Raw genomic sequence first — 115,343 nt, 5'->3', positions numbered from 1 at the left:
TGATGTAGCCCTTCATTATAAATTGCACGAAGCCTCCAAAAGCGGGCGCGATTTTGATCTCACGACGATTTTTGACGATACCCTTGTTCAAACACATCCCCTCCACGCGGTAACATTCGTTGACAACCATGATTCACAGCCTCATGAATCACTCGAATCATGGGTGGAAGATGGGTTCAAACAAAGCGCTTATGCCCTCATTTTACTGCGAAAAGACGGGTATCCATGTGTATTTTACGGAGACTACATCGGCATTGGAGGTAAAGAACCTATCAAAGGAAAAAAGGAAATGCTCGACTCTCTTCTTTATGCCCGTTGTCATAAATCGTATGGAGAACAAGAAGACTATTTTGACCATCCGAACACCATTGGCTGGGTCCGTTACGGTGTACAAGAAATAGAATATTCAGGCTGTGCGGTTGTCATTTCCAATGGAGATGAAGGAGAAAAAAGAATGTTTGTAGGGAAAGAACGCGCCGGAGAAAGCTGGGTTGACTTAACGAATAATAGAAGCGATCTCATTTCAGTTGAAGAAGACGGGTTTGCAACATTTCCTGTGAATGCAGGCAGTGTATCTGTATGGGCATTGCCTTCAAATCAGGAATAAAGCAGATATTGTAATGCAATTCGCTTCTTTACGCGAAGATTTCCTGGGTAAGCGCAAAAAGCGACATGATATCTGTCATTCCGCGAAATCCGATTCCAGGAAAATAGAAAAAAGACACTCAAGCTAAGAGTGTCTTTTCCAATTCATCAAATGGCTGAATATACCCCTTATGCACAAGATGGCCCGTTTCACAGTCTGAATCTGGACAAACTGCCTCGTCTTGAATACATCGTCTGCAATACATTTTTCGGCAGCTATTACAACGATAGACTTCCACTGTAAACTTATTACACCCACAATTCATACAAATCCCATAAGCTGTTTTGAGCATCTCTCTTCCTCCCTTTATTAAAATATATCAAAAAGTCTGAAAATTTAATATGTCCAAATAATGGAATTAAAAGTGAGCGGTCCGCTATTTATATTTCTTTAAATTAGTTAAATAAAACGACAAAAAAGATGTTTGTCCATTGGAGGCAAACATCTTTTTCTTCTATTATATATACTAAAATATTTTAAACATCACTCTAGCTCGTCTTTTGTAAATACAAACTACGGCATTGATCCACTTTGCATTTCACATACGTTTGAGTTGTATCAAACATTTCAGCTACAAACAATGTTGCACCGTAGAATGTTTTCTTTTTTGTCATTTCCTGACTGACTATGTAATCATACACAACAGCTTCTATATCATTAATCAATGGCAATAGGTGACGATTTCTAACAAAAAGTTGATAAAGTTCGGCAATAAATGATTCGCTTTTGTCAAACTTCTCCTGCATTTGCTCTGTTGCATATTCATTAAGCGGCAATCTGTTTTCAACCATATATTTTAAATCCTCTAAAAACAATTTATTAGTATTCATCTGTCATCACTCCCCTTTGATGTTTATATTTTAACATCAAAGAACTTATTTTGAAAGCGTTTTCAATTTGTTTTTTAGAAAAATTTCCATTTTAGAAATTGTGTAGATTCAGTGAGATTCATGGCTGATAGAAACGCTTCCAATAAACAGGTTCCTTTTGTTTCCCCAACTTCCCTCCCAGCTGTTTTTCTCATAGACCCGTTTTTTGCTCTCACTTGTAAAATCGTATTGCTTCATATAAAATTCCTCTCTTTTCTTCATCGGCATTTTAACATATTAATAAGAGGAAACACACAGGATTAGCTTGCCCCTATATAGGGATACCAAAGAAAATATATTGAATAATGAGCTACTAATGTAAGTATTTAGTCGTTTCATATGATATATTTTGAGGAAAGAAGAAGTTTTGGAACTGTTGAAAAGGAGGCGGCAATCAATGATAGATGCCCATATTCATCTTGATCAATACGATGATATAGACCTGAAAATCGAACAGTGGCAGGCTGCGGGGGTGACAGGAGTTGTCGCTGTGTCGACCGATTTGAATTCGAGCTATGACACGCTTGCACTCAAACAAAAGTATCCTGATTTTATTTGGGCCGCAATCGGCTTCCACCCCGAACAACCGCTCCCGCCAGACCAAGATGTAGCTGAATGGCATAGCCTTTTATATCAGGAACGCCGGCTCATCTCAGCAGTGGGTGAAGTTGGACTGCCGTATTACACCCCACATACATCAAATATGGAACAATACATTGAGTTGTTGGACAATATGATGATTACGGCAAAAAAAGAAAATCTTCCCATTGTCCTTCATGCCGTCCACTCCGGTGCACCTGTCGCCTATAAGCTGTTAGTCAAAAATCGAATAAAGAAAGCTCATTTTCATTGGCTGAAAGCACCTGCTTCTATTGTCGAACAAATTACGACGAGCGGATATTATATCTCAGTCACTCCGGAAGTTTGCTACCGGGAGCGGGACGAAATACTTGTTAACCACATTCCGCTGGATAAACTGCTTATTGAAACAGATGGTCCCTGGCCCTTTTCCGGACCGTTTGAACAGATGGAAACCACTCCTCTGCTGCTAAAGGATGCTACTAAAAAAGTAGCCTCCCTAAAAGGAATAGCTCTGAAAGAAACGATAGAAGCATTGACAGCGAACACCTTATCGCTATATGCGAGTGAACAAAAAATTCCCTCCATGTTTAAATGAAGGGAATTTTTTCGGCTCTTTTTTATTTATTATTAAGCGAAGCTAAAATCGGATAAAGCTCTTCTAAGTGGGTAATTTCATAAGTTGGAATGACTTCATTGCGCTCCTTGTCATGGCGGTTGATCCAGACCGATTTGATACCGACACGGGACGCACCAAGGATATCTGTCATTAAGTTATCGCCGACCATCAGCACCTCATCTTTATTAAGTGACATTAATGTTAAGGCATGCTCGAAAATGGAAGGATCCGGCTTTCCTCTGCCAAATGCACCGGAAATAACAATATGGTCAAAATACGGCACAAGCTCAGGCGTGATGTCGAGCTTCGTATTTTGCAAATCAGGAGACCCGTTTGTTAAAAGCAAGAGCTGATATTTCCCCTTTAATTCATCGAGCACGTTGAACGTTTCGTCATAGACGAATGGGCTGTTGCGTCGTTCCTGAGGAAAACGTTCCGCTAACTCAGCGCCAAACTCTGGATCATCAATTCCCAATGCTTTTAAACCTCTTGTCCATGCTTCCTTTCGATAGGCAGGTACAATGTCTTTCATTTTTCGGAAATTCTCATCATCATCCAAAAAATTGCCCCATAGCCCTTCAAATGGGTTAATGCCAATCATCTGGGTGAACTCATATGTTTCATAAGAAGAGTAAAGTTCTCTCGCTTCTTTGCGAACCGCTTCTTCAAGCTCCTCCACATCAATATCATATTTTTCAGCTGCCGCCCGGCACGTTGCCGCGAAGGCTTCCTTTACGCTTCTCTGGTCCCAAAGCAGCGTGTCATCAAGGTCAAAAAAGATTGCTTTAATCATTGCCGAATTCCCCTCATTTCATCTCTAGTTGTTTTCGTAAAAATTTTATTATTCAAACAACAGATTACAAGGAATTGTCCGATAAGTAAATATAAATTCACATAAATCATGTAACGACATAGATATTTTTATCCATGTCGTTACATGATTTATGCATAAGCAGCGGGCAAGTTCCCTTACGGGCTCTTGCCCGCTGCTTATATAAAGACAAATAACCTTCTAGCCAATTCAAGAGGAGAAAAATAAACATGCCAAATACTGTAATGAAATCTAGAACTTTTCCTACCAGTTCAAACTCTCTATGAACTGGCATTTTGTGCATTGACGGGTGTAATGGTTTTGTTCGAATTCATGATCACAATTCAGTTGGAAAATGATGAGTTCTTCATTTAACTGTTCCAGCTTGGCTTCCAACTTTTGTATTTCTGCTTTTAGTTGAATTGCCTGATTCATCCAACCATCTCCTCCTCTACCAGTGGATTTATATATTCTAGAACATTAGACATGGCCGTTCTTTGGTCATGTCTAATGTTCTAAATCGATCTATTATGATAGAGATTATGCCTTGTAGATTTCTCCGCCCGCATGTCTAAATTCATCCGCTTTTTCTTTTAAGCCTTCGTCAATGACAGAATCGATCCCCAGTCCCTTTTCTTTCGCCAAATCGCGAATGTCCTGAGAAATTCTCATGCTGCAAAACTTCGGTCCGCACATCGAACAGAAATGAGCTGTTTTGGCTCCTTCTGCCGGCAATGTTTCATCATGATACTCGACTGCTCTTTCTGGATCAAGAGATAGATTAAACTGATCACGCCAGCGAAACTCGAACCTTGCTTTTGACAGGGCATCATCCCGCTTTTGGGCACCTGGATGGCCTTTGGCAAGGTCAGCAGCATGAGCCGCGATTTTATATGTGATAACCCCTACCCTTACATCCTCTTTATTCGGCAATCCTAAATGTTCTTTCGGTGTTACATAACAAAGCATGGCGGTACCGAACCAGCCGATCATTGCCGCCCCGATGGCAGACGTAATATGGTCATACCCAGGTGCAATATCCGTTGTCAGCGGGCCAAGTGTATAGAACGGTGCCTCATGGCAAATTTCCAGTTGCTTATCCATGTTTTCTTTAATTAAGTGCATCGGAACATGTCCAGGCCCTTCAATCATTACTTGAACATCGTGCTTCCAGGCAATTTTCGTCAGTTCACCCAATGTCTCCAATTCCGCAAACTGCGCTTCATCATTTGCATCGGCAATGGAGCCCGGGCGAAGACCATCTCCTAAAGAAAACGCTACATCATATGCTTTCATGATTTCACAGATTTCTTCAAAATGTGTGTATAAGAAGCTTTCCTTATGATGAGCGAGACACCACTGCGCCATAATGGATCCGCCGCGGGACACAATTCCAGTCACACGCTTTGCTGTCAGCGGAATATAGCGCAATAGAACGCCTGCATGGATCGTAAAGTAATCGACCCCTTGCTCTGCCTGTTCGATTAACGTATCCCGGAACACTTCCCACGTTAAGTCTTCTGCGATCCCATTCACTTTTTCAAGCGCTTGATAAATCGGAACAGTTCCGACCGGCACAGGAGAGTTACGAATAATCCATTCACGGGTTGTATGGATGTTTTTACCTGTAGAGAGATCCATCATCGTATCGGCTCCCCACCTTGTTGCCCATGTCATTTTTTCCACTTCTTCTTCAATAGAGGAAGTGACGGCAGAATTCCCAATATTCGCATTAATTTTCACGTGGAAATTTCGTCCAATAATCATTGGCTCACTTTCAGGGTGATTAATATTAGACGGTATGACGGCACGTCCGCGCGCCACTTCATCTCGAACAAATTCAGGCGAGACATTTTCTCTGATCGCAATGAATTCCATTTCAGGCGTAATAATTCCTTGACGTGCATAGTGCATTTGCGTAACATTTTTCCCCTTCTTCGCACGCATCGGTTTTCGCTTCAATCCTGGAAAGACATCTAAGTTCGCCCGTGGATCGCCGCTCTTATAGCCATTATCTTCAGGCTTTATTTCACGACCTTCGTACTCTTCCACATCTCCGCGTTCCACAATCCAATCGCGTCGTATAGGCTGGAGCCCTTTACGGATATCGATGTCACAGTTGGAATCTGTATATGGGCCGCTTGTGTCATATACCCGTACAGGCGGGTTTTCCTCTTCGCCAAATGAGCCGGTAGTCGGACTCAGTTCGATTTCACGCATTGGAACTTGAATATCCGGTCGGGATCCTTCCACGTATACTTTTTTGCTTCCTGAAAAACTGGACATGATGGAAAGGTTCATGTCATTAACTGATTTGTTTACCATAATTCGTTCTCCCCTTTTTAAGTTAATTAAAAAGGACGAAATCCGACCCACTTACAGCATGAAAAAAGCCAGGTCTTATTTTAAGACCTGGCTGATGTTAGCATAAATATACAATGACGTGACGTCACTATAATAGCAGATTCTAACTTCCCCACGCTGGTATGAACCAGATCAGGTCCTGAGGGTTAAGAAACTTCAGCATGCTTCTCTCTCAGCCCAACTCATTGGACACCCCTAGTTCAAGATATATTGAGTTTTTGAAATTACAAATTTAATATAAACCACATATTTACCGTTGTAAAGGGAATTTTTTCACTCTTTTTTGAAATTCACTCAACTATTGATTGTTTTTTTTCTATAGCAAGATAGATAACTTTAGCAGCTTGTGCCCTCGTAAGAGAATTTTCCGGTTTGAATGTTCGGTCTGGATAGCCGTCTAAAATTCCAGCATCAGAAACAGCCTCCACCAAACCTGGCCGTTTCATTTGATAATAGTCTGTAAATTTCTCTGGACGGCTCACAGAAGATAATTCCAAAGCCCTTCCGATCATGACAGCCATCTCTTCACGGGTAATCGGCACGTTTGAATGGAAGTGTGTACCCACTTCCTCTTTCAGTAACAGGCCGTTTTGGACAGCTGCTTCTATGTATGGATTCGCCCAATCCGCTTTCGGCACATCTGGAAAGGATTGGTGATTGAAGACGAGCTCATACCCCATTGCATTGATGAGGATTTTAGTGAATTGAGCTCTTGTCAACGTATGATTCGGTCTAAATGTACGATCTGAATACCCGGAAACAATATTATTCTGATATAAATTATTAATATAGGTTTCTGCCCAATGTGTATCCGTTACATCCTTGAAATTAACGTAATTTTCATACTCTTTAACCAAAGAGGTTCCTTCATAATAAAAAGCTAAAATATCTTTATATTTTTTTCCCAATTCCGCTGCTTTTTTAGCACCGTATTGACTCATCCCTACACCGTGCCCATCACCGCATCCTTGTAATCGAATCGTACTGCCAGTATTACTTACACGATCCACAAGATAGCTTAAGATGACTCGATTCCCTATAATAGCTCTTATTTTAGATGCGCTCGTATTGGTGAATTGCAACGTTTGCACAGCCAACTTTCCCTCTGAATCTCTTAAATCTTTCACAAGGAATTCCACCGTGATGCTGCCTTTACTGACACGTCCGCCCGATGTTGGTGCATGTAAAGATAGTTGAGGAATGTTCACGATTTTTATCTCTTTATTTGCAAAGCCGTTTTGTTGGAGCCACTTTTTGATGTTGGAAGCAATGACAGTGTCTAACTCCTTAGCCGAAGACCACCAGGTGTCTGATTTGACTAAATCTTTGCCCTCTAAGTCGATTTGCTTTTTGTTGAATGAGGCGCTCCATGTCATTTTTGGGTCGAACGGGTCCTCTTTTATTCTGAAATATGGGACAAAGGTATTTCCCCATGCATTCGCATTAGACTCTGTCTTCCCACCGTTACTTGCAGAGAAGACGGCACTAATCAGTTTACCTTTATATTTCAGCACTTCCCCGGCCGTCTCATCGACAGCTTTCGTACTGTTCGGGTGCCAATTCTTTCCGCCATACACTTGATAATTGATGGTATCATCAATTACTTTATGAATATAGCTCATGGCATATGTTCTCGCTGCTACCGCTTGTACTTTCAATGCTTCGCCATTCCACGTAGCAGGCATTTCATTTGGAACGACCCCTTTTACGTAGTTTTCCATTGAGATAACATTAATCGGTCTTATGTAGATTTTGTTTTCCATAACAAAATGAAAGCTTCCCAAATACGGACGATTATTGATCGCTAACGTATTCTCTGCGGAGGCTGGCTTCACTTCAAAACTCTCAAATTCTTTTAAACGTCGCTTGTCTTCGTATAAAACGATTTTTCCGTTTTCTGATTTCAACGTATACAACACATCGGATTTCAAAGAAATATTCCCATCGCTCACCGCATAATTCCCGGAAGGTTTAAGCGATATTTCGGTTTTGTTGCCCAAATAATTCACTAATTTTACTTGCATGACCGGCTCATAGCCCGCTTCTGTTTTCAAACCTGGAACACTAGTAAAAATAAGAGCGATCACCATTAAATACACAATAAATCTCTTCATCTCTTTCCCATCTTTCTGCCCGCAAATGACATTTTTCTATGAAGTTCTTCCCAATCATCAGCTACAAACATTGCCTCTGAGCCAAGAATGCCTAAAATGAGCACTGCTTTTTAGCAAAGCAAGTCAAAACCACCCGTGATAACGGGTGGTTTGCTCTACGGCTGGAAGCCTTTGTTACTGACCAAACCCTAAAGGGCTACTGAATGGTTCGCCAGTTGTACTACTTCTACTGGCCAGACCTCAAAGGCCTCCTCCTTACTTTCGTTTCTTTTTCTTTACCTCTTCACCTGTAAATGGATCGATGTATTCCATCATACTTAATTGTTCTGCGACTATATCATCTTGTATTTGATTGCGTATATATTCTTCTATCACCTTCTTATTTCTCCCAACGGTATCCACATAATATCCTGTACACCAAAATTTTCGGTTTCCGTATCTATATTTTAAATTTGCGTGACGATCAAAGATCATTAAACTGCTTTTTCCTTTTAAATATCCTACAAATGAAGAGACACTGATCTTAGGCGGAATACTTACCAACATATGTACGTGGTCTTTACACGCTGTTGCTTCGATAATCTCCACACCTTTTCTTTCGCACAAGGTACGTAGTATTTCTCCAATGTCTTTTTTAATTTTCCCATAAATCACTTGTCTTCTATACTTCGGTGCAAATACGATATGATACTTACAATTCCAAGTTGTATGTGCTAAACTATTAGTGTCTTTTTTAGACATAAAAACTCCTCCGTATGCTGATATTTTGGTTGGCGAACCAAAAATATTTTAGCACCACAGGGGAGTTTTTTTAATACCATGCTGTAAGCTTTTTAGAACCCTAGGCCTAGCCTAGGGTTTTCTTTTCGATAAAAAAATAACCCCGCTTTACCGAAAAGCGGGGTTACATATTTACAGAGTCTACAGAGGAATAGAAAACAAGCTTTAGAGTCTCAGAGTGATCCTCTTCGTCCCTTGTTGTTTCCGAGCCTTTTATGGTAGATTTTGCTGTACCCTTCATCTTTCGGCAGCTGGCAGACATAATGTTCATAGAACACCTTAGTCCCTGTAGCTTTGCGTCACGGATTTTCATCCGCTTTGCTTTTATCGAGATTCAGGCGACAGAACGGCCAATTAATCTCTTACTCTTATAATAAAACGCTAGCAGAAAAAGAGAAACACTAAAAAACTTACCTATTATTCCATATTTTTCAGGTTTACTCTCTATAAAAACAGGTAATAGAAAAGAAAAAGCGTATAATATAATTAACCGGCCATGAAGATTATTTTCTTCGATCAAGAGAAAGCGAAGTGAATGACCATCCAAATCTTTTTGTTTTATGATCATCAAATCATCGAAATATGATTAGTATGAATGAAGGAGAGGATTGTTATGTCAACACAAAACAAACAAAAAAACGATTTCCCCCCACAAGGAAAGCTGATTAAGGGGATAGCCGCCCTTGCCTTAGGGACAATCATTACAGGGGGGTTTTTATCCTTTCATCAAGCAGAGGCACAAGAAGCAAACGATAACGTTCTTGCAACTCAAGAGTCTACTAAAGATGTTGTCGGAATAGTAACGAAACATGTTGACAACGATTCCATCGAATTCAACGTAGAAGGGGATGTTAGCATTTATCGCTGCAACGGTGAATTAACATGCCAGGAAGAGATTAATAACTTCAAACTCGGGTCCGGTTTGCTCATACAATTCAGTGAAACAAAGGATCATCAATTTATCATTAAGAACATGGAAGCTTTATATGAACCCGAAACCGACGAAGTGGAGAAAGTAATAGAAGCTGACTATCAATCTATGGTAAATGGCCAAGAGGTCAAAGTTTACATAAACAATCAGCCAAAAATCCTTCCGCTGCAGGAATATCTGCAAGACCAGGATTATGACTCGCAGTTTTCACCTGGTACGAAAGTTACTCTTTTAGTCCGGGAAGATATGGAAGGAAATATGACAGTCGGTGCAATTAATGAGCTTTGAAAAAGAGGTCCCGTCATGAAACCCCTTTAAAAAAGGATTCATTGACGGGTCCTTTCAGTAAATATTAATCTTTTTAGAATATACGGGACAGTCACTTTAAGGTCTTGGTGCGATAAGCCAGGACCCATTTGTACGCCGGCTTTCATTCCTCTGAGTAATATCTTAACTTCTAAAGTCTTACTTCATCTTCCCGTTCAACCCTTCTCAACTCCATTCAAATGTACTCCCATGTCCCCTTTTCTCTTTCATTCTTATAAGCGCCTATATTGAACATAACCGAAACTGATTACGCCTCAGGTCTTAGATTCAATTAATCCTGAAGTTCATGGCAGAAAGAAAGAATTTTATTTATGATGATTTTTGTAAGAAAAAAGCTGAAAAAAGGAATTGAATGAATAATGCCTGCTGGCGAAAAAGAGTAAAACCAAAGAAAGATGTCATCATCAAATTGAAAGAAAGAAGGTATTCCGTTGAAGAATTTTCTCATTATTTTATTGATTATTAGTGGGATAGGCATTGTTATTTTCAACTCAAATGCACCCTCTTGGCTGCCGTTCGGTAAACAACACACACACGCCCCTGTGTCCAAAGAAATCAACATGATCGAAATTGATGTCTCGGGCATGGACACAACCATCATTCCAGAAAAGAGAGAACATGTAACCGCTGAGTTAAAGGGAAAAGGAAAGGTGAAGGTCGAGCAAGATAAAAACAAAATAGAAGTATCTGTCAAACACAAATGGTTCGACTGGTTCTCATTCGGAAAAAAGACTGAACTGAATGTTTATATTCCTGAAGACTACAGCCGGGATATGGAGATTGAGCTTGGTTCCGGAAACTTGACATTCTCTGGTCATTCCAAAAGTCAGCCGATGACTTTAAATGAACTTACAGTAGATATGAGCTCCGGAAATCTCACGCTGAACAATTTATTAGTGAAGCATTTTAAACATGAAGGCTCCTCTGGAAACACCCATGTAGAATCGTTAACGGCAGAAACGGGAACATTTGATATTAGCTCTGGGAACATTAAATTGCGACGCTATACGGGAGCATTGAAAGCTGAATTATCATCTGGAAAGTTAGATGCACAACTGGACGAACTGAAAGATGCGGTTGACATTGGAGTAAGCTCAGGTAAAGTGATACTTGATTTACCTGCAGATGCTGACTTTACTTTAAATGGAAAGATGAGCAGCGGCCGCATTCATTCTAGTTTCCCGCTGAAAAATAAAAAAATGGATGATCAAAACATCATCGCCGGATCCCATGGCTCGGGAAAACACAACCTTGATCTAACTGTATCCAGCGGAAGTATCGATATTCATTAATGGTTTTGCCAAGTAATCAAGCAGCATACGTAAAAGACCCATTCTCATTTCAAACAATTTTGGCCCCCTCATTCCAAAGAGAAAATTCGAATGAAGGGGCCAAAATCGACCTCAATATTTAAAAGAAAAAATCCGTTATCTATGGCAGATGGGCCACCTTCCCAACTGCAGCGATTCATTCGACAACCTTTGGATAAGTGACGAACTGAAAGATTATTGCTGCGTCAATACTAATGGACCTTCCTTCGTAATCGCGATTGTATGTTCATACTGAGCGGACAGCTTTCCGTCAGCGGTTCTTGCTGTCCATCCATTGGCATCCATTTTACTTTTCCATGTTCCAACATTCAGCATTGGTTCGATGGTAATAACCATCCCTTCTTTTAAGCGCATTCCTTTACCAGGTTTGCCATAATGCAGAACAGTGGGATCTTCGTGCATTGTTTTGCCGATGCCATGTCCCGTAAATTCCCTCACAACCGAGAACTTTTCCGCTTCTGCATAACTTTGGATCGCATGGCCGATATCACCGAGTCTATTTCCGGCCACTGCTTGTTCAATCCCTTTATAAAGAGCATTTTCCGTCACCGTTAATAATTTTTGGGCTTCTGCCGAAATATGGCCCACCGTATGTGTCCAGGCGGAGTCGGCAAGCCCTCCTTTTAGGTTTACGACCATGTCAATCGTGACAATGTCACCTTCTTTAAGCGGTTTGTCACTTGGAAAGCCATGGCATATTTCATCATTGACAGAAGCACACGTCGCATATGGAAAACCGTGATAACCCTTCTGCTCTGGTGTAGCACCGTGTCTCTCCAAATAATTTTCCACAAATTGATCGATTTCCAATGTCGTGATACCGGGTTTAATGATTTTGGCAATTTCTTTATGGCAGGAAGCCAATAGCTTCCCTGCTTCATGCATTAACTGGATTTCTCTTTCACTTTTTATTGTAATCATCGATGGTCTCTCCTAATGTTGTTGAATGACCACTTCATCTCTGCTATTCAATGGACCAGCTTTATGTCTCCCCTGTTTCGGGACTGCAGTATCTTTTCAACAACCAATTTTGCATTCTGTCTTTATTATACACATTGAATCTTATTTATTTAAAGAAAATGACTTCCAGCCTATTTAGCATATAACAGGAAGCCTTATGTATAAGACGAAATAGAGGACCCGTCTTGAAACTCCTTTAAAAAAGAATTCATTGACGGGTCCTCTCAGCAGATTCATTTAAGCGTTCTTTTAAAAGCTTCTATATTTTACTTCTCTCCTGTAAATGTGATTCCTTTTACAAAATAGCGGTTAAAGAACGCATATAAAATCAAGACAGGCATTGTAAAGACCATTGAGGCTGCCATAATATAGTTCCAGTAACTGATAAACTGTCCTTTAAATGTATTCAGGCCCAGCGGCAATGTGAACATCTCCACATCTGACATGACAATGAGCGGCCTCATAAAATCATTCCAGAAACCCATAAATACAAAAATCGCTTGTGCCGCTAAAGCAGGCTTCGCCAATGGCAAGACGATTCGAAAAAATGTTCCGAGTCTCGTTAGTCCATCCAATGATGCAGCTTCTTCCAATTCTTTCGGGAAGTTGAGGAAAAATTGGCGCATCATAAAAATGAACGTAGCATTGATCATTGATGGAACAATCATCCCTTGATATGTATTCAACCATCCAAGAGTTTTCAGAATCAAGAAATTCGGTATCATCGTCACCTGTGCCGGAATCATAAGAACCGCCAAAATAATGATAAATAAACTTTTCTTTCCGGGGAAGCTTAATCGTGCCAGAGCATAACCTGCCATAGAATTAAATAAGAGATTCAATATCGTTCCTACAACAGCAATAAATAGACTATTAAACAACCATCGCGGAAAATATTCTTGTTGTATAAAAATTTGTTTATAGTTATCAAGCGTAAAATCCTTCGGCCAAAAATTAATCGTTCCTTGCACAATCTCCTCTAAAGTTTTAAAGGAAGATGAAACCGCCCATAAAAACGGGATGAGTGTGGCAATGGCATACAAGACAAGAACGGTATATAAAATGACTTTTCCAGCTCCGTTTTTCTTCATTCTGTTTCCCTCCTAATGTAAGTTCTCTTCCTTTGAAAACTTTCGTTGCAACAGGGTGGCGATAAGAATAACAATAGCCAATGCAAGAGCCATTGCTGCGGCATATCCCATTGTTCCTAAATTTTTGAAAGCATATTGATAGATAAGGAGAACAACGGTTAATGTGGAGTTGTTCGGGCCTCCTGTGCCTTTAGAGAAAATGTACGATTGATCAAATAACTGGAATGTTCCAATAAGCCCCATAATCACGACGAACGATGTAACAGGCTTCAATTGCGGGACCGTAACATACCAAAACTTCTGCCAAAAGTTAGCTCCATCAATTTTCGCTGCCTCGTAAACAGTGTCTGGAATATCTTGTAAAGCTGCCAAATAAATAGTCATAAAGAAAGGAGCCGTCGACCAAATATTCATGATCATAATGGCAGGCAAGGCTGCATTAGGATCTCCAAGCCAGTTGTAACCGGGCAGACCCATCATGCCTAACAACTTATTAATTAAGCCGTTTTGATTATACATCCACATAAAAATGAGTGTTAGTACAGCAGAAGACGTTAAAGTAGGCAAAAAGTAAACAATGCGGAAGAACTTCTCCCCCTTTAATCCTGCATTTAAAGTAGCTGCCAAGACCAAGGCCAAAAGAGTTTGAGCAGGGACCACAATCACTACATACTTTACCGTGTTCCAAAGAGCGATTTTCGCCCGTTCATCTTCCATCAGTTTGATAAAATTATCCAATCCCCTAAAATCATAAGATGAACCACCCAACAGTTCTACCTTATGAAAAGATAAGAAAACAGCATAGAGAATGGGGGCAATGATAAAAACGGCCAATACAAAGATGGCAGGCAGCATAAACGTGTATCCCTGTCCAATCTCATAAAAGGTATATTTTTTTTTCTCTTTGTTCATATTTATCAGCTCCATTGTCCTGTGTGGTGCAGTGAAGTAGAAAAAAGAATTATGTAGTAGCTGTTCCATAGGTCCTAAGCGAACTATCAAAAAATTTTACTGAAAGAGCTCGTCCTTAATCCTTGATTTCACCAGATTTTTATAACGACTCCTTTCAGGAGGATGACAAGTATGGTTTTTATGCCTTTTAGGTCATCCTCTTACTACATATTCTCATTCATTAATTCGGATTTCCTTGTTTGCTTGTTTTTGAGCTTTTTCCAATGCCCCTCTTAATGACTGCTGCCCTAAGAAAGCGCTTAAAAATTGATTATTAAAATTTGTTAAAGCAATAGGTAAGTAAGGACCATCCTGCCATACCGTTGCATAGGAAGCCCCTGCCACTAACGCCCCGCGCAGAGGGTCATCTGCAAATTCAAGCTCCTTGGCTACCGATTTTCGAGTCGGCAGCGCATACCCTTTGCTCGTCCATGTTTTCATTCCTTCTTTCCCCGTTAAATATTCAATCAATCTCCATGCCGCCTCTTTATGTTTCGTTTCTTTATTCATCACATAGGCAACGGTAAAAGCCATTGTATCCTTCTTTCCTGCAACGGTCGGTACCTCTGCTGTCCCGTAGGAGATATTTGGAAATGTATCTCCTAAATATGGGATGGCCCAATTCCCTTCTAAAACCATGGCTGCCTTTCCTTGCCCGAACATTTCAATTCCAGAATCTGCCCCGACCTCGTTTGGCTGTGCGGCCGATTTATCTTTCAACCGCATGTCGAGGATGGATTGCAGACCTTCTGTCACTTCTTTGCTCGCAAAGCTCGCTTTGTTATCTGTCATGACCTGTCCGCCTTTTGACTCTGCCAAATAGTACAATCTCGCTAATTCAGGCATGACGCCAAAACCGTAGACGCCAGCTTTCGTCAGCTTTTTGGCTGCTTCCTGCAGCTCACTCCACGTTTTTGGCACCTCTACTCCTGCTTCCTCGAACATTTCTTTATTATAGAAGAGCGCAAGTGTGGAATAGTCTTTCGGAAAACCATATGTTTTCCCATTCTGCTGAAAAGCTTGCAGAAGCGGCTTTTCAAAATCCGCCGTATCAAAATCCTTTTTCACGTATTTGTCCAGCGGCTCGAGTACTCCCGCGTCAATTAAACCGGGAGCCTCGAATGCATCGAGATAGAAAACATCTGCCGCTGTCCCGCCAATCAAACGTGTTTTCAAAACGTCCATATATTGATCGGCAATGACATCATGCTTTACTTTTATATCTGGATTTTCCTTTTCAAAATCACGAATGGTTTGTTGAAGCAATTTCGTTTCAGTAGGATTTCCTCCCCATCCGCTTAACACAATTTCCGTTTTTCCGTCTGCTGTCTTCGAACTCTCCTCCTGGCTGCACCCCGCAACAACGGAAGTGGAAAAAAGGGTGACAGCCAAAAACGATTTAAACCACTTTTTCATTGCGACTCCCCCAGTTTGGCATTATCTCGTTACAATCTCATAACCAGTCGTATTCTCCGTAATATTTATTGTAACCTCGTTGTTTTCTCTCCTCACAGTAAGGGACAGCTTGCCGCTTCCAACGGCGATTCCTTCTAAAGAAAGTTCATTCATGAACGGCAGCAGCTGCGGGCGAATATGGATTTGTTTTTTCATGCTGTTCGGAAACATTCCTAAGATGGATTGAACGAACAATAATGGTGTTCCCGCTGCCCATGCTTGCGGTGAGCACGCAACCGGATATAAAACTGGCTTCCCTTGCTCTTTGGAATAGCCGCAGAACAGCTCTGGAAGACGATCATATTCAAAATGGACAGAGGCATCGATGAGTCCTTGAATCACCTCATTAGCCTCTTCCTGTTTTCCTACTTTACTTAATCCAAGTACAATCAGACTGTTATCATGCGGCCAAATGCTGCCGTCATGATAGCTCATCGGATTGTAGCCGGCTTCATTCTCTCCCATCGTACGGATGCCGTAACCTGAAAACATTTTAGAAGAGAGAAGTGTCTTTGAAACAGCCTCTACCCGCTCAGAAGAAAGCATACCGGACATTAAAAGGTGGCCTGGATTTGAAGTAATCGTCCCTACTTGCTGCTTGTTGCCGTCAAGGGCAATCGCATAGAATAACACATCGTCCATCCAAAACTCTTGATTGAATTTATCCTGCAATGCCTCGGCTTCACCCCTAAGAACCGCTGCTTCTTCCGTACGGCCCGCTGCTTCATAAATATCCGCTAAACCAGTCTTTGCTTGATACACGTAACCCTGTACTTCCGATAGGGCAATCGGTGTATCGGCATAGTCACCGCTGCGGTGAACAATTGAATCACCAGAATCTTTCCATCCTTGGTTAGCAATCCCCTTACTTGACTCCTGGTGATATTCCAAAAACAAATCTCCATCCCTATCTCCATACTCGTTGATCCAATTTAAAGCCGCATCGATATTTTTCTGCAATTGCCCAACAATCTCGTAATCTCCCGTCCATTTGACATATTCAACAAGGAGAACTAAAAACAATGGTGTCGCATCAATGGTTCCGTAATAAGGCGTGAACGGAATCTGGTTCGTGTTGGCCAACTCTCCAAAGCGAATTTCATGCATGATCTTTCCAGGCTGCTCATCGCGCCATGCATCTTTATTTTCACCTTGGTAATGAGCCATAGTAATCAATGTTCCTTTTGCGACTTCCGAATTGAACGGAAGCATTTGCAGGGCTGCAATTAAGCTGTCACGCCCGAATGGGACACCGAACCAAGGTAGACCCGCTACTGGAAACTGTCCGTATCCAACATCTGTCAATAAAACCCGCAAATCCGTTATTCCTCTTTTTACTAGCCTCTCAAGGGGCTTGTAATCGGTTTGGATGATTGGAACGTTCTCTTCCCACGTTTTATAAGAGGTTGTCAACTTTTCTAATGCTTGTTTGAATGGAAGAACTTCTTGTTTTCTTTCCTCTCCAATTTGAGGTACAACCGTTATAATGACTCTGTCTTCTTCATTATAATTTAAAGAAAAATGGAACGTTATATGATTGTCTTCCGCTCTCTTTGCTTCTTTATCCCATGTAATATGAGTATAGCGATTGATTTCATCAGCCCCCATATATGCTAATGACAATGCATGATGTTCCAGCTTTTGCCCGGTACGCTGCCCTGCTTTGCCCGTTTGAAAGCCGCGAACAATGAACATATCCTGAAAATCTGCATCCACTTCCATTTCCAATTCGAAACTAACCGGTTTCGGATAATAGTTTTTTACACTTAATTCCTCATATAACACATCATCATAAATAAAACGCTTACGCTGGATTTGCACCGATTCTCTCCACAAAATTAATTCTCCATCTTCTTCCATGTGAGGATTGGTGAGAAGAATCGTGGTCAAATGATTTTGATCCGCATCTGACGACAAAAGCACCGGATCCTTTCCATTTATCCTTACATCCCATTTACTTAAAAACCTTGTATCCTTTGTATATAACCCAAGGCCGTATGGATGATTTTCCGGAATATTTCCACTTTTATCCGTTAATAAAAATAAATCGTTTTCTTTCATCACTCGATAATCCATTTTCATTCCTCCATTTTTATATATCCGAAACGTTTCGGATAAAGGGTAAAAAAAGATTTAACTTCCTGCCGAAAAGCAGGAAAGTTAAACATTTTAAATGCGGGCACAGGATTTCCTTTGTACAAGTTGAGTTTCTAGTATACGATGGCGCTTCTTCGCTTTTCCCTCAAGCATATTAATCAATAAATCTGCAGCTTCATAGCCCATTTCAAACATATCTTGGTTAATGGTTGTCAAAGGCGGAGTGACGTAGGAAGCAAGCAAAATGTCATCATAGCCAATAATCGAGATATCGTTCGGGACAGCGAGGCCTTTCTCTTGGCAAGCTTTTAGCGCTCCTAATGCCATCAAATCACTGGCACAGAAGATGGCTGAAATCTCTGGGAAGGAAGACAATAAAGATGAAACAGCTTCCTTTGCCTTTTCTTCTTTAAACTCCCCATCTGCAATCCAATTTCTTTGCACTTTGATTTCATTTTCTTTTAGAGCTTTCTCATATCCTTTTAACCGCTGCTTACTAACAAAAGCCTGGTCAGAGCCATTTACCATGGCAATGTTTCGATGACCTAATTCAATAAGGTGTTCCACCGCTTTTTTAGCTCCCAGCACATTGTCTGTAGTAACATACCCCACCGTATTTGTTTCTACCGGAATATCTACTAACACACACGGTATATCGCTCTCCATTACTTCCTTCAAATACGGATCATCCAATTTAATTCCTTGGATGATAGCACCGTCTACCTTCCGCTCTCGGCAAAGCTGTGTATACGTTTTTTCTCTTTGGCGCGAGGAATCTGTATTAAACAAAATCAAATCATAATCTCTGACGGAAACACATTCATTAATTCCGCTTAACACCTGAAACGTAAGGTTATCCTTTACGCTTTCTCGATTCATGCCCGACACAAGCAGCCCAATCGTTTGAGATTTCTTCATTACAAGTCCTCGAGCCAGCGTATTCGGACTGTAATTCAGTTGTTTAGCCACTTCGATGATTTTCTTTCGTGTTTCTTCATTTACATCAGAGTAGCCGTTTAACGCTCTCGAAACAGTCGTAACAGAAACACCTGCCACTTTTGAAATATCTTTAATAGTAGTCAAGATCCCTTCCTCCAAAACGTTTCGGATAATCTTATGAACCTTACTTTACAAGATTTAGAAACCGATTTCAAGTTTTTTTTTTCATAAACCACTTTTTCATCATTTATTGCGGCAGCTTGAACTAGAAATATATCCATAAAATGGACTGTCCCATAAGCCTGAAATCATCTACAAAACCGATTTTTAATGATAATGAGCCAAAAAGTCTGCGTTTTGACCTTTTGACTCATCTTCGCTTTCCCTTATTCTTTATTTCCTGTTTTATCTAATGTAACCACCGCTTCGCCTGAAGCCGTTTGATGGCCCGTTTCTTTCGTTTTCTTTTCAAACTTTTCACTAAAATACGACCAGTATCCAATTGCAATAAAACCAGCAATACCGGCTAAAGCTAAAATGACCTCTATAAAAAGATTCATTTTTTTGCCTCCTTTTAGTCACCATAATTTTCGTTGTCAGAAGTTAAAACTCAACTTTTTCCGGTTACATTTTTAGTAAAATGAATTATAGTAAATATATGTAAAATAATTCCTTGAGCAATTTACGGAGGTAAGAATGAATTTCTCTAAAGTCTTAACTGTCCTTTTATTGGCTTTATATTTAACATCCTGCAGTAACCATAAATTTGTTGAATCTTCTGTTGATCCCTCTTTTCCAGTTCCTGAAAAAGCAGAATTAATTATGAAGGAGCCAAGCGAAGAGGCAAAACATATCGAAAAATTTGCCAAGTATAAACAAAAAAACGTACAAAATGGTACCCATTTATATGAAAACTTTGAAGAAGAAATTAAGGCAAAAGGATGGAAAGAAATAAAAACCGTTGAGTCTCCTAAAATCAGAGGTTTCCAAAAAGGAGATAAAATTATCTACCTAACCGCCAATAGAGACAATTTTCAGCTCATAAAGTTAAAAGATAATACCCAATGGTTAGAGTAAAAACTACCAGGTAATCATGTATATACTATACAAAAGTTTACATAACAGTTCTTAGCTACAATCAACAAAGCCTCAGATTCCTAGAATTTGAGGCTTTCACGTAAGAATAAGGGAGATATAGTCTATAGACATAAAAAACGCCTTATATACAAATATAAGACGTTTAAACCTATTCCACTGTTTAGATCCCCATAAATGAGGATTATCGGCAGTTAGTCCGCTAATGCTATCTGTTCATTTCTGAATGTATGTTTCTATCTAAATTCATACATTCGATAAAATGAAAAAGCCACCTAAATAGGCAGCTCACTATAGTTTAGCCTTTTTATGAACTTTTAACTGAAATCTTTTTGGTATAGTCTGAAAGCACTTATTGCACCTACAAGGAATACAATCGCTTGGAATAATAATAAGAACTGGCGAAAATGGTGGATATTACCGTCAACTAATGAAATAAAAAAACCAGTCATAATCAATTGAGTAGTAAACATGCTAGAAATGATTTTTAAATATATGGCATTCGTTCTTTCGTCCGGTTTACCAAACTTCTTTCCTATAAAAAATAGAACTATATAAGTTGAATTTATCTTTTACAATCGAATGCACAATCGATCAATCACTTTTCTAGGTGAGTCATTTAACTCACGAATAAAAGCTTGCACATTTCTTCGGATCTCTTTAACAGAGGAATAAAAAAGGTTATTAATCACGTCTGATTTGAGCCATTTCCATAATCCTTCAATGAGATTTAACTCAGGACTGTAAGGTGGTAAAAAGACCAATTCTAACCGATGTTGGTGGTTACGTAAAAAAGGTTCAATCAGCTTCGCATGATGAATACGGGCATTATCTAACACCATGACAATTTTCCCGGTTGGATCATGTTTCAATACCTTTTGAAGAAAACGAAGAAACGCTTCGGCATCGTATCGTTCTTCTTCTACACAAAACACATCCCCCGTTTCATCATTAAGTGTACCGATGAGTTTGACACCCTGGTGCTTTCCATAAATCGGAATGATTCGCTGCTTGCCTTTTAAAAACCATGTGTATTGAAGAGCTTGGTAATCCCGAATCATCGACTCATCTTGAAAGAGAAGATGGTCAATCTCCTCATTTAAGAGTTTTTTTATAGGCAGGGAACGTCTCTTCCACAAACTCTTTTTGTTTCAACGGATCCGCTTTTGCCAGCGTATAAGTCGGTTTAGTATAACTAAGGTCTAAATCGTGTAAAAGTCGAGAAACACCACGAAGAGTATACGGTTGGTTCCATGTTTTCTCGATAAATGAAGCAATGATCTTTAACGTCCAATTATACTTAGCTGGGAAGCCAACATCCACGGGAAGTTTGGTCGCAATCACTTGAGCCAATTCCTGTTCTTGTTCGGGTGTTAATTTGCGTGGCGCTCCAGGTGATTGTCCCATGTTTAAGCCATCTAGTCCTTTTTCTTCGTAGGCATTCACATAGTTATAGATGGTTTTTTCGGAACGCCCAATCATGGTTGTGATGTCTTTTTTAGAGTAGCCTTGTAAATAAAAGTAGATCGCTTGATAACGTTCATACATTCGTTTATCTTTGGTCGTTTTCATCGCGGTAAGCAGGGGTGTGATTTCATGTTGACGTGAATGAGTCATCTAGTTCCTCTCTGTTCGTTGGTAAGTGTTACCCTTATACTTCAACAGAGAGTGATTGTAATCCTTTAATTCGACTTATATAGTTCTATCCCTATTTCTACAAGAAGATCCGTATCAAATATCGTCGTGGCACATCCTGTATCTAATAGTACATTTTCCAATATCATTGTTTTTTCAGCGTGTGTTATTTCTATCGCGGCGATGGGAAGGCCATTCTCTAATCTTACTTTCATACTCGGCCCCGGACACCAATAAAGTGTTGCTCTTCCACTTCAATTTGTTCTTTGCTTGTATGGAAAATGTATAATTCTCTCTCAGGTAGTTCACGATGCAGCTTTTTATAACCACTCCATGCTGAATTTGAACTGGTATGTTCCTCTAAGACAGACATTTCTTCAATGATTCGTTTATTTTCTTTTGAGTAAGCAGAGACAGCTTCCACTAATACAAACTTGTCAGGATACCGTTTTCTTATTTCCGTCCACTTCAAAATCACTATCTCCTCAAATGTTCTTACACTTATCTTAACATACTACATACAACTTTATAAAAGAGGCCTTTTTATTCAATTCCTTTCCTCATAAAAGTCACGATTCTGTTTCTTTTAGAATAGATGTATATCAATCTGTCAAATTGGAAAACCTTCTAATGGATGTGTTATGCTATCATTCTACATACTATCTGAAAGTAAAAGAACGAGGTGCTTGAATATGAATAAGACAGAATTAGTGAATGCTGTAGCTGAGAGAGCCGAATTAAGCAAAAAGGATGCTGCTAAAGCTGTGGATGCGTTGTTTGAATCCATCTCTACTACACTTGCTAAGGAAGAAAAAATCCAGTTGATTGGGTTTGGAACGTTTGAAGTACGTGAACGTGCAGCCCGAACAGGCCGTAACCCACAAACAGGCGAGGAAATACAAATCCCTGCTACTAAGGCTCCTGCTTTTAAACCGGGTAAAGAACTAAAAGAAGCTGTAAAATAAGTAACCAATCAAGAACGCTAAGGAGGCTGGGTGCCTTTTTTAGACACCCAACCTCTTGTTAGCTGATAATGATTATTATGTTAAGTTCATTTTATTTCAAAATCATCTCGATATATACAACAGCTTTAAGAAATATTCTTCAATTGCTCTGTTAATCGTAGGAACTCTTCTTTGTTTCGATTCTGTAACGACTGGTCAATCTCTTTTTGGATTTGTTCTTTTCGGAAATCACGAAGCGCTTTGTTTAACACCATTTCAGCCCATTGAGAATCCATGACGTTTACTTCAGGTTGTGGTGATGTATTAAGCAAATTCCTTTCCATCGGAAATCAACTCCTTGACCTTTTTTCTATTATACTAACAGTTTCCAGACTATTCAAACATTTAGCTTGGTATTGCCATTGGATTTATAGGCAATGAGTTTATACCCGGAAATGTAAACTCATTGAAATTTTTGGTTATGCCCTTTCAACAAGAATATGTTTAGCTCATCTAAAAAATAGTATTTTTTACTCCTTCAGTTTCCTTTTATGATTAATCGATTGTTTGACCATTTTATCTTTTGATTGGACTGACTTCGAGCATTCTTATTACATTGATCAAATAAATACATAAGTATAGTAAAAGCCCGTGAAATTTCACGGACTTTTTTGATTGCTTCTAATCAGTGTTATGTAAATAGAAGGTGATTCCCTAGATGAACTACCTTCTGTTTACATATATTTTTATAGTTTTATACTTTCTTTTTTCTCTTCCATTTCTACGTTAGAACCATCCATTTTGCCAGTTTGATGGATTTCTTATACTAGAACCCAATTACCTTCCTTAGCTCTAAGCAGTATATAGCAACAATTTTTCGACCAACCAAAGTGTTTATAATTCTTTTAATATGTTCCCAGAAATTCCGTCGGTTCCTATTACACCAATGTTTCAAATAATAATCATGTTGCCATGATTAAACTTGTTTTGTTTGAACGGTAACCTGATTTAAATCCGCCTGGTCACCTTGATCATCATAGGTGCGGAAGTAATGTTCTAGCTCTTCAAGTGTGCGGCCTTTAGTTTCCGGCAAATATTTTTTCACAAATGCAATAGACAGAAGTCCCATAGCTGTGAAGACAAAGAAAGTTGTGGACAAGCCAATCGTTTCTAATAATACAGGGAAAGATAAACCAATGAAGAAATTTGTTATCCAAAGGCAAGACACACTGATACCCATACCGAGACCTCGTAACTGCAATGGGAATATTTCTGCAAGCATCAGCCATGTTACTGGTGCAACAGCCCCTTGCATAAATGCTAAAAACGTGACTGTCAAGCTAAGCACAACATATGGAAGCGCTGCAGATCCTTCAAGTACATTGGAGAATACCCCAATTAGCAGAAGTGACGTCGTTGTTCCAATCAGTCCAATTAGTAGCATTAGTCGACGTCGAACTTTACCAATACCATAAAGTAAATGCATATGTTTTAGGGCGGTATTTCCACTAAATATTTGCGGATTAGTTACTATACATAAATTCTCTCAACGCTACCATAACCGTCCACCCTTAATTGGAAGCACTTTCATTTTTGACAATGTGTATAATACTCCCTGCTTCTTAGCATCTTTTAAGAGCGTTTTTAATTCTTCTAACGTACCGATAAGTTTTAGCTCCGTATCCTTCAGCTATTTTTGTGCAATCGATATTTAGGGTTGTGCTAAAAAACAGCTCTGTTATCATTTTTATCTATCTACATTAGAATTTCCATCTACCCAGCACTTTCGATATTTGATGGGAGACATGCCAACGATTCTAGTAAAAATAGTGTTAAAATAATTGGAGTTATCATATCCTACCATTGATGCGATTTCGGTAGCACTATACTGGGTATTAATCAGCAGAGACTGGGCCTCTCCAATTCTACGTCGCATAATGTATTGCATGGGAGCATATCCAGTAGTTTCCTTAAAAATATGACACAAGTAAGACAAGCTAATATTCAATGCCTCACTTATGCTTTCCAACGTATGAACCTCCGAATAATGATCATCAATATACTTTTTAATGCGTTCTCCCACAATAACTTCCTTATTTTCCTCTGTATCTATCCTTCTATCAATTTGCTTGACAAGCATCACAATGAGAGATTGTAGAAGATGATGACAGATTTCCTCAGCCCCAGTATTTTCCGAACAAATTTGGGTGTACATCATACGAAATAAATGTTCAATATCCTGGCTAAAAACGTTACTATGTAAAACCGGACTTGCACTGTCAGGCAATAGACAATTCTCCCTCATCCCCTCTAGCTTTAAGTTGCTTACTCCACAGCTGTACACACTCATTTCTGCATCTGGATTCGTACGTTCGTCATGGATAACCCCACTGTTATAAATGAGAATGTCACCTTGTTTGGTATGATACTGTCGCCCTCCAATAGTATGAATTCCTCTCCCATGTCTTATATACAAAATTTCTAGACGGTCCTTATGAACATGCATCACACACGGTAATTTGGTATGATCAGCTTCAGCTTTGCAAACATAAAGCAGTTTGGGAAGTCTGCCATTTTCAAAAGTTGGTGTGAAGTCTTTTTTTACAAAACTCTGTACCATAAACTCGCCTCTTTTTCTGTAGTGTGTAAGTATTTAGTCAATTATAGTAATTGACTGGGCGTTCATCAACCTCTTGTTAAGAGCTTTGATTGAATGATACTTTTAAAACTCATCTAGGACAATTATGAAAGAAAATTGTACATAGATGAGTTTTAAGTTTGTAATTAAACTCTATCCAAACGGTACCGTTCTAACACAGTCTTCTATCCAGCGCACGCTCTCAATACCAAGATCAGGGTATAAGGTTTTTTACACTAATAGTGTCCTTTTGTTCTCAAACTCTACCCAAACCGCTCCATTGTCTGCAGAACGAACACAATTTTCAATCCAGCGAATACCATCCAAGCCGGCATCAATATCAGGGTAAACTAGATTCTTTAATGTTTCCTCATCATTCCGGTTTTTGGCATCAATCGCAATGGCAAATTTGAGGTAAATATTGGCCCAAGAATCAGACAATCCTTCTACATGTAGTGCTCCTAAACGCTCGTCAGCATTACAGCTATCATCTAAATAAGGCATGGCACGAATCAAAGTTTGGGCAGGTTCTCCCTGAACTTCATATCTTAGTTCTCCACCTTTGCTATCCCACCATTCTAAACTTCCCTTAGATCCTACAATGCGAATTCTATGGCCATCCATACATCCCGTATTGATAGAGGATGTCCAAAGCCTTCCTACCGCCCCGTTTTCATATTTCATAAGAACAAACGCATTATCCTCTAAAGGAGCGCGACTTCCCACAAAACTCTGCCGGTCACATAACAATTGTTTAATTTTCATATGTGGCATAATCAGCTGGGACATATAATAGGTATGTGTGGACAAATCACCTAACACAAAACTTGGTCCTGCAACCTTAGGGTCAACACGCCACTTTTGCGAATCACTTGTTTTATCTGCTTGATCATTTGCACTAAAGCCATGAGTATACTGCAGCTCAACCACACGAATCTCACCAATTTTTTCTTGTTCAATCATTGCCCTCATTTGGAGCAACATTTGATTTCCAGAGAAACCATACGTTACACCAACAATTTTTCCTTTTTCCTCTGCCAGAGCTTTAATCTCTTCACCCTCTTCAGAGGTAAAAAACAAAGGTTTTTCACAGATAACGTGCAAACCAGCTTCTAATGCTGTCTTAGAAATTTCATAATGAGTCCCGTTAGGAGTGGCAATGGAGACAACCTCAATCCCGTCCTTCCTCTTTGCTTCTTCAGCAAACATTGTTTTATAATCAGGATAGCAACGGTTCTCATCGACGCCTATATTTATACCAAAGTCTTTACCCCTTTCTGAATCAATATCAAAGGCTCCTGCTACTAAGGTAAAGGCTGTATGATCTCTTAATGCACCAGTCCGGTGTTTATAACCAACCTGACTAAGTCGTCCACCTCCGACCATCCCCCAGCGTAGTGGTCTTGCCATTTTCTTTTCACCATTCAACATAATAAACACCTCTTTTTAAAAATTCTGATTTTTTCTGGAGAATTTTATTTGTAAGCGCTCCCTGTCGCTATAGTTAAAATTATAGTCTTTTTGCCCATAATAACCTCCAGTATCCTATTTTTGTAGAGGGCGAAAAACCGCAGTTTGTCCGAATTTTATCAACTTTTTTTAAAAAAACTTCACAATCTTGCACTAAGAATTTATATATTTAAAAGAGAGGTGTGATCATCTATAGGGTAACGATCACTAAGTTGAATCTAGCCACAAAAGCATATATTACTGACATGAATGCCTAACGTACGCTTTTAAAGATTTATGAACCTGTTCACAAAATGACATTTTTATAAAAAGCGAAGAAGCCTGTATCCAATTAGAACCAGACTTCTTCGCTTTTCATAATACTTCTTAATGTAAAGTATGCGTAAAATTAGGATTATACGCATACTTACATACTTGAAAATAATCATAAAAAGATTTCTCACCTTGCCTTCAATTTGCTCCCTTTCTTATTCAAACGGGGCAAATTAGTTGATCAAGTCGGATATCTTCATATGTTTGACCCCAATAAAAAAGCACCCGGTTATTCGGATGCATACTTAATGATTCCATGTAAATAAACGGAGTATTCTCGCGGTACACACTCTCTTAATTTGATTTTTCCTTCCCTTTCTAATTCTTTAACCCATTCTTCAATCTTATTTTCATCTTCTTTAGTAGCCTTAGGAACTTCTATTGAAAAAAAATTACCTCGACTGGCAGTCTGAAATTTTTTTAAAAGTCCATCTTTATTCATTGGGTCCTCCCCTTATCTACAATTGGTTCCTCTTTGTCATTATCCATTTCGTCCTTATTAAACCATAGTGGATCTTTGTCATCCACATCGCCATTATAGTTGATTAGTATCTCTTCTCCTGCTTTTATATCTGTGTAAGCATAAAAGTCAAACGTGTGGTTCGTAAAGTTAATATCATAAGTGGCATTCGGCTTATACGAATGGTTAAACAGCATACCATATCCTAAGACGACCGCCGTGTGGTTTTTACCATACTCAAACACATAATCATCAAGTATGGTTTTTTCTATAAAAACATGTTGCTTATTAGGGTAAGGAATGACTGGCGCTTCATGTATAAGCTCACCTTTTGCTATATCACATGTCGCGAATACCCCTCTATTGAACTCTCCATTGCTGAGTGTGGAAGTCTTTATCTCAATCATGTTAGTCACCTACGCGTTCTTTTCTATGAAGTCCCTTATCTTCTTAATTTTGTCAGTTGATAAGGATGAAAGCAACTGTTTTAACTCATCAATCTAAGAACCCGTGTTTATCAAGAGCATCTTTGCCTCTTGGGAAAAATATAAAAATCATTAATAAAAAGGATCCTAAGACAAGCTTACAGTAGGGGTTGCAAAAAGCTCAATACCGTTAAGTAAAATGGTTCTTTGAGTGCTGATAAGACCAACTGTGGTAGCTAGAAGTAATGATCATAAAAGAAGACTCCCCATATGGGAGTCTTCTTTTATGATTACTTTAAATTATGCTTTGCGAACGTTAGCAGCTTGTGCTCCACGTTGACCTTGTTCAATATCAAAAGTAACTTTTTGACCTTCATCTAATGATTTGAAGCCTTCGCCTTGAATAGCACTGAAATGTACGAATACATCTTCTCCGCCTTCGCTTTCGATAAATCCGAAACCTTTGTCTGCATTAAACCATTTTACTGTACCTTGTGCCATAATGTTTCCTCCTGTTGTGGAATATTCCACAATTGTATTACTACCCTTGCCCAAACATAATATTTCAAGACGAAACCTTCTTTTTAAGACAGTTCTGCTATCCATCCTATACCGAACAAAAATAATTACCTTTATTATAACAGATTCACAAAGCTAATAGCAATTAACAGAAAAGGTAGATTATTAATGATCTTTTGCTTGTTAAGGTATAATAGATGAAAGGAGTAGTGATGTTGTCATGTATTATCGTAAGAAAAATGAAGAATTATTACCTAAAGAACAAATAGAGGTTTGGGAATGTGAATCAGAAGATTGTATTGGTTGGATGAGAAAAGATTTCTCCTATGAGAATCATCAAAATTGCCCTTTATGTGGTCATAAAATGAGGGCTGGAGAGCGTCTTTTAGAAAAGTTACCACCTAACTCCCATCGAAACTGATTTATATCCAAGGCTTAGCTTATATAACGATCTAATCTTTAATTGTAGATATGTCTATAAAGTGATCATGAGACGTTCCATTTAGATTTTAAAAAAATCCTATCTGTTTCTTTAACTAAAAACAAGATCATTACAAATTAATGTTCGTTTATCTTTGCTATCTGCTTCGGCCGTATCTTATAAATATTGTAATCAAACGCAACCATATTATAGAACAAAGTTCAGACTATTTTAGCTTCCTGTAAGATTCATTATAATATGAACTAAAAAATTGAATGAAGTATATAATTAAACTGAAGAAGAGGTAAAAACAGAAATGAAGCCAAAAGGACCAGTAGGAACTGAAGATTTTATTTTACTTGAACAGATTGTGATAATGGAAGGTTTTTCAAATTCAAGACCTAGTCCTGAAAAAATACAGAAAGTTGCAAACTATTTAAAACGAACAGGCCATTTAGATGAGCCCATTACAGTTAATCGAGATACAAAGATTCTCACAGATGGCTACACACGCTATATTGTGGCTGAAAGGGTAAAAATGAATCTAATCCCTGTTGCGTACGAAAAATGATCAAGGAAAGCCTACATAGGCTTATAGAGGAATAGTTATTTTTCATCTAGGCATTTACCTTCTTCAGAAAACGGACAAATTAATTAATCGATCCTGTATATCTAATAAAATAAAAATATGAACAAAAAGAAAAAAAGAGAAGGAGCCCTTCTCTTTTTTATCGATTAAATATGATCAATTATATTTTACGTACGTTAGTAGCTTGAGGTCCACGTTGGCCTTGCTCAACGTCAAATTCAACTTCTTGGCCTTCATCTAAAGTTTTGAATCCTTCACTTTGAATAGCGCTGAAGTGTACGAATACATCTTCTCCACCTTCCACCTCGATAAATCCGAAACCTTTTTCACCATTAAACCATTTAACTTTACCTGTTGCCATTAAAAATCCTCCTAAAATGCACCTTATGTACATATTCATTTTCGACCACTTTACAAGTAATAAAAGGATTTAAAAAAACTGCAACCTCTAAGAAGATTTAACTTTGCTATCTCCCTTAAAGTTGCAGCTCCTTTAAATATTTATTGTATTAAAAGTAAAATGGTTTAAAGTCACTATATCATTCGACCAATCTGAAAGCAAATAATGACTATAAAACAGGTAAGACTTTCATAAAATATCCATTTTACGAATAAACAAAAGACTTGCATCCATAAGAACGGATGTCCCAATAAAGTGTACCCTTTTGAGATAAGTATAAAAAATTTTCTTAGCGTTTTTAGCGTTTTTTTGGACAGGATCCCTTTAAGCACTGTGAGCGGAGACTTCTTGCTCCTCTTTTCTTAAAATTTGTTTTCTTAAGAATGGGATGATCCAATAATCTAATCCAATTTTAGCTGCGTTAAAGCCAGCAACAAGGATAAATATCTCAACGAGAATCATTTGAGGATTCGTACTTGTAGTTCCAGAGAACATATAAGCGAAATTGGTGCAGAAATGCAGATTCCTGCTTGTAAGGCTCCAGCTTTTAAACCAGGTAAGGAATTAAAAAAAGCTGTAAAATAAACGTAAATATTAGTGGTTATTTTACAGGAAGGGACTCTAAGGAATAATCCTTAGAGTCCTTTCTTTTTTTTATAAGTGTACTTTTACGAGCGTATATAGGGGTACGGAAACGATTCGAAGGATGAGGGGCCACTATGGGGGTAAATACCATTTAAACATTTTTGATAAGTGTATTTGAGACGCTTTAAAGACTTGAAAATCAATAAATCGCAATCTTCCCAATAGGGTAGACCTTATTGAGAAGAAATGGACTAATCGGTTTTTACCGTTCAGTCCATAAATATGAATAGGCTACACTGAGTTGGACAGAAAAGTTAAGGTCAAGTAGAATACAGTAAATACTGCAGGGGAGAATCTACTATGACGAAAAAAACCAGAAGAATATTTACACCTGAGTTTAAAGAGCAGATGGTTCAACTTTATCTTAGCGGAAAGCCAAGAAAGGAAATCATCCGGGAATATGACTTAACACCTTCTTCATTAGATAAGTGGGTGAATCAAAGTCAGGCTTCCGGATCGTTCAAAGAAAAAGATAATCTGTCCCCTGAAGAACGGGAATTAAATAAACTCCGAAAAGAAATTAAGCAACTTCAAATGGAGAACGATATTTTAAAGCAAGCCGCGCTGATACTAGGACGAAAGTAAACGTGATCAAGAATAATCAACATAAATACTCGATATCAGCAATGTGCAAAGTCCTACAACTGCCTAGAAGCACCTACTATTATGAATCTAAAGAAAGAGCAGCAGTGGATGACGTGACCTCAGATGTCATCGATATTTTCCAAGCGAGTCGTCAAAATTATGGAACACGCAAAATCAAAGTCGAATTAAAAAAGCGTGGGCGCATCGTTTCTAGACGGAGAATTGGGCGCATTATGCAAGAACAGGGCCTTGTGTCTACTTACACCATAGCTCAATTTAAACCACATGCGAAATCCTGTAATGAATCCGAACAGAAGAATGAACTAAACCGCAAGTTCGACCAAGAAGAAGAGATGACAGCGATCGTCAGCGATTTGACGTACGTAAGAGTCAAACAAAAATGGCATTACGTATGTGTATTTGTCGATCTCTTTAATCGGGAAATCGTGGGTTACAGCGCAGGTCTGAACAAAGATGCGTTACTCGTCTATCGTGCCTTCGCCTCTATCAAGGGTGATCTCCGTAACATTCAGCTTTTCCATACGGATCGCGGGAATGAGTTTAAAAATAAGCTAATGGACGATGCGTTAGAGACGTTTAACATTCAACGATCTTTAAGCATGAAGGGCTGCCCATATGACAACGCCGTCGCTGAAGCAACGTTTAAAATCATTAAAACAGAGTTTATGAAAGGTCAACATTTTGATAGTTTAGAAGAATTAACAAGGGAATTACATGACTATGTTCACTGGTTTAATCACATTCGAATTCATGGAACACTTGGTTATGTGAGTCCAATTGATTATAAACTTGAACACCTTAAAAAATTTGTCTAGTTTAGTGTTGACATACCAATAATTACCTTACTCCAGAAAGCGCCTTTTAATGGAATAACTAAATATGACTTTAGTTAAAATCACTTAATTCTACTTCAACTAACGTATCCCCTCGATAGTGGAATAAGAACCTTTCTAAAAAATGACTACTCGATTAGGAGCAGTCATTTCTAATACTTCTATACGTTTATGAGAAATGGGAATTAATTGTATCTTCAACTTTCTTTAACATCCCTTTATATGCTTCTTCATCAAGGTATCCAATACTTCCGAATAGTAAATGTTCCACAGGCTCAATTCCAGTAAAATCAAATATTCCAATATCAGACGTGACTTTCAGACCTGCTGTCATCCCAATTTCATCATAAATCTCATTAGGAGTGCCATGAGTATTGATGATAAGACCTTTTTTACCTTTCAACAGTTTAATGATCCCTTCTTCACCTGGAACATAAGCAAATCCGTATGCAAATACTCGGTCTACATATCCTTTAAGAATGGCTGGAAGACCTGTCCACCAAATAGGATAAATAAATGTTATAACGTCTGCTTCAGTAATAAATTCTTGTTCCGTTTTAATATCATTAGGAGTTTGTCCTGCTTTCATAGCTTCCGTATCTTCTGGTTTCAGTACAGGTTGAAAATCAAGTGCATATAAATCACGCACAACAACTTCGTGACCGTTTTTCTTTAATGTATTAACTGTTGTATCTAAGATAGAATGATTTAAGCTTTCAGGGTTGGGATGTGCATAAACAATAAGGTGTTTCATTTCAAAGAACCTCCTGTTATTTAATAATTTTTCATTTGATTATTAAGCTTAATCTAATATTATAGTCTTAGATATTTTTTTAAAAGTAGTCATTTTTTTATAACATAGTCACAAAAATAGTACCATTAAGAAAGAGAGGTGTTTATTATGGCACGAAGTCGGTTCAGTGAACCTCCAGAAGAACAGATAGAGGTTTGTCCAGTTACACAAACTCAAGACATCATTGCGGGAAAATGGAAAATCATCATTCTATGGCATTTAAGCACACAGACAAGAAGATTTAATGAACTTCAAAGGTTGTTACCTGGTATTTCAAAAGGAATACTGACACGTCAGTTGAGAGAATTAGAAGAAGATCAAATGATTCACAGAGAAGTATATAAAGAAGTCCCTCCAAAAGTAGAATACTCGCTAACACCTTTAGGAAAAAGCTTTATTCCTATATTGAATAGTATGGGCGAGTGGGGGAAGAAATATAAAGAATATATAAAAAGCTAAAGACTAGTATAGGCTTTAGCTTTTTAATTACGTTTACATGGTGCATCCTCAACTAACCCGTTTATTTAAGTGAAAATCTTCACAATTTTGATGCTATATTTTAATATAGTCTCCAATTGTATTGAAAACGTTCCTCAGCAAACTGGCCTTAAAATGAAAAATGAACGCTTATCCTTGTTCTAGGATAGCGCCCTTTAATGGAATAACTTATTATTACTCAGCAGTTCCTTAATCGATAGGTCAATTCAGATGTTCTTATCCTTTTCACCATAAAAACTCCCCTTTAGATAACCCGTATCCAAAGGGGTAAAACGGTGCAGCTTTTTTATAAACGGGATAACTTTATTTTAAATCCACAGGCAAACTAAGCTCCTTATTCAACTACCCTGCGTCCAAAAAATCATATTAAACAGGATTTTTAATCAATCAATCATGTTATCGCGTGGAACTGACCTTTATGACTGATTCGATAATCTTGCCCCAGTCTGCAGAATGAATTTCATGCCCCGTTCCTTCAAGAGTCACTAATTCTGCATGAGGAATAGCTTTAGCAAGAGCCAGGCCATGTTCAAACGGAAGCGCCGGATCATCTGTTCCATGAATGATAACTGTCGGCACGTCTATTTCTCCCATACGATCCAAGTACTCTTCTCCGCCACCAAGCAGAGTATAATTGAACCGGCTTTGTATTTGTTTGGCGCGGCTATATTCTCTTTCAGCGAGAAGATACATTCTCTCTTTTTCAAATGGTTTGGCACCAGATAGCGTCTTCCAGCCCTCTGCAAGGTAAGTGATGGAAGATTCCCGGTCTGACCAATCGACTAAAGCACTCTTTGCATGATGATCCAATATGCGCTGGTTCATCTGCGGAAGTTCGGCCTGCGCTGTTCCGAATACACTTGATGCAATAATCGACAGGCTCAAAACGCGTTCAGGATTCTTTACAGCCATAATCTGTCCGATCATCCCGCCAAGAGACATGCCTGTGACATGAGCCTTCTGGATCGAGTAGGCATCCAGGACACCAATGGCATCGTCTGCCAGATCTGTGATCGTATAATTGGATGTCCCTTGTTCGTAAACCGTTGATTTTCCCAGATCACGATGATCGTATCGGATGACGAATCTCCCCTCCTCAGCAAGACGCTGACAGAACTCCTCATCCCACCAGTCAAGTGAGGACATTGCCCCCATGATCAAAAGTACTGCAGGATCCTCGGGGTTTCCAAAGCTCTCTGTATTGATTTCCACTTGGTTTATTTTCAGCAATTGTTCTTTCATGTTCTATCTCCTCCGTTATTTTTATGTTCACATCGCGCTTTGTGAGGCGCAGATCAATAACCTCTCAACGGAGTATTTTGGCCTGCACCTTTAATTATCTTAGTTTGATCCACTTGATAATCATGGCGTGACGGCCTCCTTTTCATTATTTAATTATGGTATTACCCACACATGTTGATTCTATCATGTTTTCCTTAATTTTACATCACTCTTTATAGAACAATTCATTTAACGCTATCCTTAAAATTTGCGAGATAGGGAGAATCCAAATGCAATGAGCTCTTCCTCCATCTTTGATTTCATAAAAAACATTCAATAGCATCGTGCACTAGCAGTAATCTAGATTGCCTCTCAACAAAAGGCTGCATCTTCTTTCACACCCAATCATTCCAAATACAAAAAAATCGTTCGCTTATTAGTCTAATAAGCGAACGGATGCTGATCTTTCATAATAAAACCTAAAAATTTTAAAAATTCTTTTTGTAAATAAACAGTTTATTGTCACTTTACAAAGCTGTTGGGTTATAAAAAAGCTGAACTAAGGGATTAGCGTTTGTTCATTTTTATCCACTAGTGTCGCATTAAAATAATTCAACACAAATGATAAATCTAAATGTTCTGTCATTATATCTGTGCACAAAAAAATCCTTTATAATGGTTTGGCGGTAGTAACCTATCCAAATCCAAAATAAAGGACAAACGCATGGATAAGTTTACACGAAAAACATCATTTGAACAATGGTTTTCACCGATTTCCATTTCATTATTTGAAGAACAGGTGAAAATCCATCAATTAGACTACTATACAAAGAAGCTTCATATGGCTTCATTTATGAGATTACTGTTGTATGCGCAGCTTCATGAAACAGAGAGTTTACGCGCATTAAGCGATTGCGTTTTTTTCGAAGAATTGCAGAACGCAACGAACCTCGATTCCATTAGCTTCTCTCAATTAGGAAGACGATTAAATTAGATTCCGATTGAGTTCCTTCAACACATTTTTCTTGATTTGGTAGGACAAATTCACGCCAAGGCTGATTTTCCAACAAGACGAAAAACGACAACGCCACTGAAAATCATTGATTCGAGTACATTACCATTGAACTTGAACCATCATAAGTGGGCAACATTCCGTAAAACGAAATCTGGTGTTAAGCTCCATTTACGACTTGTCTTTATGGAAAAAGGCTACTCTATCCAGATCAAACGGTGCTTACCAATGCGAAAGAACATGACCGTGGTCAGCTTGAAGTACTAGTCGATGACAAAGAATGCATGTACGTGTTTGACCGTGGATACTTGGATTATGATCGATTTGATCGCATGACAGATGAAGGCTATTTCTTCGTCTCCCGTTTACGTAAAAATGCGGTTGTACGTCAGCTTGAAGCATTCGAATTACCAGAAAGTTCGTCAGTCTTATCAGATGAAATGGTCGTCATTGGCACCACACAAAATCGGTCTGAAAATGTGTTTAGCTTGATTAACGTACTGGATTCAAAAGGTAACGAGCTCCATTTACTCACCAATCGCTTTGATTTGAGCGCAGACGAAATCGCTGAGCTGTACAAATCAGTCGTTATTTAAAAGCTGCTTTATGGAAACCAGCACACATTTGGTTACGCAAAATCAAAAATAATAGCGTTCCATAAGCTTTTTATGTCTCTGTCGCATTTGCCAAAGGTTATAGTAAAAAAATGGATGTTCACTACCTTTGTTTGCCTGTTTTCATTTTTTCTCTTTTTAGAGAAAAAATGAAAACAGAAAATTTAGAACTTATTTATGCGACACTAGTGAGATTTTATATAAACTACATTTTTATTAAGAAGGAGTTATTATAAAAAGACTTCTCTTAGATTTTATTTTGGAAAAATCACTCATGATTTCATACATATGGGGAACGATAAGCAAAGACCTAAAGGTCATGTATAAATTAAGAAAGGGGAATGACCATGAGTAAAAAATGGTTTCTTATGCTAACAGGTACCTTTTTATCCACTATGATGTTAGTGGGTTGTAACTTTAATCAGGAGCCTCCTCCAGAGGAAGAGCCAAATGAGGAACAAGCTCCAGTAGATGAAGGTACGAATGATATGAACGGAACAAACGATAAAAATGATCTGAATGGCGATACAGATCCTGAAAACGATATGGCACCTGGCGTCGATGAAAATGATACGATGAATCAAGATGACGAAAAAGATGCGCAGCCAGATCCGGAAGATGCAATAGAAGATGCAAAAGATATAAATGATGCGGATAATAAAGATGAGTAATTCAGAGGGTCGGTACCAATAAAGGGACCGGCTTCTTTAATTGCGAGAAAAAACAAATTTGCACAGCAAAATCCCAAAAAGGGGTATCGTTTAAAACGGTGCCTCTTTTTTATTTTGACGACATGAAAAAAGTTGCTGATCGTTATTAAGACCAGCAACCTTTTGAATAGGGCTTACAGTGAGAATTTGCAATGAGAATAATAACAGGATGCCCAACAGTTTAAGAAAAATTACAAGGTTTTCACAGAAAATCACATGAAAAGGTGCTTGCTGTAGATAATAATACTCTATATGAATATATAAGAAGTTTATTCGTAAAAGACAGTTTTTAACTTCCTCTACCGCATGTTCAGTTGCAAAAAGAAAGAGATGTATCATGTATGTGTCTCACCGTTTATGATATATTCCTCTTGTGTATCGCTTACGTACTTAAGGTAGGGTAATGGTTAGACAGTAATTGATTTAAATCCTCCCAACCATAGGAGATTTCTTCTAAGTCCTGCTCCCCACGTTTAATTTGAATACTCTCAATTACTTTGGCGTCGAAATGCTCATAAAAAGACCGAGAAGGATTATTCGCTAGCACCCATACAGACATGGACCTAATATTATCAGCAAGGAAGTTTTCCACCACTGCTTTTAATAGGTCTTTTCCAACGCCAGTTTGCTGGTAATTATTCAGAATATAGATAGCATACAGTTCTCCTTGATAACGAGAACGTTGCTTTTCAGATCGGTTGGCTCCATACGAAGCGAATCCCACAATCCCATCGTAAACATCAACAGCTACATATGTGTTTTGACTTTTATCCGCTAAAGACTTCCGCCAGCTATCATATCGGCCTTCATAAGAAATCTTTTCTAGATAATCATCAAAGATAATTCCTTTATATGTCGCTTTCCAACTATCTACATGAACACGAGCGATTCCCATAACATCGTACTCGGTAGCTTTTCGAATAATCATTTGGCCTCCCCCCTTTTAAATAAAAAGATATTCTGCAACCAGGTGTAAAATACCTTTAACTTAATCCCTCCGCCACAAAAAGATGTACCAATAAATGTAAAAAAAAAAAAAACGAATATTAAAACAGATTAAAGCATTCGATTAACATAGCTACAAATCTATTCATAAAAGTACACTTTTATAAACACAAAACAGGCTTAGATTCTATTAAATCTAAGCCTGTTTTGATTGCTTCTAATCAGCGTTATGTTAACTAAGGGTAAATAGGAGATGCATTAGCAAAAAAGCGCAAACCCTACCTTTTTCTCATTAAGGTAGGGTTTTTATTTTTTAGAATCACAGTATCCGTATGTCCAAGATTTAGAGATTCACTGCAATTGTCTTGCAGTTTTTGCACCAGAACCATTTAATATTAAGCTCATTAACTGCTTTTATCAGACACTTCTTGAAGAAGATTGCCTTCTCGTCTTATTTTAATTTCGGCTAGAATTTTATTATAGAAGGTTTCTGTCAGTTCGTATTTTATTAAAGGTAGAACGGCGACCAGCATGAAGATGCCTGGAATAATCGTAAAGAACAAGTGCATCCATGACATCGTTGTATCTGTTTGTGCTTGGTTCGGAATGTAACCGATAAATGAAAGGGCATATGCTCCCATTGCACCACCTAAAGCATCTGCAAACTTAGAACGGAACGTATTGGTGGAAAACACCGTCCCTTCCGCTCTTTTTCCAGTTCGCCATTCTCCGTATTCAACACAGTCTGCAACCATCGCACTCATCGCAATCATGGAAAGACCAAAAAATAAAGTACTTAAACCTGAAATCACAAATAATAACACAATGTTTTTGCCTAAGAAGAATAAAAGAATAAAGCCACTACCATAAGCTGCATTCCCACCGATTGCCGTCATCCTCTTGCCGATTTTCTTTGAGACAATCGGGGATAGTAACGCACCTATTAGGATTGGAAGCATCGTCACCAATGAGTATAAAGGAAAAAGCTTTTCTGCGTTCAAATAATATTTAAAATAATACAATGAAAAGGCACCACGAAGGTTCATAGTTAAATCACCGATCAATAACGTTAAAAGGATTAACTGCAGAGGTCGATTGGATTTAAGAATTCGTCCTGCATCTTTTAACGTGTATTTCTCTTTTTTGGTGATGTTTACTTTTTCTTTTACGTTCCAAAAAGTGATCCCAAAAAAGAGAACACATATAACTGAATAGATAAGTGCCACAAGTAACCAGCTGTTTAATGCCTTTACAAGGGGCAGTGTTATTACGGAAACACTGATAGCTGCTATGATGGCCATCACTCTTGGAACCATGACAACTTTTGTTCTTTCCTTTGGATCATCTGTAATGGTAGCTGTCATAGACCAATACGGAACATCCAAAATGGTATAACTCATCCCCCACATAATATAGGTGACATATGCATAAATAATTTTAGCTGTAGAGCTTAAATCCGGTTGTAAAAACAGGAGAACAGTAAAGGCCGCCATAATAACTGGAGTATAGAGGAGATAGGGCCTAAATTTACCGTATTTCGATTTGGTATTATCAACGAGTAGCCCGATGATTGGATCGTCTAAAGCATCCCATATTCTTGCAACAAGAAACAGTGTTCCTACTGCAGCAGGAGCCAGTCCAAAATAATCTGTATAGTAGACCATTAAATAGCTAACAACTAGAACATAAATAAAATTTTGACCAAGACTTCCCAATCCATAGAAAAGGGAGGTTTTTACAGAAACCTTCATAATGAAATCCTCCTGAAACATTCTCGTTAATATAATTTGATCGCACCAAATGAAAGATATCCACGAATTTGTTCAAAAAACGCTAAATATTTGATGCTTCTAACCTCCCGTTGTCTTCCAAAGTCACTTTGAAGATCAAACTTGGACCTCCTTACTCGAATGATTTTGTATACAACTAGTATGTGAATTGATTGTAAAAGCAATATTAATAGATTTTAAAGTTCACGTAATTTTCGTTTTTAAGTAACACATGCATAGAAGGACTCAGCGACAAAGCGATATTTAAAAAGCCAAAACAATGTAGACACTTTTTTATAATTGTCCGTAAAAATACACTTATTTAGGTTCTGGTGCAAAAAGACTCAGACAGCTAATCCAGCAGGAATATTACCTACTACACGAGCAATTTTCATTCGTAACGAAAAACTTTAAAGCGAACATTTTCGGTATACAAGAACACAATATTTGGAATTGGCCTTATATTTTTGTTTATATTTTGATGAAATTCAAGGTTTGTACCATAATCCTATTTTCTTATCAAATTATTTCCACACCAGAATCTTAATCCTTCATAGTGAGAGGTTGTGGATTAGAAATCCTTTCCTACTCGATAGCAATAAATTTTAACAAAACATTAATACTGCATTTACATAATCAAAATGAACAAGTGATAAAATTTCCTCATAGATGTTTAGATGTCTATACATCTAAGTGACGATGTAGGAGGGAGATAAAGAGAAGTCCGTCATTCCCAGTGCATAAGTTTCTTAATACAAGCTTTGTTTTTCGATAAGTAATCAAATTTTATAAAAAGGATGGAATTAAAATGCTCAAAAAAATGAAAAAAGAAAGAAGGAAAAAACTATTAATTTTGTCCATAACTTCGGGGGTCATTATGTCAGGATCAGGATTTGACACAACGGTTACAGCTAATACATCCTCTCCTCAAGTGGTAAAGTCACAGTCAGAAGGACAATCATCTGTACATTCAGAATCAACGGCAACTCCTAAATTAGTCGATAAAGCATCCATTGATGCAGTAATAGCCGCAATGACTTTACAAGAAAAAGCCTTTCTTGTGACTGGTGGTAATAAAGGTGGCTTAGTGGACGAAAATGGGGAACTAATTGGACAACAACCAGCAAAGGTACCAGGAGCAGCTGGACAAACACAAGCCATAGATCGTTTAGGCATTCCTTCAATTGTACTAGCTGATGGTCCAATGGGCGTAAGAATAAGTCCAACGAGAGCAAATGATAGCAAAACATATTATGCAACAAAGTTTCCAGCTCCAAATGTTTTGGCGTCAACTTGGGATACCGATTTGGTAAAAAAGGTTGGGGAAGCCACGAGCCAAGAATTAAAAGCATATGGAATCGATTTACTTTTGGCTCCTGGAATGAATATTCAAAGTTATCTTTTGAATACTCGAAACAATGAATACTTTTCAGAAGATCCCGTTGTTACTGGAAAGTTGGCATCTTCCTTTGTTAATGGAGTTGAGAAAAACGGTGTAGGAACAACCGTTAAGCATTTTGCTGCTTTTAACCAAAGAACAAACAATCAGGGAAATAAGGAGTGGCTTCCTGCCGACAAAACAATAGGCAATAACGTGATTATTAGTCAAAGAGCTCTAAGAGAAATTTATTTAAAAGGTTTTGAAATAACAGTGAAGGAGGCACAACCTTGGTCAATCATGGAGTCATATAATCGAATCAATGGTGTGTATAACACTGAGAATAAAGAACTTTTAACTGATGTACTCAGAAAAGATTTGGGATTTAGTGGATTTTCTATGACTGATTGGGAAACACCACGAAATATTGCTAGGCAATTAGAAGCTGGAACAGATATGTTAATGCCTGGTGGTGCTGATCAATCACAGAGAATTATTGATGCTGTGAATAACGGAACCCTTGATGAAGCAATCCTTGACCGAAATATTAAGGAAATACTTAGTATTGTTGTGGACACACCGACGTTTAAGGGAGCTGTTGCTACAAACAATCCTGACTTTGAATCAAACGCAAAAATTGCTCGGAAAGCGGCAGCTGACGGCATGGTACTTCTCCAAAACAAAAAAGGAGCATTACCTATCCATAATAAGCAAAGCGTTTCTTTATTTGGTGTTCCTGTTAGTGAAATCAACACAGGTGGTAGAGGAAGTGCTCTAGTAAATGCTCCATATCAAGTAGGAATAGCCGAAGGTTTGAAAAACGCAGGTTGTTCACTAAATAACACTCTTTTAGAAAAATATAATAAATACGTTACAAACATGAGAAGTCAAGATGAATATAAAAGTAAAATTGAAAATTACGACTTAATTGTCCCGACACTACCGGAAATGGATATTACCGAGGATGTAAAAGCAGCAGCAGAAAATACAGATATAGGGATCATCGTTTTAGGAACAGATTGGGGCCAATATCGAAAAGACCGCGAAAAATCAGATTTCTACTTATCGGACGCTGAAAAAGAAATGGTAAAGAACGTATCGAAGGCATACAGATCACAAGGTAAAAAAGTGATTGCCGTATTAAATGTTGAAGGCCCTATAGAAACAGAAAGCTGGAAAGATCAAGTCGACGGAATCTTACTTTCATGGCAACCTGGTCAAGAACTTGGAAATGCGGTAGCAGATGTGCTTACAGGAAAAGTGAATCCGTCTGGTAAACTTGCACAAACATTCCCTGTTGACTACAATGATCTACCCTATGCAGATAGATTCCCTGGATTAGGTAATGAATTACCATATGAAGAGGACATTTATGTTGGGTACCGTTATAATACGACATTTAATGTAAAACCTGCATATGAGTTTGGATTTGGATTATCTTATACCAATTTTGATTATAGTGACATAAAGATAACAAAAGGTAGAAAGTTTAAAGATAAAATTATTGTCCAAGCTACTGTAAAAAACATAGGAAAAGTAACAGGAAAAGAAGCTGTTCAGGTTTATGTTTCTGCCCCAGATGGAAAACTTGAAAAACCAGAACTAGAATTAAAAACATTTGCGAAAACAAAGGAACTACAACCAGGGAAAAAAGAAAAATTAGAGTTTGAGCTTGATGCTAAAGATTTAGCATCATTTGATGAAGAATTATCAGCTTGGGTACTAGAAAAGGGCACATACAAAGTCAAAGTTGGAACTTCTTCTGAAAATATTAAAGGAACCGTAACTTTCACAGTTGAAAAAGATAGAATCGTCGAAAAAGTTAGTGATGTATTGAAACCACAAGTTGAATTTGAGAGATTATCGAAACGGTAAACCTACGGTAGACATGTTCAAGACACCTAATAAGCAATCTAAAAGTGAATCTACAATTTTTTTCATTCGTCTTTGTATTTGCACCAAAATCCTATTATTTTTATTTAAGCAAAATAAAAGACCAAAAGGCGGCAAAGTGCTTCTTAAAGAAAGCTTTGCTGTCTTTTCATGTTTCCAAGCTTCATGTCATCACCACCGATAAAAGTCTAGCGTATTCATTAGCCATTCAACAGCTAAAAGACAAGAAAAAAATGCCTAAAGGTATCCAAATAAGACAGATTCGTTATCTAAACAATATCGTTGAATAGGATTATCATTTCATTAAGAAACGAGCTCTATATCGGGATTCGAGTCATTTTAAACGGCCACTTGCATATTAGGTGGTGTTGAAATCAAGCATATGATAACATAAGGCAAGTTCACCAAAGAGGTCAGTCTGCCCAAAATCGAAAAGAATTCATTGATAAACTGTTCGACATCACATCATAATCCGTAAGTTAACAAGAAACTCATATCCTATGTTTTTTTATAGTTATCTTCGTACCAGAACTAATTTCACAATTTACTTTATTTGATTGGCGATTAAACAGTAAGCTATACTATTACTAGGAATTAGTAGTAGATATATGTCAGGGCTTTTATAAAAGATTTTGAAAATGGACTTACAATGATTTAGAGTGTAAACATATCTTGGGAGTGTAATAGGAGATGTCTAGTTACCTAAATATTAAGGAAGAGCTCGAAGAAATGATAAAGGATGGGCAACTTAAAATAGGAGAAAAGCTTCCCTCAGAATATAATATGGCTAAATTTTTCGGTGTCAGCAGAGATACGTTTCGATCAGCTGTTAAACTTCTAGAGCAAGAAAGAAAATTGTTAGTAAAGCATGGGGTTGGAACTTTTGTTATTAAACCACCCTCCAATATTCCGAGTAGTTTGGAAAAATTACAAAGCATCGGAGACTTAATTAAGTTTGCCGGCTTACATGAGGGGGAACGCCAGGAAAGTATTAGCTTGGAAAAATGTCGAAAAGATTGGGCAGAGAAATTAGGAATTAGTGAAGGAGATCCTGTATATCTCTTAAAGCGTATAAGAACTGCGGATCATGAGCCCGTGGCATTTTCCATTAATATACTACCTAAAGCTGTTGTAGGTAATATATTTGAGGAAACTCAGTTTTCAGGCTCCTTATTCCGTTTTTTGCAGATGGAGTGCGGTATCTCGATCTTACATGCGGATACAGAAATTGTTGTTCCTCTATCTTCTGATGAAAATGTACAAAAATTAATGTGCACACCAAATACCACCGTCTTATTACTTAAACATCTCAACTTTAATGAAAAAAATCAACAGGTGATGTATTCCTTAGATTATTTAAGGAACGATATTTTTAATTTTTGGATTAGGAGAAAAAAATGTAGTTCTCAATTTTCGTCGAGCCCCGTTTTTATAATAGAGTTTTTTGACTGTGTTGAATAAGAATTCTATTTTCTTATTAGAAGCATAGAATTAATGAATGCAGCTTCTTTTCCTGTTCACAAAAGTACACCTTTGCGAATAAGAAAAGAAGCCTGTATCCAATTAGAACTAGACTTCATTGCTTTCCATAATGTTGCTCATTAAAATTCCCTCCTATTTTAAACTAACAGAAGCTCCTTTTTTATCAGCTCTATAAAGTATGCGTAAAATTAGGATTTTACGCATAGTTACATACTGAAGAATGAATTTAATAATGTTCCTCCCCTTACCTTCGATTAGCTCCCTTTCTTCTTCAATAAAAAGAAAAAGCCATAGAACTACATGGCTTTTTGATTATTTTTAATCAGTGTTATGTAAACACAGAAGATAAGCTACATGGATTTTTAAGATTAAGATAGAACATATAGCTTATCTTTTATTCTGCTAAAGAAACCATTTGAAAATGAATTATGCAAGTGTTACTATTTTGTTTTCCAATTCATCTAGCTCAACTACTTTTCTGAGAAGTGGATTTTCTGGATTTGTATAATATCTATGAATTTCTTTATAGAATTCATTTAATGTATCAACAAGTAACTTTAAGTTTGAGGTAATCCTTTGTTGATCCTCTTTTTCTATTAGTGTAAAGGTATTAAATAAATGTCTAGTTAAATTCCCATGTCCATGACCTTGATTTAAATCTGCATGACTCACTTGAGGGGAAATAAATCCCTTAGGTAGGTCATATTTCGTGGAAATTTCCTGAATAAATGTATCTGGCTCCCAATCTACACCTTCTAGAATATACAATGAAGCCATAAATGATAAAGGGTCTTCATTAGACCAAAGATTTAGCAAATTACAAAGACCTTCTGTATAAACAAGGGGTACTGACTTATTTAGTTCTTCACGTGAGATACCAATATTGGTTAGCGATTTGAGGACTAATTCATCATGTCCATGCTCTTCTTTATAAAATTCATGCAAGATTTCCCGTCTCTCTAGGTTTTGTTCGAACGACATAATAGGTCCGTCAAAATCATATTCTTTTTCTAATATAAGATAATTTTCGATGGTATGACCTATAATTGCATTTTTAGCCAGTGTTCCTTCCTTTAGTTCGATCCAAAAAGGATTAGAATCTAATACTTTCATCCAATCAGATACTTTATATTCAAGATCAATGATAAATTCTAATCCAGAAGTGAAAGGATTTTTTTCGAATTCTCCATCAGTGATAAGAAGTTCTCGATCTAAAAAAGTGACGTATTCTTTCACTTTATCTAAAGAGATACCTGTTTTATTAGATAAATCTTCAAATGTATTTTTACCATCCAATAAATCAATAAACTTACTTATAGTGTCTAAAGACTCATCTTCGGGAGTAATTTCAAAAGCATCCTCATTAAATTGGTCTGTAATTTTGATAGCAGTAGAGTTTTTTTGTATTACACATGATTCTCTAAGTTTAGGATATTTAAATAAATCAATAGTATCTCTGCTGGACATAAAAGTTACCTCCTTTTTAGTTAACTAGTCGAACAGGTAAATCTTCATTTTCATAGTATTTATCAACAAGGTCATCATAAAAGGCATATAAAGTATTTATTAATAAGTAGAGGTTTTTAATAACCCTTTTCTGATCATCTAAGCTTACATATTCAATATGTTTAAGTAAGTTGCGACTGATAGCTCCATGGTCTCCATCTTCATTTACATCAGAATGATCATACATAGGTTTTATATATTCTTTTGGAAGATCATATTGTTCAAGGCTTTGTAGGTATTCATTTCCATCTGAGGCTTCTTCAAATATGTATAGGGAAGCCATATAGGATAGAGGATCGTGATGAGACCAAAAGCTAAGCAGATTAATTAATGCTGCAGTGGATGGAAGTGGAATATGATTATATGCATCTTCTCTAGAAATGCCTACTGATTCTAATGCTCTAACCATAATTCGGTCGTGGTTAAATTCTTCCATCGCAAACTCTCTGAGTTCTTGTTTAATTTGCGGACTTAATTGAAACATTGTCGAGGGCATTAAAGTTGTAAATGCTCTTTTTGTAACATAAAAGTATTCTAATGCAAAACCAACTAATAACGATTTGGTAGCCTTGTTACTTTTTACTATATCATTAAAAGGGTCTGTCCCTTTTTGGTTTGTCCAACGTTGGACATACTCTTCTAATTTAATCATAAAGTTTTTTCCAGAAATGCCCTTTTCGAAATTTTCTCCTCCTTCCATAATAAATAATTCTTTATCTAATGAATTTACATAAACAACTACTTCTTCTTCAGAATATCCTGTTATGTTAGAAATTTCTTGAATACTATTAGTTCCATCTAAAGATTTTAAAAAGAGTTGGATACTGTCAATTGACTTATCATCTGGCTCAATCGATAATGAATCCTCTTTATAACTTAAAGTAATTACTTCATTTGAATTGTTTATTTGTGTTTCAGGCTTAAGAAGTGGTTTATTAAAAAAACATGCTTGTGACATGTATTATACCTCCTTTAAGTTGGGCATAGAGTAAGCTCAGGGTCTATAACCTTGAGCTTACCTTTTACTTCTAATGTGTACTGAAGACATTAATCAGTCCTAAAACATGAGACCCTATGATTAAAGGTGAAGAGAAGCTGGACGATTAACTTTAACTGTTAGACGTTTTACTTTCATGAATATCACCTCCTTTAAAGAGTAATTTGCTAAGGCCTGTATTTTTCTTATATTTTGTAAAATAAACACCACTAAGAATGATGACTCCAGCGGCTATATCAATTGGTGATATAGTTTCGCCTAAAAGAAAAACAGCTAAAATTATAGAAAGGAAAGGAGTAATAAACGTAGTACTTGAAAGAGTTACAGCAGAAGCGTATTTAACTGCATAAAGTATTAATCCGTTAGAAATTAACACTCCAAAGATTCCAATATATATAACTCCTACCCAACTCTTCCAATCCATTATGTAGAAATAACTCCAAAGCTTCCCAAACATAAATACTAGTGATAGAGTAATACCTCCTATTAATACGCTAAAGCATATAACTGAGTAAGAGTTTAAAGATCTTACTAATTGCACACTAGCCACATATGAAATACCAGAGCCAACTGTAGCCACTAAAACAAGTATGTCTCCAATCCAGTTTCCTTCTGATAGGTTACCTAATGAGGGATTAATAATAATAATTACTCCAACTGCAGCTAGTGCTACACCGATACTTCTTCTTATAGTTAATCTGTCATTTAAAAAGAAATGACATAAGATAATCGTAAATATTGGTGAAAAAGAAAAAATAAGAGATGCTTTTGACGCTGAAGTGAGGGATAAACCATAAGCAGAAAGTAAAGGAAACCAAACAAAGTTCCCTAAAGCACATATTGCTAATAGTCTTTTATCCTTTGATGTGGTAGCTCTTAGAGGTCTTTTAAACAAAAATAATAAGGGAATAGCAAGTGCAGGAATCATTGCACGAAGGCATGCAACTAGATAAGGATTTAAATTATCCACCATGGGTTTCATCACTACAAAATTACTACTCTGTATCAAAAGTGCAAATAACACAGCTAATATTATAAAAATTGATTGTTTCCTCAGAGTAACACCTCATTCCAATATCTGTTTAAAAAGTAAAAATAATACATATTATGTCTTTTACACGTTAAATATTGTCATTATTTACAGAAAATTTCAATATCTATTTTTAAATTCACAACTACTTTACTATATTAAATAGTTAATTTTATCTAGTCTTAATTTAGTGAAGCGCTATCAATTTATTTGATAAAATAGTCTCCTCAAAAATTGAGGCAAATAGATGTGCTTATCTTAACCATAAAAAAACAGGCATTTTAAAAAGGCCTGTTTTTTTATGGTTGAGATTTTAAGTTTTGAATAGTATTGAAATAAACCCATATATATTTCAATTAATAAGATTGTTTCTTCTTCAGTTCCATGAATAAATTAGTATCACTAATTTCTCTGAATCCAAATTTTTCATACAATTTGTGAGCATCTTTCGTGGCTAGCATGGCTCTTCTAATATCAGTTAACTCTGGATGTTCAATAATTGTTTGAATAAGTTTTTTTGATAATCCTATACCTCTATGATCAGGTAATATAAATACATCTGCTATATATGCAAAGGTAGCTAGATCAGAGATCACTCTCGCAAATCCAATTTGCTCCCTGATTTGACTACTTTTGCTTTTTTTGTAAACACCAAAGCACAGGGCACTGTTATCAATTGATTTTTGAACAATTTCTTTAGATATTCCTTTAGCCCAATAAGAATTGAAACAAAGAAAGTTATGTATAACCTCTATATCTAGTTGCTCTTTATCAGATGAAATCATATAACTATCGTTCAAAATACACTCCCCCTTTTTACTTTTTAGATTAATCCCCTAATACTCGGTTAAACACGTACCGACAATACCCCATCGTCTTAATTAATAAAAATGGCTGTTCATTTGATGGATACAAACAAAATTTATAGGCTTTATGAATGTTCAGTTTCTCACCTCCCTTTATAAGAAAAGTGTACTAAAAACGAATATACGTTTCCAATTTAATGTTTTTTGCAAGCAGAATGTACAGAGAATTGCAGCGAAAAATACATAGGCTTGCAGCTCTTGATTTAACTTTAAATTTCCTCTGGTGATTTCACAGAAGAAAGAGCGTTCTTTAGTCGATAACTCTCTCCTGTGAAAGCTACAATGTGTGCGTGGTGGACCAGACGGTCCACCAGGGCAGAGGTCAATCGGTTATCGCCAAACACACGGTTCCATTGGCCAAATTCCAAGGTAGATGTCACAATCACGCTTTTATGTTCATAACAGTCGGCAATTATATGAAACAATAATTCCGATCCTTGTTTTTGGAAAGGCACATACCCAAGCTCGTCTAATATCAATAAATCACATTTTTCAATCTGCCTTTTCAACTTTTGTAGGGTTCCTTCCTTCAATGCCTCTTCTAATTGTCCTACTAAGTCCGCCACACGAAAGAAACGTACCTCATACCCTTTCTCACAGGCTTTTACTCCAAGAGCTGTTGCTAGGTGTGTTTTTCCTGTCCCTGGGGAACCGAGGAGGAGTAAGTTTTGCTTCCCCTTTAAAAAATGAAGATCACTGATTTCTTCTTTCGTGGTCGTAGAAGGGAGATGCAACTGTTCCGTCCATTCATAGTCTCTTAACCATTTAAGTTCTCTAAACTTTGCTTTTTTCATGAGTCTAGAGATTTTCATGGTTTGCCGAGAATTTATTTCTTTTAGTAAGACATCTCGCAAAAACTGCTCCTTATCTTCAAATGTAATTTCCTCATATGCTTCAGCAATATAACCAAGGTGAAGTGTCTTACAAACTTCTTTTAACGTAGGCATCAGGAAATCCTCCCATCCAAACTAGGACACAGCTTTTTATCGTATGTTTGAAGATCTGTCTCATAATCAAGTAGCACCAGGGGCGTGTGGGTTTCTGTTATCTTTTCAGGATAGGTTGCTGCCTTAGCTTCAAGGAGATAACCGAGTTCATGTGGATCTCTATCAAAATGATTTTCTACTTCTAACAGTTCATGTATAGCTTTCAAAGTATGCTTCTCCAACAAGATCTTTAAGCCTCTTACTCTTGTTTTAATTTCATCGGGTTTTATCGTAAGATAAAGTCTTACCCTTTCGGGTAAGTATTTGAAAAACCTGGAATATTTTACTGCACGAGGCTTCCTTTCCCAATCACCCAAAATATCGTTCCAGGGAATAGCTCTTGTGGTATTCATATAGGGTCGTGATTCCTCATAGATTATTTCACCATCACTTGTAAAGCAGGTAAAGGAGTTCCATTCTTTTTTTATGACTAACGAATGTTTAATCTTCCCTTTATAGATAGTGAATTTCTCACCATCGACACTTATTTCCCCGTATTTATTGATGCTGCAAGAGTGAACTGAATAGATGGGAAGATCACTAATTGGCAATACTTTTAATTGTTTTTGGTCTTCTGCCCAAAGTTCCTTAATATCCACTCCTTTTTCATAATGCACACGATTCTGGTCTTCCTGCATCTTCACCTGCAGCCAGTTTGCCAGTTGAGAAAAATCCTCCATTTCTGGCGGTGTAACAAAAAGGTTATTTCTTGTGTAATCGACTTTCTTTTCTACGTTGCCTTTTTCATGTCCACTTGCGGGGTTACACGCTTGAACTTCAAAACCATAATGGGACTGGAAGCGTAGGAAAGAATCCGTATAGGTTCTTTTATCTCCTTTGCCGATAGCCACAACGGCAGCTGTAAGGTTGTCAATTCGTAAATGTGTAGGTACACCGCCAGCTTGTTTAAATAGCTGTTTCAGTCCTTCAAGAAAACATTCTGAGTTTTCGGCTGGAAGAGGATAAGCAAATCCTGCATTGCTGTAAGGGAAGCTTAAAACTAGTGTCTTGATGTCTTTATATGCACCATCCTTCACAACCGTCATATTTCCAAAATCCACTTGTGCTTCACCCGGAGGGTGTTCTAGTCGTTCATATCTTGTCATTTTTTCTTCTTTAATCGCTGGTCTTCTATGTTGAATGTACTCACACACAGTCCGATAGGACCCTCTGAAGCTATATTCATCCCTGAGTTGTTCAAACATCTTCTTGTTTGTTCTTCTGTCTTTTTTCTTGAGTTTTATGTCTTCCTCAAGCCAATAATCTATAATCTCACCGAATCCTTCTTCATACATCATTCCCCTTTTGTTAAAGGTAAGAGTTTGATAGGGAACTTCGCCATCGGCATATTTCTTTATTGTTCTCCAGTTTTCCCCTGTCCGTCTAACAATTTCGGTAATGGATAAATCTTCGTTTTCCCTTAGATGTTTGATATAATTAATTTCAGGCATTGCTAGCATCCTTTCATTTCCTCCCACTGTTAAGATCTGCACAATCAAAACAGTAGGGGTTAGTAAGAGGGCTGGCAAGCCTTTTTTTATGCAGTTATGTTCTGCACATTTTTCCTGCAGAACTCTGTACCTTTATTTTGCAATAAACAAATTAAAACCATTTATTATATAAAAAACGAATCGTTAATGTGCCAAAAAACACTCTCTATTTGACCTCCCTTTCATCCCATGCATAAAGCCAATAGGCTTTCTCACTCGGAAAATCTGTAAGTTAAAAGATTTAAAAACTACTTTACTACAAAATAATTTAATTTTTAAACTTTCTTTAATTTTGTTAATTTTCCATAATTTAATTGACTAAATTTGGTTAATTGTTGTAACATAAACCCAGGATTTTTAATAGGAGGTAAAAAATATCAATTAAAACAAAAGAGGAATGTTATGACTTCAAAATTTTCACGTTATCATATTTATTTTCTTTTTACACTTCTATGTATCATAGGAGGGACAACATGGGCTTTTCAGAAAACAGGCTTACAAGGTAGTCTCCCTTTCTGGTCAGCTGGTATGCGATTTTTAATTGCCAGTTTACTAATTGCCAGTTACCTTTTTATAAGAAAACAGTTTTCCTTTTCAAAGGGAGTACTTATTATTTCTGTTTTAAATGGACTTATGTATTTTTCTATACCATTTGGTTCTGTTTATTGGGCTTCTCTTTACCTGCCTAGCGGCATGATTTCTATTTTAGCAGCTAACATTTCTGTTTTTGCTTTGCTAGTTAATAGAGTGTTTAGGGGGACCCCTCCATCTAAAGGACAAAAAATTGGAGTGGTATTATCGTTGTTCGGCATCATTTATGTGTTCGGACACCAGCTTTTCATTAAAGTAAATGCTATGGAGTTAATTGCTATGGCTATTGTTTTGGTGGCTATGTTCGGTTCTGCCTTTATTACTGTACAAGTACAGCAAAAAATTAAGACACTTCCCATCTTGACATTTAATTCTTTATCCATGTTCAGTGGTGGCACCATTTTATTGCTATCGAGCTTGATTTTGGAAGATGGCAACAGATCTTTTTCTGGTATTAGTCTCTTCTCCTTACTCTATTTAGCTGTTGTTGGGTCTGTATTAGGATTTTGGATTAACGTCTACTTGCTAAAACATTGGCACATTTCTAAGGCAACTGCTCATCTCTTCATTTCGCCCGTGTTAGCGTTATATGTAGGATTTCTTTTCTTGAATGAAACATTACATCAAAACGTCTACCTTGGAACAGCATTCGTACTTGCAGGCGTCATTTTAATCAATTTAAAAAAGAACGGAAGGAGTAGTCCTGTTGAAAGAACCAAACAAACATCTAGCAATTATTTGTCAAAATAAACATTTACCTTTTATCTTCGAAGAAGCAAAAGATTTAGATGTTCACGTAACTTTCTTTTACGATGATAATGATTCAAGGCCTGAAAATCTCGTAGGTGTAGATACATATATCCCTATCGCTTTATTTGATAATCCTGAGGAATCTCTTGAAGTAGTGAAGCAATTACACAAGGAGCACCCTATTGATGGGATTATTACTTTATTTGAGCCAGCATTGGATTTTGTAGCAAAAGTAGCAGAAGTTCTTAAACTCCCTTATCTCCCACCGTCTATCATCAGCAATTGCCGCAACAAAAATAAGACAAGAAAAATATTAGAAGAGAACAAACTTAATACACCCATCTTCTATGAATTATCTTTGGATGAAAACATTGAGGATATAGATTTTTGTTTTCCCTTAATTGTTAAACCAGCCAACGGATTTTCTAGCCAAGGTGTTATCCGAGTTAATAACAAGGAAGAACTCTCTGAAGCTATAAAAAAAGTTAAAAAAATTAATGAACATGATTTAAGTAAATTTGTACAAGACAATCACGGAATAGTAATTGAGCAGTTCATCGATGGTCCGGAATTTGCTATAGAAACATTTTCAATACAAGGAGATGTCCACGTTCTGTCTATAGGATATAAGGGAGATATTAAAGGTCCTTTCTTTGAAGAAGGCGTATATATTGCTCCAGCCAAATTAGATGAAAAAGTGAAGAATGCAATAGTGGAAGAGGTAACTCGCGCTGTAAAAGCATTACATATTGAAAATGGGCCTGCTCATACAGAGTTACGTCTCAACCAGAACAGAGTGCCTTATGTACTTGAAGTAGGAGCAAGAATTGGCGGTTCGGGCGTCTCTCATTACATTGTAAAAGAAAGTACAGGTATTAATTATATAAAATTAGCAATTAAAAATGCATTTGGAATTTTAGAATTGGACAGTATACCAAGTAAAATTGTCGCTACAAATGTAGCGGGTAACTATATTATTCCGGTTAAAGGATCAGGTATCTTTGAAAAAATAAAAGGATTAGAAAATCTAAAGGATGATAAGCGGGTCAAAAGAATTTTTCAGTTTATTAATGAAGGAACAGAAATCCTGCCTTATCCACATTTTTCAGGGTATCCTGGTTTTATTTTAACCAGCCATGACTCATATCAAGATTGTGAAGAATTTTACAAGGAACTAGATGAAGAAATTGAAATTATTTATAAAAACAACATCACCGTTTAGGAGGTCAAAATGGTACTAACTGAGGCGCTTTATGTTCAAGAGTTAAAGAAAAAGACAACAATAGTCCATACATTAGGTCCTCAAGGAACTAACTGCGAAAAAGCCGGTTTATTATGGCTTAAAAACCAAGGAGTTAAAGGTGAGGTTGTCTTACATAAAACTTTAGAAGAAGCCTTGCCACATGTTAATAAGACTGAAAATTCAGTTTTGCTTGGCTGTGCTGTTTATCCTTACCTCCACGACTTAGTATTCAAAAATTTATCTAGCTTGAAAATGATAGATAGCTTTATTATGCCAACATACAATATGGTTTTAGCGGCACGAGAAGAAATAATTTGCTCCAAAAATATGAAGATTGCTTGCCATCCTGCCCCTGTAGAGCTTGCTCAGTTATTTAGTAACCATGTAAAACTTGTAAGTAGTAATGCTCAAGCTGCATTGGATTGTGCATTGGGTATAGTAGACGTGTGCATTACGACAATTAAAGCTGCGGAACAAAATAAATTATTAGTTATTAAAGATTTTGGTGAAGTCCCAATGTGTTTTACTATACATGCAAGAAAGTTGGATTAAGGGAGGCTAAAGCTTTGTTAACAAGGACGAAAACAATTGATTTAATAAACAATGTACAGGACACCATTGTATTAAAGGCGAATGAATTAAGAAAATACCAGAATCCAACTGGACAAATTGTAAAAAATGAGAACCGAGCAAAAGAACTTCTAATCCAACTAATGGAAGAAACTAAAACAGTTTATAAGGAACTTAATCTAAATGAAGTGGGGATAGCATTTGAACAAGATATTTTAAATTGGTTGGAACGTGGGCTAAACCAACAACCTTTCTTTGATCACACGCTGGCTGCTTATCGTCCTCCAAAAAATGGAGAAATGACTTTCTTTATTGCACCTATCATTACACCAAATGGGCCGAACAATAGAGGCTTTTATTTTGAAGCTTTTTTAGCAATTCGTGATGAGCCAGACATTATGAAACCAATTGAAAAGGAATTACCTCATCCTAAAAATGGATGTCAATCGTTAAAAATCTTAACTGGTACACAAGGATTCATGGAAGAAAAATGCATTGTCTTCTTTCCTGAAAATGTACAGACGAGAAAAAAAGTAACAAGTCAAGCATTTGCTATATTCTTTTTTAATAAATTTCATCGAATCTACCATAAAGATACATTAAAACGGGCCAAAACAATTTTTAAGGACTTGAAATTTAAATCTGAAAATATGAATGAAAAAAGCACTTATGAAGCAAGAGTCATATGGGGATATTTACACGACTATTATCATCATTGCGGTAAAAAACCGTTTGATCAACATATTCCAGCAAAAATGAATTTCTTTGCTGGAATATTGGAAGAAATAAAAGTAGATTGCCAATCGATTATAACTCTACATGAGCGTAAGTATCCTTATTGGGAAGAAATTATTGAATTTATTTTATTTGAGCGTCTTTTAAGATACCCTAGTCAGCATAATGCTACTCGAAATTTTGATTCTGGAACAGGATTCTTTCTATTTAGTTGGTTAATGAAAAACAGTCAATCAATCCAAAAAAACAAAGGGCATGTTAGTCTAAACTTACAATTGTGTATCCAAGATTTAAAGAAACTCATACTGGAAATTGAAGAGCTTGAAACAATTAAGAACGACTTGGAGTACAAAAAACATGCTGAACAGTATGTAAGAAAACATTTACTTCCTGCGAATAACGGAGATGATAAGTTTTTAATTCCTGATAACTATTTTATTTATCGTGACAATCTAAATATTGAAATACCCTATATAAAGTTTAGTAATTAAGCAAATTTAGGGTTCTGGTGCAAATTTTGAATTTTGTTAAAATACAAATAAAAATATAAGGTTGACACTGACCATTTCCGGTTTTTATACCATGAAAATTCGGTGTCAATTTTTTATTATGAATAAAAACCTCTCATAGAGTAGGTAATATTTATAATAGTTTGTTTGTCTGCCTGATTCTTTTTGCATCAGAGCATGTATTCCCCCCTTTGTTAAAAAAGCATCTGCTCACATCGGCAGATGCTAATTTTTTGACGAGTTTCTTCCTATTATATAGGTCTTATTCTTGTGCTACCTCTTCATACTCCCTGACAAGTGTATAAAAGGTCGTCTTTTTTAGACCTACTTCCTGCATAGCCTTAACAGCTGTCACCTCTCTTGCTTTCCATCGATAATACACTTCTTTAAACTCGTCTATTACCTCAGCTTTTGGTTGGCCAAAAGCTGCGCCCTTTTACTGTGACTTTCTTTTTTATTTGTCGTAATTTATTAGAAATTATATGTCACCTCTGTCAGGGTCATTTGATTATTTCGTTTGCAAAGATATACCTTTGTAAACGAAACCTATGAAGCTATCAAACTCAGTAAAATCAAGTTTAAAAAGGTGGTAAAATTATTTTATAAACGTTTATATTTTTGACACACCTTTTTAAACGAAAATAGTATAAGGCCCAATTGCTGGTTTATAAAAAAGTTTGATCATTTTCTACCTGTGTTGTTCAACAATAGAGCCCTATTCTGGAATAGGGAAATTTTGGTTATTAGTACAGTGCCAAGAAATTATCATTTTATTAGAACTAACTGCTTATTTACCCTGAAAGCTAAAATTTGATCCGATAACGACAGTAGCATCCAGTTCCTCGTCTCTGATCACTTTCGTAGTCAACCCAACACTATCAAAGATTTCAAAGGTTTGAGGTGTCTGCATTTCGCTCGTTTCTATCAAAAGATGTCCTCCCGGTGCTAGCCAAAGTAATGCTTCTTCTGCTACTCTTCGCTGAATGTCAAGTCCATCCTCTCCTCCGTCAAGCGCCACCTTCGGTTCATATAGGCGAGCCTCCTGGGGAAGTAGCTTGATTGCCTTGGTGGGAACGTAAGGTACATTTGCTACTAGGATGTTCACATGGCCTTTAAGTGAGTCGGGTAAGGCCTTATACAGGTCACCTTCAAAAACGTGACCATCGAAAATCGTTACGTTGCGTTCAGCACATCGTACTGCAACAGGGTCAATGTCAACAGAGTACAACACAACCCGTCCCAAAGCTGCGGCCAGTGCTACACCCACAGCACCTGACCCACAACATAGGTCAACGACGATATCACCAGAACATGACGACAGGGCTTCTGCCTGGTGAACAAGAAACTCGGTACGCTTGCGTGGAACGAAAACGCCATGATCCACTTCTATCCGTAGACCACAGAACTCTGTGCATCCAACAACGTATTCAAGAGGTAAACCGTTAGCTCGCATTTCCACCATTTTATTGAGGTCCTCTGGAGTCCGTGCCTCTGAGATAATTAATCGGGTCTCATCTTCTGCGAAAACACAACCAGCGCTTCGAAGTCTGTTAATAATATGTTTTTCCGTTTTACAGTCCAAAAAGAAATTAATTTTTTTTCCTATCTATCTCACCACTTTTGATAAGTTTATTTTAATTCTGTATTCGTTAAAAATTGGAAATATCCTTTCTTCAAGAAAATGGCCTGTTTGTTGAATAACGAATAAGACATGATCTATCTCCTTAAACTTTCTGTACACGGATTATTACCGACATACAGTGTTCAGAAAGTCACTATTTTCTGGACAGATGAATTTCATTCTTAGTTTCGTAGATTTTCCCCTGTAAATATGTCCAAAAAATCTGTTCATAAATTTATGTTCAGATAATCTCCCTAAACTTAAGTTATATTACAATTATAGGGAGATACATATGGTAAAGGATGGATAGAAATGAGAGTAGGATACGCCCGTGTATCAATATCTGGTCAAAATTTAGATTTGCAGATGGATGCATTACATAGTCATGAAATATTTACAGATAAGGTAAGTGGAGCAAAAGATAAACGGATAGGGTTAGAAGAGGCTCTTCGTTTTGTGCGTTCTGGAGATACACTAGTTGTCTGGAGACTGGGCAGATTAGGTCGTAATATGAGCATCTCATCCAAATTGTCAATAATCTAAATGAAAGAGGAATTAGCTTTCATAGTCTTCAGGAAAACATTACGATGGATAAATCAAGTGCAACTGGTCAGTTAATGTTTCATCTATTTGCAGCGTTTGCAGAATTTGAACGAAACCTTATTCAAGAACGTTCTGCGGCCGGCCGCGCGACTGCAAGAGCAAGAGGACGGTTAGGTGGAAGGCCAATAACAAAAAGCTTTGCGATGTCTTTTAACGGCATACCATTCTTATGCATACCACGAATTAATTCGATTTTTCCTTGTTCAACGCCTTCTTCACGAGCATGAGCCAACTTAGCTTGTTCATCGAGTAAAAGTTTTTCACGTGCTTCATATGCAAGGCGGAAAGAAGAGTCATGACTCATATGTTCCCATTTATTCATTGCTTTTTGCAAAATTGGATCTTGATTCATCGCAATCTCCTCCAATATTTGAGTTAAATGTTCGTCTTCATGTGCCGGTAATAATAGCATCCAACGAACAAATGCACTTTCCCACGGATTCACTTTTTCTTCGCGCCACTGTTTCACAAGCTTTGGAATCTCTACAAAATGAATTTCAACGTCATCACTTAATACTTGCTGCGTTTTCGTATTCCATAATTGCCCGATCGTATGAAATGATTCTTCATTAGAAAATAACATGAAATCCAATAAGTTAATCGTGATTGTTTTTCGAAGTGAACGATACGGCATCCCTTCTTGCATTTGGGATGTATAGAGTTTGCTCCAATAGTATAAAGATCGCTTCACCATATCATGCGTATTACGAAGTTGAATCTCTATATTCACTTGCGTTCCGTTATCTAATGTTGCTAATAAATCTAAAATAGATAATTTATCATCTTCGTAAGCTTTATGAAGGTGTGGATCTTCCAATTGTAGAGATGTAATGGGTGCATCTAAAGATTCTTCTAAAATGGCATTGAGAAAGCCAGTTAAAATCTCTTCATTCCCTTTCGTTCCAAATAACTGCTTAAAAGCAAAATCAATTCGTAAATTGACTAATTTAGTGGACATGGATTTCCTCTCCCTGTCTTTCTTTTCCTTATTATTATTTTACAAGATAAGCTGATTTGGATGCAAATCGCCCTTTTCGCATAAACGGAGAAATAAGATTCTGGTGCCAAAATACCGAACGAATTATTCTCCTTTAGATTAATGTAACAAACATTTTAGTTATCTTTCTTATTTAAATACTTTACACTAAAAGATACAAATGTAAGGAGGAAGAAAAATGGCAGAACATCGTTTTCATTTAAAAGCAACCTGGCCTGGATTACGTAATGATGTAGGAGAAATCGAAACCGGCAACTTAATAACAAAAATCTCTATTCCATCAGAAATGGATGGTCCCGGTATAGGGACCAATCCAGACGAAATGCTTCTTGGCGCAGCAGCAACCTGTTATATCATTACTCTAGCTGCTATGATGGAACGCAGTCAGTTGGATAAGGCTGGTTTAACGATGACATCTGAAGGAATCGTCGATGTGACCAAAGGCATCATTACGTATAAGAAAATTATCCATCGTCCTGAAATTGTATTGAAACAAAATGCCTCCGACCGAGAGAAAAAATTGGCACATAGACTTGCTGAGAAAGCAGAAAACTCCTGTATGATTAGCCGAGCAATTCAAGGCAATGTAGAAATTCAATTACAAACAACCGTTAAAATTGCTTCTGAATAATCTATATGCAATTAAAGAAGCTAATAAAAACCACATCACAGAGAGATTATAAAGCATCTGCTCACCGGCAGATGCTAATTTTTTGACGAGTTTCTTCTTATTATATATATTTATTTTTGTGCTCCTTCTTCATACTCCCTAGCAAGTTTATAAAAGGTCGTCTTTTTTAGGCCTATTTCCTTCATGGCCTTCACAGCTGTCATCTCCCCTGCTTTCCATCGATGGTATACTTCTTTAAACTCATCTGTTACCTGAGCTTTTGGCCGGCCAAAAGCTGCACCGTTTTGCAAAGCCACGTCAATTCCTTCACGTTGCCTTTTTCGAATTCGTTCTCGTTCTTCCTCTGGCATCCAAGAAAGGATCTGTAGAACCAAATCTGCAATGAAGGTACCAAGACTATCTTTAAATTGAGTGGTATCCAACAACGGCATATCCAAAACCACGATGTCCGCCTGAATATTTTTCGTAATGTCATTCCACTCATGAAGAATCTCTTCTTTGTTCCTTCCAAAGCGATCAAGTGAATGGATATAAAGAATATCGCCTTTACGAATAATTCTTTTAAGCAATTGATACTGAGCACGTTCAAAATCTTTTCCACTTTGTTTATCCGTAAAAGTGTCCCGTTGGTCAACTCCCATTTTTTTCATAGCTTCAAGTTGCCGACCTTCATTTTGATCTTTGCTGCTAACTCGTATGTACCCAAATTTCCGAACGTCCATTTTTTACTCCCTTTCCTGCTCATTCTATCTCTTATTCTACCAAAAACGTTCGTAAAAGTGATTGAAAAATCACGGACGTTCATAAAATTTTTTCGGACTTAAACGAACGTAAAAAATGGTGGTTTTTGGGCAAAAAAGAACCGTTCATAAAAGTGTACTTTTACGAACAGCACAAGTTTCAATGAAGTTTACCGCATGCCCATGTTAGCTTGATGGGCATGCGCTTTACCCTTTAGCAGTTGAAGAATTAAGGAAAGAAAAAAGCATGCCATCAGGCATGCAAATCAAACAAAGGAACTATTTAAATAATATCGTGCAACGAGATAACTTTTTTATCAAGAAACGTGTTCGTTCTATGTTAGTATTCAAATCATTTTGTACAGCCACTTACATACTGAGAGAATAGAAGCGATGCATATGATTAAAAAGAAGCAGGTTCACCAGAAGGTGAAATCCGCCCAAATGCCGACATTTTTTCTTACCATCATGATACCTCCAAGCATAAATGGAGCAGTTTAACTCTTCCGATCCCACGCTTTCAGATTCGTGGATATTACCTTTCGGATGAGCTCGGTTAAAATTGTTGAAAAAACAATATTTTGAATCACTTTAGATTTCTCCATTAACTCAACAAAATCAAAAAATTTGATTCAAATATATGATTTAGTAGTAGAAAAAGCGTTCCACTTCCTCTTCTCGTACATCTGCTAATGAATTCGGCTTCCAATTAGGTTTTCGATCCTTATCTACCAATACCGCCCGAACTCCTTCGTAGAAACTATAATTTTTCATAAAGTTCATACTTAAGGCAAGTTCCATATTAAAACAAGAAAGTAGGGACTGGTTCTTTCCCTTCTGTAATTGGCGTAAAGTCACTTTCAATGAAGTTGGAGATTTAGATTGGATCGTTGATCTAGTTTTTGCTGCCCAATCATCTCCTGACTCAGCTGCTTTGCCTAATGAAGCGACAATTTCTTCCACTGTTTCATAAGCAAAGTGCTTATCGATTTTGGATTGAAGCAGGGATATGGGCGATTCATCCTCTAGGGTAGAGCAAAAGGCATCTAGTATATCACCCATTTGTTTGCTCGCCTTGTCCAAGTTCCAATTAGTCTTTTGGATCTCTTGGATGAATTCCTCCCAACGATTGCTTTCCATGTAACGATTCGCTGCACCTACATAAAGGACATCGGCTGTCAGTATGGTTTCTCCAGTAAGCGCAAGATAACGTCCGACATGACCTGGCATTTGATTGAGAAAGTAACTCGCCCCTACATCCGGGAAAAAGCCAATACTCATTTCAGGCATGGCCCATTTGGTTCTTTCCGTGACAATCCTTTCACTTGCCCCGACAGATAGCCCTACCCCTCCCCCCATGACGATTCCGTCCATATAAACAACAATCGGTTTAGGGTATTCATGAATCATCAGATCCACCTGATATTCCGTGGTAAAGAAACGACGGGCGCACTCTTCTACATTAGAGTTGCGGTGATCATAGAAGAATCGCATATCTCCTCCAGCACACAATCCTTTTGTTCCTTCGCCTGAAATACAGACAAAAGCCACACTTGGGTCTGTTCTCCACGCATCTAATGTTTCATACATTTTCTCTACCATTTCTGCATTTAGAGCATTAAGTGCCTGAGGACGGTTTAGTTTTAACCATCCCGCCCCTCGGTCAACATAAGATATAACGTTAGACTCCATTTGATGAACCCCCTTTGAAGTAAGAATATTGGTCGATTAATAAAGAGCCGTTAACATCTTTTTTCGGGTGTAGAACTCAACCCCATCTCGTCCATTCGCATGAAGATCGCCATAGAACGATTTTTTATATCCTGAGAAAGGAAAGAAGGCCATAGTTGCCGTAACACCAAGATTGGCTCCCAACATGCATGCATCTATTTCTTCTCTGAATTGGCGAATTGCCTTTGCGCTATTCGTATAAATGCATGCCCCGTTGGCAAACTCGGATTGATTTGTAATTCGGATGGCTTCTTCTAGGTTTTCCGCTCTTACCACGGATAAAACCGGTGCAAATATTTCATCTAACCATATCGTCATTCCTGGTTTCACGTTATCAAAGATCGTTGGTCCAACAAAATATCCTTTATCGTTTGCCTCAGGGTCTAGACGTCCGTCTCTAACAAGCGTGGCTCCTTCTATTTCTCCCGTTATCAAGTTCTTGACTAGTCCTCGCTACTCCTGGATCAGTAAATCCCTTTCTCATAGTCATTTCAACCATTTTCTCCTGAGCATTATACATCTCCTGAGACAGATATGAGACTTGGTATAATAACATTTAGCCACCTACTTTTAGTGAAAATTAACCTGGATGAAACTTTAGTTTCTAACAACCTACTTTTTTAAATTGCTTACACTCTTTAACTGTTTTATGTCTCTTGATTTATTCAACCCTAAAATTTCCCTTGCTTCATTTGGTGTAGCGATTTCCCTACCAAGTGTTTTAGATAAATTTACAATTCTTTCAACAAGTTGAGCATTGGATGTAGCTAATTCCCCTTTACGATAATAAACACTGTCTTCCATTCCTACCCGGACATGGCCTCCCATCACGATACTCATTGTATTGATTGCTAATTGATCTTTACTTGCTCCTATCGCTGACCAGGTCGAACCATCTGGGATACTTTCAGTCAAAAAGAGTAGATTTTTAGTCGTTGCCGGCATTCCGCCTTGTACACCCAAAACGAATTGAAAATGAAATGGAGCCTCAATGAGTCCCTTCTTTGCAATACGTAGAGTATTGTCGATCATTCCAACATCGAATATTTCAATTTCTGGTTTTATCTGATACTCTTTCATTTTTCCTGCTAATCGCTCCAGAAAATTAGGCGAATTTAGAAATACACCAGATCCAAAATTCGTCGATCCAGCATCAAAGGTAGCCATCTCAGGACACAGTTCACATACCCGAATCCGATCTTCATCATTCATATCTGTTCCACCAGCGGTCGTTAAGTTCAAAATGATATCACACTTATCCTTTATCCGATCAACAACCTCAGTATAGGTAGATAAATCAAGGGAAGGATTTCCTTCTTTATCTCTCACATGGATGTGTGCTATAGCTGCTCCTGCCATCCACGCATCATAAACTGAGTCTGCTATTTCCTTTGGAGAAAGAGGTAGATAAGGGGTATGTTGACGAGTTGTCTGACCTCCCGTCGGCGCGACCGTAATCATTAATTTTTCCATGATCTTGCCTCCTCTATTTTTTGATGCATATGGGGGCTTTATAGAGTTGTTCAGATTATTCTCATTCCTACATAGCCCCTCTATATGTCAACATTCATAAACCAATGATAAAACCTTTGCTAAAATAGGTTTAGTCTATTTATTTCATTTTGCAGCCAATACCGTATCGGATTGATTCTGCTTTGAATTAGTAAATACGATGTCTTTAGTTTCAGGTCCGATCAATGCTCCAATGGTTGTAAACACTCCTCCGATAACCAAAATCACAATAGGAGTGTATACATAAGGCATAATGTTACCTAATGCCAACATAAAGAATGGTGTAAACGATGGAATTACGATTGCGAGACTATAACCAATTCCATATCCTGAAGCTCTGACCCCTGTTTGAAAACGTTCGGCCAGATACGAAGTCAATATTCCATATATAGATTGTGCTAGAATGTTGATTATGGTAACTAGCACGATTAGTAGAGCAGAATTTTTATAACCGTTACTTAATAACCAGAAATACAGGATGGGTGTAATGGTAAAACATACTATACCGAAGAACGACAACATGGTTCTTCTACCCAACTTTTGACTAAGATAGCCTGCAAGGATATACATAGGTATACATAAAGCATTTGCAACTAATTGCGTATTAGTAATTTGCTGTATTTCTACATCTAGTACCTTTAATATACCAGGCAGAGAAGAAACCACCGCGTTTAGTATAAACCAAACCCCAGTCATCAAGACGAAAACTTGCTTTAAATTCTTAAAGTTTTCCCCTGTAAATAAATCTTTTAACGGACTTTGATCACTATTTGAAGTTTTACTTGCATTTTCTTTCCATACTTTTGATTCCTCAACTTTACGAGCATAGTAAATGAATAATCCTAAAGAAAATAATGCTGATAGTACAAAAGGAATCCTCCAACCCCATACGGAATACACGGAATTGGCATCACCAGAAGGTAATATTGAAAGAAGTAAAGTTGTAATGAGTGAAACAAATAGAAGTCCTGTTGGACCACCTGCGTTAATCATCGCCCCAAATAACCCTCTTTTGTTAGGCGGAGAATATTCCATCGCAAGCGGATTAGCAGCTGTGTATTCTCCACCCATGAAAATACCTGATAAAAATCTTAATATTCCGAATATTATAATTCCCCAAAGCCCCCATGTACTATATCCAGGCAGTAAGGCCATTAAAAATGTTGAAACAGTAAGTCCTGCTAATGTAATCAAAAGGGTTCTTTTTCTACCGATTTTGTCACCATAATGTCCAAAAATAAACGAACCTAAAGGACGGCCAATTAATGAGAGTACAAACAACACATAATAAATAGTGATAGAGGCTGTAGGAGATATATCTTCCGGTTGAAAGTAAATCATGGCCGGTGCCAAAGCAATGATAGGTAGATAGACATCAATCATGTCAATTGTGAACCCGATATAGGCACCGAACAGCGCTTTCTTCCCTTCTGGATTTAATCGGGTAGCTTGGTATTTTACTTGGCTCATTTAAACACCCCTCATAGGTTGAAATAACATAACGGAACTTGCCTTCATGCTTAAATTTATATCTCATAATCTAGCTTCGACGCATTTCGTTTCCTCTATAGGCGTTTCTACAAAGAAGTGAAGAGTCCATCTCACTTGTAGCATAGATCTCCCTTTAAAAACACCGCCTTCAAGAACATTAGAACTCTTCAGCATTGTACGCGTTTCCATTTTCGAGTATAATTTGTTCATCAAACATTTGTTGTATGTGCAGTTTACATATTAGACTTTTAATCCTCAACTAGGAATGATGTATTTTGAGCAGTCATTCTCTTCACTTCTTCTTGAGAAAAACCGTTCTCCATTAGATTGGTAACAAAGGTAAGAAGCCCCTCATCAGGATACGGGTTATTGGTCTGGCCAAGATCGGAGGAAAGGATACAATTCTCTGGTCCTACAAATCTTATTTGAGGGTACAGTTCCTCCCATGTAATGCCATATTCAGGACTAATACAGCCAAAACACTGATCCATGATAGCCCCTAATTGAGCCAGTTCCTTTTGTTCCTCTTTCGTAAAAGCAATGGATGAAAAAGTCGGGTGAGTCACGAGTACCTTTTTAATGTTATGTTCCTTTGCCGCTTTGGCCAGTGCATAGATCTCTTGTTTACCTAAATGGCCAGTTGCCAGGATCAGCTTGTATTCTGCAATTAAATCAAGCACCTCTCGAGTTTGTGTTGTAAGGTTTCCATCCTCCAGGATGCTGATGCCCAGTTGACTTTTCCCTTGTTCTTTACGTTCCATCTGCACTTTCGCCCAAGGCGGTAATTCTGAATACCCCGTTTGACTAAACATATATTGAATCTCATTGGCTGCATCGAACGTCGGCATCCAAACAATTTTTGCCCCATCTCGAGCGGCCATCTCGACAGCAGATGGATTAATCCCTCCTACTGAGTTATTTAATGTGATCGCTCCGATTGGGTTTACATCCGGATATAACTTCTTTACTAACCTTGCCCTTTCCGCTGAACAAAAGTAGTGCGATTTTATCCCAAACCCCTTCATCCCGAGCTTTCGGGTACGTTCCGCATACTCCAAGTCATCGAGTTTCCTTTGGCTAATATCTGGACCTGTATGAACATGTAGATCATAAGCGCCTTGAAGCAGTTCTTCGTACATCATTATCTCTCCCAACTATAACTTTATTAGAAACCGACTAATGCTTTTGCATGTATGTTTGAAATCAATACTAAGGCATGGGATATTCATCTTCGTTTAAAACCCATCCATTCTGTTTGGAAAAATCTTCGCGTGGCGGGCAAAAGATGTCAACCAGCTGATTGATTCCCAAGTCCATGGCCTGCGTGGTGTGGATCACTCCTGCGGGAATAACAGCAACGGACGGACTTCCACATGTTTCATGCTGATCTTCCCGCCATTGAGCCATATCTGTTGTCCAAGGCCAGCGAAGATGGTGCACAAACTCCCCTTCCAACGCTAGGGAACATTGTTCAAAATCGTCATGGGAATGCGGGGATAGTTTGGAAGGATCCCGTGGTCCGTCATTCGGTTCCAGGTAGTTTACCATAAATGTAGAGCAACGCCAGATGCGTCCGAACCTTCCTTCTTTTTTGGGTACATCGAGGCTATACACCCGGACTTTCGGTCCGGTCGGCGGATCTGGCCAGGGCTCAAACAAAGCCACGTTCGGATCGTTTTCTTCATAAGTAGACTTATTGATGGGCAAGTCAGCGAGATCCTCATTCACCGTACTAAAGAGCCGAACCACTTTTCCACCACGGCTCATTTTTACCTCACTCTCCCCTGCGGGAATAATGACGAGGCTATAGCCATCCACAGGAGTCTCTTTCTCACCGAACGAAACAACCGCACGGCTGTTCCGTTCCGGAAGTAAAAGAACATATTCATCCTGTTGCTTTTCCCGACTTAATTTCCCACCTTCCAATACCTCGGAGTAGGCAATATAGAAATTTTGTCCCCTAAACCACCAAGTTTTTGTTGTTTCATCAGATTCCATGGGGGGCAACTCGTAAAACTTCCCATATTTAGCTTCAGTAAATTTGATCGGCTTCGATTTTGTCGCTTGGGCTTGACTGCTTAACTTTGTACGCGGGTCGTTCTTGTCAAACATAATCTACCTCCATTAGATGAAAAATTAGTCAATAATTCTTACAGACATTACTTGTGCGTTAAAGATTCTTCATAGGTTTCACGTAGCTGTGAAATCAAGGATTTCGCTCCCTTTGAAAAAAGAGAGATATCTCCACTCACTGCAAGGTAACGATAACCTGCCCGCAAATACCGTTGCACTTCCTCCATAGTACCGGCGAAGGCTCCCATGATGGTTCCAGTTTTGGCCGCTGCCTTCTCAATTTCAATAATTCTGCGTTGTACGGCAGGATCATTAAAATTTCCAGGTACCCCCAAATCGATACTCAAGTCCATCGGCCCGATGAAAGCCACATCCAGACCGTCGAACATAGGTTCACACGGTTGTTCCATTTCCCTAGTTTCGAATTGCCCAATGGTGAGCACACGTGCGCTTTCCTGTTCTAAATACTGTGGAATGGGAACGGAACCATATCCGCCAGGAATGTTAGCGTTTCCAAACGACCTTGTTCCAAATGGCGGAAAATGCATCATGCTATGTAACCTACTCGTATCCATTCCACTTTTTAATCGAGGCATCTGAATACCGGTTGCTCCCGCTTCCAGAAGTCGATTAACTAACCCCTGAACCGGTTCCGGCAAACGCACTACCACCGGCAGATCGGCTGCGACGCATGCTCGGATTACCTCCCGAGCCTCTCCTTCTGTGACTTGAGCATGCTCCATATCACAGACGACAAAGTCAAACCCAGCAAGTGCCAAGATATCTACAATTTCCGGGCGCGGCAATTTAAGAAAAGTACCAAAGCATGGACCCAATTCCAATTTTTGCTTTAAATCCGTTCTTCTCATGCTTTAACCTCCTTGGATTGTTTATTAACTTTTCGAAAAAATCTTACCATTTTCTTCAAAATTTTGCAATATGAAATTTAAAATTTCAATATGTGAAATTAAAATTTAAACCCGCTACTAAAAAATAGAGCGGGTTTAAATTTCTATATTCAGATGCATTATTTATTAAGTAACTCATGCTTCTCTAGCTCTTTCGAAATGTGTTGAGACACTTCTTGCATGCGACCTATAATAGATGTCGTTTCGTCCGGTGAATAACGAACGCTTGGTATCGCTAATCCCAAACTGCCCTTAATCTGTCCAGATACCAGAATAGGAACCGCAAGTGCCACTACTCCCGACTCCACCTCTCCATTACTGATGTCATAACCGTCCTGCCGAATTCTATCCAGCCGCAGATGAAATTCATGACTATCAACGATCGTACTTTCTGTATGCGGAATCCACTTTGTATGTTGGATAATGGACTTCAACTCTCTTTCTGGTAAAAAGGCTGCAATCGTTCGAGAAAATGCCCCCGAGTATATAGGCATGCGTTCACCAATAGAAAACGTTGTACGCAAAGTCAATGAGCTTTCTACGGCATAGATACAAACGACATCATTGGCTTCCAGTTTACACAAGGCGATCGTTTCGTTCAGCTCATGAGCAAGGATAGAAATCGACTCTTTGGCAAGAGCGGCCAAATGGTCTTGTTGCCAAAACAAATTCACAAATCGAAGAATCTTGGCGGATAAATATACTCGTCTTTCGTCCAATATCAGAATCCCAGCTTCAGATAACACTTTGACATATCGATAGGCTGTGATAGGAGAAATCTGAACTTCAGCGGCGATCTCATCTAACGTAAGGACCGGTCGTTCTGCTGAAAATAAATCTAAAATCATCACACCGCGTTTAAATGATTGGGACACCCACTTCATCCTTTCATATTTTGAAAATTTAAAATTCATATTGCGAAACTTTATAAGATAATTATAATATTAAACTATAGTCTGAGTAAATGTCAGAAAACTACTGTTTTAACTTTCATCGCGATAGAAGTGTACTCGGTCTATAGTAAATTAAATATTGTTTACGGAGGAACCCTGACATGAATGTTTTAATCGTTTATGCCCACCCAGAGCCCACTTCTTTCACAGCGGCACTGAAAGATACGGCAGTGGAGACCTTAGAGGCCTTAGGTCATTCGGTCGAACTGTCCGACTTATATGCTGATGGTTTTAACCCAGTTGCCGGCAGACATGATTTCACAACCATAGCTGACCCAAGTCGATTTCACTATCAAACTGAACAGCTTTATGCAAGCAAGAATAAAGGCTTTTCAACCGAACTCACCCGTGAACAGGAACGATTACTGAAAGCTAACCTAATGGTATTTGTATTCCCTATTTGGTGGGGTGGAATGCCCGCCATTATGAAGGGATGGTTTGAGCGAGTTCTTGCTTACGGTATTGCCTATTCCGATGGGAAACGATATGAACAAGGTTATTTCTTTGGGAAGCGGGGAATTTTGTGTTTAACAACCGGAGGTTCGGGGAAACGATTCTCTTCTGAAGGAACCTACGGGTCGATAGAGGATGTTTTGTATCCGACTCAACGTTGTATGTTGGAGTACATTGGACTAGAAGTGATGGAACCCTTCGTTGCCTATGCTACTCCACGGCTAGATGATGATGCTCGTAAAGCTTATCTTCAAAATTGGGCGGTACAACTACGCTCTATTGTGACTGACGCTTCCTGGCAGGACCGTTTAGAACAAGCCAAAGACATCCAAAAGAGAAACAGAGTGATCAGCGAAGAACAGGGATGGTCCATCCCACGGTAGATTCATCTGAATTGATTTCCTTTTGCTAATCTTAATCAAATCAAATCATATTATTCGTTTTCCTCCAGATTCATTGGGTGCATTCCAAGTGTAAGAGGTATAGCCATCTTTTGAAATCGGTATCATCAAGTTGGATCAGTCTTTTAAGGTCTCGATGAATTCCCCAATGCACCTGAAGCTATAGACCTGGTTCATGGAGCCAAACGGGTCATCATCATCATGGAACATGTAAACAAGCATGGAGAGTCTAAGATAAAAAAAGAATGTTCACTTCCTTTAACCGGTCAAGGAGTGGTGCATCGATTGATTACGGATTTACCTTCACCTCCTCCTCTTTTCCGCCCAACTCCAAACTTCTTGGTTTATATCGATAAAAACCCCACTATGATAAGAATTTGGGCGGCAATAGGTTATTAAATTGATTGTTACATGGTACCTTGTCGATTTCCTATTCCATTTAAGATCGTATTGCTACTTAAGTTACGTTCATTATAGCTAATTAATTTGTGGTAATTAAACTCTACAATGATATAATTTTCTACGAACATACGATTGGTAGATGATCTAGATGATGACTAAAGATGTATCAAAATGCCTCTATCCTTCTTTTCCTTTATAGAATGCATTGACTTCATTTTTTATCTTTTGGTGCTTTTTAACCTATGGTTTATTTATTTTGATGATCTAAAAAAGCATAAACGAACTGAATTTAAAAGAAGTCCAGTTATATATTCGATACATTTTTATTCATTTTATAAATGTATTTGGCAATTAAGAGATGTTATTTATGGCAGTATATTTTTTGTATAGAAAATAAGGATTTATATACAAGTTATGCATAGAATCTTGTATATAAATCCTTATTTAGAATATATGCTTGTTGCATTAAAGCCTCCGTTCGTGAAACAAGCTTCCTTACTTTTTCCAATAGTATTTAAACTGCTCTTCACCAATAAGATTAAAATAATCCATTCCAGTTTTATGAGGTTTAGAAGGTTTAATACATTCATCAGAATGAAGTGGTCTCCATTCATCATCTCTTGAAAAATCCTCGTAATCTTTAATTGTAATTGGTATGGTTCTTAAAATTTTAGCTTGCCCTTCACATAAGCTGCCATCATTTGGACCTAAATCTAATGCTGGATATTCAAGTTGTGTAGGGTCATCTTCCCAATGACAAACTTTACATATATGATAACTAAAAGGTTCATCTAATGTTTTAAAACCACAACAGGGACAAGTATATCTCAAAAAGTTCATCTTCCTTTCTTATTGTGTTCCGAATTGGATTCTTCTTAGTGAAAGAAGGAAAGTTATTATTGTTCCTCTTCACCACATAGCTCTTCTGCAATCTGCTTTATACGCTCTATTGTTATACCTTCTCTTTGTTCTATGGCTAAGGGATGTTCAGTTGGTTCTAACTTGATATAAGGACGTACTCCAACGGAACGAGTATGAACCATCGTTTTTAAATTTATTGTTTCAGGATAACAAGGAATGGAGGTTGATAACCATCCAAACATTGGCTCTAGTTCTTGTTCTCTTCCTTCCACTTCCTAATAGTCGTTGGTTTTATCGAAATTCACTTCGCTTAATGAAACCCAGACATCCCAAATAAATGCTCCCTCTTCATCTATTACGGGAATTTCAATACATCCACGAATAAAAAAATACTTATCGTCAATAATGCACCAATCTTCGTTCATCTCTATTTAGCTTTCTTGTTCTTCTGATGGTATGTCGTAACAATAATCAGGAACAGGACTTCCATAACTCATTGGAAGTTCATTGTGATACTTTCCGCAACATCTACATAAATAACCTTCTCGATAATTGCTCATTATATAATCCTCCGCAAGAAAAATAACTCTTTCTCAATTTTAATCCTAAAACCCAGTAAATGATTAATATTTTTTCTTATTTAACGCCCTCCGTTCGTTTAAGCAAGACCAACTTAAAAACCTCCCTTAAACAAGGGAGGTCAACATAATGCAGGATTATCGGAAATATTAAATCCTTTCTCCTCGCATATATTTGAATTAATGACAACGATCAATAAGGAGAATAAAAGGATGAAAGATTATATATTTTATATGGTTTTGTTTTGTTTCTTTTTCCCTCTTTGCCAAAAGGTTGGGTTAATAATCCAGTTGTCCTTATACGGATCCCATAATAATTTTGCCCTGGTTTCTTACTATCATGACTACGGTCTACTCAGTATGAAGAATTTGATTATTTCTTCAATAGCTGCCAGTTTTACTTACCTTTTTCATCGTATATTTAATAAATGGAAAACTAACAAGAAATAAAAAATATGTGATTTATATAGCTTCGGTTTACATAACATCCGATCTAAGCAATCAAAAAAACTTGAATCTCATAGAATTCAAGGCTCTTTCTATGTAACATAAACGTTCGTTTTTGTTACAAACAGAACAAAAAGTTATCCTACTTAAAGTAACAATGTTTATGACATTTATTTTACGTAGTATTTAACCAATAATGAAAATATTTTCCTTAAACAACCTTCCTCCGCAATCAGGCCATTTAATTGAACAAGAGTCTCAAACAGAATTGAATATTTATTTTAACATTAGTATGGAGAGTTTGTGAAACATTTTCTTATATTCAATATGGAAAATTCAATTATGGTTAAATTAGAAAGGTTTCGGGACAAAAAGAATCACTTATGAAATATTACTTCTATGGCTATACTGCCTTATAAAAAGATTTCTTCTTTACCAATCAAACATAATACAGGTTGAATACTATGATACAGATTACTAAAAGTCAATTATTGTCATTAATGTTATTATATGAAATTGGCAGTACAACATTATTTGCATTAGGGATAAGGGCCAAACAAGATGCCTGGATTGCTGTTTTATTTGCTACACTTATCAGCTTAGGTTTACTGTGGATTTACACCGAAATTCAAAAACAATACCCTGGTAAAGATTTTGTAGACATTTTACAAAGCCTGTTAGGAAAATGGCTTGCAACCCCATTAATTCTCCTTTATGCTTTGTATTTTTTTTCGGACGCCAGTTTTAACTTCTATGAATTTGGCGAAATTATTCGTACTTCGTTTCTAACAGATACACCCCAGTTCGCCATCCTAGGTGTTTTTATATTTACAGTGGTTTATATGGTTATTTTAGGGGTGGAAGTGATAGCACGAACAGCTGAGATTTTGATGCCTGTTCTAATCATCTTTCTCCTGTCAACGTATCTTGTAGCGAGTATGTCGGGATCACTTGAGATTAAGGAATTATTTCCTGTCTTAGGAAATGGAATACAACCCATTTTAAAAGAGGTTTTGCCTGTCATCAATTTTCCGTTTGGAGAGAGCATTGTATTCCTTATGTATTGGCATTTCATGGATAAGAAAGAATCCGTTCGTAAAATCTCTTTACTCGTTATCGGCATTACAGGAGTATTGCTTATGCTATCTGATATAATCATCATCATGATATTAGGTGCGGAGCTTGCGGCGAAATCGGAAATTCCGCTATTAAGAGTCCTCTTTGATATTAATATCGCTGACATTCTTACAAATCTCGATATTATTGGGGTTACTATCATGTTTATTGGAGGATTTTACAAAACCGTTCTGAACTTTTATGGTGCCGTATTAGTGGTTACAACATTATTTAAATCTGCCAATCAAAAATGGGTTGCCATTGTGATGGGAATCAGCCTAATGGTGTATTCTATGATCTATTTTCGAAATATCACGTTTCAACGCTGGATCGGCGGTGAAGTCTGGCTACCTTATATCGTTACCATTTTTCAGGCAATCCCCATTTTAATTCTGATCATGATTTGGTTAAAAAGTAAAACAAGGAATCAACTAACAAGATAAAGGTGAAAACAATGTTAAGTTTACAAACATTATACGAAGCAGGGATTGTGCCAAGCATCCTTTACATAGGGGGATCACTATACATCGTGATCCTCCTCTTGCTAAACCTCTATTATGCCATTTTTTATCTAATCAAACGCCTCTTCAATAAATCGAAAAGTTTACCTTAATTTTTTGATTTCAAAGGTTCTTTTAAAAGCTCCCGCGTGTCAATGTTTGCATGAACCCTTACTTTTACACCCGCATTCTGAAATTGGTCTTCCCATTGGTCCTTTACTTGATTCCATTTCTTTGGATCTTTTCTATTTAATGTACTTCCAAAACCAAAAATATCTGTTTTTAATTCTTTTTGCGCCTTTTCGATGATGTTGTCCACTTCTCGTTCGATAAGCTTTTCAAGTTCTTTTTCTAAGCGTTTTAAGTAGTCGAGCTGCTCTTTTCTAGTTTCAAGAGCTCCTGCACCTTGTTGTTCAACAAGGGCTCCAGACGATTCAATTTCAATGTTAAAGGAAACCTCATCTCCCTGTATTTCAGGCTTGATCTTCGAACTTGCCTCTCTAATTTCAATGGAAACTAATTTTTCTTCTTCAAGTAAAGAGGGAAGGGAAAGAACACCGCTTTTCACCTCACCAACTATCCAATTATACCCCCGTGCTTCTGTTTCACTAAGAAATCCGACTAACTTGTCTTCTTTAAATACAGCCCCTCCGGACAGTTTTACATGTTGGGATGTTTTCTCCGACATTTCTTCGACAGGACTATTCGATTTTTCCATCATTTCTAATGCTCCGGTAACAGGATGGATACCGCCCTTTAATGATTTTTTATAATAATCGTTTAGCTGTAAAACGGTTGTGTCAAAATTGAATTGTTGGTTTTCAAGAATACGCTCTAAGTAATTTGCCTGTACATTTTCAACCCCATGCTTTTTCACGCCAAGTATATCTTTCGCTTGCCGATCTTTTGTAACACAAAGCCATACATATCCCCTCGCTTCTCTTCCTCTTGTAATTCCATCAAGAACAGGCAGTATCCCTTCTCTTGCCAGGTGCTCGCCAATGACAACCACTTTATTATGGGCATAAAAGTTTTTGCGATCAAACTCCTGCTGGGCATTTCGAATCGCTTTAAAAACGGTATCCCCTTTCGTCGTAATTAATGTAACAGGAGCTTCTGTCCCTCCGCCTTCGGGTTTTAATGCGGAGGGATTCAATACTTGCGATGTAAAAACAATATCACCTGTGTCTGGATCTTTATCTATTCCAATTGCAACAACGATTCCAAGTTCTTTTAACTCTCTTCTATCCCAACATCCTACTAACAGAAATAAGCAGCATATACAGAAAACAACACGTTTCAACTTTCTTCACTTCCATTATCCTGCCTTGGGGGCTGCGGCATTTGATTAAAGCCCTGACGCTCAGATCTATCCCAATTAATCGATTGCGGCCTTAAGTTCATTTTCCAAAGCGGAGCCCTTATTAAGGTATCTCTCCATTCCCTCAAGATAATTGGTGCATGAGGAGCTAAATATGGGGCACCAAAAGAGCGCAAGGAACACATATGAGCAAGAATAAGTAAGAAACCGATTAAAACACCGTATAACCCTAGAACGCCAGCTAGTATGACAAAAAATAGCCTCGATATCACAACAGCATCATTAATCGCAGGAGTAATAAAACTAGAAATACCTGTTAATGCCATCGCGATGACCATCGGAGCACTGACAATCCCTGCTTGAACAGCTCCTTCGCCAATAATTAAGGCACCCACAATCGAAATCGCCGAGCCAACCGGCCTTGGCAATCTAACTCCTGCTTCCCTCAGCAATTCAAAAGCGGTACCAATTAATAAGGTCTCCACTAAAACAGGGAAAGGAACAGGCTCTTCAGACGCTGCCATAGTTGTTAACAAAACAGTGGGAATCATCGCATGATGGTAACTGGTAAGCGCTACATAAAACGCCGGTGTCGTGACCGTAAGAAATAAGGCCAAAAGCCTTAATAATCTAATCATGGATGCAAAATACGGACGTGAATAATAATCTTCACTAACCTGTAAATTCTCAATAAAAAGATGAGGAACCGTCAACACAAATGGAGTACCATTACATAAGATGGCGACTCTTCCTTCTAATAGTTTCGCCGCAATAATATCGGGCTTTTCACTGTTCCCTACTGTAGGAAAAATCGAATTAGGATGGTCTTCAATCAACTGTTCGATATAGCCTGACTCTAAAATGGCATCAATATTGATATTTTGTAATCGTCTTTTCACTTCTTCAACGATTTTCTCATTTGCAATGCCTTCTATATAGGCAATTCGAATCTTCGTTTTTGTCTGCTTTCCAAGTGTAAGCTTCTCGAATATTAAATTTGAATTAATAATTTTTCTTCGAATCAACCCGGTATTAACTTCAATATTTTCAGTAAATCCTTCTCGTGGTCCCCTTACAACTGATTCGGTGTCAGGTTCTGTGACATTTCTTGCTTCAAATCCTTGTGCTTCGATGGTAAGCACTGTATCATACCCATCAATAAACAGTGCAGCCTGACCGGACAAAATGTGGGTTAACACATCGTCTACTGATGAGACTTCTGTCAGACTTCCAACATCCAACACATGGTTTTTTACAACTTGAAGCAGATTCTCTGTTGAAACGGACTTATGATTATTCGTAAAATTCGCCTCTAATAAAGGCTTTGCAACATACTGGTTAATGTATTCGCTATTTGAAAGTGTGGATATGTAACAAAGAAAGACTTTGGTCGGCCTCTCGATAAACGTTTCAAATTCCCTGAAAACAACGTCATCATTCTTCCCAAGCAGGTTCTTTAATGCAGCAATATTTGTTTCAATACTTTTCTTAATTGTATGATGCTCACAAATCTGTCCTGCTGTTGGTTGGACAGATGCTTTTTCCGATTGAGTTTTGCTTGAAAAGCGAAATGATTTGAACACCTTTACCACCTTCTAAAAATGGTCTTTCAAATAGTATTTGTAATACATGGAAATCTTATCAAAAAAACACCAGTCAACCTCGTATGAGTTTCAGCAAATGGCCAAGCCGGCAAACACAGATATCATACCTAAACTTGAACGAAACGATTTAAGTGACCCTAGAACAATAACCTCAAACTAAACACGCAAAAAAGACACTCATCTTAAGAGTGTCTCCTCTGCCTCGTCAAAAGGTTGAATGTAACCTCTGTGCTCAAGATTTCCTATTCCACATTCTACATCGGGACAAACTTTTATAAAATCCTGAGTACATTTTCTACAACACCACTTTCTACAACTTGGACATCGGTAAATTTCTATCGAAGATTCATTACACCCACAATTTATACAAATAGCATAGCCGACTTTTTCCACTGTTTCCCATCCCCTAACTTCATTGTGTTTTGTCTAAAATTGAAACCATTTATCTAAAGGATTATTAACATACGCTCTAATGATTATTGTTTTTTTCGTTAGAATAAATTGATATATTAAATCTTCTAAATATGTAAAAAAACATCTTCCTATAATAAAAGCGCTTTATTATGTAATTGATAAAATCTTTTTATTTTTTATTCTGATATCGTTTTTAATAAATTATTTTATTAATCTAGTGATATTTCTTGGGTAACTAAAAAGAAGACTTCCTGTTCTTCCCTTTTTAGTTACCCTCTTATTATAATGCTCTTTTAATAGTTTCAATCGCAGCTTTTCGGTCAGCTTGATTATAAATAGCTGAGCCAGCTACTAGTACATTTGCTCCTGCTTCGACACATAATTTAGCCGTGTCTGCATTAATCCCACCGTCTACCTCAATTTCAATTGATAACCCACGAATTTCAATCATCTGTGAAATTTGTTCAATTTTTGGCAATACACTATTAATAAACTCTTGCCCGCCAAATCCAGGATTCACTGTCATCAATAGAATTAAATCAATATCATCAAGAATGTGTTTGACTTGGTCAATCGGTGTAGCAGGATTTAATACAACACCTGCTTTGGCGCCATGTTGTTTAATTAACTGAATGGTACGATGTAAATGGGAGCAAGCCTCAACATGAACAGAAATAATGTCTGCGCCAGCTCTTACAAATGAAGGAATATATTGATCAGGATTTTCAATCATTAGATGAACATCTAACGGTAATGTTGTGACAGGACGTATCGCTTCTACGATAAGTGGACCAATGGTGATATTCGGCACAAAGTGGCCGTCCATCACATCAACATGAATATAATCTGCTCCCCCTGCCTCTACCTCTTTAATTTCATCTGCTAGTCTAGCAAAATCCGCAGACAGGATAGAAGGTGCTATTTTAACCATTTTTTAATACCTCCACTTTCTTCATCCCATGCCTTCAGTAAAACGAACATACTAACAATAAGAAGAGGTTACTTAAACCGAGGAATGAGATAGGACAGACATCAATGCCCATCCTTTATCTGAATATTGAAAGGAACACCATATAAAAACGAATGTTCTTTAGATGTTACTGTTACGCTTTGTTTGAAGAACCAAATTCACGAATTTTGCCAATAACGGTTTCTTTAATCGCCTCACGACCTGGGCCTATAAATTTGCGTGGATCATATACATCAGAGTCTGCATTTAATACTTCACGCACTACTTTTGTAAATGAAATTTGATTTTCTGTATTTACATTGATTTTAGCCGTTCCTAACGAGATGGACTTTTGAATTTGATCCGTTGGGATGCCCGTACCACCGTGTAAAACAAGAGGTAAACCGGTTGTTTTACAAATTTGTTCCATTTCTTCGAATCCTAAGTTCGGTTCCCCTTTGTAAGGTCCATGAACAGAACCTAACGCAGGTGCCAAACAATCAATACCAGTAAGCTTCACTAACTCTTCACATTCTTGTGGATCTGCGTAGATAACGCCCTCTGCAATCACATCATCTTCTTGTCCGCCAACAGTACCCAACTCAGCTTCAACAGATACCCCACGCTCATGGGCATATTCCACTACCTTTTTGGTAATTTCCACATTTTCTTTGAATGGATGGTGAGAAGCATCAATCATCACTGATGTAAACCCAGCTTCAATGGCAGCTTTACATTTTTCAAAACTAGAACCGTGGTCTAAATGGATGGCGACAGGAACAGTAATCTTCATTTCCTCGATAAGAGCTTTCACCATCGCTGTTACGACTTTAAATCCGCCCACATAACGAGCCGCCCCCTCAGATACACCGAGGATAACTGGAGATTTTTCTTCTTGAGCTGCAGTTAAAATAGCCTGTGTCCATTCCAAGTTATTGATGTTGAACTGGCCAACCGCATACCCTTCTACTAACGCCTTGTTTAACATCTCTTTCATTGAAGTTAAAGCCATATTAATATCCTCCTTAATAAGTAAAGTAGATCTAAACTTTTTATTTCCTGTAAGGATCATTATGTAAATCAATTATATATGTCGTGTATAACTTATATACGGACTTTACATAGATTATAATAACAATCACCAATACTTTATTAATACCTTTTTAAAGACACTTGATTGTAAAGCTAATTCAGATCTAATTAGTTCTTCATTAGAAAATATATGGGTAACAGGGCATATAAACCCTATTAGTTCTTCCCAAACTGCATTCATAACTATTGACAAACTTATTAAATTTCATTTTTATTTCACGAGACCCTGATTCATGTCCGTTTTCCTTTCTTGCATAGCATACGTCATTATTTAACTCATGAGTCGCTTCATATGTTGTTACTTTATTGACACGAGCTTCGTGTCTACCGCCTTCAAAAGGTGTTGTTAACCATATTTTTGCAATATCACGAGCTAATCCCGGACCAATGACACGCTCTCCCATAGCTAATATGTTTGTATCGTTATGTTCTCTCGTTGCCTTAGCACTAAACATATCATGCACAAGTGCACAGCGAATTCCTTTTACTTTGTTGGCTGCAATGCTCATTCCAATGCCTGTTCCGCAAATTAAAATACCACGGTTTACTTCACCACTTGCTACCTTCTCAGCTACTGGAATTGCGTAATCTGGATAGTCAACAGAGGTGCTACACTCACAACCTAAATCTACATACTCAATATCCATCTCTTCCATCAATGAGATGATTTCTTTACGAATATTCATGCCACCATGATCAGATGCAATAGCTACTTTCATTTTTCTTTCTCCTATCCTCTACTTTATTTTACTGGTTTACTATCTTTAAACTAGAATCCCCCTAATTTAATGTTTTTTCTAGAAATTCTAATTTATCCTGAGCATTATCCTCAGTTATGATATCAACCCCACTATCGACCCTTTTTTCTACATTTTCTCCCTTAATGGCTTTTAATGCTTGTTCAACGCTTATATAGCCCATATCATAAGGGTTCTGCGCCACAGTAGCGTTCAATATTCCACTTTCAATGTACTCCATCATTTTTGTAACACCGTCCGCTCCAACAACGGGAATCTCTAACCCTTTTTCCTCTATTACTTTTAACGCATCTAGTGCCAAATTGTCAGTGGTGGCATATACACCTTTGATATCAGGATGATTCTGTAAAAGAGTTTCCATTACTGAGTTTCCATTTCCGAAATCACCACCCCTCTGCTGTTCCTTAACAATTTCAATTCCAACAGTTTCTAAGGCTTCTTTTGCGCCTTGTATCCGCTCTCTCGCGACTCTACCACTCGCTGATTCATTACTAATGAGGGCCACTTGGTCTCCGGGATACAGCATCGAAGCTAATAGCTCTCCCCCTACTTTTCCTAATAGAGGATTATTGGTCCCAATATAAGACGTTTGGTCTTTCCAACCAACGTCTGTGTCGGCGATCAACACAGGAATATGTTTTTTATGATATTCCGTCAATATAGGAATGACAGCAGATGGATGGCTTGTAGCAACAATAAGGGCATCTGGATTTTGCTTCAAAACGTCTTTTAATATATTAGTCTGTTGTGTGATTCGATATTCAGAATCAGGTGCCAGTACTCTGCCATCTATATTAAAATCCTCAAACCCTTTTTTTACACCTTCGTCAAATATTTCCCAATATTCTGCATTTAATGATTTCAAAACCACAACAACCTTAGGCCTATCATCTTCTCTAAGAAACTTTACTGCAAAACCTATTAGGACAGAAAGAAAAATCAGACAAACTGTCGTAATCATCCATGTCTTTTTCATTATTCATCTTCCTCTTCTTCCTTGTATTCTACAGTTTTGGTGCAAAAAGTAGAGTCTAATACAACAAGTCTATAAACCTTAGACATACTTCTACTACTAATCTAATGAAAAAGATGTATATCCGTTACTGTTGTCTATTTTATAATAAGACTTTTTTGTCTTCAGTGAGCGCCAGTAAGCTATCTTTAATTTCTTCTGTATTAACATTCTGTTGTGAAACACCTGTTTCCATCGCAGCATTGGCAACAGCTGCCGCTACATATGCCGCCACTCTCCGGTCAAACGGATTCGGAATTACATACTCGGCATGAAGGTCTTCCTCCGAAATCAACTCAGTAATAGCATAAACAGCTGCCAGTTTCATTTTTTCATTAATTTCTTTTGCCCGAACGTCTAACGCACCACGGAAGATGCCCGGGAAGGCCAGTACGTTATTAACTTGATTTGGAAAATCAGATCTGCCTGTCCCTACCACCAGTGCCCCTGCTTCTTTTGCCTCTTCAGGCATAATTTCGGGTATTGGGTTGGCCATGGCAAAAATGATAGGATCTTGGTTCATAGAACGAACCATCTCTTGGGTGACAGCACCTGCAGCCGAAACCCCGACAAACACGTCAGCTCCCATAAGGGCATCTGCTACTGTCCCTTTTTTGTCCTCATCGTTGGTAATCCGGGCCATTTCTTCTTTGAATGGATTCATTCCAACAGGACGCCCTTCATAAATGATCCCTTTTGTATCGCATAAGATCACATCTTTTACGCTCATATGAAGCAAGAGCTTTACAATTGCCACACCTGCTGCGCCAGCTCCATTTACCACAACGCGAATATCTTCGATTTTCTTGTTAGCAAGCTTAAGAGCATTGATTAACCCAGCAGCCGTTACAATGGCTGTCCCGTGCTGATCGTCATGAAAAATGGGGATCTTGCAAGACTTTCGTAAGCGATCTTCAATTTCAAAACATTGTGGTGCAGCAATGTCTTCTAGGTTCACTCCACCAAAAGTCGGCTCCAATAATTGGACCACCTCCACAATTTTATCTGGGTCGGTTGTATCCAGACAAATCGGAAATGAATCGACATCTGCAAATGATTTGAATAACAAGGCTTTACCTTCCATTACGGGCATAGCTGCACGCGGTCCAATATTTCCAAGACCAAGTACGGCTGTTCCATCAGAGACAACAGCAACAAGATTACCCTTCATTGTGTAATCATACACTTTACTTTCATCTTCATGAATGACCAGACAAGGCTCTGCAACACCAGGTGAATAAGCAAGACTTAAATCTTTTGCATCTTGTACTGGAACCTTCGAATGAACACCAAGCTTTCCTCGCTTTTCTTTATGCATTTTTAATGATTCTTCACGTAAAGTTGGCATATAATTTCTCTCCCGTTAATAAATTTCTCAATCACAATAAAAAAGGAAGAAAATTTATGATAGATTAACCTTGCTACTTGTATTTTATTTTGATCCTATTCTCCTCTTTTGGTAAATGTGGACTTTTTGATTTCTGAGAGAAGCCCCATTTTGAAACCTGTCCTTTTCTAATCAAACTTATCAGACTCTTCTTTATTGGGATTTATTAAAATTGGATTTTAACCATTTCAGCCACATTCTAATGACCAATCCTCACTAGAATTCCTATGTGGAATAAGGAGAGTTTTCTGATGGCAAGGATGAAGTTCATAGATTATTTTTTGTAACATAGCAATTTTCCTGTCCAATTGTTGGCTGATTTTTATAACTTCCGAATGGGAGATGCCTTTATTCTTTACTAATTCATACATATTCTGACGATCTTCCTCTATGCTATTACTTATATCTAGAGCAGATTTTAAAATCATGAACCTCACCACTTTCCCATTAATGCTAAACTCTACTTAATTGATCCATTTTTAAGCAACTATATTAGTTTCAGGCACCTTTATTATTAGAAAAACCATGAAAAGCCTCAAAAGAGCCCCTTTAATTCTGCTACTTGTACCTCTGATAAGGAATCCACAATCCTATCTGCCTGCGATAAATCCATGTTTATTAGTTTATGCCTTACACCAATACAATACATATTGGCTCTTTTAGCAGCTGTTAAACCATTGTAGGAATCTTCTATAACTACACAGTTGGTCGCTGAAATCCCTAGTTTTTCTGCAGCATGGAGAAAAATATCGGGATTAGGTTTTCCTCTTTCAAAGTCTACTCCGCATACAATCTCGTTAAAATACGATCTTAATTCACATTGGTCTAACACGGCTTGTACTCTCGTCTTGTCAGAAGAAGTTGCTAACACAGTAGGAATACCCTGATCTTTTAGGGATTTTAAAAGGGGAATGGCTTCAGAAAACAAAATTTGTTTAAAATCCCACCCTTTTTGTGAAAAGATACTGTTTTGTAAGTGAATTAGCTCTTCTACACTTTGCGATAATAAAAATTTTTCTTTTAATATCGTCCATTTTCGTTTAGTTGTTCCGCCCATAAAACTAAGTTTAGTAGTCTCGTCTACCTGTATCTTCAGTTCCTTAAATATCTCCTCATTCAAACTTCTATAAATTGGCTCGCTATCTACAATTACACCATCCATATCAAAAATGACGGCTAGTTTCTTCACTATTTCAACTCTCCTTCCGCTAAATAATATATAAACCAAATCTAATTGTTTAACATCATTTATATAGGCATGCCATATTATTCTTAATGATCGACCTTTTTATATAACATGACCGTAAACAGGGAGCCCGTTCTGCATTGGCAGTACCATTTCCCCCTGAATAATAGGGCGAACATACTCTTTAAATTCTGTAGACATTGAAAATTTATCTTGATCATACCAATCTCTTGGAACAAATCGTTCTTTTCCCGCAACCTGCTCTAATAATACTGCTTCATATGAAATTTGATATTCATTTGTCTCATTGTTCCGTTTCAATCCGATCATAACTCCCGAATAATTTTTCATTGCAAAACACCATGCTTTTTGTCCAACTTTATATGCTTCCATCACATCTGTTCCTGCTGCAAATAACATACTGCTGCGTTGCCAAGTACTTGGCAAAATATATCGGGCTTGCATTCCTGTTTCTTCTTCTATGACTTCTTTTAAGTATGATGAAACCCCACCAAGCTTTGGACGTCCCAAGATGTCTTGATCAAGGTTATTTTCTGAAATCACTTGACCTTTGTCATCACGAATCCCTTCAGATACCACTACAATGGCACTTCTCTTTTTGTCATTTAAAGATTGCATTTTCTTTAAAAAGGAGTTCATATCAAATGGAATTTCTGGAATATAGATTAGATGTTCACAATTATCGTTTATACCTTCTACCAATGAACAAGCCCCCGCTAACCATCCTGCATGACGCCCCATTGTTTCTATAATTGTAATACGATTGCTTGCCATATAACTTTTCATATCCATCTTAATATCAAGCATACATGTAGCCAAAAACTTTGCAGCACTTCCAAATCCCGGTGAGTGATCCGTTCCTATTAAATCATTGTCTATTGATTTAGGGACTCCGATCACTTTTAATTCATACCCAATTTTTTTTGCTTGTTCATCAACCATTCGTGCTACATTCATTGACCCATTTCCACCAATAAAAAAGAAATATCGAATATCTGCCTTTTTCAATATTTCTACAATTTTCTCTATATCATTTAACGTTAGCTTGTAACGCCATGATCCAAGTGCAGCACCAGGGGTCCAACGTAAACGATAACGCTCCTCTGTTGACAAGTGATGTAAATTTAAAAAGCATCCATTAAGTAGTCCATGCAACCCTCCAACCGCCCCATAAATTTCCCCTGTAAAAGATGATTTAAGAGCCTCATCTACAATTCCAATTAAGGAATTATTAATAACAGCCGTTGGACCTCCAGATTGAACTATCAAACAATGACCATTCATTTTTATTCTCCTTTCGCTATTAATTTCAAATTATTTGATCAAGTATAGCTAGGAAATCCATATGCAGCATTTTTTGGTTAAGCGCTTTAATGAATTGGTAAAAAAATATTGGAGATTCTAATGAATTTTGCTGCACTCCACTCTAAAAAATTCCTCTATGAATCACTTCTCTTGTTATCTTGGCAGTAGATTTTCTTTCAATTAATTCAGGCATTAATGTAATTCGTATTTTGTCTTTCTTCTTATTTTCAATCATATCTATCATTAACTTCATGATTTCCCTACCCATAACTTGTATAGGCTGAGCAATAGTTGTTAATGGCGGATCTATAACACTGGCAATCGCAGTGTCATCAAAACCAACAACGGATAATTGCTCTGGAACTAAAAGTCCGTTCTCTTTTGCGGCTTGAATTGCTCCAATCGTAAGTAGATCATTACATGCAAAGATAGCAGTTGGCACATTATTATTGTTCAAATACTTCTTTGTAATTCTTTTCCCCCAAGCTATATTTGACTCCTGAGCGTATTCAAAATAACTTGGTGCTTTTAAATTATTTTCTTCTAAAGCCTGTTTATACCCTCTTACTCTTTCCCTGTTGCTCCAAACATCGCGTGCTATTATTCCGATATTTTCATGACCCAAACCTATTAAATATGAAGTTGCTCGATATCCACCCACAAAGTCATCAATTGCCACTGTATTTACAGGAACCGTTGGAAAATCACGTGCAACGATTGATACAGGAATTTCTTCTTTTATTAAATCCTCTACCTTCTTTAAATCCTCAAATCCAGAGGCTAGAATAAAACCATCCACATTTTTTTGTCTTAAGAGTGATATATATTTGGTTTCTTTCTCTGACAAGTAATCTGTACTACAAATAATTAAATTGTATCCCAGTTCCTGCGCGCTATCTTCAATGTTTCTTGCAAGTTCAGAAAAAAATGGGTTTGCTAGGTCCGGAATCAATAAACCAATTGTCTTTGTTTTTTTTCCCATAAGTGCGGAAGCCATTAGATTTGGTTGATAATTCAAATTCTTCGTTACACGCAATACATTTTGTCTAGTCTTCTCGCTAATTCTCCCTGTATTATTAAGAACCTTGGAAACAGTTGCAATTGAAACCCCGGCTGTTTTTGCAACATCATAGATGGTAACTGTCACATTCCCCCTCCTCACCTCAACTTTAAATAATCAAAGTTACCCAAACACATTATTCTATTTGAAATTAAAATGTAAGTTTATTATATAGAAGAAATCCTTGAGATTTATGTTCCCTTATTCACTTTTTTAGAGGTCCTGTTGACTTTCGTACAACAAGCTCTGGTAGCAACATAATACGCTGTGCCGCTCTTTTTTTCCCTTCGATTTCTGCAACAATTAAATCAATTGCTTGATCCCCAATATCCTCAAGTGGTTGTGCTATAGTTGTTAAAGGAGGATTAGAATAACTAGCTAAAAGTGTGTCATCAAAACCAATAATGGATATATCTTCAGGAATCGAAAGACCTCGTTTACGTACAGCCTCCATAGCACCAAGTGCTAAAATATCATTAAAAGCAAAGATAGCAGTAGGAGGTTCTTTTAACTTTAAAAATTGTTCAGTTGCTTTTTCACCATTTGCTACTGTAGCTGCTATTTCTATGCAAAGGTCCTCATCATAAACCAATTCGTAATCTTTAAGTGCATTATGATACCCACGAATCCGATCGACACTACTTTGGACAGTTTCTGTAATTACTGCAATACGCTGATGACCTAGTTCAGCTAGATGAGCCGTCGCTTGATATCCTCCTATATAATCATCAACCGAAACCGTATTAAGAGAAAATTGGCTTATATTATAAGCAACCAATATAATAGGAATCTGTTGGTCTATTAATTCTTTTATTAAACCAACATTATTGAACCCTGAAGTTATAATAAATCCATCAACCTGCTTTCGTAGGAATAAAGAAACGTACTTTTGTTCCCTTTCTTCCTTATAATCCGTACTACATACTATAACACTATACCCTAGTTCATCCGCTCGATCCTCCATGTTTCGTGCTAACTCTGAATAGAAGGGATTCGCAATATTAGGCATTAATAATCCAAGGGTGCGTGTACTTTTCCCTGTAAGAGTTGATGCAGCAGCACTTGGATAATACTTTAATTCATCCATTACTTTTAATACTTTATTTCTTGTTCTGGTACTTATCCGACCAGTATTATTAATAACCATGGAAACGGTTGCAATTGAAACTCCTGCTGCATTGGCTACATCATAAATTGTTGGTTTCATGTTCTATTCCTCACTTCGTAAACTTCATTTACTTTGTATTATAGCATTTTAATGTTACAAAGTTAAAAGAACAAAGTTTTTTTAAATGGGAATTTGCCGAACTTATTTATAGATTGACCCAACGCAACAATACTTTTGTTTGTTTACATCCTTTATCTCTTATGGCTGCAAGCTTTCTAGATTGTACAAAATTTCAGATAACAGGGAAAGTACGTAAACTCAAATTAAAAACGTTTATCCTGTGCAGCTACCTTCTTTAACACCTTAACGCCCTTTGAATCTTTTTCTATACAGGAAGATTCATTGTAAGAGCTACAATGAATCTTCTTTCAGTCACTTTCTAATGTTATAACTTACTCTGGTATATGACTCTTATCATAAATAATATGTTTTTTACTCACATCAAACGGTTAACGAATTAACCTTCTATATTTACCACAACTGTAACTGTTTCAACTAATTCCTGAATTGCGTAAGCTGGCCCTTCCTTGCCATTTCCACTTTCTTTTACACCACCGTACGGCATTTGGTCCGTCCGGAAGCAACATGTATCGTTAACAATAACTCCCCCAACTTCAAGCAAGTAAGGAATTTTAAAAGATAAATTTAAGTCTTTTGTATATATCCCTGCTTGTAGCCCATATTTAGAGTCATTAACCAATTCAATTGCTTCTTCAATAGTGTCATAGACTGTGACGGATACAACTGGTGCAAATACTTCCTCATCCACAACCTTCATGCCTTTCGCCACGTTGGTGAGAACAGTTGGGGAGTATATGTTACCATTTCGCTTACCACCTATTACAACAATGGCACCTGCCTCCTTAGCCTCATTTACCCACTCTTCAATTCGGATTGCTTCTTTTTCACTAATCATCGGTCCAACATTTGTTTCAGGATTAAGTGGATCACCAACTTTAAGTTCTGCCACATGTTGGAGAAAAACTTCCATGAAACGCTCTTCTACTGATCTTTGAACAAAAATACGCTGAACGGAAATACAGATTTGTCCTGCATTTGCAAATGACATTTTCGCCAATTTAGCCGCCGCTTGTTCAATATCTCCATCATGATGAACTATTGTTGCAGAATTAGAGCCAAGCTCTAATGTCGCTTTACGCAAACCAATCGTTCTTTGTATATGTTTCCCCACACCTGGTGAACCTGTAAATGTGTAATGTGCAATGCGCTGGTCGTTTAACAGCTGTTCACCTACCGTACTCCCACCACCTGTTACACATTGTACATAACCTTTTGGAACACCTGCTGTTTCTAAAAGCTTACATAATTTTAAAGCAGTCGTAGCTGTATCAGATGCAGGTTTTATAATTACTGGATTTCCCGCCGCAAGTGCAGGAGCTACTTTATGAACTACAAGATTTAAAGGGAAGTTAAATGGTGTAATTGCGGCAACAACACCAACAGGTTTTTTCACTGTATATAGGAAGCGACCTTGAGCATTGTAATTTGGGATGATTTCCCCCACTAGTTTTTTTGCTTCATCAGCTGCCATTTCAAAGGTCGCTATAGAGCGATTTACTTCCAAATTTGCATCTGTGATTGGCTTACCACCTTCTTGCGCAATCGTCTCTGCTAAATCATTACGATTTTGTTTAAGTAATTCTGCTACACGTAATAATACAGAGTGACGGTGTTCAGGTGTAAATGGAACATTTTTATAAGCATACACCGCTGCTTCCACTACTTTGTCAACAAGCTCTGAACTTGCCTTAGGAACCTCTGAAAAAACCTCTCCAGTGTATTTATTATAGATTTTATACGTATCATCTGTTTCTACCCATTCACCATTAACAAATAGTTTTTGCTTTTCAATTAGCTGTACCATCTTATATCCCTCCAATTACTCTCAGCTCCTAGAGGAAATAGTTTAAGCGCTTAATCAAGTGCTAAAATAATTCCTCTAGTGCAAAATGTATATATCACTTCTTCTTTAAGACCTCTCTTACACGAGCTGCAATGTGATCTGATGATATTTCATATTTTTGAAGAAGTGCCTCGTTCGGTCCAGACTCTGAGTTACGGTCTTTAACACCAACTCGAAGCATCGGCACTGGCTTTTCTTCTACAAGGACTTCCGCAACTGCACTTCCTAGACCCCCATAAATACTGTGTTCTTCTGATGTTACGATGGCTCCTGTTTCCTCGGCCGCTTTAATGATGGCTTCCTTATCAAGCGGTTTAATGGATGGCATATGCAAAACAGCTGCGTCGATTCCTTCTTCAGCAAGCTTTTCCGCTGCTTCAAGAGATCGGCCTGTTTGCGTGCCTGTTGAGATGATTGTTACATCTTTCCCCTCTCTTACTTTTACCGCTTTCCCAAGTTCAAACTTGTAATCCTCCGAAAAAACTAGTGGAAGCGGATCCCTTGCAAGGCGGATATAAACAGGTCCATAATGATCCTTTGCAAATTCCATCATTTTCTTTGTTTCTACACTGTCAGCTGGTGCCAGTACAACCATGTTGGCAAGACTTCGGAAAATCGCAATATCTTCTAGGGCTTGATGCGTCTTGCCTGTTAAGCCCGTTAAAAGCCCACTGTACGCACCAATCATTTTAACGTCCAGATTTGGTTGAGCGATTTGCACTTGAATTTGGTCGATGGAACGTTTTGAGAGAAACGCCGCAAAAGTTGTTGCCCATGGTTGCAAGCCAGTTGTTGCCAGTCCTGCTGCAACACTCATCATATTTTGCTCCGCGATTCCCATTTGCAAAAACTTTGGTGCGTTTTTTTCTGCAACACCATCTACTTTTGTTGAAGTTGCTAAATCACCGTCTAAAGCATACACCCTTGGATCAATTTGTGAAAATTTAAGTAATGTTGCACCAAATTCGTCACGCATCGCTGCCTTTTCAACCGTTTTTACGTTTCCCATCTATTAAACCCCCATTTCAATTTCTTTAATTGCTGCTTCTAACTCTTCAGCATTTGGTACACGCGCATGCCATGAGTAAGAATTTTCCATGAAACTTACACCTTTTCCTTTAATCGTATTGGCAATGATAATAGTAGGCTTACCTTTTACTTCTTTCGCTTCTCCAAAAGCTTTAATGACTTGTTGAACATCATGACCATCGACACTGATGACATTCCAGCCAAATGCTTCCCAACGCTTTTCCGGAGAAAATACAGGGTTTTCTCGCTCTGTTACTGATCCGGCCCAGCCATATTGTTGAAGTTTGTTGTAGTCCATAATAACAACCAGATTATCCAGATGATACTTCGCTGCAACATCTGCCGCCTCCCATACTTGCCCTTCTTGTGATTCTCCATCACCAATCATGCAATAAGTACGAAAAGTTTTATTACGTAATTTTCCGCCAAGTGCCATCCCGACTGCTGCAGAGATTCCCTGCCCTAATGAACCTGTTGACATGTCAACACCAGGCAAAATTTTCATATCTGGATGTCCTTGCAAGCGAGAGTCAATCTCATCAAATGTTTTTAATTCTTCAATTGGGAAATAACCACGCTGTGCAAGCACCGTATATAAGGCAATAGCTGAATGTCCTTTTGATAAGACAAAACGATCACGATTATCTGACTGCGGGTCTTCCGGATTAATATTCATTTCTTCAAAATACAAGCTAACTAACACTTCAACAGCAGACATTGGCCCACCAACATGACCCGCTCCCGCATGGTGAATAGTTTCAAGGATGAGTTTTCTTGTTTCAATGGCTTTTTGTTTTAATACTGTCACTTTTTCTTGATCAAGTAATGTACTCATTGGTTTCCTCCTTAATAATGATGAAGATAAGTTTCGAATTTATTAAAATAAAAGTTATAACCATAATTAGTTCATAGACACAAAAGATAAAGCGCTTAATCTTCCCGTAAAAAAAATTACTTGACTAACATATACCTTATTTTTCTCTTTTGATTTTTACTGGTTTCTTTGTTTCAAAAGATTCTTTTGCTGCTTTTGCGATTAATTCAGCTTGCAACCCATCATTTCCTCTGCAAACAAGTGGTTTATCATATAATACTGAATCAATAAATGCATGTGTTTCGTTAATATAAGCATCTTTATAACGATCTAAAAAGAAATGTTTTAATGTATCTTTAAAAACCCCATCTGCTGTGCTAATCTCTACATTTGTTGGATGTTCATTTTGAGCTGTTACACTTCCTTTTGATCCAAACACTTCAAGGCGCTGGTCATAACCATATACAGCTTTTCGACTGTTATCAATAACACCGATGGCCCCGTTTTCAAACTTTAATACAGTAAAAGCAGTATCTATATCACCCAGTTCCCCAATGACGGGATCTACTAAATTTGCGGCTTGAACATAAACCTCTTCGACCTCGCTACCTGTTACGTAACGAGCCATATCATAGTCATGAATAGCCATGTCGAAAAACAAGCCTCCAGAGTTCTTAATATACTCTGCGGAAGGAGGTTCAGGATCACGCGATGTGATTTTTACAATATGAACTTCTCCAATTACATCTTCCCTTACAGTATCATGCACTTTTTTGAAGTTTGGATCAAAACGTCGGTTAAATCCAACCTGTAGCTTTACTCCAGCTTCTTTTACCACTTCAAGTGCTTCTTTTGTTTCTTCAATCGAAAAACTAATAGGTTTTTCACAAAAAATATGTTTTCCAGCTCTCGCAGCTTCACAAATAATCGTGATATGTGTGCTTGTTGGGGAACAAACCAAGACTGCATCAATTTCCGGGTCATTTAAAATATCATGGTAATTTGTAGTTACATCTTCAATCCCAATTTGATGGGCCCATTCTTTTACATTTTCTATAAAAATATCAGAAATTGCCTTGATTCTGACTTTTGGAATATGCATGAGATTTTCTGCATGCAATCGTCCAATTCTTCCTGCTCCAATAATCCCTATTGTAATTTTTTCTCCCAATTAAAGCCACCACCTAAACATTAATCTAATTATCAAATCGCTTTGGAACTACCTTTTTGATTAAGCCCTTTACTACTTGGTTTCATTATAGTCTAAAAAAAGTTTTTTTGAAAGGGGTTTCTGTTAACTTTTTTTCGTAGTATTAATTTTTTTATCAGAAAATATACAATTAATCAATAAATTTAATTGCATTATCAATTTAAATAGTTTAAAATTCGATTAATAGTAACCATTAGGTTAAGCGCTTAAGTTTTTTGGTTAATAACTATGAAACTTTTAAAATTTCTAACGTCTAGAAACATAGAGAGAACTATTGCTCACTTATTTTTAATGAATACTACAATAAAAGAGGAGGCACTAACAATGGGAAACTTTCCATTCAATTTAGGAATTCACCCTATCAATTGGGTTGGAGAAGATGTTTTAGAACACGGTGATCATTATTCTTACGAGCAGGTTATGTCCGAGATAGCATCCCTTGGCTTTAAAGGCACAGAAGTAAGTAGAAAATTTCCAAAAGATGCAGAAGAGTTAAAAGGAGCTTTATCAAGTCATGACCTTCAATTAACTACTCAATGGAAATCAGTATTTTTTTCTGATTTAAAGAATCATAAAAATGAATTACAAGCGTATCGTGATCATGTAGAATTTTTGAAACAATTTGGTTGTAAAGTAGTGAGTACCGCAGAAATTGGCGGATCCATTCTCAATCAGGACCCAAGAAGAGGTCAAGATGAAACTGAGGTTATCCGTTTAGACGAGGACGGGTGGAAATACATGGTTGAAGGATTAAATAAAGCAGGGGAAATTTGTCGTGAAAATGGCATGTACCTTGTTTACCATCACCATGCAGGTACGGTGGTTGAACAGAAAGAAGAAATTGACCGGTTAATGGAAATGAGTGATCCGAATCTAGTTTATCTGCTATTCGATACAGGCCATGGCTATTATGGAGGAAATGATCCATTAACTTTATTAAAGAAATATTACGACAGAATTAAGTATATTCATTTAAAAGACGTACGACAAGAAATATTAAATCAAGCAAGACAAAATAGTTACAGCATTAGAGAGTGTATTAGTAAAGGAATGTTTACTGTTCCCGGTGATGGTTGTTTGGATTTCAAACCAATTTTTAAAGAATTACTTGTTCGTGGGTACAACGGCTGGGCTTTAATTGAAGGGGAACAGGATCCTTTAGTATGTAATCCTTATGAGTATGCAAAAAAATCAAAGAAATTTATTGAGGATACTATATTAAATCTGCAAGCAAATAAGTCTCTTATTTAAAACATAAAAAAATAGGGATTGATTTCAGTAGTACTGATTATCATCCCTATTTTTTTATGTTTTTACTTTTTAGAAACGTCTATTCTCATTATAGTTTTTTTAGTTGATATACAATTTAACTATAATGGCCCAGTACCAGCGTTCGTGTAACCAGGGGCAAAGTAAATCTTTTTTTATTGATTCAGTCCTGACTCTAGGGGCTTTTTTTATATTCTGAATTCCTTTAAGATTTTGTTGATATGTATGATAAGGAGGAACAACACAGTGAAGCAAAATTGGGATATAGAAGAACTCATTGAACATTTTACCGTTATTCCAGAAGAAATACGCTTACTTGGAAATAGACATGGAGGAACACGACTTGGATTTGCCGTTCTCCTAAAGTTCTTTCAATATCATTGGCGTTTTCCAAAAGAGAAACAGGAAATAAGCAAAGATATGATTCAATACGTTGCCAAGCAAGTAGCTGTACCTAGGGATTTATTTCGAGAGTATGATTGGGACGGAAGGTCTATTAAATATCATCGTGCTCAAATTCGTGATTACATGGGATTTAGAGAATGCACCCTTAATGATATGGAAGAAGTAAAATCCTGGCTTCAAGCTAACATCCTACCACAGGAACTACAAATAGACAGAGTAAGAGAACATGTATTACATCACCTAAGAAAACAACAAATTGTCCCCCCAGCTCTTGACCATTTAGAGCGAAACATCAAGTCAGCCATTTATCAGTGTGAGGAACAGATTTCTCAATCCATTTTCTCTCAACTTTCTGATCACTCCCAATCTAAATTAGACACGTTTATACGTACTTGGTCCCATACAGAACAACAGATTGAAGAAGATCAAACTATTCTCAGTTTCCGAGAGCTTGTATCTGATCCTGGAAGGATCGGGTTAGACAGTTTATTTCAAGAGATAGAGAAACTACGAACAGTACGAGATATACAGCTTCCACCTGATTTATTCTACGGTGTTTCACCCAAGATGATCCGAACATACAGACAGCGAGCTGTCTCTGAAGACATTAGAGAATTACGAAGGCATCCTAATCCGATCCGTTATACTTTATTGGCAGCTTTCTTTTGGTGTAGAGGCAGAGAAATTACGGATAACTTAGTTGAGCTCATCATCCAAATTGTTCATCGAATCGGTGCTCGGGCAGAACGAAAAGTAGAAAAAGAGTTTTTACGCGATTTTCGTAAAGTAAATGGGAAGACCAATGTATTGTTCCGTATGGCTGAAAAGGCAGTGGAACAACCAGACGGGATTGTGCGAGATGTTTTATTTCCTGTCGTAGGCGAAGATACATTAAAAGATATTGTGAAGGAAATGAAACATACAGGTCCCGCCTATAAACAAAAAGTACATACCGTTATGAGATCCTCCTACGGTACTCATTACAGAAGAATGGTTCCAGCTTTACTAGATATTCTAGAATTTCGATCCAATAATGACGTGCATCGACCTGTGATAGATGCGATTGATTTACTTACACAATATAAGCTTACCAATCAGTATACATATAATGAAACAGATTATATTCCAATTGAAGGAATCGTTAAGCCAGGTTGGATTGATACGGTCATTGATAAAGAAACAAACCGTGTAAACCGTATAAATTATGAAATCTGTGTACTCCAAGCTCTTCGAGATCGATTACGTTGTAAAGAAGTATGGGTAGTAGGAGCTGATCGGTATAGAAACCCAGAGGAAGATCTACCAAAAGATTTTGAACAAAACAGAGAAAAACATTATGAAGCGCTTCGTAAACCTCTTGAAGTACAAACACTCATTCAAGAACTGAAACAGAGTATGAATACGGCTCTCGAGAAATTAGATAAAAGTGTAAAAAATAACTCCCAAGTACGTATTTTGAATAAGGGAAATGGCTGGATTTCTGTGTCACCTTTACAGGCACAGGCTAAGCCGGTTAACCTCAATCTCGTAAAAGCAGAGGTCATGAAGCGTTGGCCCATGACCAATCTTTTGGATATTTTAAAAGAGGCAGATTTACGTGTACATCTGACAGATGTGTTCCAAACGCTAGGAAATCGTGAGATCCTTGATAAGGAAACATTGCAACGAAGACTCATTCTTTGCTTATATGGATTGGGAACAAACACAGGATTAAAGCGAATTGCGGCTGGCGATCATGGAGAAAGTTACAAGGACTTACTCTATGTACGGCGAAAATTCATCCATAAAGAGAACCTACGGCAAGCCATTTCAAAGGTAACCAACTCCATTCTAGATGCTCGTGTAACAGAAGTATGGGGGGAAGGAACAACTGCATGTGCGTCTGATAGCAAAAAATTTGGGGCTTGGGATCAGAACTTATTGACTGAATGGCATATTCGATATAGAGGACGTGGGGTAATGATTTATTGGCACGTGGAAAAGAACTCTACATGTATTTATTCGCAACTAAAATCCTGTTCTTCTTCAGAAGTAGCTTCTATGATCGAAGGGTTACTTCGTCATTGCACAAATATGGAGGTAGAAAAAAACTACGTGGATACACACGGTCAAAGTGAAGTTGCCTTCGCTTTTTGTCATTTGCTTGGCTTTCAATTAATGCCGAGATTTAAAGCCATTCATGCACAAAAACTGTATCGTCCGGATGTAGGCATGCAAGACTCTTATCCAAACTTACAGCCTGTTTTAACAAGAGCGATTAATTGGAGTTTAATTGAACAACAGTATGATCAAATGATAAAATATGCAACTGCTTTACGATTAGGTACAGCTGAAACAGAGGCGGTTCTCAAACGTTTCACTCGTAATAGTGGGCATCCAACGTATCGAGCACTCAGTGAATTAGGAAAAGTGTTAAAAACGATCTTCCTTTGTGAGTATTTATCATCAGAAGAAGTCCGAAGAGAAATCCATGAAGGGTTAAATGTCGTTGAAAACTGGAACTCAGCCAATAGCTTTATTTTTTACGGAAAAGGAGGAGAAATTCAAACAAACCGAGTGGAAGATCAAGAAGTCGCTGTACTTGCTCTCCATCTTCTTCAAAACTGTTTGGTGTTAATTAATACACTGATGATTCAAGAGGTACTTATGGAACAAAACAAATCTCTTCTTCAAAAGTTAGCTCCTGAGGATTTTAGAGCCTTAACACCATTAATCTATGCCCATGTAAACCCGTATGGGACATTTAAGTTAAACATGCAAGAACGTCTGCCCATTCAAAGATCTTCCTAAGAATTAAGATATATCTTTTCTTTTATGTAAAGAGAGACTTCCCGTCTGCGGGTAGTACCAGCGAATGTCACCACCCGCAATAAGGAATAGCAAGTTAATTCCAAATATTTTTTGCATAAAGAACAAGCCATAATATACATGAATGAATTCAAGTATATTATGGCTAATTTATTTAACTCCATCTTCGCCAATTGCGCCCTATTGGGAACAACTGGACACCAAAGTTAAAAAGACGTATTCCTTAAGGAAAGTACCTGGTATTGAATTTTCAATAATAATACTGATGAAGTTCCACCAACATTTTTCGGGGAATTTTGTACGCTAATTTTTTTCGACATCAAAGCTGACTTTTTATCCTCATAGTCGCTTTATTACATTTTTAATTGTATGCTGCTTTTTGTTGAACTGAAGAGAGCTTATACAATAATAAGAAATGTCCAGAAATCAAGAGAGCAATTAAAATGAAATTTAAGCTATAACTGTTTGTTAGTTCCATCATTTTACTCGAAGCTGCTGGACCAAATGCCATACCTACAAAATTCAATAAATTATATAACCCGAGACCTACTCCAATTTTAGCTGGATTTAAAGTTTGTGGAACAAGTGTATTTAATGAGACTTGGATTGAAAAATAGCCCATCAACGTTAAAATTACTGCGATTGAAAGAATGATTACATTCGCATTTGGAATTAAAGCAAGCATGAGAAAGCCAATAATCATTACGATAGATGCTATATAAACCATTTTAATATCCCCAATTGTCGAAATGATTTTTCTTGTTACAAAACTTGATAAGATGCCAAATAAAGACGCAATAAATACTACGATACCGATTAAAAATGGTGATAATCCATTTCTTTTTGCTAATAACAAAGGAAGAAGAAATAAATTTGCCATTAATGCAACATTAATAATAAAACCAATCGCAATAACGCGTAAAAATGTTATATTTTTAAATAGCTCAATATCAACGAATGGATGTTTTGCTTTTGTCATCCAAATCTTTAACAAGATCAAGAGCACGATTGAAAGAATAAACAGCATCTTATTTATATTTACTCCTAATAAAGTAGAAGCAATTAATGCAAATAACAATCCAGCACCAATAAAATCAAAATGAAGTGGAGAAGGATTAATCTCTTCCTTCGGCATAAATTTCAGAAGCAATCCGATCCCGATGATACTAACCACCATAATCAAGAATAAAAAAGGCCAGCCCAGTGAATAGGTAATCGCTCCGCCAACCAATGGACCAATCCCAACAGCCAACGCGATAGCCGCACTAATCATAGCTAAAGCAGTCGGGCGTTTAGTTGATTCTACCATTTTTGCTACTGAAACCATGGCAAGTGCAATAAAAGCACCCCCACCACTTGCTTGTAAGAGCCTTGCAAGAATAACAATTGTGTAAGTTTGATTACTAAAACCTATTATTGAACCTAAACTAAATAATATAATGGCTATAATAAAAAGTTTTTTAATACTAACATAATCAGCCAATTTTCCATATGTCATGGAGCCAATTGCAACCACCATCGAATACCCAACTACAATCCAGCTGACCTGAGACGGACTAATGGATAAATCCAACGAAATGTTTGCTAAGGCTACATTAAATAAGACAGCATTCATGACACCCAATATTACTAAAAAACATAACGTTAAAACTAACCCTATATGATTACTTTTCTCTGTATTCAAAATCCACACCTCTTAAAATGTTATAGTTTTAAAACAATCAAACACTTAATCAAAAATTAAGGTTTTTTGGTACTTATAATGTTCCCAAAAAACCAGGTAGAAATTCGTGGAAAGTTTCCTCCTTTATGGTAATGAATTTATATTGACCATGTCGTTTTAAATCAATTAAGTCAGCCTCCTGCAAAATCTTAAGATGGTACGAACGATTGGACTTATTCATTCCGAGAGATTCTTCGACATCTCCGCATGTATGTTTATTTTTATCATGATAAAGATAACGAAGGATTTCAATTCGCTTTACTTCCGCTAAGGCTTTAAAAATTTTTACAAGTTGTTCATCTGGGTTAAATTGTTTGATAGTCATAGAACTATATTAATGCTGAATTTTCATTATGTCAAGCTTCAAAAAATTAAAATGAAAAAGTAAAGTCATTCAAATATCCTTGCCTTCTTTTAACCCACAATCTGGCCCTTTAAATGTAAATTGGACACAACTCTTATTAAGGATTGTGCCCTATTCTTGAATCTCTATAATAAATTATGCCCAAAGTTATTTTAATTACCCCGATTTAAGCGTTCTGCAATTGTGCTAACACAAGATCGGCAACTGGGCCCCCCGATGCTGGGTTCTGCCCTGTGACGGCCATCCTCAATTGCATACGGATCATATGCTTTATCTGCTTTCTTGTAGTGGGCTCCTCTTTTAATCAATTCATCTTCTGTTAAGAATGGAACATATTGATCCAACTGGGCAAGCTGCTCTTCTTCATTCGAAAATCCTGTTACTTGTTTGTCTTTAATAAGGTATTCACCATTGTCGAGTTTAATATTAAGCAGACCAGCTGCACCATGACAAACCGAAGAAACAATACCACCGTTTGCATAAATTCTTTGGCTAATTTCCTGTAGTTGGGGTAGCGTCAGGAAAATGCGGATTTACAACGTTAAGGAAATTACAATATTAAAAATCCCAATTTCTCAGTATTAAAGTTGAGAAATTGGGATTTTTTCGCTACTCCAGAAAAGCGCCCTTTAATGGAATAACTATTATTGGATTGTTTTAAGCTTATATACCACTCTAGTTGAAACCATTTCAGTGATGTTTTCTCGGTATTCTTGGTAATGCTTGGACTGAATATGGCTATCTATCGCTTCATTGTCTTTCCATACTTCATATAGAACAAAAGTATGATCTTCAATAGATTGATGAACGTCATACTTTATACAACCTACTTCTTCTCTGGAAGCCATTTGGACCTTTTTCAGTTCCGATAATAACTGTTCTTCAAAGCTTTCTTTCGACTTTAAAATGGCGGTGATAATTATTGGTTCCATGCTTTATTTTCCTTATTAATTTCTTTTTTCAAGGGCTTTTACCAATTCCTTACCCAAAGCTTCAGAAGAAAATGGATCACGTCCAGTTACTAATTGATCATTACCCCATACCACTTTTTCCTCTGAGGTATACTCTGCTATCTTTCTCATTTCACCTTCTAGACTATATGGTAAAATGTCAGGAAGTCCTGCAGGTTCTACAGCTTCTGGATAGCCTGTTACTTTCAAACCAGCAATGATACTTTTACCATCAGGACGTTTTGTCCAAATTAAAGGAGCAGGTCCATGACACACGGCAGCAACAATGTTCCCGTTATCATAAATGGTATTAATAATATTATGCAACTCTTCATTCTTGGCTAGGTCATACATGGCACCATGACCGCCAACAACCAAAACTGCATCGTATTCGTTTGGATTGACTTCCGAAATCTTTTGCGTTTTGTCAGCTCTTCCAGATTCATACAATTCTTTATATTTACCTTCAGGGTCAAACTCTTTACTAATACTATTTTTGTCAATTTCAGGTTTACCGCCTATTGGTGAAGCCAAATCCACTTGATGACCCGCCTTCTCCAATAGCTCCATGGGTGCAAATAATTCTTCACCCCACCAACCAGTTTCATAATTGTTTTCTACATCTTTGAATCCACTTGATAATACTGCTAATACTTTAGCCATTTTATATTCCTCCATTATATTTAATATCATGTTCCAAATATAATTATTTTATTAAATAGGCTAATTTATTCTTTTAAGCTACGCATTCTTCCTCGCTCAAAACTCTTATTCCTTTTACCTTTTGCTCACTCTATTCCGTTTTAGTATTATTTATTGAAACTCATATTATCCTCCACTCCTTAAAATTTTTTATTGCCAATAAGCTTGAACAATTTTATTCTATACGTTAAAGTGTGCTTTAACGCAAGTGTAGATAATCTGGAAATTTTAGGAGAGTTAAAATGAAGTTTTATTCTATTAATGATGTTTCCTCTTTTACGGATGTTTCTCCATCCAACCTACGTTACTATGAAAAAGAAGGTTTGTTACCTCCAATTGAAAGGGATAAAAATGGGGTAAGAATTTATAATGAAACAGATTTGGAATGGATCCAGTTTATTAAAGCACTTCGTTCGACAGATATGTCAATCGCTAACATTAAAAGATACGTTCGTTTATTTAACGAAGGCAAAGAGACTGTTCAAGAAAGAAAGGAATTAATTCAAAACCACAAAAAGAAGGTGGAAATAGAAATTGCAGAAAAGCAAAGACATTTAAAAAGATTAGAACGAAAAATAAAATACTATGATGCTATTGAGAGAAGGATGCAAAGAATGAAATTTTAGCTTTAATGTGGAAGAAAATACAAGTCGAATGTTAAGAGAGAGTGCACTTTTGTTGAAAAATCAACAAATCCTAACTAGATATTGTGACTTCTAGATGTCGAATCGACGGAAAACACACTTGTATCTTGAAGAAGAACTAATTATTCTTTGTTCTGTTTGTAACAAAAACGAACATTTTTGTTACATGTAGTGATGATCAACTTTTAGTCTAGCTAACTCGTATAATGAGTGTAACAAAAATATGTAACAATATTATTCGTAACAATATTTATCACGAATGGTTTTTGGTACAATATTTGATAGAGGAGAGGATGAACATGAAGTTTGGCTATATGCGTGTTTCTACATTTGATCAAAATTTGGATCGCCAAAAGAAACAACTTGAAGAATTTGGGTGTGATCGCATTTTCTTTGAAAAAGTAACCGGTACGAAACGAGAGCGACCGGAGTTGAATCGTATGTTGGAATTTTTGCGAATGAACGATACGGTTGTTGTGACGGATCTGACTCGTCTATCCCGTTCTACGAAAGACCTTATTGAAATTACAGAACTCATCTCACAAAAGGGAGCGCATTTAAAAAGTTTAAAGGAATCCTGGCTTGATACAACTACAGCACATGGGAAAATGTTGTTTACTATCTTTGCGGGTATTGCTCAATTTGAGAGAGATTTAACTTCTGAACGGACAAAAGAAGGGATTATGGCTGCAAGGAAACGAGGAAAATATCCTGGAAGACCTAAAACCGATGAGGAAAAGGTTAGGTATGCCTTGTATCTTATGGATCAAGGGTTGAGTCGTACTGATGCTGCTGAGAAGGCTGGTATTTCTCGCATGACTTTGTATCGTAAGATGCATAAGAACAATGAAATCGAGTAGTATCCATCGGACAAAGGAATTCTTTCGATTATTTCTCAGATTTACTTTGCCCCTGGTTGCATGAACGCTGGTATTGGGCCATAATGCAATGAATGAATTCATCCCTCTAAACCCCTTAGTTACTAAGTAAGTTCTTTACTTCTTCCAATTTTTCCGCAGCGTTTTCTTTCGTTACAATGACGTCTTTGCCAGTTGTAATTCTTTTATCAATCTTCTCCCCATTCATAACCTTTAATGCATTTCCAATACCTCTATACGTCATCTCATGTGGTTGTTGAGCAACTGTAGCTGTTAATCCACCTTTGCTGATTGATTGGATAGCTTCACTAGTATCATCCACACCGATAATCGGAATAGACATATTACGCGCAGTTGTGGCCTTCAAAGTCCTTAATGCCATTTCATCATTTGCTGCAAAAATACCTTTAATGTCAGGATTAGCTGTTAAAATATTTTCCACTACCGAAACGGCTTTAACCCGATCGAAATCTGCTGTTTGTATAGCAGCAATTTTAAGGCCTGCTTTTTTAATCGCATCTTCTGCACCTTTTACTCGATCTTCACTTACTGGTTTCCCTAAAACTCCTTCAATAATAGCAACTTTATCTCCTTTTTTAAGCTGGTATGCTAATTCTTTTCCTGTCTCTTGCCCGGTTGTGTAGTTGTCGGTACCGATGAATGTTGTTTTTCCATCCCATTCCATATCACTGTCTACAAGAAGAACAGGAATACCTTTGACTTTATATTTCTCGAGTATAGGAACCGCCGCTTCAGATTGGCTCGGCATTACAACCAAAGCATCAAGATCTTTAGTCAGTAAATCTTCGAGCATATTAATCTGCTTTTCCACTTCTGTTTGACTAGAAGGACCTAGAATTGTTCCATCTACATCAAAGTCTTTAAACCCCTGCTTTGCTCCACTCTCCATTAACTTGAAATATTCTGCTTCCAACGACTTTAAAACATCAGCAACTTTCGGTTTTCAACCGCTGCCTTGATTGTCTCCGCCACTACTATCAGTTGAAGTGGCTGTATTTCTTTGACCACATCCCGCTAATAGTAATAAAACAAGAGTAAGCGAAGTAAATATTGTGAGAAACCCTTTTCTTTTCATTACATTTCCCCCACTTTTAGATGCAACAATATCAGTACAGTTTGTACACCACATTTTTTGATTAATGATTTTTTAAATCAGCAGTTCATCGTTGAAAACGAATTTGCAAGCCAAATTCAGGAATATAGTTTTCTGTTAAAAAAGAGCCACCTCTTCTTAAGCTTTACAAGAGAGGTGGCTTTTTTACATTCTTTATGAGTTGTTCTATGTTAATCAACACACATACTAAATTATTGTTTTTCCACCAGCAATAGTTATTGAGATTCCCGTAATATAGTTTGCTTTTTCACTGCTTAAAAATAGCATAAGTTCAGCTATTTCTTCAGGCTCTGCTAACCTTTTCATTGGTACCTGACTTGTCAGTGATTCCTCATATTCTTGTGGTGTCATTCCTTCAATAGGTCCTCTTTTTTGGAAAACTTGCTGCATCATTTCTGTATTTACATAGCCTGGACAAACTGAGTTGACCGAAATTCCATACTCTGCTAGTTCCAAGCCAAGTACTTGGGTTAATGAATTTACTCCTGCCTTAGAAGCACAATAAGCCCCGTTCCCAACCTCTCCAATCTTTGAGGCTTGAGAAGAAATGGAAATTATTTTTCCATTTGCAACCTTATTTTTAACCATGTTCTTGGCTACACGCTTACTGAGCAAAAAAATAGATTTTAAATTCACATTAAAAACTCTATCCCATTCTTCTTCTTCAATATCAAGAATTAACTTAGAAGTAACGATACCAGCACAGTTTGCTAGTACATCGATTTTGGTAAATTTGTCTTCAATCTCCAAAAACGCGTTATTAATCTCCTTCGAAGAAGTTACATCTACAGCAAGCGACAATGCCCTCACTCCCAATGATTCTATTTCTTCGGCAATTCCTGCAATACTTTCCTTATTTAAGTCTATTAATACTACATTCGCCCCGTGCTGGGCATACTTCATAGCTGTTGCTTTTCCGATGCCTCTAGCTGCACCGGTCACAATGCATACCTTTCCTTCTAATAACTTCTCCATGCTAATCCCCTTTCCAACTAAGTACTTTGGAGCAAAAATATTTACTGTCCTAAATATGATTTAATTTTTTCTATTTCTTCAGCGACACTTTCCTCTGTAATAACTTTTGCGCCTGAGTCAATTCTTTTTTCGACTTTTTCCCCTTTCTTTGCTTTATAAGCTGTTTCCACTCCTAGATAACCAATCATATATGGATCTTGAGCAACATTCGCCAACATTTCTTTATTTTGTAATGCCGCTAATCCGTTTGGTGTTCCATCGAATCCGATAACCGGAATATCAGTATGTCCTTTATTCTTAAGCGCTTTTATAGCTCCTAATGCCATTTCATCAGAAGTAGCATAAACCGCTTTCACATCTGAATTTGCTGTTAAAATATCTTCCATAATATTTACTGCTTTCTCTCGGTCACTTTGAGCATCTTGAATAATGAACTTAAGTTTTTTATCTTTCAAAGCTTTTTTAAACCCATCAACACGTTCATCATGCGTTTTACTTCCCATTTGTCCACGAAGAATTGCAACCTTTTCACCATTCTTTACCTTATTACTTAAAAATTCTCCGCCTAGCTTTCCTGCATCAAGATTACCTGTTCCAACAAAGGAAACTTTATCTTCAAACTTTGCATCAGTGTCAACAAGTACTGTAGGGATTCCCTGTTGATGTGCACTGTTTAAAACAGGTAAAACAGCTTCCGGTTGGCTTGGCGCTACAATTAGCGCATCTACACCTGTAGCAATTTGGTCTTCCATCATCTTAATTTGTTGTTCATATTGAGTTTCTTGAGGAGGCCCTAAAAATTCAACCTCAACATCATACTTCTTTGCAGCATCTTTTGCTCCAGCCATAACTATTTTCCAATATTCTATATTTAACTGTTTTAATACAATACCAAATTTATAACTATTTCTTGTTTCACTCTTTCCATCTTCATTTGCAGCTTGCTCGCCAGTGGTACTGGAAGAAGAACAACCAGAAAGAACTGATACAAAGGCCATCATTGCAATTAAAATTAAACCGCAGTATTTTTTCATTACTATCTCTCCCCATTTGTTGTTTTATAAAGGCCTATGACCGTAATATCTGTTTCCTAAACACCTTCAAGTGCTTTCACCAATCCTAATACGGACTCGTCCTAAATAGTAAATAATGATTTTAACTCCAGCTTTGCTGTTAAAATGTTTTCCATGGCATCGACCAACTTCGCACGGTCCTACTCAGTATTTTGTATAATTTATACTCCAAAGGGTTTTTGATGCCATTATCACGAAGTACACTTTAAATTAGTATATTTTACATTGAATTTCATTGTTAACTGTTACCCATTTTCCTGACCTCATCGATTCATAACACGCTTCAATGACTTTCATGTTTTGCAATATATTTTTGCCAGTATAGAGTGGTTGAACACCATCAATCACACATTGGGAGAAGTGCTCAATTTCAAGGGTATATTCATGCCCGTATACCTTTTCAATTCTTTCCACTCCATTTTCTTTTTCCACGATAACCGTGCCCTCACCATCAAAACACTCAGGCAAATTATAAGCTTTGGGAACGACTATAGTCCCATAAGTCCCGACAATTTCATATCTTTCGCGACGCACCATATCAAAGCTGCAATCGAAGATAGCCATCATCCCGTTATCCAGTTCGAACATGGCGATAGCAGTCATATCTACTTTAAAATCCGGATCAGCAGGTGCATGGACATATACTCTAGTCGGCTCGCTCTTTAGGATATTCCGAATCGAATGGATGCAGTAACAGCCTATGTCGTATACGCTTCCTCCACCCAAATTAGGATCAAGGCGAATATCTTGTGCCCTATCTTCAACCATGAAAGAGAAATTCGCCCGCATGAGCTTAGGTTGTCCAATCTCTCCGGAAGAGAGAATATCTCTCACTACCTGATGCTGCGGGTGAAATTGGTACATGAAGGCTTCCATTAAAATCACTTGTTTGCTTTGACAATGTTCAATCATTTCCCTGGTTTCAGAAGCTGACAGGGCAATCGGCTTTTCACACAAGATGTGCTTCCCTTTATCAGCTGCTTTCATTACCCATTCCTTATGAAGGCTGTTAGGCAGTGGAATATAAACCGCGTCCACCTCTGGATCATCTAGCAAGTCCTCATAGCTACTATAGAGGTTAGGAATCGCAAATTTAGCTGCAACTTCTGAAACTTTGGGATTTCGGCTGGCGATTGCCATGATTTCTGCATTATATGCTTGCATGATAGCCGGAATCATCGTGTTCTGAGCGATTCTAGCCGTGCTCAATACTCCCCAACGAATTCGCTGTTCACTCATACTCTTCACTTATCCTCCTTGAGTTGTCTGCACCAACCAAAGTTTTAAGAAAGGCATAGAAATTTCTATGCCCCTTTCATTCATTTTTTTGCCTGAATCACAATCTACTCATGTTCCTGATCATGAATAAACTTCCAAATCTCGATTTGTCAGTCTATCTATTTCATGAATTACTACATCTTACCACTCGATTAATATCTTTCTCTTTCATAAAGATATTTCATTAGATCATACTCTCGGAATATTCCTCTCTAATTCAATACATTTTTTGATTCTTCATTGCCATATTGCAAACTTGAGAGGATGCCTTATCTATATAGTGGAATAACTATTTTTCTAGCAATTCCTTTAACTCCCCAAGCTTTTCTTGACTGTTTTCTTTTGTGATAATGTCAATTCCACTGTCAATTCTTTTATCAATCGTTTCCCCTTTCATCACTTTCAAAGCATTTTCAACACCTTTATAAGTCATATCATGTGGCTTTTGAGCAACAGTAGCTTCCAATTCATCATCATAAATTGATTCAACAGCTTCTGTAATCCCGTCTACACCAATAATTGGAATATCCATATTTCGTGCTTTAGTTGCCCTCAAAGCACCCAAAGCCATTTCATCGCTTGCAGCAAAAATTCCCTTTAAATCTGGATTAGCAGTTAATATATTCTCCATAACTGAAATCGCCTTCACTCTATCAAAATCTGCTGCTTGAGAAGCCACTATTTTCATTCCTGCTTTTTTAAAAGCTTCTTCGGCTCCCTGAACACGCTCTTCACTAGTAGGGGTGCCTAAAACGCCTTCAAGTATTGCAACTTTATCTCCAGAACCAAGCTTCATCGCTAATGACTCACCAGCCTTTTGACCAGCTGTGAAATTATCTATTCCAATAAAGGTTGTTTTTTCCTCCCAATCCACATCAGTATCAACGAGAAGAACAGGAATGCCTTTTTCCTTATACTTTTTTAAGACAGGAATAGCCGCTTCAGGCTGACTCGGCATGACTATTAATGCATCTAGGCTCTTATTGTTTAGCAAATCTTCAAGCATATTAATTTGTTTTTCAACTTCAGTTTCATTTGAAGGGGACATTACTTTACCATCTACATCAAAATCTTTAAATGCCTTTTCTGCCCCGGCTTCCATTAATTTAAAATACTCACTATTTAGTGCTTTTAAAACAACTGCAACTTTAGGTTTTCCTTCGCCACTTCCCCAATCGTCAGTTTCAGAAACCGAACTAGATGAACTAGCTGGATCTGTATTTTGCTTTCCACAAGCAACCATTAATAAAAGAAGAGCTGCTACCGGTATCATCATTAAAAAGAGTTTTTTACATTTTTTCATACTATACTCCCCTTTCGTATTATTGAAATAACCTAAAAGCACTTTACATATTGTGATAACTTATTTTTCTTAATTGGTGATGCAACTGAATTCTTCAATATTTACATAGGTTCCTTTTTTGATAGACTCTAAGCATGCTTCAATTAAGCTCATATTCCGGACTGTATTTTCTGCGTAATAACCAGGGGAACATCCTTCCATTACCCATGTTGAAAATTGTTCAACCTGAAGAATGTATTGATGTCCGGTTACTTTCTCTTCCCTCTGATTGTCATCTTCTGTGTTAACCAATATCAAAGCTTCACCATTATATAAATTTGGCAAATACGCTCTAGGAACTTCGATTCTACCTTTTGTCCCGACTATTTCATATTGATGGCGCAACGTTTGCTGCATTGAAGCGTCGAATACTGCTTTTACTCCGCTATTTAACTCCATAATCCCCTCTACGGACATATCTACCCTATGCTCCGGGTGTATCTGAGCAGACGCAAAGACTTTGTTCGGTTCAACGCCTAGAATATTTCTAACTGAATGAAGGCAGTAACACCCAACATCATATAAACTACCTCCACCTAATTCCGAATTCATCCGAATATTTTCATCCAGACCTTGGAGATAAAACGAAAAACTAGCTCTCATTAATTTCACTTCTCCAATTTCACCTGAAGCGATAATTTCTTTAACTCTTTGATGTTGTGGATGAAATTGATACATAAAGGCTTCAAGAAAAATCACACCGTTTCTCTTACATGCCTCAATCATTTCTTCTGCTTCCTTTGACGTCAAGGCTGCCGGCTTTTCACAAAGTATATGTTTTCCTTTTTCTGAAGCCTTTATCACCCACTCCCGATGCAATCTATTTGGTAAGGGGATGTACACTGCATCGATATCTGGATCATCCAGCAAATCTTCATATGTGAAATAAATTTTTTGTATTCCAAATTTCTCAGCAATACCATTAACTTTTTTATTTGAACTTGCAATTGCCGTTACTGCCGCATTTTTTGCCTTTGTAAAAGCTGGTAATAATTGATCCTGAGCAATTTGTGCCGTACTTAATATTCCCCATCGAACATGATCAGTCATAATACTTACGCCTACCCTTCAATTATTAGTTTTTCTTTGAAGATTTTCGACGAAGAACGTCGACATATACTGCCGCTATAATTACTAATCCAATTATGATCGTTTGCAAATCAGATGAGGTACCTAACAAATTTAGCCCATTACGTAAAACGGCAATAATCAAAGCACCAATTAGTGTACCCCATACAGTACCTACACCGCCAAAGAAGCTTGCTCCACCAATGATTACTGCTGCAATTGCATCTAATTCGTACGATAATCCTGCTATAGGAGAGGCAGAATTTGTTCGTCCGATTAACACGAGTCCAGCTAATCCGGCCATTAAACCACTCAATGTATAAACCAGAATTAATACTCGATCTACAGGAATACCTGCAAGTCGTGCTGCTTCCTTATTACCGCCTATTGCATAAATATATTTACCAGTTGAAGTACGAGTTAAAAAGATATGAAAAGCAACATAAATCACAATGACTAACAAAAAACTAACAGGAATAATACCAACATTTGCTTGACCAGCAAAGTTCATAGCATATGAGAAACCAAAGATAGGTGAGGCACCTGTAACAATTAAAGCTAATCCACGGAAAATATTCATAGTTCCTAATGTAGAAATAAATGGATGAGGCAAACGTAATTTGGTTAGCAAAATTCCATTTAGCCATCCTGCCAGTGCTCCAATTACAAGACAAACAAGAATTCCTAACACTGGACTCATGCCCCAGGTCACTGTTACTATACCAGCACTAATAATTGCAAAGGCAAGAATAGATCCGACTGACAAGTCAATCCCTGCAGTTAAAATAGGCAATAACATTCCTAATGATAACAACGCGTTAATGGATGATTGTCGCGCAATATTCATTAAATTATCCGCTTTCAAGAAACTTGGCGTAAGAATTGAAAGGATTACACATAAGCCAACTAACCCAAAAAGTGCACCAAACTTGTTAATAATAGCTTTCCAACTTCTACCTTCATTTACCGTAGGGTTTGTTTTTGTACCTATTTCTATTGAAGTTGAACGTTGTTCCATTATCAATCATCCTCCCGTTGCAGCTTTCATAATAACTTCTTGACTTGCTTCACCACGTGCTAAATCACCCGTTATTGTTCCTTCGTGCATGACTAGAATACGGTCACACATACCAAGGATTTCAGGCAACTCAGAAGAAACAATAATGACACAAGCTCCCGATTCCACCAATTCATTCATAAGATTGTATACTTCAACCTTTGCCCCAACATCAATACCACGAGTCGGTTCATCAAAAACGAAAACTCTAGCTTCAGTAAATAACCACTTTGCAATAACAACTTTTTGTTGATTGCCCCCACTTAAATTTCGAGCCATAAGATTAATATTATTGGGCCTTATCTTTAAATCTTTAACGTATTTATTTGCTACTTCTTTTTGCTTTTTATAGCTGATTAGCCCTTTCTCTTTGACTCTTTCTAGTTTAGCTATTGTTTTATTAAAGATAAGAGATTGATCCAGGAAAAGTCCTTCTCCTTTTCGATCTTCTGTAATAAAAGCAATTCCAGCATCAATAGCATCTTGCGGCTTTCGAATAACCTTTTGTTCACCAAATACATAGATTTTTCCAGAGTCAATGAGATCAGCTCCAAAAATCCCTCTCATTAATTCAGTTCGTCCTGCTCCCACTAATCCAGATATACCAAGAATCTCTCCCTGATAGGCAGTAAAATTCATCTCGTTAGGTGAGTCTTTTAGTTTAAGATTCTCTACTTTTAATCCTTCTTTCCCTCGCTTAAATACTTTTTTCGGATATTTTTGATCAAGGGAACGTCCTACCATTAATTCGATCATTTGATCTACAGAAGTGTCTTTTACTGGTACAGTAGTAATTTTAGTCCCATCTCTTAAAACTGTAATCCGATCGCCAATACGTTTGATTTCCTCTAATCGGTGAGAAATATAGACAAACGTCATTCCTTGTTCCCGCAGCATTTCAATAGTAGACAACAGTTGTTCAGCTTCTTGTCCACTCAAACTAGCAGTGGGTTCATCCATAATTATTAGTTTGGCATTCAATGAAAGTGCCTTCGCAATTTCAACCAACTGCTGTTGTCCAACACCCAAGTTACCTACTAATTCATCTGGATCTACTTTTTGACCAAGCCTTTCCATCAACTCTTTTGCCTTTTCTTTCATCTGGACACGATCAAGGAGAGAAAAACGTCCTCCTTTCTTTCGTTCATGACCCAAGAAAATATTATCTGCTATCGAAAGTTGAGGGATAAGGTTTAGTTCTTGATAAATGGTGGCAATCCCAATATTGATAGCATCTTTCGGTTTCGTTATGTTTGCTTTTTTTCCTTCCCAGCTTAGCTCCCCTTTATCTTTTGAGTAAGCACCAGTCAAAATTTTAATAATCGTTGATTTACCAGCACCATTTTCACCAAGCAACACATGAACTTCACCTTTTTGAATATCCAGGTTAATATCATGTAAGACTTGAACACCAGAAAATGATTTACTGACATCTTTCATTTTTAGTAACTCCATTAGCTTCCCTCCTAACTGAAATTTTAATATTTTATTAATTCTGACTATTCATATTATTCAGACATAGATTCACGTGAGTACTTAATAATATTAGCAATTTCAATTGACTTGCTAATAAATCCAATGTTAATAAACTCTAACCATACAAATACATCATTAAAATAATGAAAAACACTATTATGTTATTCAACCTATCAAATACTTAATTTATATAAAAACAAGAGGGTTTTGTTGTCTCCTTTCACTGGATAATTAATCATATTGCAAGATCATCGATTGAATGTTGTTGCGAATAGTCTTTTATTAAGCTTAAATAATTCACGAGAAAGACTATTAAGAGGTTGCCTGCAACTCTAGCTGTGTTCCCTTTAATACCGTGATAAACTCCTCGAGGCCCTACTCTTAATATTTGCCCCTAAACAATTTAACAGACACTGAAAAATTGTTTATTTCTTCAATTGTATTAACTGTATTAACACAAACATTAAGTGAAGGAACGCCAACAATTCTTTCGTTATCCACTTTAAAAAGAAGTACTAAATCTTTTCTTTTTTGGCTATATCCCTTTTCATTACAGAGTAAAGATAACTATTTCTCTATTTTTGCCCCCCTACTTCTACTATTTTTCATTAATAAAAGCTATTTTATATGCTATGGCAACACCCCTTTCAAGGCTAGATCTAATACTATTTTATTATTTCAAGTGAAACACTTATCACAAATTCTATTCTTGTATTAAAATATTCTCATTTCGATTCCCCCATAAGTTCTGAGGAGAACGCTCACTTAAATCTGCATGGTGATAGTAATGTCTAGTTAGGAGAAAATTATTTTATGAAAATTCTAGCTGTTATAGCTACTTTGGAAGTGATAATTTGTAGATATCCTAATGTCATTTGTAATATTTTGATTAAAATTAGATTGAAATATCAAATGAACCCTCTTCACGAAGAGACCTGAACATCAGAGGAGTTGAAAATGTGACCAAGAGGAAAAACTTCAAGAATTCGAGAGTCATTTTTACAAAGAGAAATACAGAAGTAGTCAATATTTCAAATTAATTCTGACTACTTCTTGAATTAGGAATTATTTAGGCCTGCGTTGCTAGCATCTCAACCTTTTGCCCCCATACCTCCTTAGTATATGTTTTATAAATCTATCTTTCTCCTGGAAAAATCAGTAGCCACTTTTGGTTTCCAATGTGTTTCAATTTCTTCAAGTGTTCTTCCTTTTGTTTCAGGAACCAATTTCCATACAAAAATGAACGATAAAATACACATGACACCATAAAAGCTATAAGCTACTCCAGCGTTTATTTCCAATAAAGAAGGGAATGTTGCTGATATTAATAAATTACTTCCCCAGTTAGCAACAACTGTGATCGCCATCACTTGACCTCTGATTTTATTAGGGAAAATCTCAGCAGCTAACACCCACACAAGCGGACCAAAAGATAAATTAAAAAACGCTACATATACTAAGATAAATAGCAAAGCACCTAACCCCATCGAATCAACAAACGATAAAGTAGCTACGCCAAACATTCCTACAGCCATCCCAACTGATCCTATTAAAAGTAAGGGCTTTCTTCCTACTTTTTCGACAAGTATTAGAGCGATTAGTACAAAGATAAAGTTTACTACCCCGATTAATATCGTTTGAAGCATAGAACTATCAGCACTTGCCCCCATATTCGCAAAGATACGTGGTGCATAATAGAGAATAACGTTAATCCCTACAAACTGTTGCGCAGCAGCTAATAAAATCCCTACAATAACGACCAGCTTTCCATATGAAAAGATACCCGCTTTAGGAGCGTTAGGAGCGTCCATCGATTGTTTTATCTCTTGATAAATTTCTTTTGCTATTTGAGCTGACCCATTAACTTTCGTTAAGATGGTTATTGCTTCTCCATCTCTATTTTTCGATATTAAATAACGAGGAGTTTCTGGAACTAGAAATAGAAGGCCAAAGAATAATATTGCTGGAATTGCTTCGGAAGCAAACATGTATCTCCAACCAATATCGTGGATCCAACTAAGACTTTGCCCTGCAGCAATTCTCCAGTTCACAATATAAACGGCCAACATCCCAAATATAATGGCTAGATTATTTAACGTTACCAATTTTCCTCTAATATTTGCAGGAGACGTTTCGCTAATATACAATGGCCCTAATCCTGAAGCCAAACCAACACCTATACCGCCGATAATTCTATAGATGTTAAACATAATGAAAAGACCAATCGTTGGTTCGCCTTTTGTAAAGAATAAAAATTCAGGATAGCCCGAAAGTACCGCGGAAATAAAAAATAAAACAGCCGCAACAATAAGAGAGTTTCTACGACCTATGCGATCCGAAAGTATCCCACTGATTAATCCACCTACAATACAACCAATAAGAGCACTAGATACGGTTAACCCGTGGAATAATGTACTTAAACCAAGACCATCTATAAAATATACTTGTAATGATTGCTCTGCACCGGATATCACGGCTGTATCGTAACCAAATAAAAGTCCACCTAGTGCCGCAACTACAGACAGAAATATAATATATCTCATATTTTGTTTCATTTTTATAGAGCTTCCTTTCATGGTCGATTTACCTGAATAAAAATTTCTAAAAAATATTCTAAATATTATTCGTAACTAGCCAACGCCTAGATATAATGCTGGCGGTGAGTAGTTTTAGCATGCACATTTTATAAGCGCTTACAATAGACTCGTATATAAACCAATCAATCTAAGTCGTGCCAGTCTAGCCACCTACTCTTAACACAACCGACCTTTAAAAAGTTAGATTTAAAACTTATGCATTAACCTTAACCGCATCCCATTCTCTTAGTTGTTTTAGAGATTCTTTGTAGCAACTCATAACTATATCTAAATAGTTTCTATCCTTAGCCGGTGTGAATGGATTTGGTCCTTCATAGCTAATTTCATGTAAAGCTGTCACTTGACCTTTTAGATCAGAATGTCCGTCACCTACACCTTGCCTGTTTGAATCAGCCACATGATAAACACCTAACTTATCCCCATTTAAGAGCTTGAATCGGACAAGCCACTCCCAATCTTTTGATGAATCTCCACTACCTTGTGTTTTCCCAACATCACCATGTAAACAAATTCTTTTCGCTTCTAATTCTTTTGCCCAGTCCAATAGGTCTATAAAATATTGAGCAGCCCTAGAGCGTACATTTTCATCAGCACTTGAAATACCTACATTATCTGGCGTCACTGATCATACTTTTCACTCACACCTTTTTTAAAGCGCTTGCAAATTAGCGGGATTTTGAGATAAGTCTCCTTGAATCTCTACTCCGTCAACACCAATCTCCTTCGCTAGTTTGCACTTCTTTTCTAAAGATATACCACCAAAATTCTATAAACAAAGACCCTACTCTCTACTCATTTTTTTCTCCTCCATGCACGATTTTATTAGCGATTTAGAAATTATAATGACTTATAATTGCGATTTTTCAGTTAGTTTTTCAGAAAAGTTCTTTACTATCACTAAAAAGCTTTTATTTTTGCAAAGTAAAGTCTAGTTAGTTTAATTTAGTAAAGAACTTTTCGACAACCAATATAACGGTCTTTCTATTTTCTGTCTTACAATGTTATTAATTTGTTATTTAACTGGACAGTCTCACCTGATACAAAGGATTTCGTGGCAGCCGCTGCAATTTCTAATGCAACTTTTCCATCAATTTCTGTACAAATAGGTTTAGTACCGTTTCGCACACTATCAATAAAATGAACCATTTCTAGTAAATAAGCATCTTTAAATCGTGTTGGAAAGTCAGGGATCAAATCATGTTCGCTTCCTTTGGAAGTTAATACTTTTACATCATGATATCTCATTGAACCAATTTGAATGGATCCTTCTGTTCCCACTACTTCACCTCTTATGTCATATGCATAAGGAGCAATTCGCATCGTTTCAATGTCTCCAGCAGCACCTGAATCAAAAGTGAAATATGTCATAGCCTGATCCACATCATTATACTTTTCCATAAATTTATTTGAGTTCATTAAGATATTTCCTGTTGATGTCACAGAAGCTATTTCTTGACCCATTAAATAACGGGCAATATCATAATCGTGAATAGCTACATCTAAAAAGATGCCGCCACTATGTTTGATAAACTCTTCTGGCGGGACGTTTCCATCGCGACTCACACCTTTAAAATAAATCGGCTGTCCAATATCACCAGCTTCAATTCTTCTTTTAGCTTCTGCATATGCTGGGTCAAATCGTCTCATAAATCCAACTTGGCATGAAACATTACTTTCATTAATTACTCGGATTACGTCATCTGCTTCCTCTAAAGTATGTGTTAATGGCTTCTCTACAAATATTTGTTTACCATGTTTCGCAGCACGTGTAATCATCTCCGCATGAGTACTTGTTGGTGTTACAATGACAATAGCATCAATCGTGTCATCTTCGAATATATCATTAGGATTTTGAGACCATTTTTCAACACCTAATTCTCTTG

General features: G+C 37.3%; 100 protein-coding genes, 13 pseudogenes and 2 riboswitches (2 of these 115 cut by a window edge). Of the genes and pseudogenes, 29 read left to right on the top strand and 84 right to left on the bottom strand.

The window, feature by feature from the left end; genetic code table 11:
• Positions 1–607: the 3' portion of an alpha-amylase gene (locus BK575_RS08225; protein WP_078409943.1), read on the top strand. 857 nt of this gene lie to the left of the window's left edge; the window shows 607 of its 1,464 coding nt (coding positions 858–1,464); the start codon falls outside the window, past its left edge; it ends in the stop codon at positions 605–607.
• 118 nt (positions 608–725) lie between these two features.
• Here the strand turns inward: BK575_RS08225 and BK575_RS08220 are convergent, their stop codons facing one another.
• A complete protein-coding gene (locus BK575_RS08220; RefSeq protein ID WP_078409942.1) occupies positions 726–938 on the bottom strand; it encodes a hypothetical protein in 213 nt (70 codons plus the stop codon).
• A gap of 196 nt (positions 939–1,134) precedes the next feature.
• Complete coding sequence (locus BK575_RS08215; RefSeq protein ID WP_078409941.1) at positions 1,135–1,476, bottom strand: hypothetical protein; 342 nt, start codon at positions 1,474–1,476, stop codon at positions 1,135–1,137.
• A gap of 436 nt (positions 1,477–1,912) precedes the next feature.
• On the opposite strand from BK575_RS08215, the gene BK575_RS08210 reads away from it, so the two are divergent.
• The gene (locus BK575_RS08210; protein WP_078409940.1) at positions 1,913–2,692 is read left to right on the top strand and encodes a TatD family hydrolase; all 780 of its coding nucleotides are present in this window, start codon (positions 1,913–1,915) and stop codon (positions 2,690–2,692) included.
• A 22-nt stretch (positions 2,693–2,714) separates the two neighbouring features.
• Here BK575_RS08210 and BK575_RS08205 read toward each other — a convergent pair whose 3' ends face one another.
• The 5 genes from BK575_RS08205 to tnpA form a co-directional block, all read right to left on the bottom strand.
• Complete coding sequence (locus tag BK575_RS08205) at positions 2,715–3,506, bottom strand: HAD family hydrolase (RefSeq protein ID WP_078409938.1); 792 nt, start codon at positions 3,504–3,506, stop codon at positions 2,715–2,717.
• Positions 3,507–3,788: 282 nt separating this feature from the next.
• Positions 3,789–3,959 (bottom strand): hypothetical protein, encoded by a 171-nt coding sequence (locus BK575_RS28445; protein ID WP_169907657.1) that lies wholly within the window; start codon positions 3,957–3,959, stop codon positions 3,789–3,791.
• Positions 3,960–4,064: 105 nt separating this feature from the next.
• Positions 4,065–5,849 (bottom strand): phosphomethylpyrimidine synthase ThiC, encoded by a 1,785-nt coding sequence (gene thiC / locus BK575_RS08200; protein ID WP_078409937.1) that lies wholly within the window; start codon positions 5,847–5,849, stop codon positions 4,065–4,067.
• Between the two features lie 131 nt (positions 5,850–5,980).
• Positions 5,981–6,095, bottom strand: a riboswitch (TPP riboswitch).
• Positions 6,096–6,178: 83 nt separating this feature from the next.
• The gene (locus tag BK575_RS08195; RefSeq protein WP_078409936.1) at positions 6,179–8,002 is read right to left on the bottom strand and encodes a SpoIID/LytB domain-containing protein; all 1,824 of its coding nucleotides are present in this window, start codon (positions 8,000–8,002) and stop codon (positions 6,179–6,181) included.
• Between the two features lie 255 nt (positions 8,003–8,257).
• Complete coding sequence (tnpA, locus tag BK575_RS08190; RefSeq protein ID WP_078409725.1) at positions 8,258–8,743, bottom strand: IS200/IS605 family transposase; 486 nt, start codon at positions 8,741–8,743, stop codon at positions 8,258–8,260.
• A gap of 282 nt (positions 8,744–9,025) precedes the next feature.
• A riboswitch (cyclic di-GMP riboswitch) is annotated at positions 9,026–9,115 on the bottom strand.
• Positions 9,116–9,395: 280 nt separating this feature from the next.
• On the opposite strand from tnpA, the gene BK575_RS08185 reads away from it, so the two are divergent.
• Together BK575_RS08185 and liaG are read left to right on the top strand one after the other, a co-directional pair.
• Complete coding sequence (locus BK575_RS08185; protein WP_078409935.1) at positions 9,396–10,001, top strand: hypothetical protein; 606 nt, start codon at positions 9,396–9,398, stop codon at positions 9,999–10,001.
• A 470-nt stretch (positions 10,002–10,471) separates the two neighbouring features.
• Positions 10,472–11,332: a LiaG family protein gene (gene liaG / locus BK575_RS08180; RefSeq protein WP_078409934.1), complete on the top strand. Its 861-nt coding sequence runs from the start codon at positions 10,472–10,474 to the stop codon at positions 11,330–11,332.
• A 213-nt stretch (positions 11,333–11,545) separates the two neighbouring features.
• On the opposite strand, the gene map is transcribed toward liaG, so the two are convergent.
• From map to BK575_RS28440, 7 genes are all read right to left on the bottom strand, one after another.
• The gene (gene map / locus BK575_RS08175; RefSeq protein ID WP_078409933.1) at positions 11,546–12,292 is read right to left on the bottom strand and encodes a type I methionyl aminopeptidase; all 747 of its coding nucleotides are present in this window, start codon (positions 12,290–12,292) and stop codon (positions 11,546–11,548) included.
• 305 nt (positions 12,293–12,597) lie between these two features.
• On the bottom strand, positions 12,598–13,422 hold the full coding sequence (locus tag BK575_RS08170) for a carbohydrate ABC transporter permease (protein WP_078409932.1): 825 nt from the start codon (positions 13,420–13,422) through the stop codon (positions 12,598–12,600).
• A gap of 12 nt (positions 13,423–13,434) precedes the next feature.
• On the bottom strand, positions 13,435–14,334 hold the full coding sequence (locus BK575_RS08165) for a carbohydrate ABC transporter permease (protein WP_078409931.1): 900 nt from the start codon (positions 14,332–14,334) through the stop codon (positions 13,435–13,437).
• Between the two features lie 213 nt (positions 14,335–14,547).
• Positions 14,548–15,789 (bottom strand): ABC transporter substrate-binding protein, encoded by a 1,242-nt coding sequence (locus BK575_RS08160; RefSeq protein ID WP_078409930.1) that lies wholly within the window; start codon positions 15,787–15,789, stop codon positions 14,548–14,550.
• 21 nt (positions 15,790–15,810) lie between these two features.
• Complete coding sequence (locus BK575_RS08155; protein WP_078409929.1) at positions 15,811–17,904, bottom strand: amylo-alpha-1,6-glucosidase; 2,094 nt, start codon at positions 17,902–17,904, stop codon at positions 15,811–15,813.
• Positions 17,905–17,997: 93 nt separating this feature from the next.
• Positions 17,998–19,008, bottom strand: coding sequence for a LacI family DNA-binding transcriptional regulator (locus BK575_RS08150; protein WP_078409928.1), 1,011 nt, complete (start codon positions 19,006–19,008; stop codon positions 17,998–18,000).
• A 242-nt stretch (positions 19,009–19,250) separates the two neighbouring features.
• On the bottom strand, positions 19,251–19,424 hold the full coding sequence (locus tag BK575_RS28440) for a hypothetical protein (protein ID WP_169907655.1): 174 nt from the start codon (positions 19,422–19,424) through the stop codon (positions 19,251–19,253).
• A 136-nt stretch (positions 19,425–19,560) separates the two neighbouring features.
• Between BK575_RS28440 and BK575_RS08145 the strand changes: the two genes are divergently transcribed.
• On the top strand, positions 19,561–19,941 hold the full coding sequence (locus BK575_RS08145; protein ID WP_078409927.1) for a hypothetical protein: 381 nt from the start codon (positions 19,561–19,563) through the stop codon (positions 19,939–19,941).
• A gap of 590 nt (positions 19,942–20,531) precedes the next feature.
• Here the strand turns inward: BK575_RS08145 and BK575_RS08135 are convergent.
• The 3 genes from BK575_RS08135 to BK575_RS08130 form a co-directional block, all read right to left on the bottom strand.
• A protein-coding gene (locus BK575_RS08135) for an IS630 family transposase (RefSeq protein WP_139367996.1) occupies positions 20,532–21,576 on the bottom strand; the annotation gives its coding sequence in 2 pieces (ribosomal slippage) (positions 20,532–21,077 and positions 21,079–21,576; 1,044 coding nt in all).
• Positions 21,577–21,641: 65 nt separating this feature from the next.
• Complete coding sequence (locus tag BK575_RS28435; RefSeq protein ID WP_169907653.1) at positions 21,642–21,809, bottom strand: hypothetical protein; 168 nt, start codon at positions 21,807–21,809, stop codon at positions 21,642–21,644.
• Positions 21,806–22,072 (bottom strand): hypothetical protein, encoded by a 267-nt coding sequence (locus tag BK575_RS08130; protein WP_407984340.1) that lies wholly within the window; start codon positions 22,070–22,072, stop codon positions 21,806–21,808. Before BK575_RS08130 ends, BK575_RS28435 begins: the two co-directional genes overlap by 4 nt.
• Positions 22,073–22,286: 214 nt before the next feature.
• On the opposite strand from BK575_RS08130, the gene BK575_RS08125 reads away from it, so the two are divergent.
• Positions 22,287–22,559, top strand: coding sequence for an HU family DNA-binding protein (locus BK575_RS08125; protein WP_078409924.1), 273 nt, complete (start codon positions 22,287–22,289; stop codon positions 22,557–22,559).
• 125 nt (positions 22,560–22,684) lie between these two features.
• Here the strand turns inward: BK575_RS08125 and BK575_RS08120 are convergent, their stop codons facing one another.
• The 8 genes and pseudogenes from BK575_RS08120 to BK575_RS08090 all read right to left on the bottom strand — a co-directional run bounded on the left by BK575_RS08120 (position 22,685) and on the right by BK575_RS08090 (position 28,344).
• Entirely contained in the window at positions 22,685–22,882 is a 198-nt protein-coding gene (locus tag BK575_RS08120; RefSeq protein ID WP_028398560.1) for an IDEAL domain-containing protein, read from the bottom strand.
• A gap of 632 nt (positions 22,883–23,514) precedes the next feature.
• Positions 23,515–24,006, bottom strand: a pseudogene (locus tag BK575_RS08115) (MFS transporter); the annotation flags it as partial.
• 108 nt (positions 24,007–24,114) lie between these two features.
• Positions 24,115–24,253: pseudogene (locus BK575_RS29560) on the bottom strand (hypothetical protein); the annotation flags it as partial.
• Between the two features lie 32 nt (positions 24,254–24,285).
• Positions 24,286–25,158 carry a helix-turn-helix transcriptional regulator gene (locus tag BK575_RS08110; protein WP_169907651.1) on the bottom strand — a complete coding sequence of 291 codons (873 nt, stop codon included), beginning with the start codon at positions 25,156–25,158 and terminating at the stop codon, positions 24,286–24,288.
• Between the two features lie 249 nt (positions 25,159–25,407).
• Positions 25,408–26,610 carry a Gfo/Idh/MocA family protein gene (locus BK575_RS08105; protein WP_139368128.1) on the bottom strand — a complete coding sequence of 401 codons (1,203 nt, stop codon included), beginning with the start codon at positions 26,608–26,610 and terminating at the stop codon, positions 25,408–25,410.
• Between the two features lie 577 nt (positions 26,611–27,187).
• Positions 27,188–27,400, bottom strand: a complete 213-nt coding sequence (locus BK575_RS08100; protein ID WP_078409921.1) for a hypothetical protein — start codon at positions 27,398–27,400, stop codon at positions 27,188–27,190.
• Positions 27,397–27,825: an SET domain-containing protein gene (locus BK575_RS08095; RefSeq protein ID WP_078409920.1), complete on the bottom strand. Its 429-nt coding sequence runs from the start codon at positions 27,823–27,825 to the stop codon at positions 27,397–27,399. Before BK575_RS08095 ends, BK575_RS08100 begins: the two co-directional genes overlap by 4 nt.
• Positions 27,826–28,143: 318 nt before the next feature.
• The gene (locus tag BK575_RS08090) at positions 28,144–28,344 is read right to left on the bottom strand and encodes a cold-shock protein (protein WP_028397784.1); all 201 of its coding nucleotides are present in this window, start codon (positions 28,342–28,344) and stop codon (positions 28,144–28,146) included.
• A 238-nt stretch (positions 28,345–28,582) separates the two neighbouring features.
• Between BK575_RS08090 and BK575_RS08085 the strand changes: the two genes are divergently transcribed.
• Together BK575_RS08085 and BK575_RS08080 are read left to right on the top strand one after the other, a co-directional pair.
• Entirely contained in the window at positions 28,583–28,783 is a 201-nt protein-coding gene (locus BK575_RS08085; protein WP_078409919.1) for a cold-shock protein, read from the top strand.
• Positions 28,784–29,099: 316 nt separating this feature from the next.
• On the top strand, positions 29,100–29,354 hold the full coding sequence (locus BK575_RS08080; RefSeq protein ID WP_204524856.1) for a ParB N-terminal domain-containing protein: 255 nt from the start codon (positions 29,100–29,102) through the stop codon (positions 29,352–29,354).
• 178 nt (positions 29,355–29,532) lie between these two features.
• Here BK575_RS08080 and BK575_RS08075 read toward each other — a convergent pair whose 3' ends face one another.
• Positions 29,533–29,733, bottom strand: coding sequence for a cold-shock protein (locus BK575_RS08075; protein ID WP_078409918.1), 201 nt, complete (start codon positions 29,731–29,733; stop codon positions 29,533–29,535).
• A gap of 363 nt (positions 29,734–30,096) precedes the next feature.
• Positions 30,097–30,279: pseudogene (locus BK575_RS28990) on the bottom strand (Crp/Fnr family transcriptional regulator); the annotation flags it as partial.
• Between the two features lie 438 nt (positions 30,280–30,717).
• Between BK575_RS28990 and BK575_RS08065 the strand changes: the two are divergent.
• Positions 30,718–31,838 (top strand): IS3 family transposase gene (locus BK575_RS08065; protein ID WP_139367995.1). Its coding sequence is split into 2 segments (ribosomal slippage): positions 30,718–30,967 and positions 30,967–31,838, totalling 1,122 coding nucleotides; the frame shifts between segments, so codons are not numbered across the junction.
• A gap of 187 nt (positions 31,839–32,025) precedes the next feature.
• Here BK575_RS08065 and BK575_RS08060 read toward each other — a convergent pair.
• Positions 32,026–32,610 carry an NAD(P)H-dependent oxidoreductase gene (locus tag BK575_RS08060; protein ID WP_078409917.1) on the bottom strand — a complete coding sequence of 195 codons (585 nt, stop codon included), beginning with the start codon at positions 32,608–32,610 and terminating at the stop codon, positions 32,026–32,028.
• Between the two features lie 147 nt (positions 32,611–32,757).
• On the opposite strand from BK575_RS08060, the gene BK575_RS08055 reads away from it, so the two are divergent.
• Positions 32,758–33,108, top strand: a complete 351-nt coding sequence (locus tag BK575_RS08055) for a winged helix-turn-helix transcriptional regulator (RefSeq protein WP_078409916.1) — start codon at positions 32,758–32,760, stop codon at positions 33,106–33,108.
• Positions 33,109–33,543: 435 nt separating this feature from the next.
• Here the strand turns inward: BK575_RS08055 and BK575_RS08050 are convergent, their stop codons facing one another.
• Entirely contained in the window at positions 33,544–34,389 is an 846-nt protein-coding gene (locus tag BK575_RS08050) for an alpha/beta fold macrolide esterase (RefSeq protein WP_078409915.1), read from the bottom strand.
• A 703-nt stretch (positions 34,390–35,092) separates the two neighbouring features.
• On the opposite strand from BK575_RS08050, the pseudogene BK575_RS08045 reads away from it, so the two are divergent.
• A pseudogene (locus BK575_RS08045) lies at positions 35,093–36,041 on the top strand (IS4 family transposase).
• A gap of 300 nt (positions 36,042–36,341) precedes the next feature.
• The gene (locus BK575_RS08040; RefSeq protein ID WP_078409914.1) at positions 36,342–36,665 is read left to right on the top strand and encodes a hypothetical protein; all 324 of its coding nucleotides are present in this window, start codon (positions 36,342–36,344) and stop codon (positions 36,663–36,665) included.
• A gap of 421 nt (positions 36,666–37,086) precedes the next feature.
• On the opposite strand, the gene BK575_RS08030 is transcribed toward BK575_RS08040, so the two are convergent.
• Positions 37,087–37,632 carry a GNAT family N-acetyltransferase gene (locus tag BK575_RS08030; protein WP_078409912.1) on the bottom strand — a complete coding sequence of 182 codons (546 nt, stop codon included), beginning with the start codon at positions 37,630–37,632 and terminating at the stop codon, positions 37,087–37,089.
• Between the two features lie 421 nt (positions 37,633–38,053).
• Complete coding sequence (locus BK575_RS08025) at positions 38,054–39,400, bottom strand: glycoside-pentoside-hexuronide (GPH):cation symporter (protein WP_235867338.1); 1,347 nt, start codon at positions 39,398–39,400, stop codon at positions 38,054–38,056.
• 826 nt (positions 39,401–40,226) lie between these two features.
• Between BK575_RS08025 and BK575_RS08020 the strand changes: the two genes are divergently transcribed.
• The 3 genes and pseudogenes from BK575_RS08020 to BK575_RS08010 all read left to right on the top strand — a co-directional run bounded on the left by BK575_RS08020 (position 40,227) and on the right by BK575_RS08010 (position 44,150).
• A complete protein-coding gene (locus tag BK575_RS08020; RefSeq protein WP_078409910.1) occupies positions 40,227–42,671 on the top strand; it encodes a beta-glucosidase in 2,445 nt (814 codons plus the stop codon).
• Between the two features lie 98 nt (positions 42,672–42,769).
• Positions 42,770–43,160: pseudogene (locus BK575_RS28985) on the top strand (DDE-type integrase/transposase/recombinase); the annotation flags it as partial.
• 219 nt (positions 43,161–43,379) lie between these two features.
• Entirely contained in the window at positions 43,380–44,150 is a 771-nt protein-coding gene (locus tag BK575_RS08010) for a GntR family transcriptional regulator (protein WP_078409908.1), read from the top strand.
• Between the two features lie 447 nt (positions 44,151–44,597).
• Here the strand turns inward: BK575_RS08010 and BK575_RS08005 are convergent, their stop codons facing one another.
• The 7 genes from BK575_RS08005 to istA all read right to left on the bottom strand — a co-directional run bounded on the left by BK575_RS08005 (position 44,598) and on the right by istA (position 51,016).
• Entirely contained in the window at positions 44,598–45,638 is a 1,041-nt protein-coding gene (locus BK575_RS08005) for a thiaminase II/PqqC family protein (RefSeq protein WP_078409907.1), read from the bottom strand.
• Between the two features lie 16 nt (positions 45,639–45,654).
• Positions 45,655–46,635: an iron-containing redox enzyme family protein gene (locus BK575_RS08000; RefSeq protein ID WP_078409906.1), complete on the bottom strand. Its 981-nt coding sequence runs from the start codon at positions 46,633–46,635 to the stop codon at positions 45,655–45,657.
• A gap of 151 nt (positions 46,636–46,786) precedes the next feature.
• Positions 46,787–47,707: a DMT family transporter gene (locus BK575_RS07995; RefSeq protein ID WP_328589547.1), complete on the bottom strand. Its 921-nt coding sequence runs from the start codon at positions 47,705–47,707 to the stop codon at positions 46,787–46,789.
• Positions 47,708–48,060: 353 nt separating this feature from the next.
• Positions 48,061–48,504, bottom strand: a complete 444-nt coding sequence (locus BK575_RS07990) for a GNAT family N-acetyltransferase (RefSeq protein WP_235867337.1) — start codon at positions 48,502–48,504, stop codon at positions 48,061–48,063.
• 28 nt (positions 48,505–48,532) lie between these two features.
• Complete coding sequence (locus BK575_RS28980) at positions 48,533–48,643, bottom strand: helix-turn-helix domain-containing protein (RefSeq protein ID WP_268877759.1); 111 nt, start codon at positions 48,641–48,643, stop codon at positions 48,533–48,535.
• Positions 48,644–48,779: 136 nt separating this feature from the next.
• Positions 48,780–49,517: an IS21-like element helper ATPase IstB gene (gene istB / locus BK575_RS07980; protein WP_078409903.1), complete on the bottom strand. Its 738-nt coding sequence runs from the start codon at positions 49,515–49,517 to the stop codon at positions 48,780–48,782.
• Positions 49,517–51,016, bottom strand: a complete 1,500-nt coding sequence (istA, locus tag BK575_RS07975; protein ID WP_139367992.1) for an IS21 family transposase — start codon at positions 51,014–51,016, stop codon at positions 49,517–49,519. The genes istB and istA overlap by 1 nt, the downstream gene beginning before the upstream one ends.
• A 432-nt stretch (positions 51,017–51,448) precedes the next feature.
• On the opposite strand from istA, the gene BK575_RS07970 reads away from it, so the two are divergent.
• The 4 genes from BK575_RS07970 to BK575_RS07955 are packed head-to-tail and all read left to right on the top strand — an operon-like array spanning position 51,449 to position 55,426.
• A complete protein-coding gene (locus BK575_RS07970; protein ID WP_078409902.1) occupies positions 51,449–52,387 on the top strand; it encodes a DMT family transporter in 939 nt (312 codons plus the stop codon).
• Entirely contained in the window at positions 52,344–53,609 is a 1,266-nt protein-coding gene (locus BK575_RS07965) for an ATP-grasp domain-containing protein (RefSeq protein ID WP_078409901.1), read from the top strand. The genes BK575_RS07970 and BK575_RS07965 overlap by 44 nt, the downstream gene beginning before the upstream one ends.
• Positions 53,610–53,618: 9 nt before the next feature.
• Complete coding sequence (locus BK575_RS07960; RefSeq protein WP_078409900.1) at positions 53,619–54,182, top strand: hypothetical protein; 564 nt, start codon at positions 53,619–53,621, stop codon at positions 54,180–54,182.
• A gap of 14 nt (positions 54,183–54,196) precedes the next feature.
• Positions 54,197–55,426, top strand: a complete 1,230-nt coding sequence (locus BK575_RS07955; RefSeq protein WP_078409899.1) for a DUF6421 family protein — start codon at positions 54,197–54,199, stop codon at positions 55,424–55,426.
• An 805-nt stretch (positions 55,427–56,231) separates the two neighbouring features.
• On the opposite strand, the gene BK575_RS07950 is transcribed toward BK575_RS07955, so the two are convergent.
• A complete protein-coding gene (locus tag BK575_RS07950) occupies positions 56,232–57,026 on the bottom strand; it encodes a putative protein N(5)-glutamine methyltransferase (RefSeq protein WP_078409898.1) in 795 nt (264 codons plus the stop codon).
• Between the two features lie 351 nt (positions 57,027–57,377).
• Between BK575_RS07950 and BK575_RS07945 the strand changes: the two are divergent.
• A pseudogene (locus BK575_RS07945) lies at positions 57,378–57,793 on the top strand (recombinase family protein); the annotation flags it as partial.
• Here the strand turns inward: BK575_RS07945 and BK575_RS07940 are convergent.
• Positions 57,730–58,626, bottom strand: a complete 897-nt coding sequence (locus BK575_RS07940; protein WP_235867336.1) for an Rpn family recombination-promoting nuclease/putative transposase — start codon at positions 58,624–58,626, stop codon at positions 57,730–57,732. The pseudogene BK575_RS07945 and the gene BK575_RS07940 sit on opposite strands and share 64 nt — an antisense overlap.
• 217 nt (positions 58,627–58,843) lie before the next feature.
• Here BK575_RS07940 and BK575_RS07935 point away from each other — a divergent pair, with 217 nt between their 5' ends.
• Positions 58,844–59,296 (top strand): OsmC family protein, encoded by a 453-nt coding sequence (locus BK575_RS07935; RefSeq protein WP_078409897.1) that lies wholly within the window; start codon positions 58,844–58,846, stop codon positions 59,294–59,296.
• Positions 59,297–59,406: 110 nt separating this feature from the next.
• Here BK575_RS07935 and BK575_RS07930 read toward each other — a convergent pair whose 3' ends face one another.
• Positions 59,407–60,018: a recombinase family protein gene (locus tag BK575_RS07930; RefSeq protein WP_078409896.1), complete on the bottom strand. Its 612-nt coding sequence runs from the start codon at positions 60,016–60,018 to the stop codon at positions 59,407–59,409.
• Positions 60,019–60,244: 226 nt separating this feature from the next.
• Between BK575_RS07930 and BK575_RS07925 the strand changes: the two are divergent.
• Positions 60,245–60,537, top strand: a pseudogene (locus BK575_RS07925) (DDE-type integrase/transposase/recombinase); the annotation flags it as partial.
• A gap of 144 nt (positions 60,538–60,681) precedes the next feature.
• On the opposite strand, the gene BK575_RS07920 reads toward BK575_RS07925, so the two are convergent.
• From BK575_RS07920 to BK575_RS07880, 9 genes and pseudogenes are all read right to left on the bottom strand, one after another.
• Positions 60,682–61,728, bottom strand: coding sequence for an enoyl-CoA hydratase/isomerase family protein (locus tag BK575_RS07920; protein ID WP_078409895.1), 1,047 nt, complete (start codon positions 61,726–61,728; stop codon positions 60,682–60,684).
• Positions 61,729–61,764: 36 nt separating this feature from the next.
• Positions 61,765–62,193, bottom strand: a pseudogene (locus BK575_RS07915) (aldehyde dehydrogenase family protein); the annotation flags it as partial.
• Complete coding sequence (locus BK575_RS29555) at positions 62,165–62,251, bottom strand: hypothetical protein (RefSeq protein WP_407984368.1); 87 nt, start codon at positions 62,249–62,251, stop codon at positions 62,165–62,167. The gene BK575_RS29555 and the pseudogene BK575_RS07915, both read right to left, overlap by 29 nt.
• Positions 62,252–62,379: 128 nt before the next feature.
• Positions 62,380–63,240 carry a beta-keto acid cleavage family enzyme gene (locus BK575_RS07905; RefSeq protein WP_078409892.1) on the bottom strand — a complete coding sequence of 287 codons (861 nt, stop codon included), beginning with the start codon at positions 63,238–63,240 and terminating at the stop codon, positions 62,380–62,382.
• Between the two features lie 144 nt (positions 63,241–63,384).
• Positions 63,385–64,749, bottom strand: coding sequence for an MFS transporter (locus BK575_RS07900; protein WP_078409891.1), 1,365 nt, complete (start codon positions 64,747–64,749; stop codon positions 63,385–63,387).
• Between the two features lie 269 nt (positions 64,750–65,018).
• Positions 65,019–65,912, bottom strand: a complete 894-nt coding sequence (locus BK575_RS07895; protein ID WP_235867335.1) for a DUF6282 family protein — start codon at positions 65,910–65,912, stop codon at positions 65,019–65,021.
• A gap of 67 nt (positions 65,913–65,979) precedes the next feature.
• Positions 65,980–66,882: a cupin domain-containing protein gene (locus tag BK575_RS07890; RefSeq protein WP_078409889.1), complete on the bottom strand. Its 903-nt coding sequence runs from the start codon at positions 66,880–66,882 to the stop codon at positions 65,980–65,982.
• A 47-nt stretch (positions 66,883–66,929) separates the two neighbouring features.
• Positions 66,930–67,712 (bottom strand): HpcH/HpaI aldolase family protein, encoded by a 783-nt coding sequence (locus BK575_RS07885; protein WP_078409888.1) that lies wholly within the window; start codon positions 67,710–67,712, stop codon positions 66,930–66,932.
• A gap of 158 nt (positions 67,713–67,870) precedes the next feature.
• Positions 67,871–68,626 (bottom strand): IclR family transcriptional regulator, encoded by a 756-nt coding sequence (locus BK575_RS07880; RefSeq protein ID WP_169907643.1) that lies wholly within the window; start codon positions 68,624–68,626, stop codon positions 67,871–67,873.
• A gap of 179 nt (positions 68,627–68,805) precedes the next feature.
• On the opposite strand from BK575_RS07880, the gene BK575_RS07875 reads away from it, so the two are divergent.
• Together BK575_RS07875 and BK575_RS29550 are read left to right on the top strand one after the other, a co-directional pair.
• Positions 68,806–69,540 carry an NAD(P)H-dependent oxidoreductase gene (locus BK575_RS07875; RefSeq protein WP_078409886.1) on the top strand — a complete coding sequence of 245 codons (735 nt, stop codon included), beginning with the start codon at positions 68,806–68,808 and terminating at the stop codon, positions 69,538–69,540.
• A gap of 177 nt (positions 69,541–69,717) precedes the next feature.
• Positions 69,718–69,957 (top strand): annotated as a pseudogene (locus tag BK575_RS29550) (CoA-transferase); the annotation flags it as partial.
• A 498-nt stretch (positions 69,958–70,455) separates the two neighbouring features.
• Here BK575_RS29550 and BK575_RS07865 read toward each other — a convergent pair.
• Both BK575_RS07865 and BK575_RS07860 read right to left on the bottom strand, forming a co-directional pair.
• Positions 70,456–70,791, bottom strand: coding sequence for a CPCC family cysteine-rich protein (locus BK575_RS07865; protein ID WP_139367991.1), 336 nt, complete (start codon positions 70,789–70,791; stop codon positions 70,456–70,458).
• Positions 70,792–70,856: 65 nt separating this feature from the next.
• Positions 70,857–71,381: pseudogene (locus tag BK575_RS07860) on the bottom strand (DUF2199 domain-containing protein).
• Positions 71,382–72,310: 929 nt separating this feature from the next.
• On the opposite strand from BK575_RS07860, the gene BK575_RS07850 reads away from it, so the two are divergent.
• Positions 72,311–73,405: a GerAB/ArcD/ProY family transporter gene (locus BK575_RS07850; protein ID WP_078409883.1), complete on the top strand. Its 1,095-nt coding sequence runs from the start codon at positions 72,311–72,313 to the stop codon at positions 73,403–73,405.
• Positions 73,406–73,571: 166 nt separating this feature from the next.
• On the opposite strand, the gene BK575_RS07845 is transcribed toward BK575_RS07850, so the two are convergent.
• From BK575_RS07845 to iolG, 16 genes and pseudogenes are all read right to left on the bottom strand, one after another.
• Entirely contained in the window at positions 73,572–74,765 is a 1,194-nt protein-coding gene (locus tag BK575_RS07845; protein WP_078409882.1) for a Ger(x)C family spore germination protein, read from the bottom strand.
• The gene (locus BK575_RS07840; RefSeq protein ID WP_078409881.1) at positions 74,762–76,366 is read right to left on the bottom strand and encodes a spore germination protein; all 1,605 of its coding nucleotides are present in this window, start codon (positions 76,364–76,366) and stop codon (positions 74,762–74,764) included. The genes BK575_RS07845 and BK575_RS07840 overlap by 4 nt, the downstream gene beginning before the upstream one ends.
• Before the next feature lie 715 nt (positions 76,367–77,081).
• Positions 77,082–77,732 carry a ribulose-phosphate 3-epimerase gene (rpe, locus tag BK575_RS07835; protein ID WP_078409880.1) on the bottom strand — a complete coding sequence of 217 codons (651 nt, stop codon included), beginning with the start codon at positions 77,730–77,732 and terminating at the stop codon, positions 77,082–77,084.
• Positions 77,733–77,904: 172 nt separating this feature from the next.
• Positions 77,905–78,762 (bottom strand): class II fructose-bisphosphate aldolase, encoded by an 858-nt coding sequence (locus tag BK575_RS07830; RefSeq protein WP_078409879.1) that lies wholly within the window; start codon positions 78,760–78,762, stop codon positions 77,905–77,907.
• 367 nt (positions 78,763–79,129) lie between these two features.
• Positions 79,130–79,561 (bottom strand): annotated as a pseudogene (gene rpiB / locus BK575_RS07825) (ribose 5-phosphate isomerase B); the annotation flags it as partial.
• A gap of 61 nt (positions 79,562–79,622) precedes the next feature.
• The gene (locus BK575_RS07820; RefSeq protein ID WP_078409877.1) at positions 79,623–80,576 is read right to left on the bottom strand and encodes a sugar ABC transporter substrate-binding protein; all 954 of its coding nucleotides are present in this window, start codon (positions 80,574–80,576) and stop codon (positions 79,623–79,625) included.
• 139 nt (positions 80,577–80,715) lie between these two features.
• On the bottom strand, positions 80,716–81,960 hold the full coding sequence (locus BK575_RS07815; RefSeq protein ID WP_078409876.1) for an NADP-dependent malic enzyme: 1,245 nt from the start codon (positions 81,958–81,960) through the stop codon (positions 80,716–80,718).
• Between the two features lie 227 nt (positions 81,961–82,187).
• Positions 82,188–82,427 (bottom strand): aspartyl-phosphate phosphatase Spo0E family protein, encoded by a 240-nt coding sequence (locus tag BK575_RS07810; protein ID WP_078409875.1) that lies wholly within the window; start codon positions 82,425–82,427, stop codon positions 82,188–82,190.
• Positions 82,428–82,534: 107 nt separating this feature from the next.
• On the bottom strand, positions 82,535–83,188 hold the full coding sequence (locus BK575_RS07805; RefSeq protein ID WP_078409874.1) for an HAD family hydrolase: 654 nt from the start codon (positions 83,186–83,188) through the stop codon (positions 82,535–82,537).
• Between the two features lie 99 nt (positions 83,189–83,287).
• Positions 83,288–84,490, bottom strand: coding sequence for a 6-phosphofructokinase (locus BK575_RS07800; protein WP_078409873.1), 1,203 nt, complete (start codon positions 84,488–84,490; stop codon positions 83,288–83,290).
• Between the two features lie 142 nt (positions 84,491–84,632).
• Positions 84,633–85,658: a LacI family DNA-binding transcriptional regulator gene (locus BK575_RS07795; RefSeq protein ID WP_078409872.1), complete on the bottom strand. Its 1,026-nt coding sequence runs from the start codon at positions 85,656–85,658 to the stop codon at positions 84,633–84,635.
• A gap of 118 nt (positions 85,659–85,776) precedes the next feature.
• Positions 85,777–86,778 (bottom strand): LacI family DNA-binding transcriptional regulator, encoded by a 1,002-nt coding sequence (locus tag BK575_RS07790; protein ID WP_078409871.1) that lies wholly within the window; start codon positions 86,776–86,778, stop codon positions 85,777–85,779.
• Between the two features lie 418 nt (positions 86,779–87,196).
• Positions 87,197–88,624 (bottom strand): aldehyde dehydrogenase family protein, encoded by a 1,428-nt coding sequence (locus tag BK575_RS07785; protein ID WP_078409870.1) that lies wholly within the window; start codon positions 88,622–88,624, stop codon positions 87,197–87,199.
• Positions 88,625–88,718: 94 nt separating this feature from the next.
• Positions 88,719–89,672: a transketolase family protein gene (locus tag BK575_RS07780; protein WP_078409869.1), complete on the bottom strand. Its 954-nt coding sequence runs from the start codon at positions 89,670–89,672 to the stop codon at positions 88,719–88,721.
• A 3-nt stretch (positions 89,673–89,675) separates the two neighbouring features.
• On the bottom strand, positions 89,676–90,527 hold the full coding sequence (locus BK575_RS07775) for a transketolase (RefSeq protein WP_078409868.1): 852 nt from the start codon (positions 90,525–90,527) through the stop codon (positions 89,676–89,678).
• A 136-nt stretch (positions 90,528–90,663) separates the two neighbouring features.
• A complete protein-coding gene (iolG, locus tag BK575_RS07770) occupies positions 90,664–91,677 on the bottom strand; it encodes an inositol 2-dehydrogenase (protein ID WP_078409867.1) in 1,014 nt (337 codons plus the stop codon).
• 363 nt (positions 91,678–92,040) lie between these two features.
• Between iolG and iolE the strand changes: the two genes are divergently transcribed.
• Positions 92,041–92,967 carry a myo-inosose-2 dehydratase gene (gene iolE / locus BK575_RS07765; protein ID WP_078409866.1) on the top strand — a complete coding sequence of 309 codons (927 nt, stop codon included), beginning with the start codon at positions 92,041–92,043 and terminating at the stop codon, positions 92,965–92,967.
• A 264-nt stretch (positions 92,968–93,231) separates the two neighbouring features.
• On the top strand, positions 93,232–96,180 hold the full coding sequence (locus BK575_RS07760) for a Tn3 family transposase (protein ID WP_078409865.1): 2,949 nt from the start codon (positions 93,232–93,234) through the stop codon (positions 96,178–96,180).
• Positions 96,181–96,559: 379 nt separating this feature from the next.
• On the opposite strand, the gene BK575_RS07755 is transcribed toward BK575_RS07760, so the two are convergent.
• The 5 genes and pseudogenes from BK575_RS07755 to BK575_RS07735 all read right to left on the bottom strand — a co-directional run bounded on the left by BK575_RS07755 (position 96,560) and on the right by BK575_RS07735 (position 99,898).
• Positions 96,560–97,882 (bottom strand): MFS transporter, encoded by a 1,323-nt coding sequence (locus BK575_RS07755; protein WP_235867334.1) that lies wholly within the window; start codon positions 97,880–97,882, stop codon positions 96,560–96,562.
• A gap of 73 nt (positions 97,883–97,955) precedes the next feature.
• Entirely contained in the window at positions 97,956–98,246 is a 291-nt protein-coding gene (locus BK575_RS07750; protein ID WP_057525874.1) for an ArsR/SmtB family transcription factor, read from the bottom strand.
• 205 nt (positions 98,247–98,451) lie between these two features.
• Positions 98,452–98,794, bottom strand: a pseudogene (locus BK575_RS28970) (type 1 glutamine amidotransferase domain-containing protein); the annotation flags it as partial.
• A gap of 135 nt (positions 98,795–98,929) precedes the next feature.
• Complete coding sequence (locus BK575_RS07740) at positions 98,930–99,217, bottom strand: putative quinol monooxygenase (RefSeq protein ID WP_057525875.1); 288 nt, start codon at positions 99,215–99,217, stop codon at positions 98,930–98,932.
• A 15-nt stretch (positions 99,218–99,232) separates the two neighbouring features.
• On the bottom strand, positions 99,233–99,898 hold the full coding sequence (locus tag BK575_RS07735; RefSeq protein ID WP_057526778.1) for a type 1 glutamine amidotransferase domain-containing protein: 666 nt from the start codon (positions 99,896–99,898) through the stop codon (positions 99,233–99,235).
• Between the two features lie 281 nt (positions 99,899–100,179).
• Here BK575_RS07735 and BK575_RS07730 point away from each other — a divergent pair, with 281 nt between their 5' ends.
• Positions 100,180–100,563, top strand: coding sequence for a MerR family transcriptional regulator (locus BK575_RS07730; protein ID WP_078409864.1), 384 nt, complete (start codon positions 100,180–100,182; stop codon positions 100,561–100,563).
• Positions 100,564–100,880: 317 nt separating this feature from the next.
• Positions 100,881–101,441, top strand: coding sequence for a recombinase family protein (locus BK575_RS07725; RefSeq protein ID WP_078409863.1), 561 nt, complete (start codon positions 100,881–100,883; stop codon positions 101,439–101,441).
• A gap of 115 nt (positions 101,442–101,556) precedes the next feature.
• Here BK575_RS07725 and BK575_RS07720 read toward each other — a convergent pair.
• The 11 genes and pseudogenes from BK575_RS07720 to BK575_RS07670 form a co-directional block, all read right to left on the bottom strand.
• Positions 101,557–102,408, bottom strand: a pseudogene (locus tag BK575_RS07720) (sugar ABC transporter substrate-binding protein); the annotation flags it as partial.
• A 372-nt stretch (positions 102,409–102,780) separates the two neighbouring features.
• Positions 102,781–103,569, bottom strand: coding sequence for an SDR family NAD(P)-dependent oxidoreductase (locus BK575_RS07715; RefSeq protein ID WP_078409862.1), 789 nt, complete (start codon positions 103,567–103,569; stop codon positions 102,781–102,783).
• 41 nt (positions 103,570–103,610) lie between these two features.
• Complete coding sequence (locus BK575_RS07710; RefSeq protein ID WP_078409861.1) at positions 103,611–104,603, bottom strand: sugar ABC transporter substrate-binding protein; 993 nt, start codon at positions 104,601–104,603, stop codon at positions 103,611–103,613.
• A gap of 249 nt (positions 104,604–104,852) precedes the next feature.
• The gene (locus BK575_RS07705; RefSeq protein WP_078409860.1) at positions 104,853–105,881 is read right to left on the bottom strand and encodes a Gfo/Idh/MocA family protein; all 1,029 of its coding nucleotides are present in this window, start codon (positions 105,879–105,881) and stop codon (positions 104,853–104,855) included.
• A 328-nt stretch (positions 105,882–106,209) separates the two neighbouring features.
• Complete coding sequence (locus tag BK575_RS07700) at positions 106,210–107,223, bottom strand: sugar ABC transporter substrate-binding protein (protein WP_078409859.1); 1,014 nt, start codon at positions 107,221–107,223, stop codon at positions 106,210–106,212.
• Positions 107,224–107,292: 69 nt separating this feature from the next.
• Positions 107,293–108,312 (bottom strand): Gfo/Idh/MocA family protein, encoded by a 1,020-nt coding sequence (locus BK575_RS07695; RefSeq protein WP_078409858.1) that lies wholly within the window; start codon positions 108,310–108,312, stop codon positions 107,293–107,295.
• A 25-nt stretch (positions 108,313–108,337) separates the two neighbouring features.
• Positions 108,338–109,348 carry an ABC transporter permease gene (locus BK575_RS07690; RefSeq protein ID WP_078409857.1) on the bottom strand — a complete coding sequence of 337 codons (1,011 nt, stop codon included), beginning with the start codon at positions 109,346–109,348 and terminating at the stop codon, positions 108,338–108,340.
• A 6-nt stretch (positions 109,349–109,354) separates the two neighbouring features.
• Positions 109,355–110,842: a sugar ABC transporter ATP-binding protein gene (locus BK575_RS07685; protein WP_078409856.1), complete on the bottom strand. Its 1,488-nt coding sequence runs from the start codon at positions 110,840–110,842 to the stop codon at positions 109,355–109,357.
• Positions 110,843–111,990: 1,148 nt separating this feature from the next.
• The gene (gene xylE, locus BK575_RS07680; RefSeq protein WP_078414698.1) at positions 111,991–113,424 is read right to left on the bottom strand and encodes a D-xylose transporter XylE; all 1,434 of its coding nucleotides are present in this window, start codon (positions 113,422–113,424) and stop codon (positions 111,991–111,993) included.
• Positions 113,425–113,653: 229 nt separating this feature from the next.
• Positions 113,654–114,082 carry a hypothetical protein gene (locus BK575_RS07675; RefSeq protein ID WP_235867333.1) on the bottom strand — a complete coding sequence of 143 codons (429 nt, stop codon included), beginning with the start codon at positions 114,080–114,082 and terminating at the stop codon, positions 113,654–113,656.
• 371 nt (positions 114,083–114,453) lie between these two features.
• On the bottom strand, positions 114,454–115,343 hold the 3' portion of the coding sequence (locus BK575_RS07670; protein WP_078409855.1) for a Gfo/Idh/MocA family oxidoreductase. The gene runs 139 nt beyond the window's last position; the window shows 890 of its 1,029 coding nt (coding positions 140–1,029); its start codon lies off the right edge, out of view — the gene reads right to left on this strand; its stop codon occupies positions 114,454–114,456.

Origin of the sequence: Priestia abyssalis (assembly GCF_002019595.1) — a bacterium.
GTDB lineage: Bacteria > Bacillota > Bacilli > Bacillales > Bacillaceae_H > Bacillus_BA > Bacillus_BA abyssalis.
This window is presented reverse-complemented; position numbering and strand designations above follow the sequence as displayed.

What these genes read in the sequence shown, in the direction of transcription:
- BK575_RS07700 (WP_078409859.1), bottom strand. Translation starts at nt 107,223, where the DNA reads ATGAAAAAATGTAAAAAACTCTTTTTAATGATGATACCGGTAGCAGCT.
- BK575_RS08075 (WP_078409918.1), bottom strand. Translation starts at nt 29,733, where the DNA reads ATGGCAACAGGTAAAGTTAAATGGTTTAATGGTGAAAAAGGTTTCGGA.
- BK575_RS08205 (WP_078409938.1), bottom strand. Translation starts at nt 3,506, where the DNA reads ATGATTAAAGCAATCTTTTTTGACCTTGATGACACGCTGCTTTGGGAC.
- BK575_RS08110 (WP_169907651.1), bottom strand. Translation starts at nt 25,158, where the DNA reads ATGGTACAGAGTTTTGTAAAAAAAGACTTCACACCAACTTTTGAAAAT.
- BK575_RS08120 (WP_028398560.1), bottom strand. Translation starts at nt 22,882, where the DNA reads ATGGAAAGGAATTTGCTTAATACATCACCACAACCTGAAGTAAACGTC.
- rpe (WP_078409880.1), bottom strand. Translation starts at nt 77,732, where the DNA reads ATGGTTAAAATAGCACCTTCTATCCTGTCTGCGGATTTTGCTAGACTA.
- istB (WP_078409903.1), bottom strand. Translation starts at nt 49,517, where the DNA reads ATGCCTACGTTAAAAGAAGTTTGTAAGACACTTCACCTTGGTTATATT.
- BK575_RS07785 (WP_078409870.1), bottom strand. Translation starts at nt 88,624, where the DNA reads ATGGTACAGCTAATTGAAAAGCAAAAACTATTTGTTAATGGTGAATGG.
- BK575_RS28445 (WP_169907657.1), bottom strand. Translation starts at nt 3,959, where the DNA reads ATGAATCAGGCAATTCAACTAAAAGCAGAAATACAAAAGTTGGAAGCC.
- BK575_RS07780 (WP_078409869.1), bottom strand. Translation starts at nt 89,672, where the DNA reads ATGGGAAACGTAAAAACGGTTGAAAAGGCAGCGATGCGTGACGAATTT.
- BK575_RS07920 (WP_078409895.1), bottom strand. Translation starts at nt 61,728, where the DNA reads ATGGAGTCTAACGTTATATCTTATGTTGACCGAGGGGCGGGATGGTTA.
- BK575_RS08050 (WP_078409915.1), bottom strand. Translation starts at nt 34,389, where the DNA reads ATGAAAGAACAATTGCTGAAAATAAACCAAGTGGAAATCAATACAGAG.
- BK575_RS08210 (WP_078409940.1), top strand. Translation starts at nt 1,913, where the DNA reads ATGATAGATGCCCATATTCATCTTGATCAATACGATGATATAGACCTG.
- BK575_RS29555 (WP_407984368.1), bottom strand. Translation starts at nt 62,251, where the DNA reads ATGAGAAAGGGATTTACTGATCCAGGAGTAGCGAGGACTAGTCAAGAA.
- BK575_RS08020 (WP_078409910.1), top strand. Translation starts at nt 40,227, where the DNA reads ATGCTCAAAAAAATGAAAAAAGAAAGAAGGAAAAAACTATTAATTTTG.
- BK575_RS08055 (WP_078409916.1), top strand. Translation starts at nt 32,758, where the DNA reads ATGGCACGAAGTCGGTTCAGTGAACCTCCAGAAGAACAGATAGAGGTT.
- BK575_RS07930 (WP_078409896.1), bottom strand. Translation starts at nt 60,018, where the DNA reads ATGGACGTTCGGAAATTTGGGTACATACGAGTTAGCAGCAAAGATCAA.
- BK575_RS07810 (WP_078409875.1), bottom strand. Translation starts at nt 82,427, where the DNA reads ATGATTTTAAAATCTGCTCTAGATATAAGTAATAGCATAGAGGAAGAT.
- BK575_RS28435 (WP_169907653.1), bottom strand. Translation starts at nt 21,809, where the DNA reads ATGAAAGTAAGATTAGAGAATGGCCTTCCCATCGCCGCGATAGAAATA.
- BK575_RS07800 (WP_078409873.1), bottom strand. Translation starts at nt 84,490, where the DNA reads ATGAATGGTCATTGTTTGATAGTTCAATCTGGAGGTCCAACGGCTGTT.
- BK575_RS07820 (WP_078409877.1), bottom strand. Translation starts at nt 80,576, where the DNA reads ATGAAAAAGACATGGATGATTACGACAGTTTGTCTGATTTTTCTTTCT.
- BK575_RS08125 (WP_078409924.1), top strand. Translation starts at nt 22,287, where the DNA reads ATGAATAAGACAGAATTAGTGAATGCTGTAGCTGAGAGAGCCGAATTA.
- BK575_RS08145 (WP_078409927.1), top strand. Translation starts at nt 19,561, where the DNA reads ATGAATTTCTCTAAAGTCTTAACTGTCCTTTTATTGGCTTTATATTTA.
- iolE (WP_078409866.1), top strand. Translation starts at nt 92,041, where the DNA reads ATGGGAAACTTTCCATTCAATTTAGGAATTCACCCTATCAATTGGGTT.
- BK575_RS07730 (WP_078409864.1), top strand. Translation starts at nt 100,180, where the DNA reads ATGAAGTTTTATTCTATTAATGATGTTTCCTCTTTTACGGATGTTTCT.
- BK575_RS07875 (WP_078409886.1), top strand. Translation starts at nt 68,806, where the DNA reads ATGAATGTTTTAATCGTTTATGCCCACCCAGAGCCCACTTCTTTCACA.
- map (WP_078409933.1), bottom strand. Translation starts at nt 12,292, where the DNA reads ATGATTACAATAAAAAGTGAAAGAGAAATCCAGTTAATGCATGAAGCA.
- tnpA (WP_078409725.1), bottom strand. Translation starts at nt 8,743, where the DNA reads ATGTCTAAAAAAGACACTAATAGTTTAGCACATACAACTTGGAATTGT.
- BK575_RS08165 (WP_078409931.1), bottom strand. Translation starts at nt 14,334, where the DNA reads ATGAACAAAGAGAAAAAAAAATATACCTTTTATGAGATTGGACAGGGA.
- BK575_RS07750 (WP_057525874.1), bottom strand. Translation starts at nt 98,246, where the DNA reads ATGACTATCAAACAATTTAACCCAGATGAACAACTTGTAAAAATTTTT.
- BK575_RS08040 (WP_078409914.1), top strand. Translation starts at nt 36,342, where the DNA reads ATGAGTAAAAAATGGTTTCTTATGCTAACAGGTACCTTTTTATCCACT.
- BK575_RS07735 (WP_057526778.1), bottom strand. Translation starts at nt 99,898, where the DNA reads ATGGCTAAAGTATTAGCAGTATTATCAAGTGGATTCAAAGATGTAGAA.
- BK575_RS08185 (WP_078409935.1), top strand. Translation starts at nt 9,396, where the DNA reads ATGTCAACACAAAACAAACAAAAAAACGATTTCCCCCCACAAGGAAAG.
- BK575_RS07775 (WP_078409868.1), bottom strand. Translation starts at nt 90,527, where the DNA reads ATGAGTACATTACTTGATCAAGAAAAAGTGACAGTATTAAAACAAAAA.
- BK575_RS07885 (WP_078409888.1), bottom strand. Translation starts at nt 67,712, where the DNA reads ATGAGAAGAACGGATTTAAAGCAAAAATTGGAATTGGGTCCATGCTTT.
- BK575_RS07740 (WP_057525875.1), bottom strand. Translation starts at nt 99,217, where the DNA reads ATGGAACCAATAATTATCACCGCCATTTTAAAGTCGAAAGAAAGCTTT.
- BK575_RS07935 (WP_078409897.1), top strand. Translation starts at nt 58,844, where the DNA reads ATGGCAGAACATCGTTTTCATTTAAAAGCAACCTGGCCTGGATTACGT.
- thiC (WP_078409937.1), bottom strand. Translation starts at nt 5,849, where the DNA reads ATGGTAAACAAATCAGTTAATGACATGAACCTTTCCATCATGTCCAGT.
- BK575_RS08025 (WP_235867338.1), bottom strand. Translation starts at nt 39,400, where the DNA reads ATGAAGGTTTCTGTAAAAACCTCCCTTTTCTATGGATTGGGAAGTCTT.
- BK575_RS07830 (WP_078409879.1), bottom strand. Translation starts at nt 78,762, where the DNA reads ATGGCTTTAACTTCAATGAAAGAGATGTTAAACAAGGCGTTAGTAGAA.
- BK575_RS08095 (WP_078409920.1), bottom strand. Translation starts at nt 27,825, where the DNA reads ATGATTGAGATAAAGACTTCCACACTCAGCAATGGAGAGTTCAATAGA.
- BK575_RS08030 (WP_078409912.1), bottom strand. Translation starts at nt 37,632, where the DNA reads ATGATTATTCGAAAAGCTACCGAGTACGATGTTATGGGAATCGCTCGT.
- BK575_RS08100 (WP_078409921.1), bottom strand. Translation starts at nt 27,400, where the DNA reads ATGAATAAAGATGGACTTTTAAAAAAATTTCAGACTGCCAGTCGAGGT.
- istA (WP_139367992.1), bottom strand. Translation starts at nt 51,016, where the DNA reads ATGCTAGCAATGCCTGAAATTAATTATATCAAACATCTAAGGGAAAAC.
- BK575_RS08160 (WP_078409930.1), bottom strand. Translation starts at nt 15,789, where the DNA reads ATGAAAAAGTGGTTTAAATCGTTTTTGGCTGTCACCCTTTTTTCCACT.
- BK575_RS07690 (WP_078409857.1), bottom strand. Translation starts at nt 109,348, where the DNA reads ATGGAACAACGTTCAACTTCAATAGAAATAGGTACAAAAACAAACCCT.
- BK575_RS08080 (WP_204524856.1), top strand. Translation starts at nt 29,100, where the DNA reads ATGAAGCCAAAAGGACCAGTAGGAACTGAAGATTTTATTTTACTTGAA.
- BK575_RS07940 (WP_235867336.1), bottom strand. Translation starts at nt 58,626, where the DNA reads ATGTCCACTAAATTAGTCAATTTACGAATTGATTTTGCTTTTAAGCAG.
- BK575_RS07815 (WP_078409876.1), bottom strand. Translation starts at nt 81,960, where the DNA reads ATGCCAACTTTACGTGAAGAATCATTAAAAATGCATAAAGAAAAGCGA.
- BK575_RS08090 (WP_028397784.1), bottom strand. Translation starts at nt 28,344, where the DNA reads ATGGCACAAGGTACAGTAAAATGGTTTAATGCAGACAAAGGTTTCGGA.
- BK575_RS08170 (WP_078409932.1), bottom strand. Translation starts at nt 13,422, where the DNA reads ATGAAGAAAAACGGAGCTGGAAAAGTCATTTTATATACCGTTCTTGTC.
- BK575_RS08215 (WP_078409941.1), bottom strand. Translation starts at nt 1,476, where the DNA reads ATGAATACTAATAAATTGTTTTTAGAGGATTTAAAATATATGGTTGAA.
- BK575_RS07725 (WP_078409863.1), top strand. Translation starts at nt 100,881, where the DNA reads ATGAAGTTTGGCTATATGCGTGTTTCTACATTTGATCAAAATTTGGAT.
- BK575_RS07900 (WP_078409891.1), bottom strand. Translation starts at nt 64,749, where the DNA reads ATGAGCCAAGTAAAATACCAAGCTACCCGATTAAATCCAGAAGGGAAG.
- BK575_RS07705 (WP_078409860.1), bottom strand. Translation starts at nt 105,881, where the DNA reads ATGAGTGAACAGCGAATTCGTTGGGGAGTATTGAGCACGGCTAGAATC.
- BK575_RS28440 (WP_169907655.1), bottom strand. Translation starts at nt 19,424, where the DNA reads ATGAATCTTTTTATAGAGGTCATTTTAGCTTTAGCCGGTATTGCTGGT.
- BK575_RS08155 (WP_078409929.1), bottom strand. Translation starts at nt 17,904, where the DNA reads ATGGATTATCGAGTGATGAAAGAAAACGATTTATTTTTATTAACGGAT.
- BK575_RS08000 (WP_078409906.1), bottom strand. Translation starts at nt 46,635, where the DNA reads ATGTCACAAGCATGTTTTTTTAATAAACCACTTCTTAAGCCTGAAACA.
- BK575_RS07905 (WP_078409892.1), bottom strand. Translation starts at nt 63,240, where the DNA reads ATGGAAAAATTAATGATTACGGTCGCGCCGACGGGAGGTCAGACAACT.
- BK575_RS07685 (WP_078409856.1), bottom strand. Translation starts at nt 110,842, where the DNA reads ATGGAGTTACTAAAAATGAAAGATGTCAGTAAATCATTTTCTGGTGTT.
- BK575_RS08060 (WP_078409917.1), bottom strand. Translation starts at nt 32,610, where the DNA reads ATGAAACACCTTATTGTTTATGCACATCCCAACCCTGAAAGCTTAAAT.
- BK575_RS07895 (WP_235867335.1), bottom strand. Translation starts at nt 65,912, where the DNA reads ATGATGTACGAAGAACTGCTTCAAGGCGCTTATGATCTACATGTTCAT.
- BK575_RS07890 (WP_078409889.1), bottom strand. Translation starts at nt 66,882, where the DNA reads ATGTTTGACAAGAACGACCCGCGTACAAAGTTAAGCAGTCAAGCCCAA.
- BK575_RS08085 (WP_078409919.1), top strand. Translation starts at nt 28,583, where the DNA reads ATGTATTATCGTAAGAAAAATGAAGAATTATTACCTAAAGAACAAATA.
- BK575_RS08005 (WP_078409907.1), bottom strand. Translation starts at nt 45,638, where the DNA reads ATGTCCAGCAGAGATACTATTGATTTATTTAAATATCCTAAACTTAGA.
- BK575_RS08010 (WP_078409908.1), top strand. Translation starts at nt 43,380, where the DNA reads ATGTCTAGTTACCTAAATATTAAGGAAGAGCTCGAAGAAATGATAAAG.
- BK575_RS07790 (WP_078409871.1), bottom strand. Translation starts at nt 86,778, where the DNA reads ATGAAACCAACAATTTATGATGTAGCCAATGCAGCAGGAGTTTCAATT.
- BK575_RS08195 (WP_078409936.1), bottom strand. Translation starts at nt 8,002, where the DNA reads ATGAAGAGATTTATTGTGTATTTAATGGTGATCGCTCTTATTTTTACT.
- BK575_RS07715 (WP_078409862.1), bottom strand. Translation starts at nt 103,569, where the DNA reads ATGGAGAAGTTATTAGAAGGAAAGGTATGCATTGTGACCGGTGCAGCT.
- BK575_RS07960 (WP_078409900.1), top strand. Translation starts at nt 53,619, where the DNA reads ATGGTACTAACTGAGGCGCTTTATGTTCAAGAGTTAAAGAAAAAGACA.
- BK575_RS07850 (WP_078409883.1), top strand. Translation starts at nt 72,311, where the DNA reads ATGATACAGATTACTAAAAGTCAATTATTGTCATTAATGTTATTATAT.
- BK575_RS07970 (WP_078409902.1), top strand. Translation starts at nt 51,449, where the DNA reads ATGACTTCAAAATTTTCACGTTATCATATTTATTTTCTTTTTACACTT.
- BK575_RS07710 (WP_078409861.1), bottom strand. Translation starts at nt 104,603, where the DNA reads ATGAAAAAATACTGCGGTTTAATTTTAATTGCAATGATGGCCTTTGTA.
- BK575_RS08220 (WP_078409942.1), bottom strand. Translation starts at nt 938, where the DNA reads ATGCTCAAAACAGCTTATGGGATTTGTATGAATTGTGGGTGTAATAAG.
- BK575_RS07695 (WP_078409858.1), bottom strand. Translation starts at nt 108,312, where the DNA reads ATGACTGATCATGTTCGATGGGGAATATTAAGTACGGCACAAATTGCT.